Source organism: Streptomyces sp. NPDC031466 (assembly GCF_055581265.1).
Genome location: NZ_JBVIJT010000012.1, coordinates 109221 through 222963 on the forward strand (window position 1 = coordinate 109221; position 113743 = coordinate 222963).

The window sequence follows — 113743 nt, forward strand, 5'->3', positions numbered from 1 at the left end:
GAGCGCCGCTCCGCCGTGCACGCGCTGTATGGCTTCGCCCGCTGGGCGGACGACATCGTCGACGACCTCGACGGGCGCCTGACGCCGGTGGCACGCGACCGCCTCCTGAAACGGCTGGAGAGCGACCTCGCGCAGGGGCTGCGCACGGGCGCCGGGGACGAGCCGGTGGTCCGCGCCGTGGCCGACACGGCGGCCCGGTACGACATCGAACCCACGCTGTTCTCCGACTTCCTCGCCTCGATGCGCGACGACCTGAGCGTCACGGACTATCCGACCTACGCCGACCTGCGGGCGTACATGCACGGTTCGGCCGCCGTGATCGGCCTGCAGATGCTGCCGGTGCTCGGGACCGTCGTGCCCCGCGAGGAGGCGGCCCCGCACGCGGCGGCCCTCGGCGTGGCGTTCCAGCTCACCAACTTCCTGCGGGACGTGGGCGAGGACCTGGACCGGGGCCGGGTCTATCTGCCGGCCGACCTGCTCGCCGCGCACGGGGTGGACCGCCCGCTGCTGGAGTGGAGCCGGCGCACCGGACGCCGCGATCCGCGCATCCGTGCGGCATTGGTCGCGGCCGAGGCCATGACGAGGGACGTCTACCGCCAGGCGGAGCCGGGCATCGCCATGCTCGATCCACGGGTCCGCCCCTGCATCCGCACCGCGTTCGTCCTCTACGGCGGCATCCTGGACGCCATCGCCCGCCGACGGTACGACGTGCTGCACGGACGGGCGGTCGTCCCACGGGGGCGCCGGGCGGCCACCGCGGCGGCGGGGCTCGTACGTGTCGCCGGCGCGCGGTGGCTCTCCCGCGGGGCCGGCCAGGTGCCGGGTCCCCCGACGCGCTCTTCGGGGGAAAGGACCAGGCGGTGAGCGCGGGGCGGGGACGGGCCCGCTGGACGCCGCCGTTGCGCGGGCGCCGCGGCCCGGGATGGGCTGAGCAGGCCCCCACCTGGCAGGAGGCCCGTCCGGCCCTTATCGCGGACGCGCTGAAGCGGGCCGGCGCACGGCCCTGCGGGAACTGGTTCGTCGTCGGCGCGTCCCGCGACATCCGGCCCGGTGGCGGCCCGTTCGGCCGGACGGTGGGCGGCGAGGAGGTCGTGCTGTGGCGCTCGGACACCGGGGAGCTGCGGGCCGGCCCCGGCAGCTGCCCGCACCTCGGCGCCCCGCTGCGCGACAGCCGGGTGGTGTGCGGCACGCTGGTCTGCCACTGGCACGGACTGGCCCTGGACGGGACGCCGTTCGCCGGATGGGAGCCCTACCCCGTCCACGACGACGGGGTGCTGGTGTGGGTGCGGCTGGACGCGGTCGGCGGCGAGGAGCCCTCGCAGCGGCCGCCGGTGCCGGTGCGTCCCGCCACGGACAGGGGGCTGGACGCCGTCTTCACGGCGGTCGGCCGGTGCGAGCCGCAGGACGTGATCGCCAACCGGCTCGATCCCTGGCACGGCTCCTGGTTCCACCCGTACTCGTTCGTCGACCTGACGGTGACCCGCGCACCGCGGGGCGAGGACGACGACGCCTTCGTCGTCGACGTCTCCTTCCGGGTGACGGACCGTCTGGTGGTGCCCGTACGGGCCGAGTTCACGGCGCCGGACCCCCGTACCGTCGTCATGCGCATCACCGAGGGCGAGGGCACGACATCCGTGGTCGAGACCCACGCCACGCCGCTGACCGCACCGGCGGCGCGGCGGCCGCGGACCGCGGTGGTCGAGGCGGTCGTCGCCGCCTCCGACCGGCGGGGCTTCGCCCTGGCACGGGTCGCCGCCCCCCTCCTGCGCCCGCTGATGCGCCGCACGGCGGGCCGCCTGTGGCGCGACGACCTCGCCTACGCCGAACGCCGCTGGGCGCTGCGCGACGCGGGCCGGTTCCCGGGCTGAGCGCGCCCGGCGGCCGGGCGGGTCACCGCGCCCCGAGCGCGCCCAGCGCCCGCAGCGCCGCGGAACGCCCGGCCCGCGGGACCGTCCACAGAACCTGGCCGCGGACCCCGCGATCGGCGAGCAGGGCGTTGGCGGCGAGGAACCCGGTGGTGGCGGCGCGTTCCATCAGCGCCACGGGAAGATCGCAGCGCACCGCGTCACCGGCCAGGGCCAGCCACGGATGAGGGCCGCGCACCCGGGGGCGCCGGTGGTAGGAGCCGGTGGGGAACAGCGGGCAGTCGGAGCGCCATTCGTGCCGGGCGTCCACGATCCGGGCCGCGCGGGTCTCGGCGTACACCTCGCGCAGCCGTTCCACCAGCGCGCGCTGCACGCCCTCCCGGCCGGCCCGCTCGTCCACGGCGTAGGCGTGCAGCTCCACCACCGAGCCCCCGGTGCGGGCCGCCCAGCGGGCGGCCTCGCCCTCGTAGCGCTCCAGGACGCTGATGTTGTCCAGCCCGCCGTACCCGCTGGTGCCGAGGAATCCGGCGCGGTCGGCGCTGACCGGCCGGTCGAGCCAGAGCCGGGAGACGAGGAACGGCGGGGCGGTGCGCAGGGCCGCGATGTCCTCGCGCCAGGCCGGGGTGCCGAGCCCGGGCGACGCGGCCACGACCCGGCGCAGCCCGGCGCTGTCCAGGGCGAGGACCACGACGTCGTGGCGGTCCACCGCCCGGCCGGCGCGCACGTCGGCCCCACCGTCGCGCGGATCGACGCCGTGCACGGGCGTGCCGGTGCGGATGTCCGCGCCCAGGCGCTCCAGGTAGCCGCCGAGCGGTTCCCACAGGGCCTGCGGGAAGGGGTCGTTCGGCACGTCGAAGAGCAGGCCCTCCGCCGAGCCGAGGAAGTAGATGTGGAACATCAGGATCAGCTCGGCGGCGGACAGTTCGCGCGGGTCGGCGAAGAAGCTGCGCGAGAACACCTCGAACGCCAGGTGGTGCGCGGCCTCGGGGAAGCCGACCCGTTCCAGGAACGCGGTGGCGCTGACCCCGTCGAAACGTTCGTACACCTCGGGGACGCGCACGTCGAGCAGCGGCAGCGCCGCCCGGGCGTTCATGTTGATGAGGTCCCGCGCGCCGAAGGTGGGGCTGAGGGCGACGAAGCCGAGGGCGCTGAGCGGCGGTGTGCGCGGGACCCGGGCGAAGCTGTCGGTGAGCCCGCCGCTGTGCCGCAGCGGATAGTCGGGCAGGGCGGTGAGCCGTGCGAGGGAGGGGTCCGTGCGCCGCAGGAGGCCGCGCAGGTTGTAGTACTGCCGGAAGAAGGCGTGGAAGCCGCGGCTCATGGTCGCCGTGGAACCGTCCGCCAGGCGGGTGCGCCACCCGGCGAGCCGGCCGCCGAGCGACTCCCCCTGCTCGTAGAGGGTCACGCGGGCGCCGCGCTCCGCCAGCAGGGTGGCCGCGGCCAGACCGGCGATCCCGCCGCCGACCACGGCCGCGCGCGGCGCGTCCTGGGGCGGGAAGCGGCTGGGGCCCGGCGGGGGCTGCAGCGTCTCGGCCTTGCGGTCGCGGCCCCGCCGGGCGCCGCTCCGGGGCGCGGTCATCGGGTGGTCCCCGGGGCGACGCCGGCGAGGAAGGTGTGCACGAGGCCCGTCTGCCATCCGGCCACCGGGGCGGCCCGTACGCCGGTGAAACCGGCCCGGATCAGCCGCTCGGCGAAGGCCGGCGCGGTGTCGAAGGCGAGGACACTGCGCCACAGGTGACGGTAGAGCGCGCGGTCGCCGCCGAGCGTGCCGGCCGGGATGATCACGCCGTGGCAGATCGCGGTCCACAGGGCCCGGTGGGCGGCCGAGCCGCTGAGGCTGTACTCGTGGACGGCGAGCCGCCCGCCGGGCCGCAACAGGCTCCGCACGGACGCGAGGACACCGTCCGGATCGCTCACGTTGCGGAACAGGTAGGCGGCGAAGACCGCGTCGAACGGGCCGTGCCCCGCCGCCGCCAGCTCCTCGGCGCTCAGGTGCAGGAAGGTCACACCCGCGGGCCACGTCTTGGCCGCGGCCCGGCGCAGCATCCCCGCCGAGGCGTCGACGGCGGTGATCCGGGCCCTCGGGGCGGCCCGGAGCAGGGCGCGGGTCGAGGTGCCGGTGCCGCAGCCCAGATCGAGGACGTGCAGCCCCGCCCCCTCGTCGGGCAGCCGCAGCCGTCGCGCCGAGCGGAGCAGGTCGGTGCGGTAGCCGGGGTTGAGGGCGGTGAGGAAGTCGTAGGTGGGCGCGGCGTCGTCGAAGGCGCGGGCCAGTTCGCGGTCGCGCAGGAGTGTCGTCAAGGGCTGTCCTCGGGTCGGGGGGCGGCGGCCGGTGCCGGGTGGGAACGCCGTCGCAGGAAGGGAAGCTCGACGGCGGTCCTGAGCATCGGGCCCACCGGGACGCGCAGGCCGATGCCCCATTCCTCCCACGGCGTGGTGGCGCCGTCGAGGAAGCGCAGCAGCCGGTGTGGCGGTGTGCTCCGGAAGAGGCCCGTGAAGAAGTCGGGACCGTCGATCCGCCCGGTGTCCAGGGCCCGCAGCAGCACGGCGTCCATGGCCAGGGCGCGCCGCCCGTGCGGCGGGGGCACCGTCGCACGGCCGTCGCGGAGCAGGGAGGCGGCGATGGCCCGGCTCTGCCGCTGTACGGCGGCGAAGGTGTACCCGGTCGCGGGACGCGTGGCGCCGCCGGCGGTCCCGATGCGGAAGACCGACCGTCCGACCCGGCGGGGGAAGCGGGCGTCCGTCATCGGGATGACACCCTGCTCGGCCGCTTCCACGGTGAGCGCGCCGAGGCGCAGCGTCGTACGGGTGTAGGCACTGAGCGCCTCTTCGTACGCCGCCGTGGTCAGCGGGGTGCGGGAGAACCCGGTGTACTCGACGAGCGCCCGGTCCGGTGCGAGGGGGAGGACGTAGCCGAAGGCGAGCCCGTGCCGGGGCTGCGGCACGCGGAAGTCCATCAGGTCGGCGGTCGCGGGGTCGAACCGGTCGCCGGCCGTGCGCACGAACCAGCCGCGGAAGTGCTGGAGCAGCCGGGTGCGGGCCGCGGGCAGGGTGCGTGGGGGGCGGGAGTCGAACACGTATCGGGCGCCGAGGGTCAGCGTCCGGCCGTCCGGTGTCGTGCAGCGGACCTCCGCGCCGTGCGCCACGTCGCGCACCGCGTCCGCGGTGGCCCGCAGGATCCGTCCGCGCGGGGAGCGGGCGAGCCGGGAGTGCACCAGCTGCTCGAAGGCGGCGGACCGCAGCATGAGGTAGCGCAGGGGGGCCGGGTCGACGGTCACCGGATGGCCGTCGGCGCCGTGGACGCGCAGCCCGGACCAGGAGGCGCTCACCGCCTCGCCGAAGTCGCCGAGGCCCTGGTCCCAGTAGCACCAGGTGCGTTCGGCCGGCCGCGCCGGGCCGGGCGGCGGCTCCACCACCGTGACCGCGAGGGAGCCGGTCCGCGTCAGCTGGTGCGCCAGGCTGAGCCCGGCCGCGCCGCCCCCGACGATGACCACGTCGGCCGTGTCGTCCACCGGCACTCGCCCTCCGTCGATGTCCACGCCGCATCATCTCTTCGGCGCAGGTGCCGCGCGCGGATGCGGCGCGCGGACATCGGGGGTTTTCGCGGGCGGGGGCGCCTCGGCTTCACCCTCCTCGGGCCGGAGTGTGCGGCCGCTTCGGCCTCGGGCGGGAGTTGTGCGGCCGCTTAGGCGTCACGGTCGTGCGCCGACCCAGCCCACCGTCTCCGGCAGCGGGGTGTGGAAGATCGTTGCTCCCACGTTGGCCAGGCCCTTCTTGACGCCGTACGTCGAAGGGCCGCTGTACAGGGGCAGCAGCGCGTAACTGCGCAGGGCCTTCTGCTCGACCTTGTTCACCGCCGCCGCCTGCCGGCCGGGGTCGGCGATGCCCGTCGTGGCGCGGATCTCCTTGTCCAGCGCCGGGGAGCCGGCCCCGGTGAGGTTGGAGTCGCGGTCCGAGCAGTAGAAGTCGCACAGGTAGCGGGCCCCGAAGGGGTCCATGGAGCGGTTGCCCGAGACGAACAGGTCGAACTTCCGCTCGCTGAGGATGGTGGAGAAGTCCGCCTGGGCGGCCTTCTTGATGGTGAGGCGGACACCGACCGGCTTGAGCATCGCGGCGAACGCGCCGGCGGTGGCCTTGGCCAGCGGGTCGTCGCCCAGCAGCGTGTAACCGACTTCGAGCTTTTTGCCGTCCTTCTCCCGGACGCCGTCGCTCCCGGGCTTCCAGCCCGCCGCGTCGAGTTCCTTCTTCGCCCGGTCGGGGTCGTACTTCAGGACAGCCGCGACGTTGTCCCGGTACCCCTTCTGGAAGCTGTAGAGCACGGCTGAGCCGGGCAGCGGCTCCTTGTAGTCCAGGCCCTGGAACTGGATTTTCGCGATCTGGCCGCGGTCGATGCTCTCCTGGATCGCCTTGCGCACCGCCTTGTCGCCGAGGACGGCGGACTTGGTGTTGAGGTGGAGCGAGTACTCGAAGGGGCTGCCGCCGCTGCGGATCTCGGTGCCCTTGAGCCCCTTCACCTGGTGCAGGCTCTCGGCGTCGCCCACGGGGACGTAGTCGAGTTGGCCGTTCTTGAAGGCGTTGACCGCCGCCGTCGACTCCAGGTTCACGTAGACACGCTTGTCGAGCCGGCCCTTCCTGCCCCACCACTTCGGGTTGCGGACGAAGGTGATGTCGCCCGAGTGGGTGTCCCACTTGCCGACCGTGTACGGGCCGGCACCCCACTCGGGGTGCGCCTTCTTCACGTACGCCTTGTTGAAGTTGCCGGCCCGCGCCGCCTTCGGGTGCAGAAACGTGGTGAACAGGCTGGGCCAGAAGGGGGTGACGCCCTTGAAGGTGAGGACGGCCTGCTTGTCGTCCTTGCCGCGCGCGACATCGGTGATCTGGGCGTAGCCGTCCGGGGACGAGGCCGCGTAGTCCTTGTCGGAGCCGTTGTTGGCCTGCCACGTGGCCTTGATCGCGGTCCAGTCGATCGGTGTCCCGTCGTTGAACGCGGCCTTCTTGTTGATCGTCAGCGTGACCTTCTGGCGGCCGCCCTTGACGGACACCCGCACGTCGCTGAAGTAGTCCGGGTTGTACCGCACCTCGCCGGTCGGCGAGAAGGTGATCGCGTTCGCGTTGTACCAGGCCCACACCCGGGACGCCGTCAGCGTGGCGTTCACGTGGAAGGGGTTGCCCTGGTCGTCGAACGTCCCCGCCGTCGTGTAGGTGCCGCCGTCCTTCAGCTTGTCGTACGGGGTCGGGTTGTAGTCGGCGGCCGACGAGGCGGCGGACGGGGTGCCCCTCCCGCCGGGGCCCGCGGCGTCACCGGCGGATGACTGGCATGCCGTGGCGGTGACGGAGATGGCTGCGAGGAGAGCGACGGGCAGGGCCAGTCTTGCGCGCATGGAGAGCGTCCTTGGGTCGAGGAGAGGAAGAGGGGCGGAGAAGAGGGGCAGAGGGGAGTGGCACGGGGAAGCGGGGCGTCGGTCGTGGCGGGGAGGGGGTCCGGCGGGTCGCCGCCGGTCACACGGCGTGGCAGGCGTACGCGTGGTCCGGCCGCCCCGGCACCGGCCTGGTCGCGGGGCGCTCCGTGCGGCACCGCTCCCGTACGCCCTCGTCGGCGAGGCGGTACACCGGGCAGCGGTCGATGAACACGCAGCCCGGCGGCAGGTCCGTGGCGTCGGGCTGCTCGCCCGTCAGGACGATCCGCTCCCGGGCGCGCTCGCGGACCGGGTCGGGTACGGGGACCGCGGAGAGCAGGGCCCGCGTATAGGGGTGCTTCGGGTCGCGGAACAGCGTCTCCGTGTCACCCGTCTCCACGATGTGCCCCAGGTACATCACCGCGATCCGGTCGCACAGGTGGCGGACCACGGCGAGATCGTGCGCGACCATCAGACAGGCGAGCCCCAGCTCGCCCTTGAGCCGGTTCAGCAGATTGATCACCCCGGCCTGCACCGACACGTCCAGGGCGGACAGCGGCTCGTCGAGAGCGAGCAGTCTCGGCTCCGTGGCCAGCGCGCGGGCGATGCCGACGCGTTGGCGCTGGCCCCCCGAGAGCGCGGCCGGGAAGCGGTCGGCCATCGAGGCGTCGAGACCGACGAGCGCCAGCAGCTCCCGGACGCGCGAGCGGATCGCGTCGCGGTCACGGCCCACGGCCCGCAGCGGCTCGGCGAGCAGCTGGTGGACGGGCAGCCGCGGGTCCAGGGCGCCCAACGGGTCCTGCATGACGATCTGCACGTCATGGCGCAGGGTGCGCCCGCGCCCGCCGGAACCGGCCCGGACGCCGTGCCCGGACCCCGCCGGAGCACCGGCACCCCCAAGTGGGGTGTCCGCGGCCGCCGTCGCGCCGACCTCCCTCCCGGCGATCTCGATCCGGCCGCCCTCCGGCCGGCGCAGCCGCAGGATCTCCAGCAGCGTCGTCGTCTTGCCGCTGCCCGACTCGCCCACCAGGCCCAGCGTCTCTCCGGTACGCAGCTCGAAGCCGACCCCGTTGACCGCGTGCAGCGTGCCGACCCGGCGTTTGACGAACGCGCCCTTGGTGACGGGGAAGGTCTTGACGAGGTCCTCGACGCGCAGCACCACCTCGCCGCGCCCGGCGTGCTCCGGGTCCGTCCGCCGGCCGGGGGGCGTGACCTCCCCGGTGGGGTCCAGCGTGCCGGCGGCCGTCTCGGCGGCGCGCAGGCAGGCCACGTCCCCGTGTCCGGCGATCCGGCGCAGCTCCGGTTCCTCGGCGCGGCACGCGTCGAGGGCGACGGCGCACCGGCTCACGAAGGGGCAGCCGTCCCCGAGGTCCGACGGGGCGGGCGGCTCCCCGCCGATCGCGACGAGGGGGCGGCGGACCCCGCTGTCCACGGTCGGCACCGCGGCCAGCAGCCGCGCGGTGTAGGGCATCGTCGGGCGGCGGAACAGCGCGTGGACGTCCGCCTTCTCCACGAAGCGGCCCGCGTACATGACGGCGACGTCGTCCGCGTGGCCGGCCACGACGCCGAGGTCGTGGGTGATCAGGACGAGGCCGGCGCCGGTCTCCCGCTGCGCGAGGCGCAGCACGTCGAGGATCTGCGCCTGCACGGTGACGTCGAGCGCGGTGGTGGGTTCGTCGGCCACGAGCACCCGCGGCCGGTTGGCGATCGCCAGGGCGATGACCACGCGCTGGCGCATGCCGCCGGAGAACTCGTGGGGGAAGGCCGAGGCCCGGTTGCGCGGGTCGGGGATGCCGACGAGGTCGAGCAGTTCGACGGCCTGTTCCCAGGCGGCCTTCCTGCTGAGGTCCTGGTGGACCCGGAGCGCGTCGCGAAGCAGTCTGCCGACGGAGAAGATGGGTGTGAGCGCGGACAGGGGGTCCTGGAAGACCATGCCGATGGACTTGCCCCGTATCCGCGACAGCGCCCGGTCGTCGAGGCCGATCAGCTCCTGACCGTCGAGCCGTACCTGGCCGCGCAGGTCGGCGGTCGGCGGCAGCAGGCCCATGATGCCCGTCGCGGTGGCCGACTTGCCCGAGCCGGACTCGCCGACGATGCAAAGGGTGCGGCCCGGCAGCAGGTCGAAGCTGACGCCGCGCACCGCTTCGACGGGACCGGCCTCGGAGGGGAAGGAGATCCGCAGGTCCCGTACGGACAGCACGGGGGCGGCGCCGGTGGGGGAGAGGGGTTCGTCGTGCCGGGGGATGGCGAGTGTCATCGTCGGCCTCCCGTCGCGCCGGTGACGGAGGTGGGGTCGAGGGCGTCGCGCAGTCCGTCGCCGATGAAGGTCATGGAGACGGTGAGCAGGACCACGAGGCCCGCGGGGAAGGCGAAGAGCCAGGGGGCGCTGGTGATGGTGGTCGCCCCGTCGGCGAGCATCGTGCCGAGGGAGACGTCCGGGGTCTGGACGCCGAATCCGAGGAACGACAGGGCGGTCTCGCTGAGCACGGTCGTGACGACGCCGAGGGTCAGGTTGACGATGATCAGGGAGCCGAGGTTGGGGATGATGTGGCGCACGATGATGCCCAGCGGGTGGACGCCCATGAACTGCGCCGCCCGCACGTAGTCCCGTTCGCGCAGCGAGGTCGAGACGGACCAGATGACCCGGGCGGTGGACATCCAGCCGAACACGGTCAGCACGGCGATGAGGGCGCGCCAGTCGCCGGCGAGGCGGTGGGAGACCAGGGCGAGGATGAGGAACGAGGGGACGATCAGCAGGAAGTGGATGACGGCGAGGGCCAGGCTCTGTACGCGGCCGCCGAAGTACGCGGCGCCGGAGCCGATCAGCGTGGCCACGGCGACCGTCAGGACGGACACGCTCACGGCGATCACCAGCGAGCGCCGCAGTCCGTGCACCGCGCAGGCGTAGATGTCGTTGCCGCTCTGGTTGGTGCCGAACCAGTGCAGGTCGCTCGGCGGCCGGGTCAGGGCCGTGAAGTCGGCGTCGGTGTGGGCGTAGGACGTGAACAGGCCGCCGAAGGCGCTGAACAGCAGGAGCAGCGCGAGGATCACGACGCCGGCGACGGCGAGGCGGTTGCGCAGGAAGCGTCGCAGGAAGAGCCGGCCGCGGCCGAGGTCCTCGCGCGGCCGTAGGGTGCTGGTCGCTGTCGCCATGTCAGCTCACCCGTACTCTCGGGTCGAGGAAGACCGTGGCGATGTCCGCGAGGATCGCGCCGATCGCGGTGAGCACCGCGGCGAACGCGGCCGTCGCCACCGTGCCGTGCACGTCGTTCTTCTCGATGGTCTGGATGAAGTAGCGGCCCATGCCGTTCCAGCCGAAGATCGTCTCGGTGATGACGGCGCCGGTGAAGATGGCGGGCACACTGAACGCCACGGAGGCCGCCGTCGGGATGAGCGCCGCGCGCAGGGCGTGCCCGCGGACGGCCTGGCCGCGGGTGAGGCCGGTGGCCTGGGCCGTGCGCACGAAGTCGGCGTTGATCGTGTCGAGCAGCAGGGAACGCTGCGTCAGGTGGTAGCCCACGTATCCCATCAGGGTCAGGGTGAGCGTCGGCAGGATCAGGTGGAGGAGGCGGTCGCCGATCGTCGGGAGCAGCCCCTCGACGTCGGGTGAGTTCTCTCCGGCCACGTAGAGGAAGCCGAGACCGATGTGCTCCTTGAGCCAGATGGCGCCGAGGACCACGGCGAGCGCGGCGACCGGTGTCGGGATGTTGAGGACCGCGATGGACACGGCCTGCGAGACGCGGTCGGCGATGCCGTACTGGCGGGCCGCGGTGTGGACGGCGAGCGCGACACCGACCACGACGGACAGCACGGTCGCCGTGACGACCAACTCGGCGCTGACCAGGGCGCGGTGGCCCACCTCGCCGTTGACGGAGACGCCGGTGGGGGAAGTGCCCCAGTCGAAGTGGAGGACCACCGAGGTGAGCCAGTCCCACCACCGGTGCGCCAGCGGCTCGCCGGGATCGAGGTTGTAGGGGGCGAGGGCCCGGGCGATCTGCGCCTCGCTGCGGACGGGCCGCGCCTCCGTGTAGTTGGCACGCGGGTCCAGGAACCAACTGGCCAGGAAATACGTGGCGTTGGTGGCCACCGCGATCATCAGGAGCCACCCCGCCGCCTTGCGCGTCACATGGCGCATGGCGTCGACCACCTCCCCGCCGCATGTGTGAGGTGCGCCGGAACGGCGCCGGGAAGGCAGGTCGCGTACATGCGTGTCGGGCTTTCTGCGGGCGTACGGGTACGGGAGGGTGCCGCGGAAGGGCGGATGTCAGCAGCTTGATCCGTACCGGGTGGCCACGCCAGCCATCGGCCGGTTCCGCCATGAGCCCGCAATGCCGCCGTAGAGATCGCAACACCGCCGTAGCAAAAGATCACCGGGTGTCGGTGTGGTCCCTGGGGTTAGACGTAGGTCAGACGTACGAACCAGAGGAGTGCAGATGAGCCGCCCGCTTCACCAGGCCGACGAGTGTCCACCGGGCCCGGCCCGCCGCCCGGCCGCGCGTACGGGAACGTGAAGAGGACGGGTGAGACGCGGTGACTCTTTCCGATGTGGTGTTCGCGTGGCTGGGCCTGGGAGCGTTGCTCGCCGCGGTGCTGCCCCGGGTGGTGGCGGGGCGGCCCCTGTCGCTGCCGGTGGTGTTCCTGGTGAGCGGCATCGCCGTGTACCTGCTCCCGCTGCCGTTGCCGGCGGTCGACCCGGTGGAGCAGCGGGTCCTGACGGAGCATGTGACCGAGATCTGCGTGATCATCGCCCTGATGGGTGCGGGGCTCGCGCTCAACCGGCCGGTGGGCCGGCGCCTGTGGGCCTCGACCTGGCGGCTCCTCGGCGTGACCATGGTGGTGAGCGTCCTCGCGACCGCCCTGGTGGCCTGGTGGCTGCTGGACTGGCCGCCGGCCGCCGCGCTGCTGCTCGCGGCGGTCCTCGCGCCCACGGACCCGGTGCTCGCCTCGGAGGTGCGCGTCGGGGAACCCACCGAGGACAAGCACGACGAGGACGAGGTGCGGTTCGCCCTCACCAGTGAGGCGGGACTCAACGACGGCCTCGCCTTCCCCCTCACCTACGCGGCCATCGCGCTGGCCGCCGCCGCGGGTGGCGGCTGGTCGGGCGAGTGGATCGGCTCCTGGGCGGCAAAGGAGGTCGGGCTCAAGTGCGTGCTCGGCGTGGCCTGCGGGCTGCTGATCGGCAAACTGCTGGGCTGGCTGTTCTTCCGCACCCGCTCCTCCGTGCTGCGGCTGGCCGAGTACCGGGAGGGGTTCGTCGCGCTGGCCGCCACCTTCCTGGCGTACGGGGTGACCGAACTCGCCGGTGGCTACGGCTTCCTCGCCGTGTTCACCACCGCCTGCGCCGTCAGGGCGGCCGAGCGCGCCCACGGCTTCCACAACGTGCTGCACGACTTCGTCGAACAGATCGAGCGGCTGCTGACCGCGACGCTGCTCTTCCTGCTGGGCGCGTTCATCGCGCTGGGCGGCCTGGCGCAGCTGACCTGGCGGGGCGCGGCGACCGGTCTGCTGCTCCTGTTGGTGATCCGGCCACTGGCGGGCTGGGCCGGGCTGCTCGGCGGCCGCTTGCGGGGCCGGGAGCGCTGGGTCGTGGCGGGGTACGGCATCCGCGGCATCGGTTCGCTGTACTACCTCGCCTACGCGCTGGGTCAGCAGGACTTCCTGGTCCCCGAGCGGGAGTTGTGGGCGGTGGTGACCTTCACGGTGCTGGTCTCCGTCGTACTGCACGGTGTCACGGCCGGCCCGGTGGTGGCCCGCCTGGACCGCCGGCGGTCCGAGGAGCCGGCCGGCCCGGGGGAGCGGCGGGGCAAGGAGCCGCACGGTTCCACGTCCCCCCACGTCCGGCCGTAGCGCCTCCGGCCCTGGGCCGTTATGGGGCCGATCACCATACGGCGCCGGGTGATTGTGGTGCCGGATCCCATAGGAGAGGCGCCGGGGTGTCTCTACTGTTCCGGCCATGACCAGGCAATTCACCACCTCGCATCCGTCGGGGCCGGCCGCCTCGCCCCTCCCGGCGACGGGCGGCGTGGACCTGTCCGGCCGGGCCGCGCTGGTGACCGGAGGCGGCAGCGGCATCGGCCGGGCGTGCGCCGCCGCCCTCGCCGCGGCCGGCGCCGAGGTCCACGTGGTCGACCTGGACGCCGAGAAGGCCAAGACGGTCGCCGACGCCATCGGGGGAGTGGCGCACACCGCCGACCTGGCCGCCCCGGACGTCATCGACGCCCTGCCCCGCGACATCGACGTCCTCGTCAACAACGCCGGCCTCCAGCACGTCGCCCCGCTCCACGAGTTCCCGCCGGAGCGCTTCGCGCTCATGCAGCAGGTGATGGTCACGGCCCCCTTCCTGCTGATCCGCCGGGTGCTGCCGCACATGTACGCCGCCGGCTGGGGCCGCGTCGTCAACATCTCCAGCGTCCACGGCCTGCGCGCCAGCGCGTACAAGAGTGCCTACGTCACGGCCAAGCACGCCTTGGAGGGCCTCAACAAAGTCACCGCGATCGAGGGCGCGCCGCACGGGGTGACCAGCAACTGCGTGAACCCCGGCTATGTCCGCACCCCGATGGTCGAAGGCCAGATCCAGGACCAGGCCGCGGCCCACGGCATCAGCCCCGATGACGTCCTGTCCGACGTCCTGCTCACCCGCGCTCCGCTCAAACGACTCCTGGAGCCCGAAGAGGTGGCCGCCGCCGCCCTGTGGCTGTGCGGGCCGCACACCAGCTCCATCACCGGGGCGTCGCTGCCCCTCGACGGCGGCTGGGGAGCGAGCTGACCCGCCCCGCCCTTCGACGCCCCTCCTGCGATCCTCCGCCCCCGTCCCCCCTCCCCCCGAAAGTGGTGACACATGCCCGACGCCCCGGCCGCCACCGGCCCCACCCCGCCAGGCCGCTCTCCCGGCATCGCCCGTATCGTCGGCGCGAGCCTGATCGGCACCACCATCGAGTGGTACGACTTCTTCCTCTACGGCTCCGCCGCCGCGCTGGTGTTCAACACCCTCTTCTTCCCCACCGTCGACCCCCTCATGGGCACCCTGATCGCCTTCGTCACCTACGCGATCGGCTTCGCCGCCCGGCCCATCGGCGGGGTGGTGTTCGGGCACTTCGGCGACAAGATCGGGCGCAAGAAGCTGCTCGTCGTCAGCCTGCTCATGATGGGCGGGGCCACCTTCGCCATGGGCCTGCTGCCCACCTACGACACCATCGGCGTCGGCGCGCCGATCCTGCTCACCGTGCTCCGCCTCGTCCAGGGGTTCGCGCTGGGCGGCGAATGGGGCGGCGCGGTCCTCATCGTCTCCGAGCACGGCGGCGACAAGCGGCGCGGCTTCTGGGCCTCCTGGCCGCAGGCCGGCGCCCCCGGCGGCAACCTCCTGGCCACCGGTGTCCTCGCCCTGCTCGCCGCGGTCCAGTCGGAGGAGGACTTCACCGCGTGGGGCTGGCGCATCCCGTTCCTGCTCTCCGGCGTCCTGGTCGTCGTCGGCCTGTGGATCCGCATCTCCGTCTCCGAGTCCCCCGTCTTCCTCGCCGCCAAGGCCAGGGCCGAGGCCGACGCCGCCCGCGGCATCAAGGAACAGCCGCCGGTGGTCGAGGTGTTCCGCCGCAGCCGGCGGGAGGTCCTGACCGCGATCGGCACCCGGTTCGGCGAGAACATCTCGTACTACATACTCACCGCCTTCCTCCTCGTCTACGTCACCAGCCACCTGGACCTGCCCAAGAGCACCGCGCTGAACGCCGTCCTGATCGCCTCGGCCGTCCACTTCGTCACGATCCCCCTGTGGGGCGCGCTCTCCGACCGGATCGGACGCAGGCCGGTCACCCTGATCGGCTCGGCCGGCATGGCGCTGTGGGCCTTCGCCTTCTTCGCCCTGCTCGACTCCAGGTCGTTCGCCGTCATCACCCTCGCGGTGACCGTCGGCCTGCTGCTGCACGGCGCCATGTACGGCCCCCAGGCCGCCTTCATCTCCGAGATGTTCGACACCAAGGTCCGCTACTCGGGCGCCTCCATGGGCTCCCAGCTCGCGTCCATCGTGGCCGGCGCCCCGGCACCGATCATCGCGGTCGAGCTGCTCAAGGAGTACGACTCCGCCGTCCCCGTGGCCCTGTACCTGTGCCTGGCCGCGGTCGTGACCACCCTCACCGTCGCCTTCGCCAGGGAGACCCGCGGCCGCGACCTCACCCTCGCCACGACGGCCGGCGCCCCGGTGCGCTCACGTCGGCGGACGCCCGCGCCCGCCGGCCCGGACAGGGGCTGACCGGACGCGCCCCCGGCCACACCGGAAAAGCCCCGGCCTCCCCGGGAAGACAGCCCCCGGGATGACCGAAGGAGTGCCATCATGAACACCGTGAAGGACCGCTCGTACCGCGCGGCGGCACACAGTGCGATGGTGGCCCTCGGACAACTGCTGACCCTGCTGGCCGCCGGCGCACCCGCCGAGCAGTTCACCCGCCCCTCGGGCGACGACGCCTCCACCGCACAGCTTCCGCCCGAGGAGCGGTCCCTCCTGGAGGACGCCACCAGGATCGCGCTGGACATCCGCCGCACCCTCGACCAGCACCGCAGACGCGAGGCCGAGCTGGCCGCGCTCTTCGACACCGCCGGCGACCTCGCCGCCCTGCGCGACCTGGACGCCGTGCTGCGCGCCATCGTCCACCGCGCCAGAACGCTGCTCGGCACCGACGCCGCCTACCTCACGCTCAACGACCCCGTCGCCCACGACACCTACATGCGGGTCACCGACGGCTCGGTCTCCGCCCGCTTCCAGCAGCTGCGCCTCGGCATGGGCGAGGGCCTGGGCGGACTCGTCGCCCAGACCGCCCGCCCCTACACCAGCGCCGACTACCGCACCGACTCCCGCTTCAAGCACACCCGGGCCATCGACGAAGCGGTCCTTGAGGAAGGGCTGCGGGGAATCCTCGGCGTGCCCCTGCGCGTCGGGACACGCGTCATCGGCGTGCTCTTCGCCGCCGACCGGACCACCCGCGACTTCCCGCCGGAAGCCATCGCCCTGCTCACCTCGCTCGCCGACCACGCCGCCGTGGCCATCGACGGCGCACGCATGCTGGAGGAGACCCGCTCCGCGCTGGTCGACCTCAACGCGGCCAACGAGAGGGCCCGGGCCCACAGCACGGCACTGCGCCGCGCCGCCGACGCCCACGACCGCCTCACCGACCTGGTCCTGCGCGGCGCGACCGTGGACGACCTGGTCCGCGAGATCGCCGCGCTGCTCGGCGGCGGCATCGCCCTGCACGACCCGGACGGCACGGAACTGGCCCGAGCCGGCACCGACCCCCTCATCCCCTCCCCGCGGGACATCACGGCCTCCCGCACCGGCGGCCGTGCCGTCCCGGTCGACGGCGCCTGGGTGTGCGCCGTGCTGGCCGGGCCGGAACTCCTCGGCAGCGTCACCCTGACCGGGCGCGCCGACCTGGCCGACGCCGACCGCCGCCTGTTCGAACGCGCCGCCCTGGTCGCCGCCCTCCTCCTGTTGTTGCGCCGCACTGTCGCCGAGGCCGAGGACCGCGTCCGGGGAGAGCTCCTCGACGACCTGCTCACCTGCCACCCGCCCGGCGGACGCCACGACAGCGGAAGCCTGGCGCTGCGCGCCCGCAGACTCGGCGTTAACCTCTCCCGGCCCCATGCCGTCCTCGCCCTGGACACCGACGGCGAACCGCGCTCGCACCTGTTCGCGGAAGCCGTGCGCGGCGCCCGCGCGCTGGGCGGGCTCGCGGGCGTCCACAACGGCCACATCGTCCTGCTCGTCCCGGCGTCGGACCCCGGCGCGCTCGCCGCCGCGCTCGCGGAGGACCTCGGCAAGGCCGCCGACGCGCCCGTCACCGTGGGCTCGGCGGGACCGGCCATGGGCCCCGAACAGCTCCCGGGCGCGTACACCGAGGCCGGCCGCTGCCTCAACGCCCTGCACGCCCTGGGCCGCACCGGGGACGGCAGCGACCTCGCGGGGCTGGGCTTCCTCGGTGTCCTGCTCGGCGACCGATCGGATCTCGACGGTTTCGTGCGGCGCTACCTCGGCCCTGTTCTCGCCTACGACCAGCAGCGCGGCACCGAGCTGGTCCGGACGCTCGACGCCTACTACGCGCAGGGCGCGAGCCTGTCCAAGGCGAAGGACGCCCTGCACGTGCACGTCAACACCGTCGTGCAGCGGCTGGACCGGGTCGCGCAGCTGCTCGGCGCCGACTGGAACGACCCCAGCAGCGCCCTCGAACTGCAACTGGCCCTGAAACTGCACCGCTTGAGCAGCCGCGAGGGCCACTCCCCGCACGGCGGCGGCCACCGGCCGATCCCGCCGGCCGCCTAGGTACCGCGCGGCGCCTCCCGGAAAGAGGGGGACCTGCGGTCGGCGGCGCACCGGGCCGCGAGCGGAGCAGGGCGGTATGGAGGGCACCGGCCTGGTGTTCATCGCGTGCATGACGCTCCTGGTGGCCACGGCGGGCGGCTACCTGCTCCGGTGCCCGAGGCGGAGGCCGACGGGGCGCGTCAGCCCCGGCCGGCGAGGCGATTGTCAGTGCCGGGGGTCATACTCCTGTGGCCGCGCCGCCCGGGTTCCGCGGCGCGAGGGGAGCGACATGGCAGAGGTGCTGGTTTTCCATCACGGACACGGACTGACGGACGGCGTCCGTGACTTCGCCGAGCGGCTGCGGGGGGCCGGGCACACCGTCCATGTCCCGGACCTGTTCGAGGGGCAGGTGTTCGACACCCTTCAGGGGGGCGTCGCCCACGCCGAGAAGGTCGGGTTCGGCACAGTCGTCGCGCGCGGGACCGCCACGGCCGATGAACTGGCCGCCGGGCTCGTCTACGTGGGGTTCTCTCTCGGCGTCCTGCCGGCGCAGAAGTTGGCCCAGACCCGCCCGGGCGCGAGGGGTGCGGTGTTGATCGAGGCGTGCGCCCCGGTCTCGGAGTTCGGCGGCGCCTGGCCCGACGAGGTCCCGGTCCAGGTCCACGGCATGGACGCGGACCCGTTCTTCGCCGGTGAGGGCGATGTGGCCGCGGCCCGCGCCCTCGTCGAGTCGGCGGCGGACGCCGAGTTGTTCCTCTACCCCGGCGACAGGCACCTGTTCAGTGACAGCAGCCTGCCCGCACACGACGAGTACGCCGCGACACGGCTCACTCGGCGAGTGCTCGACTTCCTCGACCGCATCGAGCCGGGGAGGCCGAGGACAGGGGGGCGGGCCCGGCGGGTGTGACGTCGAGGACGGCCTTGCCCCGCACGCGGCGGGCGACGAGGGCGTCGGCTGCTTCGGCGGCCCGCGTCCAGGGACCGCGCCAGCCGATCTGCGGGGCGAGCCGGCCGCTCTCCACCAGGTGGAGCAAGTAGGCGAGGTCGCTTCCGAACGGCGTGGTGACGTTGAAGTTCTCCAGCCGCCCACGCGCGCTGTTGGTGCGGGACTGCTCGAAGTCGATGACGGTCGCCTCCCCGGAGGCCTTCCCGACGGCCTGGACGACACCGTCGGGTTCGAGACGGTTGAACGCGTCGGCCAACTGGCTGCCGCCCACGTTGTCGATCACGCCGTACACGGGTTCCGAGAGTGCGGCCGGAGCCTGGACGATCTCTGCCGCGCCCAGCGCCGACAACCCCTGTGACCGGGCCGGGTCGCCGGCGCAGGCGATCACCTCCGCGCCCGCCAGAGCGGCGAGCCGGACGGCGAAGCGCCCCACACCGCCCGACGCGCCGGTGACGAGAACGCGCCGGCCGAGGACGGAACCCAGGCGGCGGACCGCCTGGAGGGCGGTGACCCCGGCGACGGGAAGCGCGCTCGCCGTACCGAGGTCGACGGCGTCCGGAACGACGGCCAGCTCGGCGGTGTCCACCGCGCGCAGCTGGGCCCATGCCCCGCTCCAGCCGAAGGACACCACCCGGGTTCCGGCGGGCGGGCCCGTTCCGTCACCGGCGGGCCGGACGACGACTCCCGCGGCGTCCCACCCGGGGACATGTCCGGGTCTGGTCTGCGGGGACCGGTAGACGATCTCGCCGAAGTTGAACGAGACCGAGGCGACTTCGATCAGAGCCTGCGCGGCGCTTGGTTCCGGCTCCGGGGCGTCACCGAGACGGAGCTGCCGGGGGGCGTCGGGATCGTGGACGAGGGCTTTCACGTCGGGGCCTTTCACAGCGAGGGCGAGGGGGAGAGGGCGCGGGCCCCGGACCACCCGCCGTGGGTGCCGGGAGTCCGGGGCGAGCCCGTGGGGTCCGGGGGCCAAGGGCCCGACAGGCCTCGGGGAAGGCTCAGGTCAGGCGTCGAGTACCGGGTAGTCGGTGTAGCCGTGGTGGTCACCGCCGTAGAACGTGGCCTTGTCGGCGACGTTGTACGGACCGCCGGCGCGGACGCGGGCGGGCAGGTCCGGGTTGGCCAGCCACTGCTCGGCCATGGCGATGGCGTCCGCCACCCCGTCCCGCAGCGCCTCGGCGCCGATCTCCGGAGTGCTCGGGAACGACTCCGCGGTGGGGTGCGGGCAGAGGATGAGCGTGCCGGGCCACTCGGCCCGGACGGCCCGGGTGATGTCGCGGGTGAGGATCTCGAAGACATGGAGGTAGGCGAGCGGGGTGGGCGCCAGGGCCCGCACCAGGGCCGTGTAGAGCCCGGCGGTGTCGCTCTCGGCCCCGGCCATGCCGTTGAACGTGATGCCGGGGGAGATCCGCAGACCGACCCGCTCCGGGCCGACCGCCTCGGCGACCGCCTCCACCACCTCGACGGTGAACCGGATCCGGGCGGCCACCGAGCCGCCGTAGCCGTCGGTTCTGCGGTTGGTGCCGTCCGCCAGGAACTGGTGCAGCAAAAAGCCGTTGGCGCCGTGCACTTCCACCCCCTCGAAGCCCGCCTCGACGGCGTTGCGGGCGGCCGAGACGAAGTCGTCGACCGTCCGGTCGATGTCCGCCCGGGTCATCTCCCGGGGCGTGGGATGGTCCAGCATGCCCTCCGGCGTGAACATCTGCTCACCGGAGGCGATCGGCGAAGGGGCGAGCGGCAGGGCGCCGTCGCGGTACAGGCTCGGGTGGCCGATCCGGCCGCAGTGCACCAGCTGGGCGAACATGCGCCCCCCGGCGGCGCGGACGGCGTCGGTCACGGCGCGCCAGGCCCGCACCTGCTCCGGCGTGTGCAGACCGGGCGTGAGCCCGTATCCCTGGCGACCGCCGCGTGCGCACATTCGCCGACATCGTCGTGGAGGTCACCCCGGCCCTCTCCCCGCCCGGCGGCCCCGTCCCGGTCCGGTCGCCCGGGCAGGGGGCCGGGCCGCTGTGATCCGTTGGCCTTCCTGCCGGGCGCCGCGGCGTACGTGATCTGGGCCATTGGCCCAGTCAAATCGCACCCGGTTGAGCCATGGAGGGTCCAGATGGTCTGATGGGTCTGTCGATGGCGCTGCGGGATCCTTCCGTGGCGCCTTTTTCATGTGGACAGGCGACAGCTCATGGAAGGGGCGGGCGGACCGTGCTGAAGAGGGTGTTCGTGGCGCCGGATCCGGGACGGGCGCGGTTGCGTTTCGCCTCGCGGGCCGTCGTCGGCATCGCGTCGGCGGTGGCCGTGTGCGGGCTGGCCGGGCATTCGCTCGTGCCGGCGATCGCCGGCGGGCTCGCCGCTCTGCTCGCCCTCTTCACCGTGTCCGACGCGACCGTGCGGGCGCAGGCGGTCACCACCGCGCTGCTGCCGGCCGTGGGTTTCCCCGTCCTCGCCCTGGCCGCCGTGCTGCACGACGTGCCCGTGGCCCGGGACGTCGCCTTCCTGGCCGTGATGGGCGCCGGCGTCTACGCGCGCCGGTGGGGGCCGCGCGGGCACTCGCTCGGGGTGTTCGGGTTCATGATGTACTTCGCGACGCAGTTCCTGCACACCGTGCCGGCCCAGCTCCCCGAGCTGTACGCCGCCGTCCTGGTGTCGCTGTGCGCCTCCTCCACCGTGCGGTTCGGCGCCTGGTGCTACGAGCGGCGGCTGCCGCCCCCCGTCCTGCCCGCCGCGCCCGCCGGCACCGGACTCGCCCGTACGACCACCCGCCAGGCGATCCAGGCCGTCGCCGGCGGCGCCTTCGCGCTGGCCGTCGGGCAGGTGCTGTCCGACCAGCGGTGGTACTGGGCCGTCGGCGCCACCTGGTGGGTGTTCGTGAACACCGCCTCCAGCGGGGAGACCCTCGTCCGCGGCTTCCGCCGGGTGCTCGGCACCGTGCTCGGCATCGCCCTCGGCCTCGTCGTCGCCGTGCCGCTGCACGGCGCGCCCGTCCCCTCCGCGATCATCGTCGCCGTCAGCGTCTTCGGGATCTTCTACACGGCGGCCGTGTCCTACACGTGGATGATGCTCGCCGTCACGGTCATGGTCGGCGTCCTCTACGGGCTGCTCGGCGTGCTGAACCCGGCCCTGCTCGCCCTGCGCGTCGCCGAGACCGGTGTCGGCGCGCTCGGCGCCGCCCTCGCCGTACTGCTGATCCTGCCCGTCACCACCCACGCCACCACCAACGCCTGGATCCAGCGCGCCCTGCGGTGCGTGCACGCCTGCACGGCGGAGGCGGCCGCACGGCTCGCCGGGTCCGAGTCGGCCGACCCCGCGCCCCGCGTCGCCGAACTGGAGCAGCTCCTCGGCCGGGTGCGCCTCTCGCTCGCTCCGCTCGTGCACCCGCTCAGCCCGCTGCGGGCCCGCAAGGAGCGCGCCCGCCAGGTGCTCCTGCTGCTCGACGACTGCGCCCGTCAGGTCCGCGGCCTGGCCTCGATCGCCGCCGACCCCGAGGCGTCGCACGACGACCGGCTCGCCGCCGCCTGCTGGCGCGTGGAGGTGGCGGTGGAGGCGCTCACCGGCCCGGCGGAGGGTGCGCGCGGCCGCCTGACCGGACCCGCGACCGTGCCCCACGGCTCCGTGGCCGAACCGGCGCTGGCCCATCTGCACGGCCTGGAGAAGGCCCTCGCCGAGCTGGCCGACCCCCTGCACAGCCCCACCCGGACGCCCCTCATGGGCGCCTGAACCCGCCTCGCCTCCCGGGCCCGGTTCCTGCCGGGTCCGGACATGGGAAGACCCCGGCTGGACGGGGGAGACCAGCCGGGGTCGTCGGTGGCGGCGTGCGGAGGGCGGTCGCCTCTCGGCGAAAGGCTCCATGGGGCTTCAGCCGGACGATCGTCCCCATGGGCTATGGGTGAGGCCCGGGGACACTGTCCCCTCCGCAGCCACACTTGAATGAACGGTGAACCACACGACATTGTTCCGGTCCACCGTCCCCCTCCACGGTGACCTGCGACACATGACCGCCGGACTCGTGCGAGGCGCGAACCGGGCACGGGACCGGTCGACGTGAGCGGCACCACCACCTGGTCTAGACCGGACTGCTAGCGTCGGCCGCACCAGCGGCGCCGGCCCCACGGCGTCCGGGTCGAGAGGGGACAGCAGTGGTCGACGGCAACCGCGCCGGACGGGCGTACATCGGATCCTTCACCGCGGCCGGCGGCCTCGGCGTCCTCACCGCCGCCGTCGACGAGGACACCGGCGCGCTGACCGTCCTCGGCGCCACGGATACGGTCCCCGACCCCTCCTACCTCGCCCTCTCGCCCACCGGTGACCTCCTCTACGCGGTGAGCGAGACCTCGGACGGCGCCCTCGCCGCGTACCGCGTCGAAGGGGACCTGCCCCGCCTCACCGGCCGCCCCGTGCCCGTCGGCTCGGCGCCCACCCACCTCGCCCTGTACGACGGCCACGTCCTCACCGCCAACTACGGCTCGGGCAGCGTCACCGCCGTCCCGCTGCGCGCCGACGGCGGCCTCGCCGACCCCGCGGGCGAACTCAGACACACCGGCTCCGGACCGCACCCGCAGCGCCAGCAGACCCCGCACGCCCACCAGGTCCTCGCGGACCCGAGCGGCCGCTGGGCGGTCAGCGTCGACCTCGGCACGGACTCCGTGCGCGTCTGCGCGCTCGGGGACGACGGCCTGACGCTGCACCGCGAAGTGGCGCTCCGCCCCGGCTCGGGGCCGCGCCACCTCGCCTTCCACCCGCGCGGCGACCGCGCGTACGTCCTCAACGAACTGACCCCGACCCTCACCGTCTGCGCCTGGGACGCCGACGCCGGCACGCTCAAGCCGCTCACCGAGGTCTCCCTCCTCGTCGACGTCCCGGACGGCGACAGCTACCCCTCGGAGGTCGTCGTCGCACCCGACGGGCGGTTCCTGTGGACCGCCACGCGCGGCGCGGACGTCATCTCCGTCCTCGCGCTCGACACGGCGGGCGAGGCGCCACGGCTCGCGGCGACCGTCCCCTGCGGCGGACACTGGCCCCGCGACCTGGCCCTCCACCCCGGCGGACGCTTCCTGTACGCCGCCAACGAGCGCTCCGGGGACGTCACCTGGTTCACCGTCGACCAGGGCACCGGCATCCCGCGCAGGGCCGGTTCGATCGCGGCACCGGCCGCCTCCTGCGTCATCTTCGACTGACGCGGCGGGTCGACACCCGGGTACGTGCGCATACGTACGTACGCCGATGGGCCCGCCCCCACATCGGGGCGGGCCCATCGGCGTACCGGTGCAGACGCTCAGTGCACGGGCGTCCCCGAAGGCTGCTGCGGGGTGATGCCCAGCGCCAGCGTGTATTTGGAGAGCGCCAGCTTGCCGATCGCCGGGTAGGCGCCGAGGGGCTCGGCCACCGAGCAGCCGGCCTCCTTGACGGCCACGTCGAGCAGACCGGGGTCCAGCTCGGGGCCGATCAGGTACGGGGCGAGCGCCAGCTGCGCCGAACCCGAACCGCGCAGCTGCTCGGCGGTCGCCGCGATGGCGCCCTCCTCGTCCAGCGCGGCGGCCATCACCGGCACCGCGAGGCGCGCGGCGAGCAGCATGCCGGTGATCCCGGCGGCCTGCACGGCCTCCTCGCCGCCGACCGTGGCGAGCACGATGCCGTCCGCCGCGGTGGCCACGGTGAACAGGCGGGCGCGGTCGGCGCGGGCGAGCCCGGCCTCCGACAGGCGCACGTGCAGCGCCTCCGCGAGCAGCGGGTGCGGGCCGAGCACATCGGTCAGCCCGGCGGCGGCACCGCTGTCCGCGACGGCCTGGCGGATGCGCTCGATCAGCGTGCTGTCCGGGCCGGCGAGCAGCGGCACGACGACCGCCACGGGGCCCTCGGGCTCACCCGTCTCGACGCCGGCGGCCCGCGCCCGCTCGAAGCGGGCGGCACGCTCGGCGCTCGCCTGCGCGAGCACGGAGCGCAGCGAGGGGAACTCGGGGAAGGACGTGACGGTGGCGTCCTGCGTACCGTCGACGTAACCGATTCTGGCGTCCAGGCCGGGCAGCTCGGAGCGGGCGATGCTCACGACTTCCTCGGCGAGACCGCGCGTGGTGATGCTGGGGGCGCCCGGCACGGCGAGGACCAGTGCGGGCGCGCCCTCAGGAGCCGCGACGGGCTCCGGACGGCGGTGCCGGCCCGGCTGACGGGGGCGCGGCATTCGTACGGGCAGGCCGGATGCGGGCCCAGTGGGGGAGCTCATGCGCCCGCATGCTACTGGCTTGTGTGCCCCCACTGTTCGGGGAGGGTACAGGTGGGCGGTATAAGTCCGTTTTTGTCTGATGAATTACGTAGAGGTCAACTGTCGCCTTCCTCGTGGACGGAAAGCATGCGCGCGTCGTACGGCAGTCGCAGCGTTCCCCGGGCGACATCGACCGCCACGCGCAGCGCGCCGTCCAGCGGGTCGCCGGCCGCCGGAACCTGCCGGGCGTGCGGCAGTTGACCGGCCAGCTCCTCGCGCAGCGGGCCGAGCAGCGGCTCCCCCACCTTGAACAGGCCGCCGGTGAGGGCCACTTCCCAGGCCCCTTCCGGTGGGCCGACGGCCGCCGCGGCCTCGGCGATGTGCCGCGCCGCGTCCCGCAGGATGCCGCCCGCCACGGTGTCGGCCGCCGCGCACCGCGCCACCTCGGGCGCGAAGGAGGCGAGGACCGCGGGCCGGTCCGCGCGCGAGTGGAGCAGAGACGGCAGCCCCGCCAGGGGGCCGAACCGCTCCTCGGCCCGCGCCCGCAGCTCCTGCGAGCCGCCCCGTCTGCCGTCGTAGGCCCGCATCGCCGCTTCGAGTCCGGCGCGGCCGATCCAGGCGCCGCCGCCGCAGTCGCCGAGCAACTGGCCCCAGCCGTCGGCGCGACGCCAGGCCGTGAGATCCGTGCCGAGCGCCACCACGCCGGTGCCCGCGGCGACGACCACTCCGGGACGATCGCCCAGCGCTCCCGCGTACGCGGTCACGGCGTCCGAGGCGAGCGCCACCCGCCGTACGCCCAGGGCCGCGGCGAGCGCGGCCGGCAGCTCCGCGCGCAGGCCGTCGCCGAGCGACGCCATCCCCGCGGCGCCGACGGCCGCGGCCGTGATCCGGCCGCCGCCCGCCCGCTCCAGCAACTCCCGCACCAGGGGCGCGAGCCGCGCCATGAAGTGACCGGCGTCGATGCCCCCGGCGCCGGCGCGCACCGGCTCGTCCGACCGCACCGGCCCGGCCCGGCGCGCACCGTCCGGCGCGGACAGGGCGGCCCGCAGTCCGGAGCCCCCCGAATCGACGCCCAGCACGAACGCCGTGTCCGTCACGGAAGCCGCCAGTCCACCGGCTCCGCGCCCTGGCGCACCAACAGGTCGTTGGCCCGACTGAAGGGCCGCGAGCCGAAGAAGCCCCGGTCCGCCGACATGGGGGAGGGGTGCGCGGACTCCACCGAGGGCAACTGCCCGAGCAGGGGCCGCAGATTGCGCGCGTCGCGGCCCCACAGGATCGACACCAGCGGTTTTCCGCGCGCGGCGAGCGCCCGTATCGCCTGCTCGGTGACCTCCTCCCAGCCCTTGCCGCGGTGCGCGGCCGGCTTGCGCGGGGCCGTGGTGAGCGCCCTGTTGAGGAGCAGGACTCCCTGTCGCGTCCACGGCGTCAGGTCGCCGTTCGACGGCGGGGGCAGCCCCAGGTCGTCACTCATCTCGCGGTAGATGTTGATGAGGCTGCCGGGCAGCGGCCGCACCTCGGGCGCGACCGAGAACGACAGCCCCACCGCGTGACCGGGCGTGGGATAGGGGTCCTGGCCGACGATCAGGACGCGGACGTCGTCGAAGGGCTGCTGGAACGCGCGCAGCACGTTCGCTCCCGCCGGCAGGTAGGTGCGTCCCGCGGCGATCTCCGCGCGCAGGAACTCGCCCATCCCGGCGATCCGTTCGGCCACCGGCTCCAGGGCCTTGGCCCAGCCGGCTTCGACGATCTCATGCAAGGGTCGTGGTGCCACGGCGTCACCCTACTGCCGTAACGGCGGCGTCGATCAACCGATGGCCGCGGCCCGCACGCACAGCACGTCCGGCAGGTGCGAGGCGAGCAGCCGCCAGCTGTCGCCGTCGTCCGCCGAGGCGTACAGCTCGCCGTTGCGGTTGCCGAAATAGATGCCCGCCGGGTCGGCTTCGTCGCTGCACATGGCGTCCCGCAGCACCGTGCCGTAATGGTCCTCCTGGGGCAGGCCGGCGGTCAGCGGCTCCCAGCTGCCGCCCGCGTCCGCCGTGCGGTAGACCCGGCAGCGCCGGTCGGCCGGGACCCGGTCGCTGTCGGCGGTGATCGGGAAGACGTACGCGGTGCCGCCCCGGTGGGGGTGCGCGACCACCGCGAAGCCGAAGTCGGAGGGCAGGCCCCCGCCGATGTCCGTCCACCGCCCGCCCCCGTCGTCGCTGCGGTACACACCCCAGTGGTTCTGCAGGTACAGCCGGTCCGGGTCGGCCGCGTCCCGCGCGACCTTGTGCACGCACTGCCCGAACTCCGGGTCGGGGTCCGGCAGGAACACCGCGGAGACGCCCCGGTTCGCCGGGGCCCAGCTCGCGCCGCCGTCCCGCGTGCGGAACACGCCCGCGGTGGACACCGCGACCGTCACCGCGCGGGCGTCGCGCGCGTCGGTCAGGACGGTGTGCAGCCCCTCGCCGCCACCGCCCGGCACCCACTGCGACCGGGTGGGGTGCTCCCACAGCGGGCGCACGAGCCCGAAGGTCTCGCCGCGGTCCTCCGAGCGGTACAACGCCGCCGGCTCGGTGCCCGCGTACACCACGTCGGGCTCCGCCGCCGCCGGGTGCAGCTGCCACACCCGCTCCAGCGACGCCCCGGTGTCCTTGGGGAACTTCACGGCGGGCTTCGCGGGCTCCGTCCAGGTCCGCCCGAGGTCGTCGGAGTGGAAGACGGACGGGCCCCAGTGCGCGCTGTCCCCGCCGACCAGCAGGCGCGGGGTGCGGCCCCGGGTGTCGATCGCGACGGAGTACACCGCCTGGGCGTTGAAGTACGGGCTGTCGTCGAACTCCCAGGCGCCACCGCGCCTGCGGCCGATGAACAGGCCCTTGCGGGTGCCTACGGTCAGAAGAAGCTCGGCCATGGCGGCCACCTCCGGACGTCGTTGTCTCAGGTACCGTCAGTGTGCACCCCGGCACTGACAGTCACTGTCCGACGCGGCGGCCCCGCAGGTCGGCGCCCGTTTCCTCAGGTCGCGGGCCCGGGCGGCGCCAGCTCCCGCGCGACCTCGGCGATCACCTCGGGGCCCACCCGGCAGCACCCGCCGACCAGCCGCGCCCCGGCCGCGCGCCAGCCGGCCACCCGGCCGGCGGCGAACCGCGCGGGGCCGCGCCAGGTCCGGGCCGCGGCGTCCCACGTCTCCCCGCTGTTGGGGTAGACCACGACGGGCTTGCCGGTGATGCGCGCGGCCGTGGCCACGGCCGTGTCGGCGTCCCGTGGATCGCAGCAGTTCACGCCGACCGCGATCACCTCGTCCGCGTCGGCGGCGAGCGCGAAGGCCTCGGCGAGCGGCTGACCCGCGCGCGTGTGCTCCCCCGCGACGCTGTACGACAGCCAGGCGGGCACGCCGAGACCGCGCACCGCACGCAGCAGCGCCCGCGCCTCGTCGGTGTCCGGGACCGTCTCGAGGGCGAGGACGTCGGGCCGTGCCGCCGCCAGGGTCTCCAGGCGGGGCCGGTGGAAGCGCTCCAGCTCGTCCACGGTGAGCCCGTACCGGCCCCGGTACTCCGAGCCGTCGGCGAGCATCGCGCCGTACGGGCCGGCCGACGCGGCCACCCACACCTCGCGGCCGAGCCCGGCTCCGGCGCGGCGGGCCAGCTCCACGCTCAGGCCCAGCAGTTCCGAGGTGCGGCGGGCGTCGATGCCGTGCCGCGCGAATCCCTCGTAAGTGGCCTGGTAGCTCGCGGTGATGGCCACCTCGGCGCCCGCCTCGTAGTACGCGCGGTGGGCGGCCTCGATCGCGGCGGGTTCGTCCGCGAGCAGCCGCGCCGACCACAGCGCGTCGCTCAGGTCGTGCCCGGCGGTCTCCAGCTGGTTGGCGAGGCCACCGTCGAGGACGACGGGGCGGCGGGTGAGGGCATCGGCGAGTCTCATCCCGCCGACGCTAGCCGAGGCACGGACGGTCAACGAGCGTGTGACGCGTCCGAGGTGAGCGCCCGCGACAGCCTCTTGCGCAGCGCCACCCGCTCCTCCTCGCAGGTGCCGCCCCACACGCCGGACGCCTGTCCGGTGCTGAGGGCGTACGCCAGGCACTCCCCGCTCACCGGGCAGCGGGCGCAGACCTCCTTGGCGGCGGCGATGTCGCGTACCGCGGGTCCTGTCGAGCCCACGGGAAAGAACAGTTCCGGGTCTTCTTCGGCACATGCGGCCGTTCGCATCCACTCCATGGTGGCGCGGGTGCCCATGGTCCGTATGGGGAAACAGGCGCGGCCCGCCACTGTTTGGCGGGTTCCGGCCGGGGGACCCGGACCCCATGACCGTTCACAAGCGCACCGTGCTCGTGCTCGACTGCTCGGAGCCCGAGCAGTTGGCGGAGTTCTACGCCGGACTGCTCGGCGCGGAGGTCCAGTTGAGCAAGGACCCCGACTACGTCGAGGTCACCAACGACACCGGGGTCTGCCTGGCCGTGCACCGGGAGCGGGACTACATCCCGCCGAGCTGGCCCCGCCCCGAGGACTCGCAGCAGGCGCACCTGAGGATCATGGTGGCCCGCCACGACATGGACGAGGCGGAGCGGGAGGCGATCGGCCTCGGCGCGCGTCCGGTGGACACCAAGAACAACAGTGGCCCCCGGGACACGCGGACGTACTCCGACCCGGCGGGCCACTCCTTCACGCTGGCGGCCATCCCCGAGTGATCCGCGCGGCGGGCCGCGCGGCGCCCGGAGGGACCGGTGGTGCGCTCAGACGGACCGGTGGTACTGGTCCGGCACGTGCACCTCGGCGCCGAGCTCGCGTCCGGCGCGCCGCGCCCACGAGGGGTCGCGCAGCAGTTCCCGGCCCAGCAGGACCGCGTCCGCCTCGCCGTTGGCGAGGATCTTCTCGGCCTGTGCCACCTCGGTGATCAGGCCGACCGCGGCGACCGCCAGCCCGGTCTCGCCCTTCACGCGCGCCGCGAACGGGACCTGGTAGCCGGGCTCGACGGGGATGCGCACGCCCGCCGCGTTGCCGCCGGTGGACACGTCGAGCAGGTCGATGCCGTGCTCCTTGAGGTCGGTCGCGAAGCGGACGGTGTCGTCGGCCGTCCAGCCGGCCTCCTGGAGCCAGTCGGTGGCGGAGATGCGGAAGAACAGGGGCTTGTCCTCGGGCCACACGGCCCGTACGGCGTCGACCACTTCCAGGGCGAAGCGGGTGCGGTTCTCGTACGAGCCGCCGTAGGCGTCGGTCCGCTTGTTGCTGTGCGGGGAGAGGAACTCGCCGATCAGGTAGCCGTGCGCGCCATGGATCTCGGCGACCTCGAAACCGGCGTCCAGCGAGCGCCGCGCGGCGTCGGCGAACTGCGCCACGATCTCGCGGATCTGCTCGACGGACAGCTCCGTCGGCACGGGGTGGCCCTCGTCGAAGGGGACCGGGCTCGGCGCGACGGGCTGCCAGCCGTACTCCTCCGGGCCCACCGGGGCGCCGCCCTTCCACGGGCGGCCGGTGGAGGCCTTGCGCCCGGCGTGGGCGATCTGGATGCCGGGGACGGTGCCCTGGCTCTTGAGGAAGGCCGTGATACGGCGGAACGCCTCGGTCTGGGAGTCGTTCCAGATGCCGAGGTCGTAGGGGCTGATGCGGCCCTCGGGGCTGACGGCGGTCGCCTCGACGATGATCAGGCCCGTGCCGCCGGCGGCACGGGCCGCGTAGTGCGCGAAGTGCCAGTCCTGCGGGGCGCCGGCGTCGGGCCCCTCGGGAAGCGCCGAGTACTGGCACATCGGGGGCATCCACACCCGGTTCGGGATCGTCAGCGATCGCAGGGTGTACGGCTCGAACAGGGCGCTCACGGCGGACTCCATTCCTCGCGGCTGGTCAACTGCTCGTACGATAGACCTCGTAGTACGGTGAATGTCAAACTACGATGTCTCTCGTACAATGGCGTCACGGAACACCGGACGAAGTGGAGCCGTCATGACGACCGCCGCCGCGAGCAGCAGGACGCTCGCCCACCCCGAGGCCGGGGACATCCGCCTCGAAGGGGTGCTGCACGCCCTCGCCGACCCCATGCGGATGCGGATCGTCCGGGATCTCGCCCGGGAGGAGGCGGTCGAACTGGCCTGTTCGCACTTCGACCTGCCCGTCACCAAGTCGACCAGCACGCACCACTTCCGGGTGCTGCGCGAGAGCGGGGTGATCCGGCAGATCTACCGGGGCACGGCCAAGCTGAGCGTGCTGCGCCGCGACGACCTGGACACGCTCTTCCCCGGCCTCCTCGACAGCGTCCTCGACGCGGCCACCCGCCAGGCGGACCGCCTCGGCGCCGACGGCGGCTGACCCGTCACCCCCGCGCCGCCCGCCGCAGCCCCGCCCAGTCCGGGATCTTCACCACGTCCCGGCCGAGCGAACGCCCCAGTTCGGCCTCCGCGCGCTCGATCGCCAGCCACCCCGGCCACTCCACCGGCCGCAGACCCGCGGCGAGCAGTCCCCCCAGGGGCTCCGCCGCGACGTCCCTGCGTACGAGATCGGGGGCGTCGTCGAGGAGGGAGCACACCGTCTCCTTGGCACACGGGCGGTTGGTGCCGATGACGCCGGTCGGGCCCCGCTTGATCCACCCGGCGACGTACTCGCCCGGTGACGGCGCCCCGCCCCGCAGCACCCGCCCGTCCGCGTGCGGCACCGTGCCCCGCTCCTCGTCGAACGGCAGCCCCTCCAGCGGAACCCCGCGGTACCCCACCGAGCGCAGCACCAACTGCGCCGGGATGTCCTCGCAGCGCCCTGTGCCGCTCACCCCGCCCCGGCCGTCCGGCAGCGTCCGCTCGAACCGCGCCCCGGCGACACGGCCCGTTGCCCCGGCCGTCAGCGCCACCGGCCGCAGGAAGAAGCGCAGCCGGATCCGCCGGGGCAGGCCCTGCGCGCGACGCTCCGCCCAGCCGCGCAGCACCTCCACGTTCCGGCGGCTCGCACCGGAGAGCCCCGAGGGGTCGGTGTAAGCGGGGTCGAGCGCCAACTCCGCCGGGTCCACGAGGACTTCGGTGTCCGGCAACGAGCCGAGCTCCCGCAGCTCCTTGGTGGTGAAACGCGCCTGTGAGGGGCCGCGCCGGCCCACCATGTGCACCTCGCGCACCCGGCTCCCGGCGAGGACGCCGAGCGCCGCGTCCGGCATGTCGGTGGGCAGCAGTTCGGTGACGCCGCGGGCCAGGATCCGGGCGACGTCCACCGCGACGTTCCCCACGCCGATGACGACCGCCGACTCCACGCCCCGTACGAAGCCGTCCTGCTCGAAACCGTCCGTCGGCACGTCCGGATGCGCGCTGTACCAGGACACGAACTCCGTCGCCGAGTGGCTGCCCGGCAGGTCCTCCCCGGGCACCCCCAGCCTGCGGTCGGCCGCCGCGCCGACGCAGTAGACCACCGCGTGGTAGAGCCCGAGGAGACGGGCCGGGGGCAGCGCGCCGGGGCCGATCTCCACGCCCCCGAGGAAGCGCACGCGGTCGTGTTCGAGGACCGTGCGCAGAGTGCTCTGCAAGGACTTGATCTTCTCGTGGTCCGGCGCGACGCCGTACCGCACGAGGCCGTAGGGGCAGGGGAGCCGGTCGAGGACGTCGACCCGCACGTCCGGCACGCGGTCCTGCTGGATGAGGGACTGCGCGGTGTACACCCCGCTGGGACCCGAACCGACCACGGCGACCTGCAGCACGGTGGTGCTCCCTCCGCGAGGTGACCGGCGGACGGTTTCAGGATCGCACCGGCGGTGCCCGCTGTCAGGACTGCGGGCCGCCGCCATCGGTCCTCACGAGTGCGGCCGGCTGCCGTCACGCCGCTCACGCGGCGGAGCCCGCGCCGGTTGTGTCAGCCCAGCTGCCGCATGCGGCCGATCTCGCTCGTCTGCTGCGCCACGACCTCGTTCGCCATCTCCTCGACCTGGACGTTGTTGCCCTCGGAGAGGACCTCCGTGGCCATGGTCACGGCGCCGTCGTGATGCGTGATCATCAGCTTCAGGAAGAGCCGGTCGAACGCCTTGCCCTTGGCGGCGCGCAACTGCGCGAGCTGCGCGTCGGTGGCCATCCCGGGCATCGCCGCGTGGTCGTGCCCCTGCCCGTGCCCGGTGTGTCCGCGCGGCCCGCCGTGGCTGTTGAGCCAGCGCTTCATGGCGCCGATCTCCGGCCGCTGGGCGGCGGCGATGCGGGACGCGAGCCGCTTCACCTGCCCTGACCCGGCCCGCCGCGGGGCGAGCCGGGTCATCGTCAGCGCCTGGCCGTGGTGCGTGATCATCATCTGCGTGTACGTGAAGTCGGCGGCGTTGGGGGTGTCGTCGTCGGCCCTTCTTCCGGCCGCCTCCTTCGCCGTCAGCTTCTTCGCGGTCTCGCCCGGCCTGCCGGGGGCGATCACCGAGGGGCCCGGCGACGCCTCGCGCCCGCCGCCGGACGCCGAGCCGCCGCCGGAGCCACAGCCCCCGAGTGCGAGGACCGCGGTCGTCATCAGTGCGGTGAGGGTGGACGTACGACGGCTGAGCAGCACAGCGACCTCCTGCGACACGCGGGCGGGTCTCGCCCTACCGGAACCGGAATGAGCTTCGGCGACCGCCGACTTTCGCGACGAACGCGGCGCCCTCTGTTGATCTGTGCATGATGAGCACGATACTGCGGGTGTCCGTGAACCGTTCCACTCGGAACGGCGACAAGGGAGGACGCAGTGACCCTGTTGAACAGATCCCGAACTGGACGCAGACGCCTGGGCGTCGGTGCCGCGGCGGCCGGACTCCTCGCCGCGCTGCTCACCGCGGCGCCCGCGGGAGCCACACCCGACCCCGGTGACGCCCCCGCCGCCCCCAAGAGCGTCTCCAAGAGCGACGCCGCCGCCGCACGCGAGGCGATCGAGCGCGGCGAGATACCGGCGCCGGACGAGGTGGTCCACTCGGCCAACATCGAGCACGTGGCCAACGTCCCCAAGGACGCGCTGCCCGGCACGAACACGGACATCGCCTTCCAGGGGAAGTACGCGTTCGCGGGCAACTACGACGGCTTCCGCATCTTCGACATCAGCAGGCCGGAGGAGCCGCGGACGGTCGCGCAGGTCCTGTGCCCGGGAGGCCAGAACGACGTCTCCGTCTCGGGCGACCTGCTCTTCCTCTCCACCGACTCTTCGCGCAGCGACAACTCCTGCAACAGCACCTCGCAGCCCGCCACGGAGAAATCCTCCTGGGAGGGCATGAAGATCTTCGACATCAGCGACAAGGCGAACCCCCGCTACGTCGCGGCCGTCGAGACCGCCTGCGGTTCCCACACGCACACGCTGGTGCCGGAGCGGCGCACCGTCTACGTGTACGTCTCCTCCTACTCGCCGAGCGCGAGCTTCCCCGACTGCCGGCCGCCGCACGACGGCATCTCGATCATCAAGGTGCCCCGCAGGGCCCCCGAGAAGGCCGCCGTGATCGACTTCCCCGTCCTCTTCCCCGGTGAGGGACCGGACGGCGGCGGCAACCCGGGCGGGCCCACCAACCCGGGTGTCTCCAAGACGACCGGCTGCCACGACATCACCGTGCTGCCCTCCAAGGACCTCGCCGCCGGCGCGTGCATGGGCGACGGCATCCTCCTGTCCATCGAGGACCCCGAGAAGCCGAGGGTCATCGACCAGGTCCAGGACAACAAGAACTTCGCGTTCTGGCACTCGGCGACCTTCAACCAGAAGGCCGACAAGGTCGTCTACACCGACGAGCTGGGCGGTGGCTCCGGAGCCACCTGCGACGCGGCCACCGGACCCGAGCGTGGTGCCAACGGCATCTACGACATCGTGGGCAAGGGCGACAAGCGCAAACTGGTCTTCAGGAGCTACTTCAAGATCCCGCGCCACCAGGCCGCCACCGAGAACTGCGTGGCCCACAACGGCTCGCTGATCCCCGTCAAGGGCAAGGACCTCATGGTCCAGGCCTGGTACCAGGGCGGCGTCTCCGTCTGGGACTTCACCGACTCGTCCAGGCCCCAGGAGATCGGGTACTTCGAGCGGGGCCCGCACACCACCGACAAGATCACGACGGCCGGTTCCTGGTCGGCGTACTACTACAACGGCCGTGTCTACTCCAATGACATCGCCATGGGGCTCGACGTCCTGAAGATCAACGACAAGCGGACGCACCCCGCACAGCGGGTCCGCCTGAGCGAGCTCAACGTCCAGACCCAGCCCGACTACTTCGACTGAGGCGACCGGAACGGCATCGTCGACGGTGTCCCGTCGGGCGGCAGGCCGCTCGGCGGGACACCCAGCCCCCACTCCAGGCCGTACCGCTCGAACAGTTCGGCCCGCAACGTCGGGAGCGGCATCGGCGCCCCCGGAATGAGCAGCGCGAAGACCGCGCCCATCAAAAGGGCGCGCAGCAGGGGATAGTCCTTGTCGACGTCGCCCGAGCCGTACCGCTCGACCGTCTCGCGCAGCAGCTCCGCCAGCCGCTGCTGCTCGGGACACCGCACGAAGCCCTCCGCCTGGAGGATTCCGGCCATATGCGTGCGCATGAGCAGCGGCTCCTCACACGCCAGGCCCAGGATCGCGTCGATGGCCCGCGCCAGCCGCTCCTCGCCGCCGGCGGGGACAGGCTCCCGCTCCAGGGCGGTCGCAAGGGTGCGGTGCATCAGCCGGTGCACCGCGGACTGCAGGAGCTGGCGCTTGCCGGGGAAGTAGTACGACACCAGACCGCGGGCGGCGCCCGCCCGGTCGGCGATGTCGCCGAGGGTCGTCGCCTCGTAGCCGCGCTCGCCGACCAGTTCGACCGTCGCCTGCAGCAGCCGCTCACGAGAACGTCTGCGCAATTCTTCATTGACCGAGGCGCTACGCGGGGACATGCTGTAACTCCTGCGTTGACTGGCTCCGAGCCAATATACTCAGCGCGTGCCGAGCCGGGACCCTCACGGGGTCCCGCGCCGGCGAACCGGCCTGGGAGCAGGCAGCACCGCGGGGGAGTGTTGCCTGCTCACAGGTGGTCTGCGCCGAGGCGCCCCGCACCCGGACGGCCCCCACATCGCCGACGGCGTCCGGCGCGTCACCCGACGAAGTGCGTGGGACGGTCAAGTGAGGCCTCGGCCATGCTTGCCCGGTCCTCGCGTGTACGTCGCGATGGCGAGCGCCACCGTCAGGCCGCCCAGCAGCCAGCCACCGAGTACGTCCGTCGCCCAGTGGACGCCGAGCCAGACCCGGGTCATCCCCACGCCGACCACGGACACCACGGCCAGGGCCACGCCGGCGCGCCACGGGGTGGGTCCCGCCCCGTGCAGCCGCAGCAGCCACAGGAGCAGGCCGCACACGACCGCCGCCGTCATCGCGTGGCCCGAGGGGAACGCCGCGTAGTGCGCGTGGTCCACCGGGTCCGGCCACACCGGGCGGGACCGGTCCACCGCCGCCTTGAGCGACTGCTGCACCACCGAGGCCACCAGGCAGGTCCCCATGAGCCACAGCGCGAGCCACCGCGCGCCGTGCACCACGAGCCGGACCGCCACCACCGCGCACAGCGCCCGCATCATCCATGGGTCCCATACCCAGTCGCTGAGGATCCGGCTGGTGCGCGTGATGGCCGGGTCGGCCACCGCCCAGCGGTGCGTGGTGCGCGCGATGTCGCCGTCCAGCGAGACCAGCGGGCCCCACTCCAGCTCCACCAGGAGCAGCAGCAGGAGGGCAGGCAGGCCGAACAGCGCGGCGGCGAGTGCCGCCCGGTGGGTGGCGGGTCGGGTGGGGGAGTCCAAGGGCGGGGGGTACATGGGGTGATCCTCGCCGCCGAGGCGGAGTGGAAACCCATCCGGCGCGCGGGGCGGCCGTCAGCCGAGCGCGCGCAGGCCGGGCACGAAGGTGACCAGGACGGGGACCACCGGCACGAGCGCGGCGGTCGCCGTCAGCCGGAGCCTGCGGGCGGGGGTCAGGCGCGGGCGGGCGGCGAGCAGCCGGTGCACGCGCTGCGGGACGTGCGCCTGCGGCGTCGGGCAGGGGCCGAACACCCCGCGGTCCTCGTTCAGCTCGACCAGCGCGAGCGCGATCGTCAGCCGCCCGAAGCGGCGCGAGGCCACGTCGTCGGCGGCCAGCTCCACCAGGCGGTGCATCTCGTCGCGGAACGCCGCGAACACCCGTACCTGCGGGAAACCCGCCGCCAGCGCGCCCGAGCAGTGCAGCAGCCAGTCGTGCCGGGCCTGCGCGTGCCCCTGCTCGTGGGCGAGGACGGCATCGAGCTGACGGCCCTTCAGGCGACGCAACGCGGCGGTCGTGAGGACCAGTTGGGGGGCCTGGCCGGGCAGCCACCAGGCGTCGGGGCGCTCGCCCTCCAGGACGACGAGGCGGTCGGCGCCCGGCTCCTCCCCGGGCAACAGCGGGGCGCGCAGGAGGAGTTCGGCCCGCCGTCCGGCCCGGCGGGAGCGGGCGAGGGCGATCTCCCGGGTCAGCATCGCCGCGGTCCATACCCCGCCGCACGCCAGCACCACGGCGGTGGCCGCCGCCCAGGGGCCCGGCGCCTGGAGCGCGTACGCCTCGACGACGGCGTGCGGCGCGGGAGCGAAGACATGGCCGCGCACGGCCTGCCACGCGGCGGCCGCGCTGAGCGTCATCGAGAGCGCGCAGCACAGCAGCACCGCCGCCACCACGCACTGCCAGACCCACAGGGCGACCACCGGTTCGCGCTCCGGCCAGTCGGTCCGGGCGAGCATCCGCGGGGCGACGACGGCGGTCAGGGCGCCCAGCAGCAACAGTGCGACGGGGACCATCATGGCGCCCAGCCTATGAGGCGGGGCTACCCAGGGGTATGGGCTGCCGCCTCAAGTGACGGACGCCACGGCCGATGTGGGCCGGCGCATGCCAAAGGCGCGTACGAAAGGTGCCCAGGAAAGGTGCCTACGAAAGGCACGTGCGAAAGGCGCTTACGAAAGGCACGTGCGAAAGGCGCTTACGAAAGGCACGTGCGAAAGGCGCTTACGAAAGGCGCTTACGAAAGGCGCTTACGAAAGGCGCGTGCGAGAGCGCATACGGGTCGCGCGTGAGAGCGTCCGAGAGCCGCCTGCGAAAAGGGCGCCGATCGGGTCCGTCCGCGCCGACGCCGAGTGGCGAGGGCCGCGCTGGCGCGCCGACGCCGTAGTGTCGGACGATGATCGAGACCATCGTGTTCGACGTGGGGGAGACCCTCACCAAGGACGACCGCCAGTGGGCGGCCTGGGCGGACTGGCTGCAGGTGCCGCGGCACACCGTCTCCGCGCTCGTCGGCGCCGTCGTCGCGCAGGGCGGGGACGGCCAGGACGCCCTGCGGCTCGTCAGCCCCGACATGGACATCGCCTCCGCCCACCAGGCGCGCGAGGCGGCGGGCCGGGGCGAGCACCTCGGGGAGGGCGACCTCTACCCCGATGTGCGCCCGGCCCTCGGCAGCCTGCACAAACTCGGGGTGCGCGTCGTCATCGCCGGCAACGGCACCGCGCGCGCCGCGGAACTGCTGCGCGACCTCGACCTGCCCGCCGACCTCATCGTCACCTCGGGGGACTGGGGTGTGGCCAAGCCGGACCCGGCCTTCTTCACGCGGGTGCTCGAAGTGGCGCAGGCAGGGCCGCGCGAGACGCTCTACGTCGGCGACCACCCCGCCCACGACGTCTTCCCCGCGAAACAGGCGGGGCTGCGCACCGCGCACATCCGGCGCGGGCCGTGGGGGCATCTGTGGGCGGACGACCCGTCGGTGGCCGACGCGGCGGACTGGCAGATCGGCAGCCTGACGGCGCTGCCCGCGCTGATCGGCCACTGACGTCGGCCACTGGATCCGACCGCTGACGCCGACCGCTGACGCCGGCCACTGGGTCCGGCCACTGGATCCGGCCGCAGGAGACGGCGCCCGGGAGCGGCCGAGGCGCGGGCGCCGTCCCGGTCACAGTGTCAGCAGCATCGCCAGCATGCCGATCCCCATCGACAGCCTGCACGCCAGCGCCAGCTCGGGCCGGTCCGCCCAGCCCAGGATGGCCGGGCCGCCGCCCTCGCCCGCCGCGGCCGTCCCCGCGGGGGCGAGCCGCGCGCCGGACCACAGGACGTACCCGGCGAAGTAGAGCAGGAGGACGCCGGTCACCGGCGGGAGGCCCGCGCCCGAGTGGCCCGCGTGCGCGCCGGGCGTCACGACCATCGCCACCGACATGTAGACCATGGCGAACGCGCCGATGAGGTGGTGGACGTGATGGCGGTTCGCCCGCGCCGCCCAGAGCGCGTGCAGTGCGGCCGCCCCGAACACCGCCGTGTAACCCAGCCAGGCCCAGCGCGGCGGTGCGACGACCGCCGCGGGCACGGCCATCACCGCCATGCCGAACCCCATGAGCGCCTCGCCGCCCGCCGTGCGGCGCTGTGCCTCGATCCGGCTGCGCATCCGCAGCAGACAGTAGGTCCCGGTCGCCGCGCACAGCGCGACGAGCAGCCAGGCGGCCTGCGTCGGTCCGTGCACCGCACACCTCCCCCTGAAGACGTGTCGTTCGGACCGATGCCCAGGCCGGGTACGCCCTACCCCGGCGCACGGGGGTGCGGGGGGAGCACAAGGGAGTGGGACACCGTCCCGGGAGCGGGGTCCGATGTGTGTCTTTCACTGGTAAAACACTTGCTAATGTTTTAGGTATGAGCAGTACGCCGCCGTCCCCGCATCCGTCCTCCCGCCCCCGTCCCCGCCGGCTCCCGCTGGCCGGTGTGCTGCGTCCGGGCAAGCCCTCCGACATCTGGTTCAAGCCCGCGTGCAGCGTCGTCGTGGCCACCGCGGCACCGAACCTGACGCTGCTGGCCCTCGGGCGGCTCGACCTCGTGATGTACACGATGGCCGGTTCCTTCTGCGCCCTCTACACCCACCACCTGCCCTACGCCGCCCGGGCCCGCGCCCTGGCCGGGGTCGTCGCCGGCATGACCGCCGGGGTGGCCGTCGCGCTGGTCACCGCCTCCCTGACCGGCTCGGCGGCCGTACTGGTGGCCGTCGGCGCACTCCTCGCCGCCGCCCAGAAGACGCTGTGCGACGCGACCCGCGTCGGACCGCCCGGCCACCTGATCTTCACCTTCATCAGCTCGGCGACCCTCTTCGCGCCGCAGCGCCTCGACCAGGTTCCCGGGCACCTCGCGCTCACCCTCGCCGCGGGAGCCCTGGCCTGGCTGGTCGGCATGGCACCCGCCCTGGTGCGCCCGCACGGCCCCGAGCGCCGGGCCACCGCCCGCGCCCTGCACGCCGTCGCCGCGTACGCCGATACCGCGTACGCCGAAGCCGCCGGACCGGCGGCCGAGCGGGCCCGCGCCGCCGCGGCCGGCGCGGTGCACGCCGCCTGGCAGACGCTGACGGCCACCGGCGCCCCCACCACCGGGGCGCGCCACGCACTGGCCCGCCTCCTGGTCCGCGCCGAGGAGACCCTCGCCGACCCCGCCGCGGCCGACTCCGCCGCGCTGCGCGCCTGGGCCGCCGGACTGCGCGGCACGGGCACCGTCCCGCGCCCGAGCGACGTACGCCCCGGCGAACGCGACGAACTGCTGGGCATCACCGCCGAACTCGCCGGCGGCGGGCCGTCGCTGTGGCGCCGGCTCGCGCCGGGCTCCCCGCTGCTGCCCGTCGCGCTGCGCACCGCCCTCGGCTGCGCCCTCGCCGGCTACGCCTCGCTGGCTCTCGGCGTCGGCCGCCCCTACTGGGCCCTGGTCACCGCCGCCTCCCTCTACCAGGCCAATGTGACGCTCACCTGGAACCGCGGCGTGCAGCGCGTGGTCGGCAACCTCGTGGGCGTCCTCGCCTTCGCCGCCATCGTGCCCTTCGCCCACCTCGGCCACGCTGAACTGATGGTGAGCTGTCTCGCCCTCGCCTTCGGCGCGGAGGCCCTGATCAGCCGGAACTACTGGCTCGGTACCGTGTGCGTGACGCCGATGGCGCTGCTCGTCACCGAGTTCGCGCGCTTCCAGCGGCCCGGCGAACTCATCCTCGACCGCGTGGTGGACACCCTCGTCGGAGCCGCGCTCGGCGTCGCGGCGGCCGCCCTCGTCACCAACCGGCGCGCCGCCGACCGGATCGAACAGGCCGTGGCGGCCGTCGACCGGGCCCGGGAGCGGGCCGAGGCCGCCCTCGCGGGGACGGGCGGGGCGGCGACCGCGCGGCGCCTGCTTACCGCCGCCCTCGTCGACCTGCGGACCGCCGCCGACGCGGCCGCCGGGGAATGGTGGCCGCGCGCCCTGCCCGAACAGCGGGTGGTGGCCGCCGAACGCGCCGGACACCGTACGCTCGCGGCGACGGTCCGCCGGCAGAGCGGTGGGCACGGCCAGGGGACGCGGCTCCGCGAAGGAACCGCCGACGCCTGGGAGGGCGTACGAGCATGAGAGCGAAGACACGGGCATGAGAGCAGAGAACGGTCCGGTGGCGGGCCCCGGCGGGGACACCGTGGCCGCGGTGGTGCGGCAGTGGCGGATGGTGCGCCCCGACATCGACACCGGGCCGATGGAGGTGATCGGCCGCATCAACCGCTGCGCGGCCCTCCTCCAGCAGGCCGAGGACGCCCCTCTGCGCCGGGCGGGCCTGACCCGCGCCGAGTTCGACCTGCTCGGCGCGCTGCGCCGCACCGGGCACGAGCTGACGCCCGGGGAACTGGCCCGCGAGACCTTCTCCTCGGGCGCCGCGGTCACCAAGCGGCTCAAGCAGCTCCAGGAACGGCGGCTGGTCGACCGCCGGGCCGACGCGCGGGACCGGCGGGTGGCACACGTGCGGCTCACCGACGCGGGACGCGACCTGGTCGACGCGATCCTGCCCGAGCAACTCGCGTACGAGACGGTGGTGCTCTCCGTGCTCGGCGGGGACGACCAGGACCAGCTGAGCGGCCTGCTGGGGGAGTTGCTGGCCCAGCTGGAGGGCCGGCTCGGGGTGCGCAGAGGCTGAGGGCGACACCCCCTCGCGTACGACACCCCCCGCGCACCCCGCGTACGACATCCCCGCCTACCCCGCGTACGGCCGTGAAGGAGCACGATGTCCCGCCCGGACCACCCCGCACCGCCGCCCACCGGCCCTCTTCTTGAGGACGACCCTCTGGACGGACTGCCCTCCCTGCGGGGCGTCGCACGGCCCTCGCTGTGGCTGCTGCTCGTGCCCGCCGTGCTGTACGGCGCCGCGCCGCTGGTGGCCAACCGCGTGGAACCGCGCGTCCTCGGCGTCCCCTTCCTGCTGGCCTGGGTCATCGCCGCGACCGTCGTCAGCCCGCTCGTCATCTGGCTCGTGGCCCGCCTCGACCCGGCGTACCGGCTGAACGCGGTCGAGCCGCTCCCCGCCGACGACCTGGAGGACCCGGCAGACCTGGCCGGGGCCGACCCCGAGGGGCCTCGGGGAGGCGGCCGATGAGCGGGTCCGCCGCGGTCGCGACCACGGTCTTCGGAGTGGCCATGGCCGCCACCATCGGCATCGGCGTGCTCAGCGCGCGTGGCCGCTCCAAGGGGCTCGCCGAGTGGTCCGTGTCCAGCCGCGGGCTCGGCGTGCTGTTCATCTGGCTGCTGATGGCGGGCGAGACGTACACCAGCTTCTCGTTCCTCGGGACGGCCGGCTGGTCGTACTCCTTCGGCGCGCCGATCCTCTACCTCGTCGCGTATCTGACCGTCGGCTTCGCCGTCGCCTATGTCGTGGGCCCCGCCCTGTGGACGTACGCCTCGCGGCACGGCCTCATCTCGATCGCCGACATCGCCGAGTTCCGCTTCAGGTCACGCCCGGTGGGCATCCTGGTGGCGGTCGTCGCGACCGTCTTCCTCGTCCCCTACATCCAGGTGCAGATCCAGGGCATGGGCGTCGTCGTGAACGCCATGACGTACGGCGGCGTGGACCTGAAGGTGGCCGCCGTCGTCTCCTTCGTCGTCGCCGAGGTGTTCGTCCTCGTGTCGGGGCTGCGGGGGTCGGCCTGGGTGAGCGCGGTCAAGGACGTCCTGGTGATCCTCGCCGTGGTCTTCCTCGCCGTGTACATCCCCGTGCACTACGTCGGCGGTCTCGGCGACCTCATGGAGCGCATGGTGACCCAGAAACCACAGTGGCTGACGTTCCCCGGGCACGCCTCGGGCGGCCGCGACGCGGTGTGGTTCCTCAGCACCGTCGCCCTCAACGCCGTGACCATCACCATCTTCCCCACGACGGTCGCCGGCTACCTCAGCGCCAAGAGCCCCAACGCCCTGCGCCGCAACGCCCTGTTGCTGCCCTGGTACCAACTGCTGCTGTTCGTGCCGATGGTCGTCGGCGTCACCGCGCTCTTCGCGCTGCCGGCCCTCGGCAACCCGGATCTCGCGCTGTTCGCTCTCGTCACGGACTCGCTGCCCGCGCCCGCCGTGGCCGTCATCGGCGTCGCGGGCGCGCTGTCGGCCCTCGTGCCGATGAGCGTGTTCATGCTGTCGATCGGCACCCTGTGGGGGCGTACCGTCCTCGGCGGCGGCAACGGCTCCGACCCGCGCGGACGCCGCACCGCCGACGGCGGAGCCGAGGCACGCGACCTACGGGCCAAGCGGCTCTCCCAGGCGGTGTGCGTCCTCGCGGGCCTGATGGCGCTCGCGGGCAGCCTGTTCCACCCCGACACCCTGGTGGAGCTGTCCGTCCTGTCGTACGAGGGCCTCGCCCAACTCGTGCCGGTCGTGCTGCTCGCCCTGTTCTGGCGGCGGCTCACGGCCCGGGCCGCCGTCGCGGGTCTGTGCACGGGCCTCACGGTGATGCTCGGCCTGTGGGGCACGGACCACGACCCCTTCCACGGGATCAACGGCGGCGTCATCGCCCTGGCCGCCAACCTGGCGGCGGCGGCGGCGGTCACCGCCCTCGCCCCCGGCCCCGGGCGGAGCGCCGCAGCGCCCGCGCCCTGAGGCCGGCGGCCGCGCCCTCACAGCCCGGCTGCCGCCACCCGCTCGCCGATCTCCTCCTTGGAGAGGTACGCGTCCGTCATCTCGAAGTCCTTGAGGGTGGCCGGGCGCTGCGCCTGGAAACCGGTGCGCACATAGTCGTCGCCCGCGAGCGCGTTGAGCCCCCAGTTGGCGGCCGTGCGGAACCGGGCGGTCACCGTGCGCAGGGCGCCCAGGTGGTAACCGCGCGCCACCACCTGGGCGGGCAGCCCGGTGAGCTGCACGCCCATGGGCTTGGACACCGCCTGGATGCCGCCGAGGTCCACGACCAGGCCCATGTCCTTGTGCCGGTAGTCGGCGAGCGGGAAGCCCCGCAGCGCCGCGAGGACGTTCTTAGCGGCGGCCCAGCCCTGACGCATGGCGTGCTGGGCGGTCGGCGGGCAGATGGCGTCGCCGCCCTTGACGACGTCCGGCACCGCCGCCGCGTCGCCGAGCGCGAAGACACCGTCGAGGCCCGGCACCGTCAGATCGGGCCGGACGACCAGGCGGCCCCTGTTGGTGTCGGCGCCGAGCGTCGCGATGAGCGGGCTGGGCGCGACTCCCGCGGTCCAGATCAGCGTGCGGCAGGGCAGGACGCGGTCGTCGGTGAGGGTGACGGTGTCCTCGGTCGCCTTGGCCACGGACACCCCGAGCGAGACGTTCACACCCCGGCGCTGCATGATCTCCATCGCCTTCTCGCCGAGTCGGTCGCCCAGCTCCGGCATCAGCTTCGGGGCGACGTCGACCACGTGCCACTTGATCTGCGACACGTCCAGACCCGGATAGCGCTTGACGGCCGCGCACGTCAGACGCTGGAGGTAGGCGGCCGTCTCCACGCCCGCGTAACCGCCGCCGACCACGACGAACTGCAGTCGCTGTTCCCGCTCCTCGCGGTGCGAGCTGGCCGCCGCCAGGTCCAGCTGGGAGATGACGTGGTCGCGGATCCAGGCGGCCTCGGCGAGCGTCTTGACGCCCACCGCGTACTTGTCGACGCCGGGGATGTCGAACTGCCGGGTCACACTGCCCGGCGTCAGGACCAGGTAGTCGTAGCGCTCCACGACCTCCTCGCCGTTGATCTTCCGTACGATCACGGCCTTGGCCTTGGTGTCCACGCCGATGGCGCCGCCCGGCACGATCGCCGTGCGGCGCAGCATCCGGCGCAGGGGCACCGCGACCGACTGGGGGGTGAGCACCCCGGCGGCGACGTGCGGGAGCAGGGGCAGGTAGAGCTGGTGGTCCATCGGACTGATCAGGCGCAGCTCCGCCTCGTGTGGCGCGAGTTTCCTCTCCAGTTTGTGCGCGCACTCCATGCCGGCGAACCCGCCGCCGACGATGAGGATCCGGGGAGCTGCCATGTGATGTCACTCCAACACTGTGGGAGATCGTCTTGCTGGATCTTCTCGGGACCGTACCTGTGGCCTTGTACCCCTGCATCCCGGATGGATGAATCGTGTGACGTGCTTCACATCGTCCCGGGGTGTGCTCGCGGGCGCGCGTCCCGTCAGATCCCCGGCCGGAAGCGAATGGGGTGATCCTCGGGGACCTCGACGAGGACGATCCGCAGGCCGTCCGGATCCTCGATCCACATTTCGATCAAACCCCACGGCTCCTTGACCGGCGGCCGGACCACCTCGACGCCCCGGCCGGCCAGCTCCGCGTGCGCCGCGTGCACGTCCGGGACCTGGAGCCACAGCTGGAGCGAGGGCGCCGACGGGGTCTCGGAGCGGCCCGAGAGTTCCAGGAAGCCGCCGCCGAGGAAGTAGACGGTGCCGCGCTCGGGGCCGGTGCCGAACTCGCGGTAGACGGCGAGGCCCAGCGTCTGGCCGTAGAACGCGCGGGAGCGCTCCGGATCGGTGGGGTGGACAAGGGTCCTGCTGCTCAGTACATGCACCATGCGGCCGCACCCTAGCGCCGCGTTAGGCTCGGCGGAGCAGCAAGCCGCGCCCAGATCGGAGAAACCTGTCGATGGACACCGCCCCGCGCTCCCTCACCGGCGACGTCACCTTCCGCGACGCGGGCCCGGCCGACGTGGACGCGCTCGTCGCGCTCATCGAGTCGGCGTACCGGGGGGACGCGAGCCGGGCCGGGTGGACCACCGAGGCGGACATCCTCCAGGGGCAGCGCACCGACCCGCAGGGCGTCGCCGAGGTCATCGAGTCGCCCAAGAGCCGACTGCTGGCCGTCGAGCGCGACGGCGCGCTCGTCGCCTGCTGCCAGCTCGAACACCGCGGCGAGCACGCCTACTTCGGGATGTTCGCGGTGAGCCCGGCCCGGCAGGGCGGGGGCCTCGGCAAGGTGATCATCGCCGAGGCGGAGCGGGTGGCGCGCGAGGAGTGGGGCGCCCGCGAGATGCACATGACCGTGATCTCCGTACGCGACGACCTCATCGCCTGGTACGAGCGGCGCGGCTACCGCCGTACGGGAGAGACGACCCCCTTCCCGTACGGCGACGAGCGCTTCGGCATCCCGCAGCGCGCCGACCTCCGCTTCGAGCTGCTCGTCAAGGACCTCGCGCTCTGAGCGCCGGGGTCCCGCGGGCCCTCAGGCCGTGAAGCGGCCCGTCCGCTTGATCTCCGGGTAGTCGGTGGTCGCGCCGTCCAGTTGCAGCGCGCGCACCAGCCGCAGGTCGTCCTGCGTGTTCACGACCCAGCCGATGATCCGCAGGCCGGCCTTCCTGGCGTGCTCCACGATCTCCAGCGTCAGCCGCCGGATGTTGAGGACCAGCGTGGTGGCGCCGACGGCGGTGGCGCGCTCCACGACGTCGGTGCCGTAACGGCTCGCGACGAGCGCGGTGCGCACCCCGGGCACCAGGCGGGCGATCTCCGCGAGCGCCTTGTCGTGGAAGGAGATCACCTCCACGCGCGAGACCAGGTCACGGCGGTGCATGACCTCGGCCAGGGCGCGCGCGGCCGCCACGTCCTTGATCTCGGCCTGCAGCGGCGCCCGCACGGCGTCCAGGACCTCCTCGAAGACGGGAACGCGCTCGCCGCGGCCGGCGTCCAGCTCCCGCAGCTCGGCGAGGGTCTTCTCGGCGATGGGGCCCTTGCCGTCGGTCGTACGGGCCACATCGGCGTCGTGCATGACGACGAGGGCGCCGTCCTTGCTCAAGTGCAGATCGAGTTCGATGAGATCGAGGCCCGCGGCTTGCGCGGCGATGAAGGAACGGAGGGTGTTCTCGGGCTCGACACCCATGACCCCGCGATGACCGATGGTGAGGAAGTTCAAGGCCCACTCGCTTCCGTCGACGGCGGCTCGGCGACCGCGCGGTCAGGACGGAGGGGACCACGCGGCAATGCCGCAGCCTAACGGCCCGCCACGGCGTGCGATCCGCTCGCAGGCGGCCGCGCGGAGCCCTCCGCCTTGGTTCCCGCGATGCCGAGGACGAGTCCGGTGACGAGGGCTGCGACAAGGACGGCACGGGTGCTCAAGGGCTCGCTGCTCCAGACGGGCGTAGGACGACTGACCCCGCCCGTCCTACCCGTAGGGGGCCCGCACCGCGCGCCGCTTCACCCGGGGGTGGGCGAGTCCCGGGAGCGTTGACCCGGCGGCGAAGGAGGCATGCGGCGGGGGTCAGGCGGAGCGGCGTCTCGCCGCCGCCAGTGACGCCGTGCGGGCGAGCTGGGTGATCTCGTCCTCCGGCGCGGCCGGGCTGTAGACCGTCAGGGCGCCCCGCCGCTTGTCCAGGAGCAGCGCGTCCGGCGCCGGCCCCCGCTCACCGTCGTACGCGAGGTCCGGCACGTCCTGCAGACCGCTGATCCGCAGCCGCTCGACGCGTTCGGCCCGGTAGACGTGGGAGCGCCGCAGCGCGCCGGCCAGCGCGGACAGGGCGAGCCGGGTGCGGGCCAGCGGCGCCTCCGCGTCGACCGTGCGGACATCGAGCAGCCCCTCGTCCAGCACGGGCCGGTGCGTGGGAGCCAGGCCCTCCGGCAGATAGCGGCCGTTGCCCGCGAACAGCAGCCACAGGACACGGTCGTGGCCGTCGAGCCGGACCCGCAGCGGCGCGGCGTCCCGCAGGACACCCACCAACGACACCGCCGCCGCGGGCCACTTGCCGATACGCCCCTCCAAGCGCTCACGTCTGCGCACCAGTTCCGGATAGAGCCCGATGCTGAACGTGTTCACGAAACCCGTGACGTCCGCGCCCGCACCGTCCCTGACCCGCGCCAGGTCCACCCTGACGGCCTCGCCGCGCCGCACGGCCTGCGCGGTGTCCTCGAAGGTCGCCGTGCCCGCGTCCAGCGCGAAGTGATTGAGGGTGCCGCCGGGGAAGACCGCGAGTGGCACCCCGGCCGAAACGGCCCGCCGGGCGGCGGCGTTGACCGTGCCGTCCCCGCCGCACACCCCGAGCGCCCCGCCCGACTCGGCGGCCCGCGCGACCGCCTTGTCCAGGAGCTCGCCCAGGTCGTCGTCCGGCCCGCACGCGAGGATCTCCGCCTTCGGCAGCAGCAGTTCGACGTACTGCCCGGCGGGCGGCCTGCCCGGCACGCCCTTGCCGGCGCCGGAGTTCACGACGACCACCAGGCCCGCGCCGTCGGGCAGCGCGGGCGCCGCCGCCCGGGTCCGCCCGATCCGCGCGGGCGCCGGGCGGGGCGGCCACCAGTAGCAGGTGACCGCCGCCGCGGCCGCGCCGAGCGCGATGCCCGCCAGTACGTCACCGGGGTAGTGGACCCCCACGTACACCCGGGAGAACGCCACGGCCGCGGCGACCGGCGCGACCACGGCCCCGTAGGAGGGTGACTCCAGGGCCACCCCCGTGGCGAACGCCGCCGCCGACGCCGCGTGCCCGGACGGGAACGACGACGTCCACGGCGCCTTCGCCAGCCGACGCACCAGGGGCACGGCGTCGTGCACCGGACGGCTGCGGCGCACGGCGTACTTCGCGACCACGTTCGTGGCCAGCGAGGCGAGCGCCAGCGCGCCCACGCCCCGGCGCGCGGCCCGCCGGGCGGCCGGCCCGCCGACGGCGGCCAGCACCGCGGCCGAGGCGCACCACAGCCGCCCGTGGTTCGCCGCCGCACTGAGCGGCGGCAGCACCTGCTCCGCCCCGGGCAGCCGCGCCGCCGCCACCCGCTCGAACCACCGCCGGTCGATCCTGCCGATGCGTCCCGTCATGGCCTCACTGCAACAGGGGGCGGGGGCCGGGGCCCGTGCTGCTCGCCCGAACGGGTCACGCGCGCGACCCCCGCCCGGCGGACGGACAATGCCGACATGACGACAAGGCGTTCTCTCGACGTACGGGTCAAGCGCGTCCACGACCCCGAGGAGCCGGCCGACGGCGCCCGCGTCCTCGTCGACCGGCTGTGGCCCCGGGGCATCTCCAAGGAGCGCGCCGCCCTGACGGCCTGGGACAAGGACCTCGCCCCCTCCACCGAACTGCGCCGCTGGTACGGACACGACCCCGCGCGGTTCGAGGAGTTCGCCGAGCGCTACCGCCGGGAGCTGGCCGACGACGGCCGTGCGGCGGAACTCGCCCGCCTGCGGGGCCTGGCCCGCACCGGCCGGCTGACGCTGCTCACGGCGACGAAGGACCTGCCGCACGGACACGTGACGGTCCTGGTCGAGGCGCTGAGGTCGGGACACTGACGGCGCGGACCGGCTGCCGCCGTTTGCCGGAACGGCAACGGACCTCGCGGGTGTCCGTCCGCGCGCCGCATGATCGTGCGCGGAGCCGACGGCTTCCAGGACACCGAGGACACCAGGAGGATCCATGGCCCGGCGCACACCCCCCGCGGACCCCACGCACCGCGTCGTCCCCTCGCCCGCGGGCCGCATCCACCTGGTCGAGCAGGGCTCGGGGCCACTCGTCCTGCTGGTGCACGGCTTCCCCGAGTCCTGGTACTCCTGGCGGCACCAGCTGCCGGCCCTGGCCGCCGCCGGCTACCGGGCGGTCGCCGTGGACGTACGCGGGTACGGCCGCTCCAGCAGGCCCGACGACGTGGCCGCGTACCGGATGCTCGAACTGGTCGAGGACAACGTCGCGGTGGTGCGCGCCCTCGGCGAGGAGAGCGCGGTGATCGTGGGCCACGACTGGGGCGCGAACATCGCCGCCCACTCCGCCCTCGTCAGGGCGGACGTGTTCCGCGCGGCGGCTCTGCTGAGCGTGCCCTACACGCCGCCCGGCGGCCCGCGCCCCAGTGAGGTGTTCGCACGGCTGGGCGGCGACGAGGAGTGCGAGGAGTTCTATGTTTCCCTCTTCCAGGAACCCGGGCGCGCCGAGGCCGAGATCGAGCCCGACGTCCGCGGCTGGCTCGCGGGCTTCTACGCGACCTTCTCCGCCGACACCAGCCCGGGCCGCACGACCCGGACCCGCACTTCGCCGCCCCGGGCCGGCCGCTGCGGGACCGCTTCCCGAAGGATCGCCTGCCCGGCTGGCTCGGCGAAGCGGACCTCGACGTCTACGCCGGGGAGTTCGAGCGGACGGGACTGACCGGCGCGCTCAACCGCTACCGGAACATGGACCGGGACTGGGCGGACCTCGGGCGCTTCGCCGACGCGCCCGTGACCCAGCCGACCCTGTTCATCGGCGGCGCCCTGGACGCCTCCACCACGTGGCTGGCCGACGCCATCGACGCCTTCCCCGCCACGCTGCCGGGCCTGCGCGGCGCGCACATCCTGGACGGCTGCGGCCACTGGGTCCAGCAGGAGCACCCCGCCGAGGTCAACGACCTGCTGACCGGCTGGCTCGCCCATGGTGGCCTCTCCGGCGCCAACCGGGGTATACGGGGGGCATGAAAGATCTCTTGAGGCACCGCGCCCGGCGGCTGATCGGCGCCGACCACCCCCTGCTGTTCTGCGGAATCGCCGCCGGGATGTGGGCCCTCGGCGGAGCCCGGGGGCGACGCGCGGCGGTGCGCGGAGTCACCTCGCTCGCGCTTGCCTCGGCGACCGTCAACGCCCTGGGCAAGCACACGGTAGGGCAGTCGCGCCCCGCCCAGGGCGCGGCACCCCTGCTGCGACGGCTGCCCCGCAAGCCGCTCACCGGTCCCTATCCGTCGGCCCACGCCGCCGCGGCGGCCGCCTTCGCGACGGGCGCCGCCCTGGAGTCGCCGGGCTGGGGCGCCGCCCTCGCCCCGCTGGCGGTGACGGCCGCGTACTCCCACGTCCGGGGCGACGCGCACGGCCCCCGGGACGTCCTGGTCGGCGCGGCCCTCGGCGTGGGCGCCGCCTACGCGGTGCGGGGGATGGTCCCCACCCGGGCGCAACTCCCGCCGCCCGCCCGCCCCCGCGTCGACGCGCCCGCCCTGCCGGAAGGGGAGGGCCTGGTCGTGGTGGTCAACCCCTCCTCCGGCGCCCAGCCCCAACTGGCCGACCCCGTACGGCAGCTGCGGACCGCCCTGCCGCGCGCCGAGGTGGTGCTCTACGAAGAGGAGGCCGGCGCCCTGCCCAAGGTCCTGGAGGAGGCGGCGAGGGAGGCCGCCCGGCGCGGTGGCGTCCTCGGCGTGTGCGGGGGAGACGGCACGGTCAACGCCGCCGTGACGCCCGCCCTGCGGTTCAAGGTGCCGCTGATGGTGCTGCCCGGCGGCACGTTCAACCACTTCGCCGCCGACCTCGGGGTCGACACCGTCGCGGACGCCTGCGCGGCCGTGCGCGAGGGCAGCGCGGTACGGGCCGACGTCGGCCGCATCAAGCCGCTGGCCGGGATAGGACCGGCGGGCAGGACCCACACCGAGCCCACCTACTTCCTCAACACCTTCAGCCTCGGCAGCTACCCCGACCTCGTCCGCAGCCGCGAACACTGGTCGCCGAAGATCGGCGGCCCGGCCGCCACACTGCTCGGTGTCGCCCAGATCCTGCGCACGGGACGCCCGCTGCGCGCCGTGGTGAACGGCCGCCGCCGCTCCATCTGGCTGCTCTTCGCGGGCAACGGCGCCTACCGCAGCGTGGGCATCGCCCCGGTGCGCAGGCACGACTTGGCGGACGGCCTGCTGGACGTCCGCATCGCGCACGGCGGCCGCTTCGCGCGCAGTCGGCTGCTGGCCGCCGCGCTCGCGGGCCAGCTCACCCGCACCCGCGTCTACGCCGCCGCCCGGCCCCAGCGGCTCGTCATCTCCGGACTGCCCGAGGGCACGCAGATGGCGTACGACGGCGAGGTGACGGACGCCCCGTGCGCCCTGCTCGTCGACAAGCTCCCCGAGGCCCTCACGGTGTACCGCCCGACGGCCGACTGAACGGCGTCAGACGAAGGTGACGGTCGGGTCCGCGGGCGTCAGGACGAGCCAGCGCAGCGAGGCGTCGTCGAAGCGGCCGAACGTCATGACGCGTACGTCGAGCGGGTCGGGCGCGACCAGGGGGAAGAACATCGGACGAACCGGGGTGTCGGCCGGGTCCGGGACCTCGGCGGCGGCGTCCCACAGCGCGGCGACACCCGGTTCGCGCCGCACGGTCCGCACCACCTCGTCCAGCCGCTCGTTGTCCGGCCACCGCTGCCAGGCCAGCCGCAACCGGGCGAGCAGCGCGCCGGCCCACCGGGTCTCCCAGTCCCGCAGCTGATAGCGGGCCTGCGGCGAGAAAGCCCAGGTCATGACGTTCGCGTCGGGGTGGACCAGCCAAGGGCAGTGGCGCGCGGCCACGGCGTTGGCCGCGACCACGTCCCAGGCCTGGTCGCAGATCCAGCTCACGCGGCGCTGCTGGTGCAGCAGATCGAGCAGCGCCCCGTCCATGCGCGCGTCGAGCGGCGGGCGGTGCGGCGGCCGCAGGCCCGTGCCGAGGTAGAGGGCGTCCGCCTGCGCGGGGGACAGGCCGAGGACGCGGACCACGCCGGTGATCATCTCCGGCGCGTAGCCGCGGTCCTCGCCCCTCTCCAGTGCGCGGTACCAGCGCTCGGACACGCCGAGCAGCAGCGCCATGTCGAGCTGCGTGAGGTAGCGGCGGTGGCCGCGGAACGGCACGGGACCCGGCAGCAGAGCGGGGTCGCGGGCCATCCGCCAGGCGCGCAGCATCCGCCCCAGGTCCACACGTCGCGCGTCGGGCAAGGGTAAAGACCTCGCAAAGATGGGGTGGCCGGCAGGTGAGCGCCGCGTGACCCGTGCGATCCGCCGCCCGGGCCGGGGCAGGCTGACAGCGTCGCACACCGAGCGACCAGACCGGAACGGCGGAGTGCCGGTAGCGGTGCGTGCCGTTCTTCGCGCCACGCGGAGGGCCATGGTGAGCCCCGCGCCCGAGGGCCGCACACCCTGCGCCACCGCACACCCGCCGCAGGCCCCGCACACGTACGGAGAACTCACCGATGAGCTACTTCCTGCCGGAGAACCACCCCGTGCTGACCGCCGCCCGCGGTCTGGCCCTCGCCCACCCCGGGATGATCGAGGTGAACAGCGCGCCCCTGTACCTGCGGGCCCTGGACCCGCACCCCGACCGCACGGTCGCCCTGGTCTCCGGCGGCGGCTCCGGCCACGAACCCCTGCACACCGGGCTCCTGGGGCGCGGGGGACTGGATGCGGTCTGCCCGGGCGAGATCTTCGCCTCCCCGCACAACCGGCAGATCTACGAGGCGAGCGCGGCGGCGGCGAAGAGCGGCGGCGTCCTGCTCATCGTCAAGAATTACACCGGCGACGTGATCAACTTCCAGATCGCGGCGGAGCGGTTGCGGCACGACGGAGTCCAGGTCGCCACGGTCCTGGTCGACGACGACCTGGCCACCGACAGCGCGGACAGCGCCACCGGCCGCAGGGGCACCGCCGCCACGGTGGTCGTCGAGAAGCTCCTCGGCGCGGCGGCCGACCGGGGCGCCGGACTGGAGGAGCTGGCCGACCTCGGCCGACGGATCGTGGCCGCCTCCCGCAGCGTCGCCGTCGCCGCCCGCGCCCAGACCTCGCCCACCACCATCGCCCCGGCCTTCACCCTGGAGGCGGGCACCCTGGACTACGGCGTCGGCATCCACGGCGAGCGCGGCACCCGCACCATCGCCCGCCCCGCGACCGGTGATCTCGTCCGGCGCATGACCGACGACCTGCTCGAAGCGCTGCCCGAGGGCCCCGCCGAGGTGCTCGCCCTCGTCAACGGCCTCGGCGCCACCACCGAGCTGGAGCTGCACGCCATCAGCGCCCTGCTGCACGACGAGCTGACGGCCCGCGGAATCCGCCCGGCCCTCCTCGTGCCCGGCACGTTCACCGCCGCCCTGGACATGGCGGGCTTCTCCCTCACCCTCACGCGGCTCGAACAGGGCTGGGCCGAGCTGTGGACCGCGCCGACCCGCACCCCCCTCGTCCTGCCCCGCCCCGCGCTCACCCCCGAAGGCCTCACCGAGGCGCCGCGGGAGACCGCCGACGCCCCGGAGCAGCCCACGGCGGCCCCGGTCACAGGGGCGGACCGCGCCCTCCTCGACCGCTACGCCGAGGCCGTCACCCAGGTCCGCGACAACCTCACCAAGCTGGACCAGCTCGTCGGCGACGGCGACTTCGGCGACAACCTCGCGGGCGGCGTACGGCGTGCGGTGAAACTGGCCGACGAGCGCGGCCTGAACGGCACCGCGGCCCTCGCCCACGCCTTCCTCGACGACGTCGGCGGCACCAGCGGCCCCCTGTTCGGACTCCTCTTCCAGCACCTGTCGTCCGCCACCCCGGCGGACGGCGGCGCGCCGTCCGCCGCCGCCCTGGCGCGGGCCGCCGAGGAGGGCTTCGCCGCCATCCACCGCGTCGGCGGCGCGAGCCCCGGCGACTGCACCCTGGTCGACGCGCTCGCGCCCGCCGCGCGGTCGCTGGCCGCCGCCGCGCAGGACGCCTCCGCCGAGGCCCCGCTGACCGAGGCGGCCCAGGCGGCCATCCGCGGGGCCCTCGCCACCGCGTCCCTGCGACCCCGGCGCGGCCGCGCCAGCTACGTGGGCGACCACGCCCTCGGTGTCCCGGACCCGGGCGCCCTCGCCGTGGCGCTCCTCTTCATGGCCCTGGCGGACATCCACGAGCCCGCCACGGCCCCGCGGCTGCCCGCGCCGGGCTACATCACCCTGCACTGACCGCCCCTGCCGCCCGGCCCGGCCGCCCCGGGGTCAGGCCGGGCAGGCGCCCTTGTCGCCGCCCCGGAACGTCCGGTACAGCGGCGGACGCTTGCCCGCCTCCCGGCCGGCCGGATACTCCACGATCGGCACGGGCTTGCAGACCGCCCACTGGTCGTTGACCCCGGGTCCCTCGAACCCGTACGAACCGGCCGCGCCGCGCAGGCAGTTGCTGCACCCGTTCGCGGAGATCGTCGGATTGATGAGCGTGTTGTAGACGTCGTTCTTCGTGGGGATCAGCTCGGGCCCCTTCTTCCCGGGCTTGCCCGCGCTGTCGTTGATGTCGCTGTACGTGCGGTCCACGGCATCGGCCAGCAGCGTGAACGCGTCGTGATACATCACCGCGTATCCGTCGTTCAGCGGCTTGGCCCCCAGCTCGTGCGCGCGCTCCAGCCTGTCGAAGCGGTCCCGGAAACGGCCGAGCGCCCGCGGCGGGTCGTGCTCGCCCTGCCACCAGGCGGGGTCGACGGACGACGCGTCGATGATCGTGGCCCGCGCCTCCTCCAGCCAGCGGGTGGTCTCCGGCGTGGTGAGCGTCGGTTCGAGCCCGATGCCCACCTTCAGCAGCCGCAGCCGCGACCCACGGCCGCAGTCGCCTTCCTGCGCGAGGCGCTTGATGAACGCCGGCAGGTCCTGGTCGCGCCCGGCGAAGAAGACGGTGTCGGAGCGCGCCGTGCAGATCTTCTGCACCGCGTCGGTGAACCGCTGGGGAATGCCCTTGTCGGCGCCGGACGACCCGGTGAAGTTGGAGTTGTGGCCCTTGAAGTCGTACTTGGCGCCGAAGTGCTTCTCGAAGACCCGGCGCAGATTGCGCGAGTAGACGTCCTCGCTGCGGTTGTCCCAGACCAGGAACCCCTTCTCCCGCTCCGGACGCCCGGCGAGGTACTGCTTCAGGGCGCGGGCGAACTGGTCGTTGTTCGGCGAGGTCTTGAAGAAGTGGCCGGCGTTCATGTCGGCGGCGGTGATGACCGGCCCGATGGTGGGGATGCCGTGCTCGCTGAGCGCGGCGATCGTCCGCCGCGTCTCGGGCGTGCTGCTGGGAATTCCGGTCACGCCGACCAGCGGGGCCCGCTTGTCCCCGGCCAGCTCCGCCAGCCGCCGGACGACGGGACGCCAGTGGTCGAGGTTGCGGCCGTCGGGCGCGAGCAGCAACTGGTAGTGGGGCCCGCTGCCGCTGTTGGCCTCCTGCTGCGCGGTGAGCGCGCCGGCCAGAGCGCGGCGGATCATGTCCGTGGTCATCGCGCTCGACTCGTCCGAGGTGAACGGCATCATGAGCGCGATCCGCACATAGGGGATCCGCGCGGCGTTGCCCTCCGGGTCGTCGGCGTCCCGCCGCACCCCGGCGTTCTCCTCGGCCACCGCCGCCACGAGGCTCCTGACCCGCGGATCGGCGTCGAAGGCGTGCTCGGTGACCCCGACGCAGTCGCCGCCCAGCTCATGCAGCTCGTCGCCGCACCTGCCGGGCCCGCGCGCGCCGAGGGTGAGCAGGGCGGCGACGATCCCGGCGCCCAGGGCCAGCGCGAGGACGGCGGCCCACTCGATCGGTCCCCACTCGCGGGGATGGCGACGGAACAGCATGCTTCCTCACTGTCCTGGTATGGGGAGGGGGCGTTTGTCGCGTGCCGCGGCGGGCCATCTGCGCGCCGCCTGGCCGAGCGCGATCCGCCAGGAAGGATGGCGCAGCGAGAGATAGGCCAGCTCCTGCTCGACGGCCGTGCACGTGTCGGGGTCCGGTTCCGTGTGCGGCTCGGACAGGTACCACAGGGCGTGCAGCAGCCGGTTGACGCAGCGCTCGGTGTCGTCGAGATGGACGAAGCGACCGTCGCGCGCCCCGAGCGCGATCCGCAGCCGGTCGTCCTCCCAGTCCCGCTCGGGCGGCGTCGGGGCGGTGGCCGCGTACTGCAGACAGCGCAGCCAGTGGCCCGCCCCCCGCTCGTCCTGCTCCGACTGGAACACCTCGGCCAAGGACGCCACCACCGTCTCCACGCCCCCCGCGGCGAGCATGTGCCGCAGGGCGTCGGCCTCGCCCTCGTCACCCCGCTGGGCGTGATGGTTCTGCAGGAAGCGGTGGATCTCCTGCCAGCCCCGGCTGTCGTCGGGCCCCGGCGACAGCCGGCGCGCCTCGTGCACCAGGAGCTTTTGCAGCAGGGGGTCGCTCACCAGCGGGCTCTCGGGCGGGGTGAGGCGCTGCCAGTGCTGCTGTTCGAGGTAGTCGGTCACGGCGTTGGCGGGGAACTGCTCGGGGCCCTCCAGGCGCAGCCGGGCCGCCAGCGCCTCGGCGGCCGTGCTGTCCCTGGCCAGGGACAGGAGGGTGAGGCGATCCCGCTGGCGGCGGTTGGGGAGCAGCCGCTCCAGGAGCGCCTCACCGATGGGGCGGCCGTCGCCGGCGGCAAGTTCCAGGAGGTCGCGCGGGGCCACGGCGCGGCCCGCGCGGGTCGCGGCCCGTACCGCGGCGCACAGCATGGTGGTGGCCGCCGGATGGCCGCCGGTCAGGGTGTGCAGGGCGGAGGCGAGATAGGGGTGCAGCGGTGCGCCCGCCGAACCGGCCTCCAGGAGCGGCAGGACGTCGTCGCGGCTGAGCGGGGTGAGCGGGACGGTGAGCAGCCCCGCCGACGGCGAGGTGCCACGCCGCTCCCAGCCGGACGCCCGCAGCAGATCGGGCAGTTCGCGCCGCACCGGGCCGGGGTCGCTGCCCGGCGGCTCACCGAGCCGGGTGGCGACCACGACCAGTTCCTCGCGCTCCGGGGACTCGGTCACCGCCCGGTGTTCGAGCAGCAGGTCGAGGAAGCGCCGCCCGGCGGGCAGATGCACGTCGTCGAGGAGGACCAGGGGCCAGGGTTCGCGGTTCCAGCGCTGGAGACGGCCGTAGGAACCGGCGACATCGTGCCGGAAGGCGGCCACCAGCGTGCGCTCCACCGCGCGCCGGTAGTCCCCGCCCTGGTGATGCCACTCACCGAGCAGCTCCAAGGGGTCGGTGTCCGAGGGGAGTTGGGAGAATCGGCCGCGGTACCAGTCCTTCTCCGGGCCGGCCCGGTGCCGGTGCGCGTACTCGCCGTGCAGGGCACGGGAGATGTCCGCCGCCCCGGGTGCGTGGGGCGGCCGCGGGGCGCGGGCCTCGACCGCGGTGGCCCAGGACCGTCGCAGCTCCTGCTCGGGCTCGTCGGCCAGCCGACAGGCGATCAGCAGCCGGGCGAGGCGCAGGCAGACCGCGTCCCGCTCGGCGTCGTCACCGGGCTCCCACCCGGACACGGCGAACAGCCCCGGCAGCAGTACGGGGAAGGGGCGCCGGTACGAAGGGCCGAGCTGGCGCGCCAGCTCGACGAGGACAGCGACCAGGTCGGCCGCGTACTGCCCCTCGGTGTCGGCGCCGGCCGCCGGGTGGACCCCGGCGCCGCCCGGCGTGATCCCGACATGGGCGAGGGGAAGCCTGCCGCGGTAATGGGCCGCGAGCGCCCGCAGCACGGCGCTGCGCCCCATGCCGTGACGGCCCGTCACCAGCACCACCGGCAGGTCGTGCTGGAACTCCCGCGCCGTCCGCGAGCGCTCGTCGTACTTGAGCCCGGTCAGCCGCGGGACGAGCGCGCGCAGCAGCGGGTCCCTGCCGTACAGCGGCACGTCTTCCGCTCTGCCCATCCGACTGGATCCCGCCTTCGCAGTACCGTCCTGTCCTCGACCCCGGCCGGGGGCAAGGAACTTACCCTGAGCGCACAGCCGGTGCCAGTCCGTTGATCACGGCTGTGGGTAGATGGAGAGCTCGACCTCGCGGGAGAGCGCCTCCGTGCCGCGCACCTCACCCGGATAGGCGAGTCGGACCCTGCGCAGCCGGTGCAGCGTCGCCAGCGACGAGAGGTCGACGTCGGCGGCCTCCGTGAGGTGGACCTCCTCAAGTCCGGGCAGGCGCAGCGCGATCCGGCGCAACGGCACCGCGGTGCCCGCGCCGGCGTGCACGTTCAGCCGGGTGATCTGGGGCAGCTGTGTCCGTGGCGCGAAGAGCAGCATGCTCAGCTGCGCCGAGGCCAGCGTGAGCGTACGCAGGCCCGGCACGTCGCCGAGCAGGGCGCCCCACGAGTCGGGCGTCAGCCGTTCGCTGGCCTCGTGCAGGCGCAGTTCCACGAGGTTCGCGCAGGACACGATGTCCGCGAGACGGGTGGCGGTCGGCGGCAGCGAGAGCACCCGCAGCCGCTCGGGGCACGGCAGGTCGGCCAGGCCCCGCCAGGGCACGTCCGCGCCGATGAGCAGGGTGTCGAGCCGTGCGCAGCCCGCCAGTTCGTGCAGCGGCTCGAAGCGGGGCAGGTCCCGCAGGGCGAGCCGGCGCAGCTCCGGCAGCCGGGTGAGCGGCCCCGGGTCCTGGACGTTGCGGCAGCCGCGCAGCCCGAGCGACTCCAGCGCGGGGTAGCCGGACAGGACGTCGAGACAGTCCAGGGAGAGCAGGTCGCGCAGCTGGAGTTCGCGCAGGTGGTGCGCGTCGAACGCGGAGCGGACGTCGTCCGGGGTGAAGTCACCCCGCAGGCTGACGCGCCGGTAGCCGGACATCGTGCGCAGCATGTCCAGCTCGGCGCGCGAGCGCACGGTGACGATCTCGTCCGGCGCGATCTCCAGGAGCGGCCGGACGATCTCCTCGGCGTACACCTCTGGGTCGAACCGGTCCCAGTGGTGCAGCAGTTGGGCGCGTACCGCGCTCTGTCCGGTGTGCAGGAACCGCCGCAGGCGAGGGATCGCCGCGTCCCCGCCGATCTGGCAGATCGCGTGGACGGTCGCCAGTTCCTCGTCGCCCCCGAGGTCGGCGGCGTCCGGCAGCAGGCCGAGCAGCAGCGGGCCCGTCTGCGCCAGGGACCTGGCCTCGCGCAGGCTGCGGGGCGGCACCATGCGCGCCGCCTGGGCCTCGATGGCCTCACGCACCGCGGGCGCCACGCTGGTGGCCTGCTCCAGGGACGCGAGCGCGAGCAGCCGCAGCCGGGCCTGGACGGCCGGGTCCCGCTCGCGCTCGCCCCGCTCCCGCAGCCGGGTGAGCAGCTCGCCGCGCTCGTGGTGACGGGCCTGGGCGACGACCATCTGCACCACGTCCTCCCAGTGCTCCAGGTGGGCGTTGTTCACCAGCATGCCCATGTCCCGCTCCTCGAGTACCGCCTGGGCGCCCAGGAAGTCCTGGAAGGTGCGGTGGATGAAGTCGACGGCGCCCTGGGCCGGTTCGCGCAGCAGCCCCGAGCGCTCCAGCAGCAGCTGGAGGACGTCCTCCGCCTCGCCGATCTCCGCGAGGCGCTCCACCGACGGCATCAGACGGCGTACGACCTCGACGGCGTCCGCCCGGTCCAGCTCGGTCCGTTCGTTGCGGATCAGCCAGTACGCGAGGCGGCGCAGCGGCTCCGTGGCCGACTTCTGGTCCAGCTGCGGTGTGCCGCGGGCGCCGCCGTAGACCTCGCGCTCCACGTCGCGCCGCTCCAACAGCATCGTCAGCGCGGCTTCGTAGAGGGAGGCACGGCCGCGCGGCAGGAAACCGCGGCGCTCGCGGTGCAGGGCGCAGATCAGCCCGCACATCAGCGGGTTGGTCGCCAGCCGGCTCAGCTCCGGCCTGCTGCGCAGCGCCAGCGTGAGGGACTCCCCGAGACGCGCGGGTGCCCCGGCCGCCGCGTGCCAGCGCTCGATGAACCGCCGCATGTCGGCGGGCCGCATCCCGCTGAGCGCGAACTCGTTGAATCCCTCGTGCCGCAGCCAACCCTGTTCCAGGGCGGAGGGGCGCGAGGTGAGCAGCCACAGGTTCCCGGGGAAGACGGCGAGGAGCTTCTTCAGCCACGCCTTGACGCGGCCGCGCTCCCCCTTGGGGATCTCGTCCGCACCGTCGATCAGCATCACCGCCCGGCCGTTCTGCAGCACGCGGGTGGCCCAGCCCTCGGGTTCGGTGCCGAGCAGCGGGCAGTCGATCCAGCGGAGGAAATCTTGCGGCATCGGCAGTTCGGCGCCCTTGCGGGCCAGCGCGCGCAGCGGCAGGACGAAGGGGACGCGCCCCAGGAGCTGGGAGAGGGAGCCCGGCACCCGGTCCTGGCGCGCGGTGGTCAGGGCGAGCCACTGCACGAGCGTCGTCTTGCCCGTGCCCGCGACCCCGCGCAGCAGCACCCGGTCATGGGTGGCGAGGGTGGTCTCCACCGGCGCCGCCGCCCGCTCCGGTGACTCGCCGTCCGCCACCGGGGCCGCCTCCGAGGGGCCGCGGTAGGGGCTGGCCTCCAGACTCAGGTACGCCGTGTCCAAGGGCCACTCGTGGTCCGAGGGCTCCCGCAGGTCGACGCCGTGGATGGTGAGCCTGCCGTGGCTCTGGACGACGTAGCGCGCGTAGTGCTCCTCGAACCGGGCGTCCTGCGCGGAGACGTCGGGCAGGCGCTCCAGGATCCGGTCCAGCCGCTCGCTCTGCTCGCGGATCTCCCGGCTCTGCTCGACCTGCGTGCGCGCCGCGAACCCGGGCTGTTCGCTGAAGAACCGCACCACATGGACGCAGGCCGTCTCCAGGAGCCGGTCGTGGAAGCGGGCGGCGTCGTCGCTCAGCAGCCTGCGGGTCTCCGGCCCCGCCCGCCGCGACAGCTCGGCGGCCAGCTTCTCGGGGCCCAGCGCGAACGCCTGGACGTCGTCCATCTCCAGGTCGCCGAGCGCGTGCAGGGTACGGGTGAGCGCCAGCCCCACGGCGTCCTTCTCGTCGGCGCCGACCGGCGGATCATAGGGCCCGGCGGCCCGCACCGCGCGGCGCACCAGCTCGCGGGCGATCCGGTGCAGATCGTCCTCGCTGAGGGTGCGGTGCTCGCGGGAGAAGGCGATCAGACGCCGGACCGGGATCGGCCGGCCGTCGAACTGCGCGCCCGGCGCCTTCGCCGCGGGCAGCAGCAACCGCTTGAGCAGCGGCGCGATCACCGCCGACGCGACCCGCAGGCCTACCGTGCCCCCATCCACGCACCCTCCCGCGCCGCTCCCCTCCCGTGGCCTCGGCGCGGCCGCGGGACGGTGACCCGACCAGCCTAGCCGCGGACCCGGCCCGCGACGCCGAAAACGCTTGCGTGTCACCGCAGTTGACGGCCCGGAGCCCGCGCGGCACTCAGGTGGCCGTGCGCTCCACCGGGATCCACAACTCCGCGTCCGCCTCGGCCGCGTCCCGCGAGAGCCGGGTGCGCAGGATCTCCGGGCCGGGCCTGCTGCGGTACGGATTGGACGGGAACCACTGGGTGAACACGTCCCGCCACATGAACTGCAGGGACTCGGGGAACGCGCCGGAACTCTCGAAGACCGCCCACGTCCCGGCCGGGACGGTGAGCGAATCCAGGTCCTCCGGAGCGGCCGAACCGGTCACCACACCGTGGTAGTAGTCGAGTTCGGTCCCCTCCGCCCGGCTCGGGTCGAGGTTGTCGCTCACCCCCACGACGCCCTGCGGCGCCTGGTCGGACAGGGCGGCGATCCGCCGCACCGTCTCCTTGTCGATGCCCCGGGTGAACTCGGCGATGGCCGGGTTCATCCCCTCGTGGACGAGCGGGACACGGACCTTCTTGCCCACGACGTGGAACCGCTCCTTCTCCACGACCCGGTATCGCATGCTGCTGCTCCCTTCGACGACGAGCCGGAAGGAGATCCGGGGCTGCGAGTGCAGTGCCGCGCCGGCCCGCCGGGCCGCACCCGGCCCCACACCGTGCACGGCCCTGAACGCCCGCGCGAACGCCTCACCGGAGCCGTAGCCGTAGCGCACCGCGATCTCCAGGAGCGTCCGCTCCCCGGCGAGCACCTCGGCGCCCGCGACGGTCAGCCGCCTGCGCCGGATGTACTCGGAGAGCGACATCCCCGCCAGCGCGGAGAACAGCCGCCGCAGGTGGTACTCCGACGTCACCGCGATCCGCGCCAGCTCGGCCACCTCGATCGGCCGGTCGAGACGGGCCTCGATGTGTTCCAGGGCTTCGTTGAGCCGCTCCAGCACTCGGGACCTCCTTCCCTTACGTCCTTCACGTTAGGAAGGCCGCCCCTCGCGGGACCCGACATCCTGTGCCCGGTCCGGTCGGGTACGCGTACCGCACTCCGCACAAGAGTGCCGATCCCCGGTCGCCGCGGGCGTAGGGTGGCGCCGCGAGGAGAGGGAGGCGCCGATGTCCACGCAGATCCGCCGGCTGGTCATCACGGAACTGGCGAGCTGCGACGAGTGCGCGGTGCTGCGGGTCACCGGTGAACTCGACCAGACCGGTGAGGCGCTCTTCCTGGGCACGCTCGGCTCCTACGTGGACGCGGGACACCTGCACCTCGTCCTGGACGCCACCGCGCTGTCGTTCTGCGACTCACGGGGGCTCAACTGCCTGCTGGCCATGCGGTGGCTGCTGGAGCGCCGCGGCGGCAGACTGCTGCTGGCGGGGGCGGGCCGCCGGCTGACCGACCTGCTCACCCAGACCGGCAGCGCCGAACTGCTCCCCAGCCACCGGACGGTCGGCCTGGCCCTGGCCGAGCTGCCTCAGGCCCAGCGGCCCGTCTGGCCGCCCGTCCAGGACTGAGGAAGGCGCCCCGACGGCTCACGCCCCCACCGCTCAGGACTTCACGATGCGGCGGACGTTCTCGACGCTGCCACAGCCCGACTCCAGCTGCTTGGCGCGCTCCTTGCTGAAGGCGGCGCCCAGTTCCTCGCGGCGGTCCATCGCGACGTTCTCGCGGGCGCCGTTGAGGATCGTGCGCTCCTCCTCGTCGGCGTGGTGGGTGATCTCCTCGACGAGCTTCTCCAGCTTCTCGTCCCAGTCGTCGGAGCCGACCTCCTCGACCTCGAGGAGGGCGAGAAGTGCCTTGTTGCCCTCCTCGTGCTCCTCGACGCCGTGCTCGACCTCGTCGTTCTCGATGTCCCGGTAGCGCTTGAGCGCGGGGTAGACCTCGGCCTCCTCGGCGAGCGCGTGCGCGATCAGCAGGTCCGCGAACTCCCGCAGGGCCTTGGCCCGGTCGCCCTCCACGCTGCGCATCTCACGGAAGAGGTCCTCCATGCGACGGTGATCGGCGAGGATCAGCTCGACGACGTCTCCCGACGCGTCCTTGGTCCCGCCCTGTGCCTCGTTCCGCTCGTTCGTCTCGTCGGTCTTGTTCGGCTTGGTCGCCATGACGGTGCTCCTTCTGGGCGGCTGATGGGGCTCGTTGCGGTCGTGTACCCCGTACCGATAAGTAACGCCCTCTGTTCGCCCACAGGTGACGCGGCGTCCCGGCCGCCGCGTATGTCACTCATGTGGGGGACCCCACAGGCTGGGCCACGCATAGGCTGCACCCGGCACCCGACCCACCACCCAGGAGCGCGCACCGTGTCCGACCCCGCACCGCGGCACCCCTACCCCGACGCGCACCGCCCCGACGAGGCGCCCGCCCCGCACGCGCTGCTGACGCCCGTGCTCGGTCTGCTCGGCACCTGGCACGGCAGCGGCCGCGGCGGCTATCCGACGCTCGACGGGGACTTCACCTACGCGCAGGAGGTCACCTTCAGCCACGACGGCCGGCCCTTCCTCCACTACGACGCCCGGGCCTGGCTGGTGGACGCCGAGGAGCGGCCCCTGCGCCCCTCGGCCCGGGAGAGCGGCTGGTGGCGGCTGCGGCCCGAGGGCCGGGTGGAGGCCCTGATCACCCAGCCCACCGGCGTCGCGGAGATCGCCGTCGGCCGGGCGGCCGGCGACACCGTGGACCTCTCCACCCACGAGGTGGTGCTCACCCCCACCGCCAAGCAGGTCGACGCGACCCGCCGCCGCTACACCCTGACCGACCCCGACACCCTCACCTTCGTCCACGACCTCGCGGCGGTCGGCCGACCGCTCCAGCACCACCTCTCGGCACTCCTGCGGCGCCGGGCGTAACCCTTCAGCGGGCGGGGGAGCGGAAGCGGACGGCCAGCGCCAGCGTGTCGTCCTCGTGGAGCACGTCCGTGAGCATGTCCCGCGCTATGGCGCCCGGGACGTCCTGCGTGGGCCGCGTGCGGTGGCGGCGGGCGGTCCTCACCAGGCGCTGCTCGCCCTCCCGGGGGTCCCGGCGGCTCTCGGTGAGACCGTCGGTGTACAGGATCAGCAGGTCGTCGGGGCGGAGCGTGGTGGTCAGGACCCGCTCGCTGCCGGGCAAGGGGAAACCGATGCCGCGCCCGCGCACTTCGAGGAAGGCGTCCTCCCCGTCGGCGCGCACGAGCAGGGCCGGCGGGTGGCTGCCGTTGGCCAGCGAGAGCCGCCCGCTCACCGGGTCGAGGTGCGCCAGCAGCAGCGTGGCCATGACGTTCTGGTCGAACGGGGCCAGGATGTCGTCCGTGCGCGCCACGATGCTCTCCAGCGGATGGCCTTCTAGCGCGAGGGTGCGCACGGCGTGGGTGACGGTCAGCGCGGTGCGCGTACTGGTGATGCCGTGGCCCAGGGCGTCGACGATGGTGATGTGCACCGTCCCGTCGGGGAGGGTGAACCAGTCGTAGAGGTCGCCGCCGGTGGGGGTGTCGTCGCTCGCGGGGGCGTAGTGGACGGCGAGGTCGAGGCCGTCCACGTGCAGCGGTCTGGGCCGCAGCGCGTCCTCCAGGGCCCGCAGCGTCCGCCCGTGCGCCTTGCGCAGCTCCTCGTCCCGCTCCTCCAGCTGTACGTAGAGGGCGAGCACCCCGCTGTTGGTCTCGGCCAGTTCGTGCTTGAGCTTGCGGTGCTCGTCGGCGAGGGCGTCGCCCCGGGCGAGCGCGGCGCGCAGCTCCTCCTCCAGCAGCAGGAGGTCGGCGTCGCCGTTGCGCGCAGCGGCGGCGGGGGCCCCGGGCTCCGCGGCGGGCCGGGGCACCAGGGCGGTGACCGGCACCGCCGGTGGCAGGGGCACCCGCCACACCACCGTGCCGTCGGCGGTCGCCTCACCGGGCAGCGGCAGTTGTTCGGCCCGCACCTGGAAGTCCTCCAGGCGGGGCAGGCCGAGGGCCAGGGTCAGGCGGCCCGCGCCGTCGTCGCCCGCCTCGTCGGTGGCGGTCAGCGTGACGGGACGGCCGGCGTTCAGCGCGGTGGCCGCCGTCTCGCTGAGGGACAGCACGATCCGGGCCCGGTCCTCGGCGGGCAGCCGGTAGCTGAGGGCGATGCCGCGGACGGTGCGCCGCAGGGCGGCGGGGGTGCGGAGGGTGGCGCTGGTCATCGGATTTCCAGGGGGCTGCCGAGGGCGAGCACGGTGGCGTCGTCACGGTGTCGCCGGTGGGTGTGGGCGAGGGAGGCCGCCAGCAGGGCCGGCGGCAGACTCAGCCGGTCGGCGGTCGGGTCCTGCGTCCACCGCTGGTCGATGCCGTCGGTGTACAGGACCACGGCCGTGCAGTCCGAGACGTCGAGGAACCGGCTGCGCGGGGTGGGCATGTTGTAGCCGACGATGCCCGCCTGCCCGGTGAGCTGCCGGTGCACGCCGTGCGCGGACAGGGCCGCCACACGGATGTTGCCGACCCCGCAGAACTCGGCGCGGTCGGCGCCGACCCTGACCGTCGTCGCCGCGGCGCCGCGCGTGTGCCGCAGCGAGCTGTGCAGGGCGTTGAGCACCTGGGGGAGCGGGGCGTTCGAACAGGACAGGAAGGTGCGCACGGCGCGCCGGCTGGCCGCGGCCGCCTCGGGGCCGTGCCCCAGCCCGTCGATGACCAGGCCCGTCCACGTCCCGCCCTCCTCGGCGACGGCGTAGCCGTCCCCGCACACCTGTTCCCCGGTGGCCGGCAGGCACAGGGCGCCGATGTCGGCCCAGGGCCGCCGGCCCTGCGGCAGCGCGAGCCGGGCGTGGGCGAGGGTGCCGAGGCCCGGCGTCGAGCGCAGGGTGAAGTCGGTGGCGATACGGCGTACCGCCCCCAGCCCCGCGCCCATGGTCCTGGTGGTGCTGAAGCCGTCGGTGAGGCTCAGGCCGATGTCCGGGATGCCCGGGCCGTGGTCCACCGCCACCACGTCCAGCGCGGTGTCCAGCGGGGAGCGCCGGCCCAGCGGCGAGGGCTGGAGGAACAGCGCGCCGTTGCGGGCGTGCTTGCTGATGTTGCTGGCCAGCTCACTGGCGAGCACGGCCGCCTGGTCCGGCAGCGCTCCCGGCATGCGGCAGGCATGGGCGAGCGCGCGGGCCCGGCCGGCCGCGGTCTGCACGGCGCTGTGGTGGTCGATGGGGATGTGCAGCGTGGTGGGCGCCTCCAGGACGTCCACGGACTCCAGGGAGCCCGTCGAGCCCGTGGAGTCCGTGGAGTGCGTTGGGTCCGCTCCGTCCATGGCGTTCACCGCGGTCCGTTCCAGCGGACGGCGGTGACGGTCGTACCCTGGCCGGGCGCGCTGGACACGTCGAACTCGTCCATGAGGCGGCGCGCCCCACCGAGCCCGTGCCCAAGGCCCGCGCCGGTGGTGTAGCCGTCGGTGAACGCCGCTTCGAGGTCGGCGATGCCCGGCCCGTCGTCGCTCACCGTGAGCCGCAGCCCCCGCCGACCGGCTTGTTGCACGCACTCGATGACCAGCGTGCCGCCGCCGCCGTGGACGTAGGCGTTGCGGGCCAGCTCGCTGGCCGCGGTGATGATCCGGGTCTGGTCCACCAGGCCGAAGCCCGCTCGCACCGTGGCGTCGCGCACCGCGTGCCGGGCCGAGAGCAGATCCTCCTCGACGCGGATCTCATGCGTCACACGGGTGCTGTCGGTGTCCTTGGCCGAGGGGGAGGGGACGGCCCGGATCTCTTCGAGGTCGTCGTAGAGGGTCAACTGGTCCCTCCTTCGGCGGCGGGCACCGGCGCCTTCTCCCAGCCCAGCGCGCGCAGCCCCTGCTCGGCGTTGAGCGTGGTCTCCACGCCCGACAGGCGCAGACCCAGCTCGACCAGGGTGATGGCCACGGCGGGACGCATGCCCGCCACGATGACCCGCGCGCCCAACAGGCGCGCCGTGGTGGTGAGTTCCATCAGGGTGCGGGCCACGAAGGAGTCGATCAGCTCAAGGCGCGAGATGTCTATGAGCACGCCGCGGGCGCGGTCGCCGACGATGCGTTCGGTCAGCTCCTCGGTGAAGGCGATGGCGCTCTTGTCGTCGAGTTCGTTGAGCAGTCCGGTGACGAGGACGTCGCCCAGACGCAGGATCGGCACTCCGCCGCGCGGGCCGCCGCTCATCGCAGGCTCGCGGGGTCCGCCGAACGGAACGGCCGGTCGGTGAGGGAGATCGCCGCGGCCAGGGCGTCGGCGAGGGTGGCCCGGGTCAGGATGGCGGACAGGTCGATGCCCAGTTGGGCGATGATCTGGGCGATCGGCGGCCGGATACCGCTGATCACACAGTCGGTGCCCATCAGGCGTACGGCGTTGACGGTCTGCATGAGGTGGTGCGCCACGGCCGTGTCCACGGTGGGCACCCCCGTGATGTCGATGATCGCGACCTGCGCCTCGTCGCGCTCGATGGCCTGGAGGAGGTTCTCCATCACCACCTGGGTGCGGGTCGTGTCGAGCGAGCCGATCAACGGGACGGCCAGGACCTTGTCCCACAGCCGGACCACCGGGGTGGAGACCTCCAGGAGCTGGCGGCTCTGGCGGCGGATGATCTCCTCGCGGCCCTCCACGTACGTGGCGAAGGACAGGGCGCCCGCGATGTCGAGGAGGCGGTTGACGAACACGGCGGCCTGATACAGGGCCTTGGTGTCGTGTGCCTGCTCCTGTACTCCTTCGAGCAGCGCCTCCTTGAGGGCCAGCACGGCCAGCGAGGTCACGGTCGGGGTGGCGCCGCCCCGTGCCCGACGCAGGGACAGGTCGGTGATCGCCTGGCGCAGCTCCGGGTGCGTGGTGGCCACGTCCTCGACGGGCAGCCCGCTGTCCAGCCCCGCCCGCAGGGCGTCGATGAAGGTGTCGGCTTCCTCACGAAGCTCGGCCTCGGTGATGCCCGCTCCCAGAACCGATCGTTCCAGTTGGAGCTGCACCCACCGGTCGGCCACCTTCTCTCCCCGCTCGCGCAGCGTGGCACTGATGCTGAGCCGGGCCTCGGATTCACTGGCGTTCATTACATCCACCTTAGCAATTGTTGTCGCATGGCAAACGTTAGTCGAGGCGACCGATCACCGAAAGTCCTGCCCCCGGTGAGCTGACGTCAACTCACTTTCTCCACAAGGACAACAAGGCTGAAGCGTGCGGGGCGCGGTTCCCGCCGGCCGGCGCGCGACAGGGCGCGGTGGCAGGGTGGGCGGTGGGGCGGGCCGACGGACGGACGGGACGGCGCTCAGGCGGTCTCCACCGTGTCACCGGCGGAGGGCCGGTTCGGCGGCGCGGTCTCCGCCACGGCCGTACGGAACCCCCGCAGGCCTTGCTCGAGTGCCGCCCGGTCTGTCCGGGTCATGCCGGAAATGACCTCCAGCAGGGCACTTTCACGACGTGCCCGCAATTCTTTGAGGTAGCTTTCTCCCTGGCCGGACAGGCGAAGCTCCAGCTCGCGTCGGCTGGCCGAACTGAGAGAGCGCTCGATGAACCCCAACGCGTGAAGGCGGTCACACATCCGGCTCACCGACGAGGGTGCGGACCCGAGCACTTCACCGAGAGTGCGGAGGTTGATCCCTTGGGCGCCGTCGAGGACGTACAGCACCCGTAGCTGCGACGAGGACACCGGCGCCGTCGTCGTGATGTCACGGCCCCTGTTCCACAGGACCTCGAGCAGTTCGATGACGTCCCGGACCGCATGCGTGGCAGCGTCTTGATCGCCGTTGCCGGACGGGGCGGGATTCATGCCCTCAACTGTGACACTTCGCAATGGCCTTGTCAGTCGCTGAGACATGCGGGGCCACTCGCTCCTTCTCGTTGCGTCAATTCCGGATAGGTGGTTACCCGTAGGTGGACAGATTCAGGGTGGTGGAGCGTGCGCTGCGCGGTGCCGCGCCGCATGCTCTCCTCGAAGCGGTGCGGAGCACACTCACCGCCCATTACGACGCGGTCTCCGTCGACCTCTTGGTGGCGGACTATGCGATGACCATACTCCAGCCCGTCGACGCGCTTCCTTACACCGCCGACCCCATCTCTGTCCACACCAGCGCCCCCGGCCGGGCCTTCGGCGCTCAGGAACCCCACCGGGAGACGGACGAGGCGACGGGCCAGGTGAGCGTGCATCTGCCCGTCAGCGTGCGCGGCGACCGCATCGGCATCCTCACCGTCCGGCTGCCGGCCGAGGCATGCGACAGTTCCACCGCCACCGAGCTGGAGGACGTCGCGGAAGTCCTCGGCCACGAGATCGTCGTCGCGGAGCGGGACACCGACCTCTACCTCCAGGCCCGGCGCGCCGACCGGCTCACCCTCGCCGCCGAGATGCAGTGGCAGCTGCTGCCCGGCCGCTCCTGCTCGCGCCCCGAATACGAGATCGGCGCCCAGCTCGAACCGGCGTACGCGATCTACGGCGACAACTTCGACTGGTCCGCCTCGGCGCAGCACCTCACGCTCACGGTCACCAACGGCATGGGCGAGGGCATCGAGGCCGCGCTGCTGACCAACCTCGCGATCAACGCGCTGCGCAACGCCCGCCGGGCCGGCCTTTCGCTGCCCGACCAGGCGTGCCTGGCCGACCAGGCGCTCTACGGGCACTACCGCGGCGACGTCCATCTCTCCATGCTGCTGCTCTGCTTCGACCTGGGGACGGGGGAGGCGGAGATCATCGACGCGGGGTCGCCCAAGATGTGGCGGATGCGACACGGCAAGGCCGAGCCCATCGAGCTGGACGCCCAGCTTCCGCTCGGCATGTTCGAGGACACCCTGTACGCGTCCCAGCGCTTTCGCGTGGAGCCCGGGGACCGGCTGCTGTTCGTCAGCGACGGCGTCTACAACGTGGCCTCCCCGGCGGGTGAGCGCTACAGCGAACGAGCGCTCACCCGCGCCATGACCAATACGCGGCTGCTGCCTCCCTCGCAGGTGCCGCGCGCCATGCTCCACGAGCTGGCGGGCCATCGGGGGTCCGGTGTCGCCGAGGACGACGCCATGATCGTCTGCCTGGACTGGCACGGCCGGAGCTGATCTCCGCGGTCCGGCCTCAGCCGGCGGCCGGGAGCATTCCCTTGCGCAGGGTCGCCAGGGTGCGCGACAGGAGACGGGACACCTGCATCTGGGAGACGCCGAGGCGCTCGCCGATCTGTGACTGCGTCAGCTCCTCCACGAAGCGAAGGTGCAGGATCTGCCGGTCGCGCTCGGGGAGGTCGGCGACGAGCGGGGCGAGCGCGTGGAAGTCCTCCACGAGCTCCAGGGCGGGGTCCACCTCGCCGATGAAGTCGGCCAGCGGGGTCTCGTCGTTCGCGTCGCCGTGCAGGACGGCGTCGAGGGAGGCGGAGTTGTATCCGTTGGAGGCGAGCCGGGCCTCGATGACCTCGTCCGGGGACAGGTTCATCAGCGCGGCGAGCTCGTCCACCGTCGGGGCGCGGCCCAGTCGGCTGCTCAGCTCCTCGGTGGCCTTGGCGAGCTCCACCCGGGCCTCCTGGAGGCGGCGGGGGACATGCACCGCCCAGGACGTGTCACGGAAGAACCGCTTGATCTCCCCGACGATGTAGGGGACCGCGAAAGTGGCGAACTGCACTTCACGGGAGAGCTCGAACCGGTCGATGGCCTTGATCAGACCGATCATGCCGACCTGGACGATGTCCTCCATGTCGTCACCGCGATTGCGGAACCGCCCGGCCGCGTACCGGACCAGCGACATGTTCAGCTCGATCAGGGTGTTGCGCACGTACTGGTAGGGGGCCGTGCCCTCCTCGAGCACCGCGAGCTGATCGAAGAACAGCTGGGACAAGGCGCGGGAGTCCTTCGGCGTGACCGCCTGCGGATCCACCACTTCCGGCAGCTCTCTCAGGCCGGTGTCCGTCTGGGTCGCTGTAGCCATCGTCATGTCTTCCTCCCTCTCCACCAGCCCCCTTGTCCCCTGTGGCTGGTGGACGAGCGACTACCCGCCTCTTGCCGCTTCATGTCACCCACATCGTGGAGAGGTGACGTGATCCCGACCACACGGATCGATCTTCGTGGGTCCGGGGCGGAGTTCGGCGGCCGGCGTGCGGGCCCTGTCGGGAGGGGAGGGGGCGTTAAGAAGTCGGCTTCGCGGGCAAGAGACCCATTCGTACAGTCCACCCCTGATCGAGGAGGGGCGTATGAGGACGGACCATTCGCGGCACACGAGTAAACCCTTGGATCGGGCGGTGTTCGAAAAGCGGCCGGAAGCCGTGGCCCAGGCACGGGACTTCGCGCGCGCCTTCATGGCCGGACTCCGTCCGACGATGGGGGAACAAGCCTGGGGCAGTGTGGAGCTCACTGTCTCCGAACTCGTCACCAACTCGGTTCGGTACGCGAGCGGTGACGCCTGCTCGCTGCGCCTGGTGGCACGCCCGGACGTGATCACCGTCGCCGTCACCGACGCCGACCCCCGGCCGCCGCGCGAGCGGACGCCCGACCTGGCGGGAGGGACCGGCGGTTTCGGCTGGCCCATGGTCAAGACCCTGGCCGTGACGGTCGACGTCAGCACGGGTCCCCAGGGCAAGACCATCCGGGCGGACCTGCCCCGCGACTGACCCCGGCCGCCGCCCGCGGCGGATGCCGGCCCCTTGGGTCTGGCGCCCAACTCCCTTGCTAGGCGGCAGAAGCGAGCGCCTCCACCGTGAAGGGCGGGAAAAACAGCGGTGAGGGCGGGGGTCGCACAGGATAATTTCCCGAGGCCCCCCTTGTCGCGGAGAACCATGCACGCATACGGTGTCCATACGCGAGGTTCTCCCGTGGAAGGTGGGACATGACGGAAATTCTTGTGCAGGCGGGTACGGAGGGTGCGGTTCCTTCCGCTGAAGGGCGAGTGGTGGACCACCCGGCGTGGCCGGTGCTCAAGGACGCCGTGGAAGAGATCAGGCCCTGGCAGTCGAAGGACGGCTCCATCGACTTCGCGGCGGAGGGCGCCCCGGTCAAGGCCGTCGCGGAACTCACGGTGGACCGGGTGATCTCCGCCGTCGAGCAGCTCAGCCCCCTCCTGCCGCACGACGTCGCCTACCACCGCGCGCTCGTGGCGGACCTGCGCCGCTGGGTCGAGAGCGGCTTCCAGGTGCCGGACTTCCTCGACTCGCTGCTCGCCTTCCAGCCCGCGGCGAACCGCCGGGACGGCCTCCAGCACCTGGTGGTCTTCCCGATGTACACGCAGAACGGCAACCCCGACCGCAATCTGGAGGCGGTCGTGCTGCGCATGGTCTGGCCCCAGTGGCTGGCCGAGCTGGAGCGCACGCGCTACGACAACCCGCTGTTCTGCGGCATCACCTTCGAGGACTTCACCGCCGGCTACGACACCAACTCGGCCGTGCTCTTCCCCGAGACGATCGCCGTGCGCGAGGCCCCGGAGCGCTTCTCCTGGGGCGGCATCTTCTGTGACCGCGAGGCAGCCCGCTTCCGCCGCGTCACCGACGCCGCCGTCGACATCCTCGGGCTCGAACTGCCCGCGGACATCCGCGACATGGTCGGCGACCAGGACCGCTGCCAGCAGGCGTTCGTGCTGTGGGACATGGTCCACGACCGCACGCACAGCCACGGCGACCTGCCCTTCGACCCGTTCATGATCAAGCAGCGCCAGCCGTTCTGGATGTACGGCCTCGAAGAGCTGCGCTGTGACCTCACCGCCTTCAAGGAGGCCGTGAAGCTGGAGGCCGACGGCTTCCCGCAGGGCCGCGACGTGCAGTACGCGGTGCTCTTCGACCGCATGTTCCGCTTCCCGGTCACCGGCGAGCGCGTGCGCAACTACGACGGGCTCGGCGGCCAGCTCCTCTTCGCCTACCTCCACAAGCACGACGTGATCCGCTGGACGGACAACAAGCTCACCATCGACTGGGAGCGCGCGCCGCAGGTCACCAACCAGCTGTGCGCCGAGATCGAGGACCTCTACCGCGCGGGCATCGACCGCCCGAAGCTGGTCCACTGGTTCGCCGCCTACGAGCTGGTCTCCACCTACCTCGCCCCGCACCCGGGATCGCGCTGGGCCAAGGGTCCCGAGGCCCTCGACACCTCGCTGCCGCCGCGCAAACTGGTCGACGAGGTGCTTCCCGACGAATTTCCGCTCAGCATGTTCTATGAGGCGCTCTCCAAGAAGCTGAAGCACGTGATCGCCTCCACCAAGGGGATCACCGCCTCGGGCGCCGAGAAGGTCGCCGCGTGAGCGGCCGCCAGGAGGAGGCGAGGACCATGTCCGCACTCGATGGAGCCGTGGTCGCGGTGGCCGGGGCCGGCGGCGCCGCGGGGCGCGCCACCCTGCTGAGGCTGGCCGAGGCGGGCGCCACGGTCGTGGCGTCGGACGCCGATCCGCTGAGCCTGCACGAGGCCGTGGACGCCGCCCGGTACGCGCACGGCGGGGCCACCGTCATCGGCGACACCGTCGACCTGCTCGATCTGGACGCCGCCCGCGAGTGGGCGACGCGCACGGAGAAGGAGTTCGGTCGGATCGACGGCCTCGTCCACCTCGTGGGCGGCTGGCGCGGCAGCAAGACCTTCGCCGAGACGGACCTCGCCGACTGGGACTTCCTCGAGAAGCTGCTGATCCGCACCGTGCAGCACACCTCCCTCGCCTTCGAGGACGGGCTGCGGCGCAGCGACCGCGGCCGCTACCTGCTGATCAGCGCGGCCGGCGCCACCAAGCCGACGGCGGGCAACGCGGCGTACGCGGCCTCCAAGGCGGCGGCCGAGGCCTGGACGCTCGCCCTCGCCGACGCCTTCCGCAAGGCGGGGGGCGAGGACGGTCCGCGCGCGGCGGCTGCGATCCTGGTGGTCAAGGCGCTGGTGCACGACGCGATGCGCGCGGAGCGGCCGAGCGCGAAGTTCGCGGGCTTCACGGACGTCAAGGAGCTGGCCGAGGCCATCGCCGGCGTCTGGGAGCGGCCCGCCGGGGAAGTGAACGGAACCCGCCTGTGGCTGACCGAGAAGCCGTGACCGCCGCCGCCAAGCACGCCGTGAATCCTCCGAAGACCGACGCCCGGCGGCACCACGACCCGGACCTGCGAGGCTTCGCGAGCGACAATTACGCGGGCGCGCACCCCGAGGTCATGGCCGCCCTGGCCCTCGCCAACGGCGGCCACCAGATCGCCTACGGCGAGGACGACTACACGGAGAACCTCCAGCGGGTGATCCGGGGCCACTTCGGCCCGAGCGCCGAGGCGTTCCCGGTGTTCAACGGCACGGGTGCCAACGTCGTCGCGCTCCAGGCGCTCACCGACCGCTGGGGCTCGGTGATCTGCGCCGAGTCCGCGCACATCAACGTCGACGAGGGCGGCGCCCCCGAGCGCATGGCCGGCATCAAGCTGCTCACGGTGCCCACGCCCGACGGCAAGCTGACGCCGGAGCTGATCGACAAGCAGGCGTTCGGCTGGGAGGACGAGCACCGCGCGATGCCGCAGGCCGTCTCCCTGGCGCAGAACACCGAACTGGGCACGCTGTACACGCCCGAGGAGATCCGCGCGATCTGTGAGCACGCGCACCAGCTCGGCATGAAGGTGCACCTCGACGGCTCGCGGATATCCAACGCGGCCGCCGCGCTCGACGTGCCCATGCGCACCTTCACCAACGCGGTCGGCGTCGACATCCTCTCGCTCGGTGGCACCAAGAACGGCGCGCTGTTCGGCGAGGCCGTCGTGGTCATCAACCAGGACGCCGTGCGCCACATGAAGCACCTGCGCAAGATGTCGATGCAGCTCGCCTCCAAGATGCGCTTCGTGTCCGTGCAGCTGGAGGCCCTGCTCGCCAAGGACCTGTGGCTGCGCAACGCCCGGCACGCCAACGAGATGGCCCGGCGCCTGGCCGAGGGGGTCCGCTCCGTGCCCGGCGTGGAGATCCTCTACCCGGTGCAGGCCAACGCCGTCTTCGCGCGCCTGCCGCACGACGTCAGCGAGCGCCTCCAGAAGCGCTACCGCTTCTACTTCTGGGACGAGGCGGCGGGCGTGGTGCGCTGGATGTGTGCCTTCGACACCCGCGAGGAGGACGTCGAGGGGTTCCTGGCGGCGCTGAAGGAAGAGATGTCGCGCTGACCTGACCCACCACTCATTGCTGCATAGATATGCGATCGACCGTAAAGTCATTGACCTGCGGCCGGTCGCATTTCTATGCTCCCGTGGCATGCAGCTGATCCAGGAGACTCCCGACCTGTCCGCGTATCTGACGGCGGACGACGTCATCGACCACCACCATCCCCTCGTACGGGAGAGGGCCGCACGGCTCGCCGACGAGGCGTCGGATTCATACGTATACGCCCAGGCCGCCTTCGAGTACGTCCGGGACGTCATCCCGCACTCCGCCGACAGTGGCGACCCGCGGGTCACCTGGCGCGCCTCGGACGTCTTGGCGCAGGGCACCGGCATCTGTCACGCCAAGGCGCACGCGCTGGCCGCGCTGCTGCGTGCCGAGGACATCCCGACCGCGCTCTGCTATCAGCGGCTGACGCATGACGCCGGAACCGGATACTGCGTTCACGGACTCGTCGCCGTCCGCTTCCGCGGGGCCTGGCACCGGCAGGACTGCCGCGGCAACAAGCCGGGCGTCGACGCCCGGTTCTCGCTGAGCGGCGAGTGTCTGGCCTTCCCGCCCGACGTGAAGTCCAATGAGATGGACTATCCGGTACTCTATGCTGCACCGCACCCGGCGGTTCTGAGCGCCCTGAAGAGCGCCCCGGACCGACGCCACCTGTGGGAGAACCTTCCCGACGCGCTCTGACGAGCCCCGACGCAGCAAGGCAGCCCATGACCGACGCGCCCCTGACCCTCACCGTCTCCGACGAGGTGCGCACGCTCGCGCCCGGCTTCACCCACGTCGCCGTCGAGGCGTACGGCCTGACCAACGGGCCCAGCACCGACGCCGGTTCGGATCTCCTGGAGGAGGCCGCACGGCGACTGGCCCTACGACTCGACGGCCGCGCCCCGCACGAGGACCCGCACATGGCGGCCTGGCGCGCGGCCTACACCGCCTTCGGCGCGAAGCCCTCGCGCACCCGCAACTCCGCCGAGGCGCTCGCCAAGCGGGCGCTCGCCGACGGCGGCCTGCCCCGGATCAACGTCCTCGTCGACCTCTACAACGCGATCAGCGTGGCCCATCTGATCCCGGTCGGCGGCGAGGACCGGGACCGGATCGAGGGCGGGATGCGCCTGGTGCGGGCCGACGGCACCGAGGACTTCGTGACCGCCGCGGCGGGGGAGCGCGTCATCGAGCACCCCGAGAAGGGCGAGGTCGTGTGGTGCGACGACGAGGGCGTCACCTGCCGCCGCTGGAACTGGCGGCAGGGACCGCGCACCCGGCTCACCGAGGAGTCGGTGAACGCGATCTTCCTGCTGGAGGGCATGGGCCCGCACGCCGGCCTGGAGCGCGGGGGCGCCGAGCTGGCCGAACTCCTGGAGAAGTTCAGCCCCGGCGCGCGGATCACCGTCCACGCGCCGCGCTGAGTTCGCGCGCCGCGGCCGGCCGGGCGCCGGGTCAGCCGGCCTCGGAGGCCTTCACCTCGGCGGGGGTCGGCGCCGTACCGCCGAGGTGGGCCGGCATCCACCAGGTGTCGTCCGGCCCCTTGGGGCGCACGGGGTAGGCGCGCTGCGCCGCTTCCAGGAGTTCCTGGCAGCGCTCGCGCAGCCGCCGCGTGATCGCACCCGCGTACTGGTCCTTGGGTGCCTCGACCGGCTCGCCCACACGGATCGTGATCGGCAGGTGGCTGCGCCGGAAGTTGCGCGGGTGCCCCTTGGTCCACAGCCGCTGCGTGCCCCACAGGGCCATCGGGATGAGCGGCACCCCGGCCTCCTGGGCCAGCCGCGCGGCTCCCGACTTGAACGTCTTGAGGGTGAAGGACTGGGAGATCGTCGCCTCGGGGAAGACGCCGATGATCTCCCCGGAGCGCAGCGAGTCCAGCGCGTGCGCGTAGGCGGCCTCACCCTGCGTGCGGTCCACCGGAATGTGCTTCATGCCGCGCATGAGCGGCCCGGAGATCTTGTGCCGGAAGACCGACTCCTTGGCCATGAAGCGCACCAGCCGCTTCTGCGGCAGGGCGGCGAGGCCGTCGAAGATGAAGTCGAGATAACTGATGTGATTGCTGACGAGGACCGCGCCGCCGGAGCGTGGGATGTTCTCCGACCCCTTGCAGTCGATCTTCAGGTCCCACGCCTTGAACAGCGTTTTCGCTGCACCGATCACGGGGCGGTAGACAAGCTCTGCCATGGGTGGAGAGGGCCCTTCGTTTCTGCCTGCGGAGGGGGCTTCCGGCGGGAGGTTACGCAGCCGTAGGTTTTACGGCATTGCGCAGATCGTGCCCCAAGAACGGACGAGTGACCAGCCTTGGTGCCGTCAATCCGGGAGATTCTCATCACGTCGGAATCTTTTGCGGGTATCGGGACGCTGAACGGGGGAGCGATCGGATGACATGCACAGAAGCGGGAGGCGCACGTGCCAGGGGATGACGCGGGACAGCGGCTCGGCGCGGCGGAGCTCGGACACGAGCTGGGGGAGCGGGCCACGCTCGTGCAGTTCTCCAGCGCCTTCTGCCGGCCCTGCCGGGCGACCCGCAGAGTGCTCGCGGACGTCGCCGCGATGGTCCCCGGGGTCACCCACGTGGAGATCGACGCCGAGGACCACCTCGACCTCGTGCGCCGGCTGCGGGTCGAGCGGACGCCGACCGTGCTCGTCCTCGACGCGCACGGTGACCCGGTGCGGCGCGCCGCCGGTCAGCCCCGCAAGGCCGACGTGATCGCCGCACTGGGGCAGGCCCTGTGACCGGCCCGGCGGCACCCGGTGACGGACTTGACGGCACGCGGTGTCAGTGGCGAGGCTTCCCCCATGCCTCGGGACCTTCTTCTGAACGAGCCGTGCGAGCCGTACGAGCGCGTCCGTGTGGACCGCGCCCGCCCCGCCGGTGCGCGCTGTCCGCACTGCTGAGCACCGACGTCTTCGCTCGTACCTCCGGCAGAAGGACAACCCCGTGACGGCATCGTCAGCCCTCGGCGCGCCCCGGCTCGCCTCCCCCGATCTGCTGCGCTCGGTCTTCCGGCGGCACGCGGCGGGGGTCGCCGTGATCACCGCGGCCCACGGCCCCGCCCCCGTCGGCTTCACCGCCACCTCGCTCACCTCGGTGTCCGCCGAGCCCCCGATGGTCTCCTTCGGCATCGGCACCGGCGCCTCCAGCTGGCCGGCGGTCGCCGAGGCCGCGCATGTGGGCGTGCACATACTCGGCGAGCATCAACAGGAACTGGCCGCCACCTTCGCCCGCAGCGGCGCCGACCGCTTCGGGGCGCCCACCAGCTGGCACGAGGGGCCCGAGGGCGTGCCCGTGCTCGACGGTGCGCTCGCCTGGCTGGTCTGCCGGATCGTGGCCCGCGTCCCCGCCGGCGACCACCGTGTGGTGCTCGCGGAAGTCGTCACCGGCGACGGCGCGGGCGAGGGCCGGCCCCTGCTGTACCACCAGGGGCGCTTCAACGCTCTGCGCGACTGAGAGTTCCCGTTCGGGGGCAGGCGGCCTGATTACGGAGCGTTGGGAAGGTCACAGTTCAAAGCGCTTGCTCAGCGGGAATGAACTGGGTGTACTCATGAGTAATATTTCGGTCGGAGCGCGGGCCGCCCCGACCGGGATCCGCCGCTTCAGGCGCCTATGCTGCCTGCAAGAGGCAGTGGCCATGAGTCGAGGCAGCAGCCCGTAAAGACGATGCAGTAGGAGAGCCGGCGTGAGCTTGAGGATCGTTGTCTGTGTGAAGTACGTGCCCGACGCCACCGGCGACCGGCACTTCGCCGATGACCTGACCGTCGACCGCGACGACGTCGACGGCCTGCTGTCGGAGCTCGACGAGTACGCGGTCGAGCAGGCGCTGCAGATCGCCGACGAGGCGGACGACGCGGAGATCACCGTGCTGACCGTCGGCCCCGAGGACGCCAAGGACGCGCTGCGCAAGGCGCTGTCCATGGGCGCCCACAAGGCCGTCCACGTCGAGGACGACGACCTGCACGGCAGCGACGTCATGGGCACCTCCCTGGTGCTCGCCAAGGCCATCGAGAAGACCGGCTACGACCTGGTCATCGCCGGTATGGCCTCGACCGACGGCACCATGGGCGTGCTGCCGGCGATCCTCGCCGAGCGTCTGGGTGTCCCGCAGGTCACCCTGCTCTCCGAGGTCTCCGTCGCGGACGGCGTCGTCAAGGGCCGCCGGGACGGCGACAGCGCCTCCGAGCAGCTGGAGGCCTCCCTGCCGGCCGTCGTGTCCGTGACGGACCAGTCGGGCGAGGCCCGCTACCCGTCCTTCAAGGGCATCATGGCCGCCAAGAAGAAGCCGGTGGAGTCGCTCGACCTGGACGACCTGGGCATCGACGCCGAAGAGGTCGGCCTGGAAGGCGCCTGGACCAAGGTCGACTCGGCCGCCGAGCGCCCGGCCCGCACGGCCGGCACGATCGTCAAGGACGAGGGCGAGGGCGGCAAGCAGCTCGCCGAGTTCCTCGCGGGCCAGAAGTTCATCTGAGCTTCAGTCACCCCCCAACCGCCCCAACTTCTTCGCAATCGCAGGAGATTGAAGTCCCATGGCTGAAGTTCTCGTCTACGTCGACCACGTCGACGGCGCCGTCCGCAAGCCCACCCTGGAGCTGCTGACCCTGGCCCGTCGCATCGGCGAGCCCGTCGCCGTCGCCCTCGGCAACGGCGCCGACGCCACCGCCGCCACGCTCGCCGAGCACGGCGCGGTCAAGGTGCTCACCGCCGACGCCCCCGAGCTCGCCGACTACCTCGTCGTACCGAAGGTGGACGCGCTCCAGGCCGCGTACGACGCCGTCTCCCCGGCCGCCGTGCTGCTGCCCTCCTCCGCCGAGGCCAAGGAGATCGCGGCCCGCCTCGCGGTCCGCATCGAGTCCGGCATCATCACGGACGCCGTCGACCTGGAGGCCGGCGACGAGGGCCCGGTGGCCACGCAGTCCGCGTTCGCCGCCTCGTACACCACCAAGTCCCGCATCACCCGGGGCACCCCGGTCATCACGGTCAAGCCGAACTCGGCCGCCGTGGAGGCCGCCCCGGCCGCCGGCGCCGTCGAGGCCCTGACGGTCTCCTTCTCCGAGAAGGCCACCGGCACCAAGGTCGTCTCGCGCACCCCGCGCGAGTCGACGGGCCGCCCCGAGCTGACCGAGGCCGCGATCGTGGTCTCCGGTGGCCGCGGGGTCAACGGCGCCGAGAACTTCTCGATCATCGAGGCGCTCGCCGACTCGCTCGGTGCCGCCGTCGGCGCCTCCCGCGCCGCCGTCGACGCCGGCTGGTACCCGCACTCCAACCAGGTGGGCCAGACCGGCAAGTCGGTCTCCCCGCAGCTGTACATCGCCTCCGGCATCTCCGGCGCGATCCAGCACCGCGCGGGCATGCAGACCTCGAAGACCATCGTGGCCGTCAACAAGGACGCCGAGGCCCCGATCTTCGACCTGGTCGACTACGGCGTGGTCGGCGACCTCTTCGAGGTCGTCCCGGCCCTCACCGAAGAGGTCAAGTCCCGCAAGGGCTGATCCCCTCGCCCCACGAAGGCCCCCACCCCGCGCCCGCGGGGTGGGGGCCTTCGCGCGTCACAGCGTCAGCGTCGCCTGCACCGGCAGGTGGTCGCTCGGGTACTGCCCGCCGAGCGAGAACGTGTTCACCGACGCCGAGTGCACCTGCGCCGTCGGCCTGGTCAGGATCCAGTCGATGCGCCCGCCCCCGACCACGGGCGGCTTGTAGCCGCCGAACGTGCCGTACGCCGGGCCGCGTTCCTTCGCGGCGTCCCAGGTGTCGACGAGGCCGGCGCCCAGCATCGTGGTGTACACGGCGCTGTCGTGCGCCGTCGCGTTGAAGTCGCCCGTCACGATGAGCGGCGTGCTCGTCTTCATCAGGGCGATGCGCTCGGCCATGAGGGTCGCCGAACGCTCGCGCGCGCTCTGACTGACGTGGTCGAGGTGCGTGTTGAGGACGTACAGCTGGGTGTTGGTGACCAGGTCCAGGAAGCGCACCCAGGTGGCCATGCGGGGCGAGTTGGCACCCCAGGTGTTCGAGGCGATGGTGTACGGCGTGTCCGAGAGCCAGAAGTGTTCGTATTCGAGCGGGAACAAGCGGCGGTTGTCATAAAAGACGGCCATGAACTCATCGCGGCTGCCGCCCCCGACCCCGGTGCCGACCCAGTCGTAATCGGCGCCGAGATCGGTCTCGATGTCTTGGAGCTGGTAATAGAGGCCTTCCTGGGTGCCGATGACGTGCGGCCTGGCGCGCAGCAGCATCTCCCGTGCCGCCGGGCGGCGTTCGGGCCAGGTGTGCGGCGGTTTGTTGCTCGCGAAGCGGACGTTGTACGACATGACCTCCAGGCGGGCGTCCGGCGCCTCGGCGGCATGGGCCTGCCCGGGGGACAGCGCGGTGCCGAGCACGGGGAGCGCCACGGTCGCGGCGAGCGCGGCCCGCAGGCCCGAGCGGCGCGTGAAGGAGGAGTCGATCGGCACACAAGCTCCTTGGATTGGGTCCGCGCGGCCGACGCCGGAAGCGGGGGAGGATGTGGGCCACAGACTGTCGGCATCGGCCGCCGACAGGGTCCGGGACACGCGTGATCCCGCGCGGTCGGCTACGGATGCAGGACACGGGAGGGTGTTGACCGGCGCGAAGGTCACGGATAGCTTCGCCATACGGATTGTTGATTCCGTGCAGCGGAATTGCCGGGCGCGGCACCGAGCGTGTGGAGGAAGCGGGAATGGGTCAGCAAGAGAAGGTGGCGACGAGCCTCGCCGGCGCGGTCAGCGAGGGCATCAGCGCTTCCCTCGCCCCCGTGGACGCGGAGCTGGCGCGCCGCTACCCCGGAGACCCCGGCACGCGCCAGCCCGTCCACACCGTGTACGTCCCCGGTGAGCAGTTCGGCGCCGACACCATCCGCACCTGGGGCGACAAGGCCCTGGCGATGCTCGACGAGCACGCCCCGGACGCCGCCTCCTTCGCCGCCGTCCTCGGCCTCGGCGACGACCTCGCCGAAGCCGTCTACACGCGCGTACGGACCAAGCTGGAGCGCGAGCCCGTCGAAGACCTCCGCGTCGACTTCGAGGACGGCTACAAGGGCGCCGACGAGGACCAGGACGCCGCCCGCGCGGCGCGGCTCATCGCGGAGGCGTACCGGAACGGCACCGCCGCCCCGTACATGGGCATCCGCATGAAGTGCATGGAGGAGGCGGTGCGCGACCGGGGCATCCGCACCCTCGACGTCTTCCTGTCGGGCCTCATGGAGGCCGGCGGGCTGCCGGACGGACTCGTCCTGACGCTGCCCAAGGTGACCTACCCCGAGCAGGTCACCGCGATGGTCCGCCTCCTGGAGGAGTTCGAGAAGGCGCGTGGCCTGGAGCGCGGCCGCATCGGCTTCGAGATCCAGATCGAGACCAGCCAGTCCATCCTCGCCACCGACGGCACCGCCGCCGTGGCCCGCATGATCCAGGCCGCCGAGGGCCGCGCCACCGGCCTGCACTACGGCACCTTCGACTACAGCGCCTGCCTCCACGTGAGCGCCGCCTACCAGGCCAGCGACCACCCGGCCGCCGACCACGCCAAGGCCGTCATGCAGGTCGCCGCCGCCGGCACCGGAGTCCGGGTCTCCGACGGCTCCACCAACGTCCTGCCCGTCGGCACCACCGAGCAAGTCCACGACGCCTGGCGGCTGCACTACGGCCTGACCCGGCGCGCGCTGGCCCGCGCCTACTACCAGGGCTGGGACATGCACCCCGGCCACATCCCGACGCGCTACGCCGCCGTGTTCGCCTTCTACCGCGAGGGCTTCGAGGTCGCCGCGAGGCGGCTGGCCGCCTACGCCGGGCACCACGAGGGCGGCGGTGTGGCCGACGAGCCCGCCACCGCCAAGGCGCTCGCCGGCTATCTGCTGCGCGGCCTGGACTGCGGCGCCCTCGACGCCGGCGAGGTGACCCGGCTCACCGGGCTGACCCTGGCCCGCCTCCAGGGCTTCGCCGGCCCGCGCCGGGGCGACCTCACGGCTTCGGGCGCGTGACACCCGGCACGCAGGTCACCCCCGCCCCTTAGTCTGTACGCCACGGAAAGTGGTTCACACGGACGGGGCAGCGGTGCATTCGGGGGATCAGGAACAGACGGGCGAGGCGGGCAGGCTGCTCGCCGGACGCTACCGCGTCGTGGCGCAGCTCGGCCGCGGCGGCATGGGCGTCGTATGGCGCGCCGTCGACGAGGTGCTGCACCGCGAGGTCGCGGTGAAGGAACTGCGCACGTACACCGACGCGGGCGGCCCCGAGCTGGCCGACCTGCGTCTGCGGATGCAGCGCGAGGCCCGCGCCGCCGCCCGCGTGCGCCACCCCGGAGTCGTCGCCGTGCACGACGTCGCCGAGGTCGACGGGCGGCCGCTCATCGTCATGGAGCTCATCGACGGCCCCTCCCTCGACGACGTGCTGCGCGAGCGCGGCGCCCTCGACCCCCGTACGGCGGCGGGGATCGGTGCCAAGGTGATGGACGCCCTTGCCGCCGCGCACCGCGTGGGCGTCCTGCACCGCGACGTGAAGCCCGGCAACATCCTCCTGGAGAGCGGCGGCCGCGTCGTCCTCACCGATTTCGGCATCGCCACGATGGACGACCCCGGCGACGGCTCGGCCACCCGCCTCACCCGCAGCGGCGAACTGGTCGGCTCGCTCGACTACTTGGCGCCCGAGCGCGCCCAGGGCCACGACCCCGGCCCCGCCTCCGACGTCTGGGCCCTCGGCGCCACGCTGTACGCGGCGGTCGAGGGCTCCTCGCCCTTCCGCCGTACGTCGACGTGGTCCACGCTCACCGCGATCGTCACCGACCCGCTGCCCGAGCCGCACCGCGCGGGCCCGCTGACGCCCGTACTGCGCCGGCTCATGGACAAGGACCCGCAGGCGCGCCCCGACGCCGAATCGGCGCTGCGACTGCTCGACGGGGTCGCGCGGGCGGACGCGGGCACGGGCCCCGGGGCCGCGCTCGGTGCCGGGCCCGGGCCGCGCGGCACCACGGAGCGCAGCATCCCGAGCACACCCCCGCCGGGCTTCGGACCGCCGCCCTCGGTGGACCGGCCCGCCCCTCGGACATCCGAGTCCTTCGGGGCCCCGCCGTCGGCGGCGCGGCCCGCCGCTCAGACCCCGCCGCCCGTCGTCCTCGGCGAGACGCGCTCCACGCAACGGCCGCGCCGGGGCCGGGCGTTGCTCGCCGCCGTCGCCGTGGCCGTGGTCCTCGCGGCCACCGGCGCGACCGCCGCCTTCCTGAACGGCAAGGACGACAGCGGCGGCCAGGACCGCGAGGAGACGATTCCCGCCGGCTCCGGCTCCGGCTCGACCAGGGACGACGGCAGCCGCGGCTCCCTGGGCGGCGGCTCGAAGCGCACCGGGCCGAAGGAGCAGGGCGAGGACACGTCCCGCGAGCCGGACGCGAAGCGCTCCAAGGACAGCGCCGAGGACGACACCGACGGCGCGCGGCGCGACAAGCGCGAGGCGGGCGACAAGGCCGAGGACCGGGACGAGCCCGCCTCGCGCCCCGACCCCAGCTCCAAGCCGAGTGGCACGAGCAAGCCGCGGGGCGGTGGCGGCCCCGCCGACGACCCCGTCTGCCACCCCGTCGGCGGCGGCAAGTACAACTGCTCGGTGTGGACGGCCGCGAAGTCCTACACCGCCGCCGGCACCGAGGTGGGCGTGCTGAACGCGGGCACGAACTACTTCTACTGCCAGCAGAACCTCGGCCGCCGCGAGACGCACGGCGAGTGGACGAACGTCTGGTGGGCGAAGACCGACGACGACAAGGGCAACACCGGCGTCTTCGTCAGCGACGTCTACATCAAGGGCGGCGACAACGACAAGCCGCTGCCCGGCCTGCCCACCTGCTGAAGCACCGAGATCGGACGACGCCCCGATGAACGACACCCCCGACACCCCCGGCCCGAACGGCGCCGAGGAGCTGCGGGCCCGCGTCGAGGCCGCGGCCGACGGCACGGCGTACCGCTACCGCTGGACGGAGCGGGGGTTCGACCTGATCGCGGACGTGCCGCTGCCGGGCGGGCGCCGCGTGCACACCTACCGGGTCGTGCTGCGCCCGGCCGAGCGGGTCTTCACCCTGACGGACGTGGTCCGCACCCACGAGCGAGGAGCGTTCGGCACCACGCACAGGACCGTGGAGAGCGGGCGGGCGCGGTACCGCACGTGGAGCCGCTCGCCGGACGGCTCCGAGCGGCACTCCTTCTCCTCCGCCGACGGCCACCGCCTGATCAGGGGCGTGGCGCGGGAGCTGGGCTGGCGGGAGACCCGGCCGGCCACCGAGAAGGGCGCACTCGTCGCCGGCGCCGTCGGGGGGCTCATCGCCCTCGGCACGCTGGTCGCTCTCGCGGTGGTCTTCTGGCCCTGATCCGGCACGCGTTCGAGGGACACGGCGTGGCGGGCGTCGCGCATTCGGAGGCACTCCTGGTGCGGCCGGTCCGACCGCACACGAAGCTCGGTCAGGAACCGCTGTATCCGCGAAGCGAGGAACCCAGGAGCAAGCATGCGTGCGCCCACCGTTCTGACCGCCCTCGGCCTGACCGCCGCCGCCATCCTGGCCGCCACCGCCCCGGCGGCGGCCGCCACCTCTCTCCCCGAGCGTCCCCTCACCGGCACCCACGCCGGCGCCCCGGGGGCACCCGGCCCTCTCACGGCCGCCCCCACACCGCCCGGCCAGGAGCAGGTCGGCGGCGTCCTCGGCTCCCTCGTCAACCTCGTCACCAATCTGCTCGGAGGCCTCGTCGGGCCAGCGGCACAGGGCGCCGGCCCCAAGGACCTCACGAACGGCGGCTTCACCGACGGACGCCAGGTGCCGCTCACACCGCAGATGACTCTGCCGGACCTCGGGACCGGCCGCTGAGCCGAGGCTCACTTCCGACGGCGACCGCTCAGTCGGCGGGCGGCAGTTCCCCCGACCCACGCGTGATGAGCCGCGTCGGCAGCTCGACCCGCTCCGGAGCCACGGACGCGCCGTCGAGCTGCCGGAAGAGCCGCTCCGCCGCCGTCCTGCCGAGCTGTGCCGCGTCCTGGGCGACCACGGTCACGCCGGGGTCCAGCAGATCGGCCAGCTCGATGTCGTCGAAGCCCACCAGGGCCACCGGCCGGTCGAGGCCGGCGAGGACGCGTACGACCGTGACGGTCACGCGGTTGTTCCCGGCGAAGACCGCCGTCACCGGCCCGGACCCCGACAGCATCTCCTCGGCCGCCGCGCGCACCCGGCGCGGGTCGGTGACGCCCAGCGACACCCACGCCTCGTCGACCGGGATGCCCGCGTCCTCCATCGCGGCGCGGTAGCCCCGCAGCCGCTCTATGGCGGTGTGGATGCGCGGTTGGTCGCCGATGAAGCCGATGCGGCGGTGGCCGTGCGCGATGAGGTGCGCGACGCCGTCCCGCGCTCCGCCGAAGCTGTCGGAGAGCACCACGTCGGCGTCGATCCTGCCCGCGGGCCGGTCCACGAAGACGGTCGCCACCCCGGCGGCGATCTCGGGCTCCAGATAGCGGTGGTCGTCACCGGCCGGGATGATGACGAGGCCGTCGACCCGGCGGGCGCACAGCGCGAGCACCAACTCCTGTTCGCGGTCCGGGTCCTCGGCGCTCGACCCGTTGATCAGCAGCGCACCGTGGGCGCGGGCGACCTCCTCCACGGCTCGGCTCAGCGGGCCGTAGAACGGGTCGGCGAGGTCCTCCAGGACGAGGCCGATGCTGGCGGTGCGGCCCTTGCGCAGCACGCGGGCACTGTCGTTGCGGCGGAAACCCAGGGCCTCGATGGCCTCCTGGACGCGGCGCTCGGTGTCGGGCGTGACGCCCGGCTCGCCGTTCACCACGCGCGAGACCGTCTTCAGGCCGACTCCGGCGCGGGCGGCGACGTCCTTCATCGTCGGCCGGTTGCCGTAGCGGTTGTCGGGTCGTCGGGCGGCGGTGTCGGCCACGGTGCGCTGTCCTGTCCTGTCGTCCACGAACTTCTGCCCCCGGGGCGGGCGGCCGTCCCCGGGCGTGTGGCGTCGAGCATAGGGCCTGGACAACGTTGTCAGATGCGAGGGAGACTGACCTTCGCACTCTCCGGCCTGCCCTTACACCAGGAGACCCGACACAGATGCACATGGACCTCGTCGCCGCACTCGACATCGGCGGCACCAAGATCGCCGGCGCCCTGGTGGACGGGCAGGGGCACATCCTGCGGCGCGCCCAGCGGCCGACCCCCGCGCGCGAGGCCGGTGACACGGTGATGCGGGCGGTCGCGGAGGTCCTCGGCGAGCTGACGTCCGATGAGCTGTGGGGTGCGGTCACCGCCGTCGGCATCGGCAGTGCGGGCCCGGTGGACGCCTCGGCGGGCACGGTCAGCCCCGTCAACGTCCCCGGCTGGCGCGGCTTCCCGCTGGTGGAGCGGGTCCGAGAGGCGACCGGCGGGCTGCCCGTCCACCTGGTCGGCGACGGCGTGGCGATGACCGCCGCCGAGCACTGGCTGGGCGCGGCGCGCGGCCACGACAACGCGCTGTGCATGGTCGTCTCGACCGGTGTCGGCGGCGGCCTCGTCCTGGACGGCAAGCTCCACCCGGGCCCCACCGGGAATGCGGGCCACATCGGGCACATCAGCGTCGACCTCGACGGCGACCCCTGCCCGTGCGGCGCGCGAGGGTGCGTGGAGCGCCTGGCGAGCGGTCCGAACATCGCCCGGCGCGCCGTGGAGGGGGGCTGGCTCCCGGGGCCCGACGGCGACACGTCCGCGGCCGCCGTGGCCGCCGCCGCACGCGCCGGGGACCCGGTCGCTTGCGCCTCCTTCGCCCGGGCCGCGCAGGCGCTCGCCGCCGGGATCGCCGCCACCGCCACGCTCGTCGAGATCGACATCGCGGTGATCGGCGGCGGCGTGGCGAAGGCGGGCGACCTCCTCTTCGCCCCGCTGCGGCGGGCGCTCGGCGACTACGCCACGCTCTCCTTCGTGCACCGCCTCACCGTGGCGCCCGCCCTGATGGGCACCGACGCGGGCCTGGTCGGAGCGGCGGCCGCCGCGCTCGGCGCGGCACCGGGCGCGGCGGAGGGGATGCGCTCGGCGGTGGGCGGCTGAGCCCGGCCCGCCGCCGGGCCGGGCCCGAACCGCCCCGCGATGCGGCTTCGGGATCAGCAGGTCAGTGTCGCGCCGGCCCAGTCGCCGTGGTCGGCGAAGATGCCGTCGCCGCCGTCGGTGACGACCAGGCGTACGACCCGGGCGCCCGTCACGTCCGCGGTGAGCGTCCGCGCGGGCATGGCGTTGGTGAGTACGCCGGTCGACGCGGCCTTCTCGCCGTCCGCCCAGATCTCGAACGCGATCGTGCCGTCGGTGCGTGTCTCGTCGTCGACGCCGACGTCCGCGGTGATCTTCTCGCACGCGCGGCCGGTGTAGAAGGCGAGGTCGCTCGCGGCGTGCACGCCGAGTCCCTTGGCGTACACCTTGCCGCCGACGGTGATCGGTCTGCCGTCCCCGGCCGCGCCCTCGCCGTTGCTGGTGTTCCGCTCGGCGGGCCCCCAGCCGTTGGTCATCGAAAGCCACGGCAGGTCGCCGAGGGCCGAGGCGCCCGCGGGCGGCGCGAGGACCACCTGTGCGGTGAGCGGCAGGACGTACGCGGTACGGGTGCCGGCCGGTGAGTGGTAGCGCGCGGCGACCGACAGGTCGTACGTCCCCGGTTCGGTGCCCCGGGCCGCGGTGACCTGCCATGAGGTGCGCAGGGTCCTGCCGGGCGCCAGCGAGCGGGCGGTGGTGGACGAGGTCGCCTTGATCCTCCACCCCTCGGGCGTGGTGACCGAGGCGCTCACCTGGCGGGCGGGCACGCGGCCGAGGTTGGTGACCGTCGTGGTGAGCGGGGTCTTCTTCCCCGCCTCGAAGAGGTCGCCGCCGGTCAGTCCGAGTGCGACGGCCGGCGGGTGCTTGGCCCACTTGCCGTCGGCCGCTACGCGCAGCAGCACGGTGCCGTGGGCGGGGACGGTCGCCGAGATCCGGCCCGCCGTGTGGAAGCTCTTGTGCTGCCACAGGTCGCGCAGCGTGTACGCGGGGGCGTCGGGCAGGCCGACCGCCTCCGCCGTGGTGGAGATGGTCCGCGCGGTGCCGCTCTCGTTGAAGAGGGCGACGGCGCGGCTGCCGTCCTTCAGCTCCTTGCCGACGACCCAGCGGCCGTTCTCGGAGGAGAGGACCTTCCCCTGTCTGCCCAGCGGGTCCTGGTCGACGGCGATGACTTCCTTGTTGCCGAGGATCTCGAAGGTCTTCGGGGAGGCCTTGCGCAGGTCGGAGCCGATGAGCAGCGGTGCGGCCATGATCGACCACATCGAGAAGTGCGTGCGGTACTCGGTGTCCGTCATGCCGCCGTTGCCGACCTCCAGCATGTCCGGGTCGTTCCAGTGGCCAGGGCCCGCGTACGCGCCGAGCGGCAGGTTCTGCTTCATGATCGAGACCATGGAGGCCCAGTTGTCGCTGATGTCACCGGTGGTGCGCCACAGCTGGCCGACGTCCGCGGCCCACTCCCACGGCTTGTTCTCGCCCCATTCGCAGATGCTGTAGACGATGGGCCTGCCGGTCGCCTTCAGGGCGTCCCGCATCGCGATGTACCGCTTCTTGGCGTCCACGCCCTGGTTGTTGCAGTTGTCGTACTTGAGGTAGTCGACGCCCCACTCGGCGAACTGCCGCGCGTCGCTGCGCTCGTGTCCGAGGGCGCCGGGGAAACCGGCCTCGTTGCAGGTCTTGGTGCCCGCGCTGGTGTAGATGCCGAACTTGAGGCCCTTGGCGTGGACATAGTCGGCGACGGCCTTGATCCCGTGGGGGAACCGCTTGGGGTCCGGCACCAGTTCGCCGTCGGCGTCGCGCTGCGGCAGCGCCCAGCAGTCGTCGATGTTGACGTACTGGTAGCCGGCGTTTTTCAGGCCCTTCTCGACGAAGATGTCCGCGATGCCCTTGACCATCGCCTCGTCGAACTCGGCCCGGCAGTGGGTGGAGTTCCAGTTGTTGAAGCCCATGGGAGGTGTGGCCGCGAGGCCGTCGGGGAGCCGTGCGGAGGGTTCGGCGGCGGACGCGCCGGCCGCGTCGTGCGCGAAGGCGGGGGCGGCGAGACCCCCGGCGCACAGCAGGGCGGCGGCGAGCGAACCGACCACTCTTCGGTGGCGGGCGGCGGGGGACGGGAGCTGACGCATCGTTACGTTCCTCCGTACGTGCGGAAGACGCCGAGGACGGCGTGCTGCTGGACGCGCGGCCGCCGGAGCCGCACTCCTACTATCCGTGGGCCTTCCCCCACCGCAAGAGTCCCTTTGCGGAACAAGCACACGAACAGGCCAAGCGGGGCCGGACAGCACAGCGCCCCCACCCGGACATCGGGCGGGGGCGGAACACCTGCGTCACCGCACGTGGACACGCGGTTCGATGCGGCTCTCGGTACGCCCTCACTCGCGTGGGCGCCGCGGAACCGGTTCTAGGAGTGGTCGCGCTTCAGCGAGTCCTTCATGCCCTTGGCCTTGTCGCGGGTTGAGCCCATGGCCTTCTTGGCCTCGCCCTTGGCCTGGTCCGTACGGCCCTCGGCCGCGCGACGGTCGTCGCCGGTGGCCTTGCCGCTCATCTCCTTGGCCTTGCCCTTCAGCTTGTCCATGCCGCCCTTGTCACCCATGGCTGCTCCTCGTGTCTTGTTCTGTCGCCGGGGGCTTACCCGGCCAACGTAAGACGAAGGGGCGTGCCGCGCTCGCTCAAGCGTCGCGCTGCGTCACCTCGCCGAGGGCGGCCAGCGCCGCGCCGACCGTCGGGGCGGGGCGCAGGAGCCCGATGAGGTGGGTGAGGCGCAGGATGCGCAAGGTCAGCGGATGGGCGCACACGACGCCGAACCGGGCGCCTCTTTCGCTCACCCGCCGGTGGGCCCGCACCAGCAAGGTGAGGCCGGAGCAGTCGAAGAAGTCGACCTCGCTCAGGTCGACGATCACGATCGGTTCCGGTCCCGAGGCCACCGCGTCGAGCAGCGGAGCCGTCCGCCGACAACTGGCGAGGTCGATCTCGCCGTGCAACTCGACCACGATCGCGCGGTCGATCTCGTACACGCGTGGTGGGGTGTGTTCCTCGCACGCGTATTCGCTCAGTTCGTCCTGCCGCATTGATCCCCCCAGCGCCGGCGCCGACCTTCGTGGGGGCGGCGCAGCGAAATGGCAGTTCTGTTGGGGCACCGGGGACTGGGGCGCCTCGCGCACACGCTAGCGGGGAGCGGCGCACCCTGGAGTGCCGGAACGATTCACGAAAAGCCGACGCCATGCGATCGGGTGAAACTGAGGCAAGTCGCTTGACAGGCGGTTCGGCCGTGCGCACTCCTCATCCATCAGCCCTTGGTTTCCGTGACAGGGTGTTGCGGGCAAGCCACAGGGGCCAACGGAAGAGGGGGAACCGTGATCGTCTGGATCAACGGCGCTTTCGGTGCGGGCAAGTCCAGCACCGCACGGGAACTGATCGAGCTGATCCCGAACAGCACACTCTTCGACCCGGAAGTCATCGGCGGCACACTGCCCTGCTTGCTGCCGCCCAAACGTCTCGCCGAGGTGAGCGACTACCAGGACCTGCCGATCTGGCGCCGCCTCGTGGTCGACACGGCGGCCGCGCTCCTCGCCGAGGTGGGCGGCGTCCTCGTGGTGCCGATGACACTGCTGCGCCAGGAGTACCGCGACGAGATCTTCGGCGCTCTCGCCTCCCGCAGGATTCCCGTGCGGCACATCCTGCTCGCCCCGGACGAAACGATCCTGCGCGAGCGCATATCCGGCCGCGAGGCGCCGCCCCACCTGCCCGGCGGCGGCGACCCGCGCCCGCGCCCCTGGCCGGGCGACCACATCGAGCCCTACCGCACCGCGCTCGCCGGCTGGCTCGGCGCCGACGCGCACCGCGTCGACACCAGCGCCCTCAGCCCCCGCGAAACCGCCGCCCGCCTCGCGGACGCGGTGCGCACCGGCTCCGCGCCCGCCTGCGACATCGTGCAGACACCCGAGCCCACCGCGGAGACCGTCGCCGCCGGGGTGCTGCTCTTCGACGAACAGGGCCGGGTCCTGCTCGTCGACCCGACGTACAAGGCGGGCTGGGAGTTCCCCGGCGGCGTCGTCGAGCCGGGCGAGGCACCCGCGCGCGCGGGCGTGCGCGAGGTCGCCGAGGAGACCGGCCTCCACCTCCGCGACCCGCTGCGCCTGCTCGTCGCCGACTGGGAGCCGCCGAAACCGCCCGGCTACGGAGGGATGCGGTTCCTCTTCGACGGCGGCCGGCTCGACAGCGCCACCGCCCACCGCATGCTGCTGCCGGGCCCCGAGCTGCGCGGCTGGCGCTTCGTCACCGAGGAGGAGGCCGCCGGCCTGCTGCCCCCCGTGCGCTACGAACGGCTGCACTGGGCCCTGCGCGCACGCGAGCGCGGCGCGCCGCTCTACCTGGAGGCCGGTGTCCCCCTGGACGGACGACCGCCCAGGGGGTAGAAGACCGCCCGGGGTTGGCCGTCAGCTCGCGGCGTACTTCCGCAGGAACAGCGCCTCGGCGACCGAGAGTCGCTCCAGCTCCTCGGGCGACACGCTCTCGTCGACCGCGTGGATGCGCGCCTCGGGCTCGTTCAGCCCGATCAGCAGGATCTCCGCGCTCGGGTAGAGCGACGCGAGGGTGTTGCACAGCGGGATCGAGCCGCCGTGGCCCGCGTACTGCATGTCCTGGCCCGGATAGGCCTCGCTCATCGCCTCGGCCATCGCCGTGTACGCCGGGCTCGTGGTGTCCGCCCGGAAGGGCTGGCCCTGGCCGATCTGCTCGGTGTGCACCCGGGCGCCCCACGGCGTGTGCGCCTCCAGGTGGGCCTGGAGCAGCTTCGTCGCCTCGGCGGCGTCCACGCCCGGCGGTACGCGCAGGCTGATCAGCGCCCGCGCGCCCGCCTGCACGGACGGCGTCGCGCCGATCACCGGCGGGCAGTCGATGCCGAGCACGGTGACGGCCGGGCGCGCCCAGATCCGGTCGGAGACCGTGCCCTCACCGATCAGCCGGACACCGTCCAGGACGTGGGCGTCGCCGCGGAAGACCTCCTCTTCGTACTGAAGGCCCTCCCAGACCGCGTCGCTCGTCAGACCGTCGATCGTCGTCGAGCCGTCCTCGGCGCGCAGCGAGTCGAGGACCCGCACCAGCGCCGCGAGCGCGTCGGGCGCCGCGCCGCCGAACTGCCCCGAGTGCAGGTTCCCCGCCAGGGTGTCGATACTGACGCGTACGAGGGTCATGCCGCGCAGCGACGCCGTCACCGTCGGCAGGCCCACCCGGAAGTTGCCCGCGTCGCCGACGACGATCGTGTCGGCCGTGAGCAGCTCCGGGTGGCTCTCCGCGTACCGCTCGAGGCCGCCCGTGCCCTGCTCCTCCGAGCCCTCGGCGATCACCTTGACGCTCACCGGCACGCCGCCGTTCGCCTTCAGGGCACGCAGGGCGAGCAGGTGCATGATGACGCCGCCCTTGCAGTCGGCGCTGCCCCTGCCGTACCAGCGGCCGTCCCGCTCGGTCAGCTCGAACGGCGGGCTGGTCCACGCGGCCTCGTCCAGCGGCGGCTGCACGTCGTAGTGCGCGTACAGAAGAACTGTCGGCGCGCCCTCGGGGCCCGGCAGGAAGCCGTACACCGACTGGGTGCCGTCCGGGGTGTCGAGCAGCGCGACGTCCTGGAAGCCCTCGGCGCGCAGCGCGTCCGCCACCCAGTTCGCGGCGGCCTCGCTCTCGCTCCTCGGGAACTGCTCGAAGTCCGCCACCGACTTGAAGGCCACCAGTTCGGTGAGCTCCGCCTTCGCCCTCGGCATGAGTGAGGCGACGGTCTCGGCGATCGGATGCGGCGACATGGGCACGCTCCTCGTGGTGCGATGGTGTGCGTGTGGGTGCAGGTGATCCTCCCACAGGAGGGGCGCGAAGGGCTCGGCCGTAGGATGCCTGGGGAAAGCGCGGCCAACAGCGGGATCAGGAGCGGTAGACCAACGTGAGCAGCGAGAACTCAGCGGACGACGCCCGGTACGTGTGGGACGTCGTCGTGGTCGGGGCCGGCCCCGCGGGGGCCTCGGCGGCCTACGCGGCGGCCGTCGCGGGACGCAGCGTGCTGCTCCTGGAGAAGGCCGAACTCCCGCGGTACAAGACGTGTGGCGGCGGCATCATCGGTCCGTCGCGCGATTCCTTGCCGCCCGGCTTCGAACTGCCGTTGCGCGACCGGGTGCACGCGGTGACGTTCTCCCTGGACGGGAAGTTCACGCGGACCCGCCGCTCCCGGCAGACGCTCTTCGGGCTCGTCAACCGCCCCGAGTTCGACCAGCGGCTCGTCGAGCACGCCCAGAAGGCGGGCGCCGAGCTGCGCACCGGCGTCACCGTCGCGCGCGTGGAGCAGCACGGGCCCAAGGTGCCCGACCGGCGGACCGTCGCCGTCGTGCTGCAGGGCGGCGAGACCGTCCTGGCCCGCGCCGTGGTCGGCGCCGACGGCAGCGCCAGCCGGATAGGCGCGCACGTCGGGGTCAAACTCGACCAGGTCGATCTCGGCCTGGAGGCCGAGATCCCGGTGCCCGCGACCGTCGCCGAGGACTGGGCGGGCCGGGTCCTCATCGACTGGGGTCCCCTGCCGGGCAGTTACGGCTGGGTCTTCCCCAAGGGCGACACCCTGACCGTCGGCGTGATCTCCGCACGCGGCGAGGGCGCCGCCACCAAGCGCTACCTGGAGGACTTCATCGCCCGGCTCGGCCTCGCCGGCTTCGAGCCCAGCATCTCCTCCGGGCACCTGACCCGCTGCCGCAGCGACGACTCGCCGCTCTCCCGCGGCCGGGTCCTCGTGTGCGGGGACGCGGCGGGCCTCCTGGAGCCGTGGACCCGTGAGGGCATCTCCTTCGCGCTGCGCTCCGGGCGGCTCGCGGGGGAGTGGGCGGTGCGGATCGCGGAGGCGCACGACGCGGTGGACGCCCGCCGCCAGGCCTTGAACTACGCGTTCGCCGTCAAGGCCGGGCTCGGTGTGGAGATGAGCGTCGGGCGCCGCCTGCTCCAGCTCTTCGAACGCCGCCCCGGCGTCTTCCACGCGGCGATCACCGGCCTGCGCCCCGCGTGGAACGCGTTCGCGAAGATCACCCGCGGCTCGACGACGCTGGCCGAACTGGTGCGGACGCATCCGCTGGCGAGGCGGGCCCTGAGCACGCTCGACCGCTGAGTCCCGGGCGCCTGCTGGGGGCGGGCGCCGCGGGTCAGTGGTCGTCGTGCATGGTCTGCGCCATGCGCACCAGTTCGTCGCCCTGGGCCGCGTCCACCTCGACGTCCAGGACGGTGCAGACGCGGCCCAGCAGGAAGTAGAAGCCCGCCAGGACGAGGGTCTCGACGATCTGCTCCTCGGTGTAGTGGGCCGCCACGGCCGTGTGGAGGGTCTCGTCCACGAAGGGCGCGGCGGCCGCGGCGGCGGCGAAGCCCAGGAGCGCCCGCTGGGCCGGGGTGAAGACATCGGCGTCGAACCGCTTGCCGCGCACGGCGGCGCGCTGGGCGTCCGTGACCCCGACGGCCCGCGATATGGGCACGTGCTGCGCCCACTCGTACTCCGCCTCGAAGACGGTGCCGTAGGTGAGGATGAGCAGTTCGCGGTCGACCGCGTCGAGACTGGCGTCGGCGAAGAGCGCGGCGCCCAGCCGGGCGATCTGCGTGACCGACCGGGGCGCGTGGCCGAGCGTCCGGTAGACGTTGATGACGCGCCCCTGGGCCAGCGAACGCAGCGACTCGGGCAGGGCCTCGGTGTCGAGGCAGGGGATACGGGACATGGGAGGGCTCCTCGGGGTACGGCAGGGGTCGGCAGGGATGCGCCAAGGGCGCGACAGGGGGGCGCGGGGTGTCAGGACGCCACGTCGTCGTACCAGCGGGGCTGTGACGAGCCGCGGGGCACGAGCAGCGGGCCGCGCCAGGCGGGCGGCGTCTCGCTGAGGCTGACCGGCGGCGCCACGAGGGAGAGGTCGCCGAGCGGGGTGGCCCGGGCGATGCGCCTGGGCGAGGGCACCTGAGCCGGCACCGCGAGCCGCTCGGACTGCTCGCGCGTGAACGTGCCCAGCTCCCAGGCCCAGTTGGAGACACCGGCCAGCGAGACCTTGACCTGGTAGCTGCCGCCCTCGCGGGCGCGGCGCAGGACCGCGCTCATGACGCCGGCGGCGGCGAGATAGGCGGCCAGGTAGTCATTCAGCATGCGGCCGGGCGGCAGCTGGGGGCGCCCGTCCTGCCGCTCGCTCCAGTTGACGCCGGTCAGGGCCTGGGCGTGCTGGTCGAAGCCGCCGCGCTCCTGCCAGGGGCCGCTGTGGCCGTAACAGCGCACGGAGACGTGGATGAGACCGGGTGAGATCTCGGCGCACTCCTCGGGGCCGAGTCCGAGCCGGGCCATCTTGCCCGGCCGGTGGTTGTGCACGAACACGTCCGCGGTGCGCAGCAGGTCCTCGAAGGCGCGCCGCCCCTCGCCGCCGGCGGCCAGGGCGAGGCGGGCCGAGCGCAGGCCGACGCCGGTCTCGTTCCAGCACAGGTCGTGGTCGAAGGCGTTCGGCTCGCACACGTGCAGGACGTCGGCGCCCTGCTCGGCGAGGACCCGGCCGGCCGCGGTGCCCGCGAAGACGTGCGTGAACTGCAGGGAGCGCAGCCCGGACAGCGGCTGGGCGCCGGCCGGCAGCGGACGCGGCGGGGCGTCGCCCACCCGCTCCACGGACACGAGGGGCTCGGCGAGCACGGCCCGGCCCTGGGGGTGGTCGAGGAACTCCTCTCTGCTGCGCACGATGGCCAGCGGCACCCCCCTGGCGGCCGCCTCCTCCTCCAGGTCCCAGGAGATCCGGCCCGCGATGGCCCGGCCGATGTGCTCGCGGGTGTGCGCGGTGCCGAGCAGGTCGAGGAAGGTGTCCCGGGTGTGCGGATAGCAGGCGATCGGGATGGCCCAGCGGTCGTCCGCGGTGCGGTACAGATCCCACAGGGCGGGGCCCGGGGTGCCGCCGAGGCCGAAGACGCTGCCCATGTTGGAGCCGTAGCCGTTCAGGGTGTTGCCGCCGCCGAGGTAGGGCGTGAGCTGGTGGAGTGCCTGGCCGAGGTCGAGACCCAGCCGCTGGGGGCGGCCCGTCGCGGTACGCCAGATCTGCGCGGCGCCGACGGCGGCGGACAGCAGGGCTATCCCCATCGCCGAGCCCAGGCGCAGCGTGGAGGGCACCAGCGGGTCCCGCCCCTCCACCACCAGTTCGCTCACGGCCTCCGCACGGGACAGGCCCAGAGCCTTCAGTGTCCTGTCTAATTCACCGACCAAGTCGAATTCATTTTCATCCATGTCATGGAACATAACACCGATGTGCCATGAATAAACCATCCACCGGACGTGCGTCGGCCATTGTTTCGGGCCATCAGTCGGCTATCAGGTCACTATCAGGAACGGCTGTTTCGATTTTGGTCAGCAGTCGATTCGTAGAGAGGCGGTGGCGTGGGTGTCGCAAGATTTTCCCGCCATGGAGAAGCTGAGGCTCCTGCCGGAGCACGAGCGCCGGGAGCTCGTCGAGGAGCTGGTCGTGGGGGAGTTCAGAAGCGCCCTCTTCATGACCCCGCATGAGGAGTTCCCACTGGACATGGGCTTCCTGGACCTGGGGCTCACCTCGCTGCGGCTCAGCGAGGTGAAGCTTTCCCTGGAGCGGAAGCTGGACTGCGAGATTTCGACGGCCGCTCTTTTCGGTCACCCGACCGCCGGTCACTTGATAGACCATCTCTGTGCGTGATCCATTTCCTGACCGGAGGGAATAAATGTCGGAGGCATCGCAACCGAGCGCGGCCGAGCTGGCCGCCGTACTCGCCGAATTACGAAGCAAGGAGGAAGCGCTCGCCGCCCTCGAACGCGAGAAATACGAACCCATAGCCATCGTGGGAATGGGACTCCGCGTTCCGGGCGGGAACAACGACGTCGACACCTTCGCGCAGTTCCTGCGCGAAGGCCGCTCCGGCGTCGGGCCGCTGCCGGCCGGCGAGCGCCGCCAGATGGCCCCGGACGGCGAGGCGGCCCACGAGGACGGCGCCGGTGCGTCCGGCGAGGGAGGCGACGGCGCGGCGCGCGGAGCCGGGGACGGTGACTGGCCGCGTGGCGGCTTCGTCCACGACGTCGACCGGTTCGACGCCGCCTTCTTCTCGGTGTCCCCCAAGGAGGCCCCGTACATCGACCCGCAGCAGCGGCTGGCCCTCCAGACGGCCTGGGAGGCACTGGAGCACGCGGGCGTCGACCCCACCTCGCTGCGGCACGGCGACACCGGCGTCTTCATGGGCGTCACCACGCTCGACTACATCTTCGAGTCCACCGACCTCGCCCCCGCCGACCTCGACGGCTACCTCGCGCCCGGACTGACGCACAGCGCGGTCTCGGGCCGGCTGTCGTTCTTCCTCGGGCTGCGCGGCCCGTGCATGACCGTCGACACCACCTGCTCCTCGTCGCTGACGGCCACGCACCTGGCCGTGCAGGCGCTGCGCGGCGGCGAGTGCGGCATCGCGCTGAGCGGCGGCGTCAACGTCATCCACAACGCGCACAACCACACCATCCTGTCCCTGGGCGGGGTGCTCGCCTCCGACGGGCAGTGCAAGACCTTCGACGAGCGCGCCGACGGCTACGCCCGCGCCGAGGGGTGCGGGGTGCTGGTCCTCAAGCGGCTGTCCGACGCGCAACGGGACGGCGACACCGTCCACGCCGTGATCCGGGGCTCCGCGGTCGGCCAGGACGGCGAGAGCGCGGGCCTGGTGGCCCCCAACGGCGCCGCGCAGGAACAGGTCATGCGCTCCGCCCTGGCCCGCTGCCGCCTGACGCCGGGCGACATCCAGTACGTCGAGGCCCACGGCACCGGCACCGCGCTCGGCGACCCCACCGAGATGGACGCCATCAGCGACGTGTTCGCCGAGTCGCACACCAAGGCAGCGCCCATGGTGGTGGGTTCCCTGAAGACCAACATCGGCCACATGGAGGGCGCGGCCGGCGTCGGCTCGATCATCAAGGCGGTGCTCCAGCTGCGGGAGAAGACCGTCTTCCCGCACCTGAACCTCGTCACCCCCTCCCGGCGCATCGCCTGGGACGAAGCCCCCGTCACCGTCCCCACCGAGTGCCGCCCCTGGCCCGGCACGGGCACCGGGCGCGCCATGGTGAACGGCTTCGGCGTGACGGGCACGATCGCCTCCGTCGTCCTGGAGGAGGCACCGGCCGAGACCGCCGCGCGTACGCGGGAGGAGACCGCCGACGCGCGACCCAGCGCCGTCCTCACCCTGTCCGCCAAGAACCGCACCTCGCTGCGCCGGCTCGCCGAGCGCTACGTCGACCACCTGGCCCGGCACCCCGACACCCCGCTCGCCGACCTGTGCCGCACCTCCAACACCGGGCGCGCGCACTTCCGTCACCGGATCGCCGAGGTGGTGGGCGACCGCGACGACACGGTCCGGGCGCTGGACAAGCGCATCGCCTCCCTGGCGGCGGGCGCCACCCGCGGCGGGGGCTCGGCGGGCGTCCCGAAGGTGGCGTTCCTCTTCTCCGGGACGGGCACGCAGTACCCCGGGATGGGCGCCGCGCTCTACGAGCAGTACCCGGTCTTCCGGGCCGCGCTCGACGCGTGCGACCGCATCCTGACCCCGCTGATCGGTGTCCCCCTCGGTGAGCTGGTGCGCGGCGGGGGCGAGGCGCCCGAGCGCGTCCACGAGCCCCGCTACCTGCAGCCGGCGCTCTTCAGCCTCGAATACGCGATGGCGAAACTCTGGCTGTCCTGGGGCGTGCGCCCCTCCGTGCTGATGGGCCACAGCCTCGGCGAGTTCGCCGCCGCCGCGGTGGCCGGGGTGTTCTCGCTGGAGGACGGGGCCCGGCTGGTGGCCGCGCGCGGACGGCTGAGCGAGGCGGTGCGGGACAAGGGCGGCATGGCCGCGGTCGGCGCGCCGGCCGAGGAGGTCGCCCCGCTCCTGGAGGACTGCCCGGACCTGACGATCGGCGCGGTCAACGGCCCCGGCCAGTGCCTGCTCACCGGCGGCCACGACGCGCTGGCCGAGGTGGGCCGGCGCCTCACCGAACGCGGGGTGAAGGTCACCCCACTGCGCGGCGCCGTGCCCTACCACTCGCCGCTGATGGCCGACATCGTCGAGGAGTTCCGCGCGGTGCTCGCCACCGTGGAGTTCCGCACGCCGACCATGGCCGTCGTCTCCAACGTGACCGGCCGCGTGGCGCGCGGGCGCCAGATGGCCGACCCCGAGTACTGGATCCGGCATCTGCTCGAACCGGTGCAGTTCGAGGCCGGCGTCCGGGCGGTGGACCAGCGCGGGCGGCACGTCTTCGTCGAACTGGGCCCCTCCGCCGCGCTCACCGCGCTGGCCAGGACCTCGGCCGGTGAGGCGGACCACGTCTGGCTGAGCAGCACCTTCCGCGACGACCCCGACGGCGACATGGTCCGCCGGTCCCTCGCCAAGGCGTACGAGGCGGGCGTGCAGGTCTCCTGGGCCGGCTACCACGACGGCGCTTCACCGCGCCGGATCCCGCTGCCCACGTACCCCTTCGACGGCAAGCGGTACTGGCTGCCCACCCCGCGGCGCAGGGCCGCCGAGGCGGCCTGGCAGGCGGAGAAGACCCCCGGCGGCGAACAGGCCGCGAGCGGCGGCCTGTTCTACGAGCAGCACTGGGTCCCCCAGCCCCTGCCCGGCACCCGGCGGGAGGGGCGGCGCGTGCTGGTCGCGGGCGACCCGGCCCGGCTGCCGCGCGGGCTCGCCGAGGCGGCCGCCGCGGACGGTGTCGCACTCGCCGTGGCCACCGGCCCCACGGCCCTGGCCGAGACGCTGGACGGCGAGCCGCCCACGGACGTGTGCTGGCTGTGGCGCACCGCCCCGGAAGACCCCGGAGCCGACGGAGCAACCGGAGCGGAGCGTCTGCGCGCCGAGTGCGAGGCCAACTACCGCGATCTCCTCGCCGTCCTTGACACCCTGGGCCGCAAGGGCTTCGGCCGCGGGCAGCGGCTGTGGCTGGTCGGCGAGGGCGCGCAGCACCTGCCCGGCGACAAGTCCGCCGAACCGGCGGCGGCGGCCACCCTGTGGGGCTTCGGCCGGGCCCTCGGCATGGAGTTCCCCGGCTACCGGGTGACCCTCGTCGACCTGCCGCCCGGCGCCGACGGCGCCCCCGCTCTCGTGGGGGAGTGGCTGGCGGCCGGGGAGAGCGAGCTGGAGATCGCCCACCGCGACGGCGGGCGCCTGGTGCGTCGGCTGCGCACGGCCGACGCCGTGCCCGCGGACTCCCGGCCGCTCGCCGTCCGCGCCGACCGCACCTACGTGGTGGCCGGCGGCACGGGCATGGTCGGCCGGGCCCTGGCACACCGCCTCGCCGCCCTGGGCGCCCGCCATGTGGCACTCCTGAGCCGCACCGGCGGCCCCGCCCCCGTCCTCGGTGCCGGCGTCACGGCGAGCGTCCACGCCTGCGACCTCGGTTCCGCGCCGGACGTCTCCCGCGTCCTGGCCGAACTCGCCGAGGCCGCGCCCCCGGTGGGCGGCGTCATCCACGCGGCCCAGGAGGCCGCCCAGGACCTGCCGCTCGCCCAGCAGACCTGGGAGAGCCTGGACGCCGTCTTCCGTACGAAGGTCTACGGCGCCTGGCTGCTGCACGAGGCGAGTGCCGACCTGCCCGAGCTGGACTTCTTCCTCGGCTGCTCCACGGCCGGGGCGCTGCTCGGCGCCGCCACCCAGACCGGCGCGGGCGCCGGCAACGCCTTCCTCGACCACCTGATGGCCCAGCGCGCCGGCGCGGGGCTGCCCGCCACCGCCGTCAACTGGGGGCCGTGGGCGCCCCGGGGGCCCGGGCGGCAGCTCAGCTCCTCGCTGGTCCGCAGCTGGGAGGGGCAGGGCATCACGCTCCTCGATCAGGACGAGGCGACCGACGCGCTGCCCGCGCTGCTGGACGCCGGGCGCCCCCAGATCCTGATGGGCCACTGCGACTGGAAGCGCTTCGTGGCCCGCAGGGCGCCGAGCGCGCTCTTCGAGGACCTCGTGCCCGGGTGCGCCGCGGCCGGCGCGGGGACCGACGTCGGCTCCCTGGCCACGGCCCCCGGGGCCGCCCGCTCGGCCGGTGTCAACGCGATCGTGCGCCACCGGCTCGCGGACGTCCTGCGCTTCGAGTCGGCCGACGACGTGGAACCCGACGCCGAACTGGCCGCCCTCGGCATGGACTCGCTCAACGCGGTCGAGATCCGCAACGCCCTGGAGGCCGCCTTCCGCATCACGCTGCCGGCGTCCGTCACCTTCGACCGGCCCAGCGTGGACCTGCTCAGCGCCTACATCGAAGAGCTGCTGTCCGGTGCCGAGGCACCGGCGCAAGCGGCAGGAACAGGAGCCCACCGATGACCACGTCACCCCGCTCGCGGACGCTTCAGGAAGTGATCGCCCGGCAGGCCGGACTCCGGCCCGACCAGCCGGCCGTCGTCTGCGCGGGCCGGACGCTCACCTACCGGGAACTGGACCGGGAGAGCGAGCGCACGGCCCGGGTGCTGCGCGCGTCCGGCGTCGGCCCCGGCTCCCGCGTGGGCTACCTCGGCAAGGAGGCCGTCGAGTACTGGGAACTGGCCTTCGCCTGCGCCCGCACGGGCGCGGTCCTCGTCCCCGTCAACTGGCGGCTGACCGCGCAGGAGGTCGACCACATCCTGCGCGACTCCACCACCGAGGTGCTCCTGGTCGACGCGGAGCACCTGCCGGTGGCCGCCGAGGTCCGCAAGGGCCTGCCCTCGCTGCGTACGGTGCTGTGCCTGGACTCCGGCGCACCGCAGGCGCAGTCCCTGGCCGCCCGCAAGCGCTCGGTGGCCGCCGGCCCGGGTCCGCAGGCGCCCGGGAGCGATCCGGCGGACGGCGACGAGAACAGCCCCGTCGTACAGATCTACACCAGCGGCACCAGCGGCCTGCCCAAGGGCGTCGTCCTGCCCCACCGCAGCTTCTTCAACGTCGCCGCGGCGATGGACGACCACGGCCTCGACTGGCTCGACTGGAAGCCCGGCGACCGCAGCCTGATCGGCCTGCCCGGCTTCCACATCGGCGGCCTCTCCTACGGGATGCAGGCGTTCAACGCCGGGGCCACCGTGGTCTCCCTGCCCGCCTTCATCAGCTCCGACGCGGTACGGGTGGTCGCCGAGGAAGGGGTCACCACCGCCATCGTGGCGCCCGCCATGCTGGAGCTGATGCTCGCCGAACCGGCCGCGGGCAGGGGCGCCCTCGCCACACTGCGCAAGGTCGTCTACGGCGGCTCCCCCATCGGCGAGGAGTTGCTGAGCCGGGCGATCGAGGTGCTGGACTGCGACTTCCTCCAGATCTACGGCAGCAGCGAGACCGGCAACTTCGCCGTCTGCCTGCCGCCCGCCGACCACGTCCCCGGCAGCCCGCGCCTGCGCGCGGCGGGCCGCCCCTACCCGGGGATCGAGGTCCGCATCGAGGACCCCGAGGGCAAGGAACTGCCCGTCGGGGAGATCGGGGAGATCTGTGTGCGCACCCCGGCCCGGATGCTCGGCTACTGGCGGCTGCCCGAGGCGACGGAGCGCACCGTCGTCGACGGGTGGGTGCACATGGGCGACGCCGGCTGTCTCGACGAGGACGGCTTCCTCTACGTACGCGACCGGGTCAACGACATGATCATCGTGGCGGGGGAGAACGTCTACCCGGCCGAGATCGAGGACGCCCTCGCCCGGCATCCCGCCGTGGCCGGGGCCGCCGTGGTGGGCCTGCCGCACGAGCGGTGGGGCGAGTCCGTGCACGCCCGGGTCGTCCTGGAGCAGGGCCAGGAGGCGGGGGCCCGGGACCTGTTGCTGTTCCTGCGCGGACGTCTCGCGGACTTCAAGATGCCCACGTCGTACGACTTCGCCGAGGCGCTGCCCCGCAACCCCAGCGGGAAGGTCCTGCGGCGCGCGGTGCGCGACGAACTCGCCGCCGCGAAGGGCTGACCGGCGGCGCACGACACGGCGGTGGCCCGCCCCCTGACCGAGGGGGCGGGCCACCGCCGTGCTGTGTGCGGGCCGGTCGAAGAGCTATCCGGCGTAGTCCCGCTCGGTGAAGACGGCCGTGCGCTCCCGGTAGGCCTCGATGCTGGAGGACCAGTTGTTGACCACACGGCCGTCGCCGGTCGTGTACCAGCTTCCGCAGCCGGCGGCGAAGGCCGTGCCCGCGAGGTCCCGCCGCAACTCCTCGTTGTAGCGCCGCTGCACCTCGGGCAGGACGTCCAGGGTGCGGTCCCGGCCGGCGTCCAGGGAGCCGAGCGCCTGGAGCACGTAGTCGATCTGGCACTCCACCATGAACAGGATCGAGTGGTGACCGAGGTTGGTGTTCGGGCCGTACAGCATGAACATGTTCGGGAAGCCGTGCACGGCCACGCCGAGGTAGGCCTCCGGGCCCTCCTTCCACGCCTCGCGCAACGTCAGCAGTTTCCGTCCGACGATCTCCACCCCGCCCGTGCGGTCGAGCGGCTGGAAGCCGGTGGCGTGCACGATCACGTCGACGTCGTACCGCCGCCCGTCCGTGGTGCGCACCCCCTCCGGTTCGATGCGTGCGATGGGCTCCGTCACCAGCTCGACGTTGTCGCGGGAGAGCGCCGGGTAGTAGTCGTCGCTGATCAGGACGCGCTTGCAGCCGAACGCGTAGTCGGGGGTGAGCCGTTCGCGCAATGCCCCGTCGGCGACCTGGGCGGCCAGATGCTCTCCGGCGACCCGCCGGAACTCGTCGCGCACCGGGTTGCCGTCGTCGCGCAGACCGGCGGCCCAGCCGTCGCGTTCGCGGTAGAGGCCCTCGCGCAGAGCGGTGTAGCGCTCCGGTTCGGCGAGCAGCGCGGCCCGCTCCTCGTCCGGGAGCGCCCGGTCCTGGCGCGGCAGCAGGTAGTTCGGGGAGCGCTGGAACACCGTCAGCCGCTCGGTGGCGTCCGCGATGGCGGGCACCAGCTGGACGGCGCTGGCCGCGCTGCCGAGGCAGGCGACCCGCTTGCCCGTGACGTCCAGGTCCTCGGGCCAGCGTGCCGTGTGCACCTGGGTGCCGGCGAAGCTGTCCGCGCCCTCGACGCGCGCCCAGGCCGGCCGGTCCAGCTGCCCCCACGCGGTGATCAGCACACGGGCCCGCAGCCGCTCACCGCGCGAGGTGCGCAGCAGCCAGCTGCCGTCGTCGTCCGACCAGGTGGCGTGGGTGACCTCCACGCCGAAGCGGATGTGCTCCGCCAGCCGGTGGCTCGCGGCGAACCGTTCGAGGTTGCGCAGGATCTCCGGCTGCCCGGCGTAGGTCCGCGTCCAGTCGGGCTGCTCGCCGAAGGAGTACCAGTACAGGTGGGACTGCACGTCGCAGGCGGCGCCCGGATACGTGTTCTCGCGCCACGTCCCTCCGACGGAGTCGGCCTTCTCCAGGATCGTGAACGCGTGCCGCCCCGCCTCCTTCAGCCGGGCGGCCATGCCGAGCCCCGACATCCCGGCGCCGATGATGACGACCTCAAAGTCCTCGACCATAGTCATCCCTTTCGCAGTGTCTTTACCGTCGTCGTCGCTCACCTTGGCCAGCGGAGCTGATCGACGACTGAAGAACGGCTGATATCTCCGCCGAACCCATGAAATGACAGCGGGCCTGCAACGGAGCGACGAGGAATGGCGGGGGAATTGGGCATGCGAATGCCACCCCTTTGCCCGGTGCGCAGAGGGGCATGAAAAGGGGCACGAAAGGGGGCACGAAAGCGGAGGGAATTCGAGAAGCGGCCGATGCATATTCTGGCGTCCCGCGCTGACGCGTGACTGACGCGACAGAACGAGACCGCGGCGGTACACCCTCCGGAAGGATTCGGGGGGCGTACCGCCGCGGTCTCGTCCGCGGTCCTGGCGCACCGTGCGCGCGCAAGTCGCCTACGCGGATACGGCGGCGTCCAGGGAAGGGGCCTGGTTGAGGATCTCCCGCAGCCGCTCGCGCAGCTTGAGCGAGGGCTCCACGCCCAGCTCGTTCGCCAGCCTGTGCCGCGTGCTGTTGTACGTCTCCACCGCCTCGGCCTGTCGCCCGGTCCGGTACAGGGCCAGCATGAGCAGCTCGGTCAGGCGCTCCCGCCAGGGGTGGATGGTGCGCATGCGTTTCAGCTCGCCGATGCTGTGCACGGGGTCCGCCAGCTGTATCTCCAGCCACAGCCTGTCCTCGACGGCGCACAGCTGCTCCTCCTCCAGCGCCAGCGCCACACTCTGCGACATCGGCCCCTGGGCGACGTCCTGGAAGGGCGCACCGCGCCAGAGCGCCAGCGCCTCGCCGAAGAGCCGGTGCGCCTCGGCGGGACTGTGCCGGGTGCAGGCGCGGGCCTGGCCGGTCAGCCGGCGGAAGGCTGCCGCGTCGCTCTCCTCGCCGCCCGTCTCCAGGACGTATCCGGACGAGCGCGTGAGCAGCTCGGGCGCCCGGCCGTCCGTGCCCGCCGTCTGCTGGAGGGTCCGGCGTAACCGGTAGATGTGGGCCTGGAGCGAGTTCTCGAAGGTGGGCGGAGGGTTCTCCCCCCACAATTCGGTGTACAACTGCTCGGCGGACAGCGGCCGGCCCGCGCTCACCAACAGCGCCGCGAGCAGGGTGCGCTGCCGGTTTCCCCCGATGGAGTGGGTACGGCCGCCCGCGCGCACTTCCAACGGCCCCAGAAAGGCGAAGACGGGATCGGTTCCGCAAGCGCGCACGTCGTCGAACCGTGAATATGTGATCACTTTTTCCTCCAGTGATGAACAGTTCCCTCTATTTGCTCCAGGTCCCTTCATGACCGCAAGAGCCCATGAGCGGGAGCCGTCGCTTCCACGCCAGTGCGTGCTCCCTGCAACAAAGCTGATTCCCGATGGTGATGTCGGGGCGGACCCGGACATGTCGGACAGTGAATGTGCGCGTTTTCCACGCCTCTGCGGGGGTTATCCGGTCCCGCTCATGGCTGATTCAGTTTCCGTATTAACAATTTTTCGATCCCGGCACCGCAAAGGGACAGGACCGGGGGCGTGCGATCAGGAACCTGTCAGGTGCGGCTGCTTGGATCCCAGGGACCACTGACCATGACCCGAGAAAGAGGTGTGCGATGGGGGCTGCCCGTCAGCCGCTGCGCGTGGGGGTCCTGTTGCCGACCAGGGAACAGGCCGTCCTCGGCGAGTACGGCGTCTCGCCCCTGCTGGACTTCGCGCGGCGGGCCGAGGAACTGGGCTTCGACTCCCTGTGGACGGGTGACTCGCTCACCGCCCGCCCCCGGCTGGACCCCCTCGTCGTCCTGTCCGCCGTGGGCGCGGTGACCCGCCAGGTGCTCCTCGGCACGGCCGCCCTGACGCCGGCCCTGCGGCATCCGCTCGTGGCCGCGAGCATGGCCAGCAGCCTGGACCACGTCAGCTCCGGCCGGCTCGTCCTCGGGGTGGGGTCGGGTTTCCCGGCGCCGGAGACCGAGGAGGAACTGGCCGCGCTGGGCGTCCCGGCCACCGACGGCGCCGACCGGCTCGACGAGATCACCGAACTGTGGCGCACCGCCTGGAGCAGTACCCGGCCCGGCGCGCCGAACAGCTTCGCCGGCCGGCGCTGGCAGGCACACGGCCTGGACCGCCTGGTGTGCCCCGCCGCCCCCGACGGGCCACCGCTGTGGCTCGCCGCCGACGACACCGCCCCGGTACTGGAACGGGCGGCCCGCCGCTACGACGGCTGGCTGCCGTTCCTCACCTCCGCCGAGGCCTACGCCCGTGCCAGGCACCGCCTGGAGGACCTCTGCCGGCGCGCGGGCCGCCGGGAGGGCGCGGTGACCCCGGCCCTGTACCTGACGGTCACCATTGGCGCGGACGAGCGCGGTGCCCGGGTCGAACTCGACGACTATCTGGAGCACTGCTACGGCCGCACCCTGGAGCAGATGTCGGCCGTCCAGGCCTACGCCTGGGGCCCGAGCGAGCACTGCGCGCAGCGCCTCGCCGACTACGTGCGGGCGGGCGCCCGCCACATCGTGCTCCGCATCGGATCGCTGCGGCCGGAGACCCACCTGCGGGAGATCGCGGACGTCCTCATGTCCAAGGCCCGCCAGACGGATCAGGAGAGCGCATGACCACCACCGGCAGCCCGCGACGCACCCGCTGGTTCACCACGTCCGGGGCCGACCCGAACGCCGGCCACCAGGTGTTCCTGCTCCCGCACGCCGGCGGCACGGCACCGGCGTACCAGGCCTGGGCGGCCACCCTGCCCTCCACCATGGAAGTGCGCACCCTGCAACTTCCCGGCCGCCAGGAGAGGTTGGCGGAGGAGCCGTACACCGAGGTGGAACCCCTGGTCGACGCGCTCCTGGAGGCGTTCGAGGCCGAACTGGACGGCAGGCCCTACGTCCTGCTCGGCCACAGCTTCGGCGGCCTGCTCGCCTACCGGCTCTCCGTGGCCGCCGAGTGGAACGGCCTGCCCGCCCCCGCGCTCCTCGCGGTCTCCGCCTGGGCCCCGGGCCTCGAACCCGCCGCCGAACTGGCCCGGGTGGCCTCTATGTCGGACGACGAACTCCTCGCCCGGGTGGCCCAGCTGGGCCTGATGCAGGAGGGCGCGACGCTCGACCCGGCCACCCTGGCCTCGATCATGCCCGCGCTGCGCGCCGACTTCCTGGCCGCCGGCAGCCTGCGCGAGGACGGCGAACCGGCGCCCTGCCCGGTCGCCGCCTACTGCGGCACGTCCGACCCCATCGCCGCCCCCGCCGGCATGGCCGCCTGGGCGGACCACTGCACGGACTTCCTCGGCACGGCCGAGTTCCCCGGCAGCCACTTCTACTTCTTCGAGCACGCCGCGGCCGTCCAGCACAGTCTGGTCCGCCACCTGCGCCGGCTGACCGCGCGGGCGTGACTCGCCTATGAACCGGGGCTGGTCCGGTCCTATCGGCCGGGCCGAGCCGTCCCGCGGCCGCGGAACCGCCACAGGACGGTGGCGACGCGTACGGCGAACGCCACCGCGCCGAGCGCGGGGCCCACCACCTTCAGTACGCCCGCCACGGCGCGGGGCGGGTCGAACGCCAGCAGCGGACCGGCGGTCACCACGCCGATCACGGCGAGGGCCACGACGGCCCCGCTGATGAGCGCGTACCCGATCTCGATCGTGATCGCGTCCCGCTCGGCGGAAGTCCGCCTTCCCGTATACCCCGTGTCCATCATGGGGGGAAGTGTCACAGGCGGGCGCCCCGGCGGACAAGGGAGGCCGGCGCAAGACCTCCAGGGAAGGTGTGTGCGCACGGGCGGCTGTCGCGGGGATCGCATGCACGTGCATTAGATGACGATGCAACAATCGGGACATTCTCTGCTACCGTGCGACACATGGCGGCCAAGACAGCCGAGCAAGGGCTCGTGGAGCAATGGCGGGGCATCCTCGCGGTACACGCGCGCACGCTGTGCGAACTCGACCGGGAGCTGCACCCCCACGGGCTGGGCGCGAGCGACTTCGAGGTGCTCGACGTGCTGGCCGAAGGATCTTCGGACGACGGCGGCTGCACGTTCCGTGTGCAGGAGATCTCGGCGCAGGTCCACCTGAGCCAGAGCGCGCTCTCCCGCCTCATCGGGCGCCTGGAGAAGGACGGCCTCGTGGAGCGCGGCATGTGCAGCGAGGACCGGCGCGGGGTGCGGGTCTCCCTCACGGACAAGGGCCGCGCGCTCTACCGCGAGGTGCGGCCCGTGCAGCGGGCGGTCCTTGCCCGGATGCTCACCGGCTGAACCGGGCGCGCGTACGGGCCCGGCCGGGCGTCGGCGTCCCGCGCGTGCCGGCGGGCGTCGGCGTTCAGCGCATGACGATGGCCGACTTCTCGCGCCACAGGGCCGCGAGGGAGCGGTCGCCCGTCACCTCCGGGAACGGCAGCCGGTTCCACAGCGCCAGATAGAGCCGCGCGGCCTGCCCGGATATCTCGCAGTCGGCAGGGGCCGTGGCGCCGCGCTCGGTGACCGGCGGCCCGTCGGACAGGCGCATGGTCCAGGTCCACTCGGCGGGCGCGTCCGTGGCGCGCACCCGCAGCACCCGGGGTTCGGCGGTGCGCACCTGGCTCTTCTCGCGCGCGTGGAGGCCGAGCAGCAGTTCCTCGATCCCGTCCACGGCGAACTCGACGTCCACCGGCGAGGGGGTACCGCCGCGCGCGGACTCGGCGTCGACCCGGTGGACGGTCGTCTCGTTCGCCTGCCGCCGGGCCCAGAAGGCCAGCGGGGAGGGGGCCGGCAGGAAGGCCCAGCACTCGACGTCGGCGGGGGTCGAGGTGAGCGTGTCGACCAGCGCGGCGTGCCCTTCGCGGAACCAGTCGAGGAGCGCCGTGCCGTCGAGGTCGGGCAGCTGCCCACCGAGCCGGAACTCGGTGCGCCGCTCGGCGAGGAAGGCCGCCGCCCAGCGGTGCACCATGCCCGTGTGCCGCAGCAGGTCCCGCACCTCCCAGTCCGGGCAGGTGGGCACCTTGGCGTCGGGCCCGGCCTCCTCGGCGGCCCGGGCGAGCAACCGCCCTTCGTCGCTGACCACTTGAATGTGCCGGGAAATGTCCATGCGGGGATTGTGTCGGATGGAGCGCGCTCGAACGGGAGCGTGTGGGAGATGTCAGACCGTTTCCGCGGAGCGCTTGCGCTCCGGGCGTCCCGTGTGTTCCGGTTCCGGGCGTTCGCTCCGCTCCGTGCGCCGGGTCGCGAGGCCGACGCACGCGGCGACCCCCGCGAGCACGGCGACGCTCGTCAGGGCGACCGGCAGGGAGTACCAGTCGGCCATGAACCCGATGAGGGGTGGCCCGACGAGCATGCCGCCGTATCCGAGCGTGGAGGCGGTGGCGACCCCGTCGGGTCCGGCGAGCGCCCCCGCCCGTTCGACGGCCACGGGGAAGATGTTGGCGAGGCCGAGCCCGGTGACGGCGAATCCGGCGAGGGCCAGGCCCGCGGAGGGCGCGAGCGCGCCGAGCAGCATGCCGGCGCACGCGGTGGCGCCGCCGGCGACGACCGTACGGGTCCGGCCGAGCCGCTCCAGCAAGGTGGTGCCCAGCAGGCGGCCGACGGTCATCGCGAAGGCGAAGCACGAGTATCCGGCGGCGGCGACGCCCGGGTGCGCGTGCAGGTCCTGCTCCAGGTGCAGGGGACCCCAGTCCGCGATGGCGCCCTCGCCGTACGCCGTGCACAGCGCGATGAGCCCGAAGACCAGGACGAGGCCGCGGGTGCGACGGTCCATGCGGCGCGAACCGCCCCGCCCGGCCGCCGCGGCGGGGCCGGCGGACCCGGTGGGGGAGTGCGCCCGCAGGAGTTCCGCCGCGCCCGGCCGCAGCAACGTGGGCGCCGTCACGGCCGTGACCGCGAGGCCGGTCACCGTGATGCCGAGCAGATGGGGCGTGGGGGAGAGGTGCCCCGCGACCAGGCCGCCGAGCCCCGCGCCGACCATGCCGCCCAGGCTGAACGCCGCGTGGAAGCTCGGCATCACGGGGCGCCGCAGGGCGCTGACCAGATCGACGGCGGCGCTGTTCATCGCGACGCTGATGCCCCCGTACGCGGCCCCGAAGGCCAGGAGGACGAGCCCGAGCACGAGGACCGAATCCGTCAGCGGCGGCAGCGCGACGCTGAGCGGGAGCAGCACTCCGCAGGCGACGGTCACCGGGAGGCTGCCGTAACGCCGGCAGAGGCGGCCGGTCAGCGTCATCGTGACCACCGCGCCGGCGGAGACGGCGAGCAGGGCGAGCCCCAACTGGCTCGCCGAGGCGCCGGTCCGCTCCTTGATGGCGGGGACACGGACGACCCATCCGGCGAAGACGAAGCCGTCGAGGGCGAAGAAGACGGTGAGGGCCGCACGCAGGCGGCGCAGGGCGGGGTCGGTGGGCCGCGACGCCGCGGTCCCGAGTTTGTTTAGTAGCGGCACAAAGTCAGGGTAGGGGTGCGCACCGGTCTCGTACAAGACGATTCGGCGACCGGGGTCGGCGAAGGGCGGGGCGGGGAGCCGGCCCCGGAAGCAGCGCCGGGCCACGCACCGGCCCGTCGGACGAGGGCGCCCGCGCGTGACCCGGCTCCTCGGCGGAAGGCCCCGGCCCCCTCGCCGGGAACGGGCGGATGGCCTGCGGACGACGATGCCGTGTACGGAGCAGGCGATGCCGTGTACGGATCATGGGAGACTCGCCCTCATGAACGGCAAGGCTGACCCCCGCGCCGAGGGGGAAGTGACCACGCGTACCCGCCTGGAGCGGGGCCGCGGCGCGCTGGGCCCCGCGCTCGAACTGGTCCACACCGGGCGCGCCCCCACCCGTGCCGTCCTCACGGCGGAGCTGGGCGTCACCCGCGCCACGGCGGGCGCCGTCGCCGCTGAGCTGGAGGCGCTCGGCCTGATCCGGATCGACGCCAAGCCGAGCGCGGCGGCGGGCTCGCAGGGCAGGCCCTCGCACCGGCTGTCCGTCGCGGACGAGGGGCCCGTCGTGCTGGCGGCGCAGGTGCACGCGGACGGCTTCCGCGCCGCGCTGGTCGGCCTCGGTGGCCGCGCCGTCGCGACCGCTCCCGGCTGCGAGACCGTCGACGCCGACCCGGCCCAGGTGCTCCGCTCCGTGGTCGACGCGGGCGCGCGGCTGCTGCACGAGACCGGCAGGCGCTGTGTGGGCGCGGGCCTCGCGGTGCCGTCCGCGGTGGCCGAGCCGGAGGGCACCGCGCTCAATCCGCTGCACCTCGCCTGGCCCGCGGGCGCGCAGGTGCGCGAGATCTTCACCGAGTGCGTGCGGGCCGCGGGCATCGAGGGGCCGGCCTTCGCGGGCAACGACGTGAACCTCGCGGCCCTCGCCGAGCACCGTCACGGCGCGGGCCGCGGCGCCCGGGACCTGCTGTGCGTGGCGACCGGACACCGGGGTGTGGGCGGCGCCCTCGTCCTTGACGGCCGTCTGCACACCGGGAGTTCGGGCCTCGCCCTGGAGGTCGGCCACCTCACCGTGCACCCCGAGGGACGGCCCTGTTACTGCGGGAGCCGGGGCTGCCTGGACGTCGAGACGGACCCCCTCGCCTTCTTGACGCAGGCCGGCCGCGAGCCGGGCCCCGAGGGGCTGCTCGTCCAGGCCCGGGCCCTGCTGCGCGACGCGTACGGCGACCCGGCGGTGCGCGCCGCCGCCGAGGCGCTGATCGACCGGCTCGGCCTCGGTCTCGCGGGCCTCGTCAACATCCTCAACCCGGACCGGATCATCCTGGGCGGGCTGCACCGCGCCCTTTTGGAGGCCGACCCGGAGCGGCTGCGCGCCGTGGTGGCGGACCGGAGCCTGTGGGGGCGCAGCGGCAGCGTGCCGATCCTCGCCTGCACGCTGGACCACAACAGCCTGGTGGGGGCCGCGGAGCTGGCGTGGCAGCCGGTGCTCGACGACCCCCTGGGGGCGCTGGGATAGGAACGGCCGGGCGGTGGCCGTGGGCGTCGTGGCGACGGCCGCCTGGGCCGGACGGGAGCTACACCTTCTCGGGCACCTCCGGGCCGGGGACCGCGGGGCGGGCGGCCTCGATCGGTGCCGC

103 protein-coding genes and 1 pseudogene (2 of these 104 only partly in view) are annotated in these 113743 nt (G+C 73.3%); 49 read left to right on the forward strand and 55 right to left on the reverse strand.

The window, feature by feature from the left end; all coding sequences use genetic code 11:
• Both ACZ5GP_RS28410 and ACZ5GP_RS28415 read left to right on the forward strand, forming a co-directional pair.
• On the forward strand, positions 1-864 hold the 3' portion of the coding sequence (locus tag ACZ5GP_RS28410; protein ID WP_468753533.1) for a phytoene/squalene synthase family protein. It extends 129 nt beyond the left edge of the window; 864 of the gene's 993 nt are visible here — the last part of the coding sequence; the start codon falls outside the window, past its left edge; it ends in the stop codon at positions 862-864.
• Complete coding sequence (locus tag ACZ5GP_RS28415) at positions 861-1868, forward strand: DUF5914 domain-containing protein (RefSeq protein WP_468753534.1); 1008 nt, start codon at positions 861-863, stop codon at positions 1866-1868. Before ACZ5GP_RS28410 ends, ACZ5GP_RS28415 begins: the two co-directional genes overlap by 4 nt.
• Before the next feature lie 22 nt (positions 1869-1890).
• Here the strand turns inward: ACZ5GP_RS28415 and ACZ5GP_RS28420 are convergent, their stop codons facing one another.
• From ACZ5GP_RS28420 to ACZ5GP_RS28450, 7 genes are all read right to left on the reverse strand, one after another.
• Positions 1891-3441: an FAD-dependent oxidoreductase gene (locus ACZ5GP_RS28420; RefSeq protein WP_468753535.1), complete on the reverse strand. Its 1551-nt coding sequence runs from the start codon at positions 3439-3441 to the stop codon at positions 1891-1893.
• Positions 3438-4160, reverse strand: a complete 723-nt coding sequence (locus tag ACZ5GP_RS28425; protein WP_468753536.1) for a methyltransferase domain-containing protein — start codon at positions 4158-4160, stop codon at positions 3438-3440. Before ACZ5GP_RS28425 ends, ACZ5GP_RS28420 begins: the two co-directional genes overlap by 4 nt.
• Complete coding sequence (locus ACZ5GP_RS28430; RefSeq protein WP_468753712.1) at positions 4157-5392, reverse strand: lycopene cyclase family protein; 1236 nt, start codon at positions 5390-5392, stop codon at positions 4157-4159. Before ACZ5GP_RS28430 ends, ACZ5GP_RS28425 begins: the two co-directional genes overlap by 4 nt.
• Positions 5393-5551: 159 nt before the next feature.
• The gene (locus ACZ5GP_RS28435; RefSeq protein WP_468753537.1) at positions 5552-7240 is read right to left on the reverse strand and encodes an ABC transporter family substrate-binding protein; all 1689 of its coding nucleotides are present in this window, start codon (positions 7238-7240) and stop codon (positions 5552-5554) included.
• 118 nt (positions 7241-7358) lie between these two features.
• Entirely contained in the window at positions 7359-9512 is a 2154-nt protein-coding gene (locus ACZ5GP_RS28440; RefSeq protein WP_468753538.1) for a dipeptide ABC transporter ATP-binding protein, read from the reverse strand.
• Positions 9509-10408, reverse strand: a complete 900-nt coding sequence (locus tag ACZ5GP_RS28445; protein ID WP_468753539.1) for an ABC transporter permease — start codon at positions 10406-10408, stop codon at positions 9509-9511. Before ACZ5GP_RS28445 ends, ACZ5GP_RS28440 begins: the two co-directional genes overlap by 4 nt.
• 1 nt (position 10409) lies before the next feature.
• On the reverse strand, positions 10410-11390 hold the full coding sequence (locus tag ACZ5GP_RS28450; protein ID WP_468753540.1) for an ABC transporter permease: 981 nt from the start codon (positions 11388-11390) through the stop codon (positions 10410-10412).
• Positions 11391-11785: 395 nt separating this feature from the next.
• On the opposite strand from ACZ5GP_RS28450, the gene ACZ5GP_RS28455 reads away from it, so the two are divergent.
• The 5 genes from ACZ5GP_RS28455 to ACZ5GP_RS28475 all read left to right on the forward strand — a co-directional run bounded on the left by ACZ5GP_RS28455 (position 11786) and on the right by ACZ5GP_RS28475 (position 18444).
• A complete protein-coding gene (locus ACZ5GP_RS28455; protein WP_468753541.1) occupies positions 11786-13102 on the forward strand; it encodes a cation:proton antiporter in 1317 nt (438 codons plus the stop codon).
• A 175-nt stretch (positions 13103-13277) separates the two neighbouring features.
• A complete protein-coding gene (locus tag ACZ5GP_RS28460) occupies positions 13278-14021 on the forward strand; it encodes a 3-hydroxybutyrate dehydrogenase (RefSeq protein ID WP_468753713.1) in 744 nt (247 codons plus the stop codon).
• A gap of 72 nt (positions 14022-14093) precedes the next feature.
• Positions 14094-15497, forward strand: a complete 1404-nt coding sequence (locus ACZ5GP_RS28465) for an MFS transporter (RefSeq protein ID WP_468753542.1) — start codon at positions 14094-14096, stop codon at positions 15495-15497.
• Between the two features lie 81 nt (positions 15498-15578).
• Entirely contained in the window at positions 15579-17558 is a 1980-nt protein-coding gene (locus ACZ5GP_RS28470; RefSeq protein WP_468753543.1) for a helix-turn-helix domain-containing protein, read from the forward strand.
• Positions 17559-17826: 268 nt separating this feature from the next.
• A complete protein-coding gene (locus ACZ5GP_RS28475; protein ID WP_468753544.1) occupies positions 17827-18444 on the forward strand; it encodes a dienelactone hydrolase family protein in 618 nt (205 codons plus the stop codon).
• On the opposite strand, the gene ACZ5GP_RS28480 is transcribed toward ACZ5GP_RS28475, so the two are convergent.
• On the reverse strand, positions 18365-19351 hold the full coding sequence (locus ACZ5GP_RS28480) for a zinc-binding dehydrogenase (RefSeq protein WP_468753545.1): 987 nt from the start codon (positions 19349-19351) through the stop codon (positions 18365-18367). The genes ACZ5GP_RS28475 and ACZ5GP_RS28480 overlap by 80 nt on opposite strands.
• Positions 19352-19486: 135 nt before the next feature.
• Positions 19487-20401: an oxidoreductase gene (locus ACZ5GP_RS28485; protein ID WP_468753546.1), complete on the reverse strand. Its 915-nt coding sequence runs from the start codon at positions 20399-20401 to the stop codon at positions 19487-19489.
• Between the two features lie 281 nt (positions 20402-20682).
• Here ACZ5GP_RS28485 and ACZ5GP_RS28490 point away from each other — a divergent pair, with 281 nt between their 5' ends.
• Both ACZ5GP_RS28490 and ACZ5GP_RS28495 read left to right on the forward strand, forming a co-directional pair.
• Positions 20683-22194 (forward strand): FUSC family protein, encoded by a 1512-nt coding sequence (locus tag ACZ5GP_RS28490; RefSeq protein ID WP_468753547.1) that lies wholly within the window; start codon positions 20683-20685, stop codon positions 22192-22194.
• Positions 22195-22613: 419 nt separating this feature from the next.
• Positions 22614-23651, forward strand: a complete 1038-nt coding sequence (locus ACZ5GP_RS28495) for a lactonase family protein (RefSeq protein WP_468753548.1) — start codon at positions 22614-22616, stop codon at positions 23649-23651.
• Between the two features lie 98 nt (positions 23652-23749).
• Here the strand turns inward: ACZ5GP_RS28495 and ACZ5GP_RS28500 are convergent, their stop codons facing one another.
• The 6 genes from ACZ5GP_RS28500 to ACZ5GP_RS28525 all read right to left on the reverse strand — a co-directional run bounded on the left by ACZ5GP_RS28500 (position 23750) and on the right by ACZ5GP_RS28525 (position 28866).
• Entirely contained in the window at positions 23750-24694 is a 945-nt protein-coding gene (locus ACZ5GP_RS28500) for a sirohydrochlorin chelatase (RefSeq protein ID WP_468753549.1), read from the reverse strand.
• 95 nt (positions 24695-24789) lie between these two features.
• Positions 24790-25770 (reverse strand): BadF/BadG/BcrA/BcrD ATPase family protein, encoded by a 981-nt coding sequence (locus ACZ5GP_RS28505; protein WP_468753550.1) that lies wholly within the window; start codon positions 25768-25770, stop codon positions 24790-24792.
• Positions 25767-26444: a uracil-DNA glycosylase gene (locus ACZ5GP_RS28510; RefSeq protein ID WP_468753551.1), complete on the reverse strand. Its 678-nt coding sequence runs from the start codon at positions 26442-26444 to the stop codon at positions 25767-25769. Before ACZ5GP_RS28510 ends, ACZ5GP_RS28505 begins: the two co-directional genes overlap by 4 nt.
• Positions 26445-26477: 33 nt before the next feature.
• Positions 26478-27563, reverse strand: a complete 1086-nt coding sequence (locus ACZ5GP_RS28515) for a WD40/YVTN/BNR-like repeat-containing protein (RefSeq protein WP_468753552.1) — start codon at positions 27561-27563, stop codon at positions 26478-26480.
• A 104-nt stretch (positions 27564-27667) separates the two neighbouring features.
• Positions 27668-28573, reverse strand: coding sequence for a homocysteine S-methyltransferase (mmuM, locus tag ACZ5GP_RS28520; RefSeq protein WP_468753553.1), 906 nt, complete (start codon positions 28571-28573; stop codon positions 27668-27670).
• A 29-nt stretch (positions 28574-28602) separates the two neighbouring features.
• A complete protein-coding gene (locus ACZ5GP_RS28525) occupies positions 28603-28866 on the reverse strand; it encodes a WhiB family transcriptional regulator (RefSeq protein ID WP_468753714.1) in 264 nt (87 codons plus the stop codon).
• Positions 28867-28952: 86 nt separating this feature from the next.
• Here ACZ5GP_RS28525 and ACZ5GP_RS28530 point away from each other — a divergent pair, with 86 nt between their 5' ends.
• Positions 28953-29336, forward strand: coding sequence for a VOC family protein (locus tag ACZ5GP_RS28530; protein WP_468753554.1), 384 nt, complete (start codon positions 28953-28955; stop codon positions 29334-29336).
• Positions 29337-29381: 45 nt separating this feature from the next.
• On the opposite strand, the gene ACZ5GP_RS28535 is transcribed toward ACZ5GP_RS28530, so the two are convergent.
• Positions 29382-30461: an NADH:flavin oxidoreductase/NADH oxidase gene (locus ACZ5GP_RS28535; RefSeq protein ID WP_468753555.1), complete on the reverse strand. Its 1080-nt coding sequence runs from the start codon at positions 30459-30461 to the stop codon at positions 29382-29384.
• 124 nt (positions 30462-30585) lie between these two features.
• Here ACZ5GP_RS28535 and ACZ5GP_RS28540 point away from each other — a divergent pair, with 124 nt between their 5' ends.
• Entirely contained in the window at positions 30586-30948 is a 363-nt protein-coding gene (locus tag ACZ5GP_RS28540) for a helix-turn-helix domain-containing protein (protein WP_468753556.1), read from the forward strand.
• Positions 30949-30952: 4 nt separating this feature from the next.
• On the opposite strand, the gene ACZ5GP_RS28545 is transcribed toward ACZ5GP_RS28540, so the two are convergent.
• Together ACZ5GP_RS28545 and ACZ5GP_RS28550 are read right to left on the reverse strand one after the other, a co-directional pair.
• A complete protein-coding gene (locus ACZ5GP_RS28545) occupies positions 30953-32311 on the reverse strand; it encodes a ferredoxin--NADP reductase domain-containing protein (protein WP_468753557.1) in 1359 nt (452 codons plus the stop codon).
• A 152-nt stretch (positions 32312-32463) separates the two neighbouring features.
• The gene (locus ACZ5GP_RS28550) at positions 32464-33150 is read right to left on the reverse strand and encodes a DUF305 domain-containing protein (RefSeq protein WP_468753558.1); all 687 of its coding nucleotides are present in this window, start codon (positions 33148-33150) and stop codon (positions 32464-32466) included.
• Between the two features lie 156 nt (positions 33151-33306).
• Here ACZ5GP_RS28550 and ACZ5GP_RS28555 point away from each other — a divergent pair, with 156 nt between their 5' ends.
• On the forward strand, positions 33307-34809 hold the full coding sequence (locus ACZ5GP_RS28555; protein WP_468753559.1) for an LVIVD repeat-containing protein: 1503 nt from the start codon (positions 33307-33309) through the stop codon (positions 34807-34809).
• Here ACZ5GP_RS28555 and ACZ5GP_RS28560 read toward each other — a convergent pair.
• The 3 genes from ACZ5GP_RS28560 to ACZ5GP_RS28570 all read right to left on the reverse strand — a co-directional run bounded on the left by ACZ5GP_RS28560 (position 34797) and on the right by ACZ5GP_RS28570 (position 37349).
• Positions 34797-35447, reverse strand: a complete 651-nt coding sequence (locus ACZ5GP_RS28560) for a TetR/AcrR family transcriptional regulator (RefSeq protein WP_468753560.1) — start codon at positions 35445-35447, stop codon at positions 34797-34799. The two genes, ACZ5GP_RS28555 and ACZ5GP_RS28560, sit on opposite strands and share 13 nt — an antisense overlap.
• A gap of 222 nt (positions 35448-35669) precedes the next feature.
• The gene (locus ACZ5GP_RS28565; protein WP_468753561.1) at positions 35670-36356 is read right to left on the reverse strand and encodes a phosphatase PAP2 family protein; all 687 of its coding nucleotides are present in this window, start codon (positions 36354-36356) and stop codon (positions 35670-35672) included.
• A 57-nt stretch (positions 36357-36413) separates the two neighbouring features.
• Positions 36414-37349, reverse strand: a complete 936-nt coding sequence (locus ACZ5GP_RS28570) for a M56 family metallopeptidase (RefSeq protein ID WP_468753562.1) — start codon at positions 37347-37349, stop codon at positions 36414-36416.
• 374 nt (positions 37350-37723) lie between these two features.
• On the opposite strand from ACZ5GP_RS28570, the gene ACZ5GP_RS28575 reads away from it, so the two are divergent.
• The gene (locus ACZ5GP_RS28575) at positions 37724-38365 is read left to right on the forward strand and encodes an HAD family hydrolase (RefSeq protein ID WP_468753563.1); all 642 of its coding nucleotides are present in this window, start codon (positions 37724-37726) and stop codon (positions 38363-38365) included.
• 120 nt (positions 38366-38485) lie between these two features.
• Here the strand turns inward: ACZ5GP_RS28575 and ACZ5GP_RS28580 are convergent, their stop codons facing one another.
• A complete protein-coding gene (locus ACZ5GP_RS28580; protein ID WP_468753564.1) occupies positions 38486-39046 on the reverse strand; it encodes a DUF5134 domain-containing protein in 561 nt (186 codons plus the stop codon).
• Between the two features lie 167 nt (positions 39047-39213).
• Here ACZ5GP_RS28580 and ACZ5GP_RS28585 point away from each other — a divergent pair, with 167 nt between their 5' ends.
• The 4 genes from ACZ5GP_RS28585 to ACZ5GP_RS28600 all read left to right on the forward strand — a co-directional run bounded on the left by ACZ5GP_RS28585 (position 39214) and on the right by ACZ5GP_RS28600 (position 43428).
• Positions 39214-40932, forward strand: coding sequence for an FUSC family protein (locus tag ACZ5GP_RS28585; protein ID WP_468753565.1), 1719 nt, complete (start codon positions 39214-39216; stop codon positions 40930-40932).
• A 16-nt stretch (positions 40933-40948) separates the two neighbouring features.
• Entirely contained in the window at positions 40949-41485 is a 537-nt protein-coding gene (locus ACZ5GP_RS28590) for a MarR family winged helix-turn-helix transcriptional regulator (RefSeq protein ID WP_468753566.1), read from the forward strand.
• An 87-nt stretch (positions 41486-41572) separates the two neighbouring features.
• Entirely contained in the window at positions 41573-41941 is a 369-nt protein-coding gene (locus tag ACZ5GP_RS28595) for a DUF3311 domain-containing protein (RefSeq protein ID WP_468753567.1), read from the forward strand.
• Positions 41938-43428: a sodium:solute symporter family protein gene (locus tag ACZ5GP_RS28600; RefSeq protein ID WP_468753568.1), complete on the forward strand. Its 1491-nt coding sequence runs from the start codon at positions 41938-41940 to the stop codon at positions 43426-43428. The genes ACZ5GP_RS28595 and ACZ5GP_RS28600 overlap by 4 nt, the downstream gene beginning before the upstream one ends.
• A gap of 17 nt (positions 43429-43445) precedes the next feature.
• Here the strand turns inward: ACZ5GP_RS28600 and ACZ5GP_RS28605 are convergent, their stop codons facing one another.
• Together ACZ5GP_RS28605 and ACZ5GP_RS28610 are read right to left on the reverse strand one after the other, a co-directional pair.
• Positions 43446-44798 (reverse strand): NAD(P)/FAD-dependent oxidoreductase, encoded by a 1353-nt coding sequence (locus ACZ5GP_RS28605; RefSeq protein ID WP_468753569.1) that lies wholly within the window; start codon positions 44796-44798, stop codon positions 43446-43448.
• 146 nt (positions 44799-44944) lie between these two features.
• Complete coding sequence (locus tag ACZ5GP_RS28610) at positions 44945-45337, reverse strand: VOC family protein (protein WP_468753570.1); 393 nt, start codon at positions 45335-45337, stop codon at positions 44945-44947.
• Positions 45338-45408: 71 nt separating this feature from the next.
• Here ACZ5GP_RS28610 and ACZ5GP_RS28615 point away from each other — a divergent pair, with 71 nt between their 5' ends.
• Positions 45409-45963, forward strand: a complete 555-nt coding sequence (locus ACZ5GP_RS28615) for a GNAT family N-acetyltransferase (RefSeq protein ID WP_468753571.1) — start codon at positions 45409-45411, stop codon at positions 45961-45963.
• Positions 45964-45984: 21 nt separating this feature from the next.
• Here ACZ5GP_RS28615 and ACZ5GP_RS28620 read toward each other — a convergent pair whose 3' ends face one another.
• The 3 genes from ACZ5GP_RS28620 to ACZ5GP_RS28630 form a co-directional block, all read right to left on the reverse strand.
• Positions 45985-46668 (reverse strand): glycerophosphodiester phosphodiesterase, encoded by a 684-nt coding sequence (locus tag ACZ5GP_RS28620; protein ID WP_468753572.1) that lies wholly within the window; start codon positions 46666-46668, stop codon positions 45985-45987.
• Positions 46669-46745: 77 nt separating this feature from the next.
• The gene (locus tag ACZ5GP_RS28625; RefSeq protein WP_468753573.1) at positions 46746-46871 is read right to left on the reverse strand and encodes a hypothetical protein; all 126 of its coding nucleotides are present in this window, start codon (positions 46869-46871) and stop codon (positions 46746-46748) included.
• 142 nt (positions 46872-47013) lie between these two features.
• Positions 47014-48555, reverse strand: coding sequence for a phosphatase PAP2 family protein (locus ACZ5GP_RS28630; protein WP_468753574.1), 1542 nt, complete (start codon positions 48553-48555; stop codon positions 47014-47016).
• A 96-nt stretch (positions 48556-48651) separates the two neighbouring features.
• Between ACZ5GP_RS28630 and ACZ5GP_RS28635 the strand changes: the two genes are divergently transcribed.
• The 3 genes and pseudogenes from ACZ5GP_RS28635 to ACZ5GP_RS28645 all read left to right on the forward strand — a co-directional run bounded on the left by ACZ5GP_RS28635 (position 48652) and on the right by ACZ5GP_RS28645 (position 51611).
• Complete coding sequence (locus tag ACZ5GP_RS28635) at positions 48652-49026, forward strand: DUF488 domain-containing protein (RefSeq protein ID WP_468753575.1); 375 nt, start codon at positions 48652-48654, stop codon at positions 49024-49026.
• 124 nt (positions 49027-49150) lie between these two features.
• Positions 49151-50175, forward strand: a pseudogene (locus ACZ5GP_RS28640) (alpha/beta fold hydrolase).
• Positions 50172-51611, forward strand: a complete 1440-nt coding sequence (locus ACZ5GP_RS28645; RefSeq protein WP_468753576.1) for a bifunctional phosphatase PAP2/diacylglycerol kinase family protein — start codon at positions 50172-50174, stop codon at positions 51609-51611. Before ACZ5GP_RS28640 ends, ACZ5GP_RS28645 begins: the two are co-directional and overlap by 4 nt.
• Before the next feature lie 6 nt (positions 51612-51617).
• Here the strand turns inward: ACZ5GP_RS28645 and ACZ5GP_RS28650 are convergent, their stop codons facing one another.
• Positions 51618-52415, reverse strand: a complete 798-nt coding sequence (locus tag ACZ5GP_RS28650) for a helix-turn-helix domain-containing protein (RefSeq protein WP_468753577.1) — start codon at positions 52413-52415, stop codon at positions 51618-51620.
• A gap of 254 nt (positions 52416-52669) precedes the next feature.
• On the opposite strand from ACZ5GP_RS28650, the gene ACZ5GP_RS28655 reads away from it, so the two are divergent.
• Complete coding sequence (locus ACZ5GP_RS28655) at positions 52670-54394, forward strand: dihydroxyacetone kinase family protein (protein ID WP_468753578.1); 1725 nt, start codon at positions 52670-52672, stop codon at positions 54392-54394.
• A gap of 33 nt (positions 54395-54427) precedes the next feature.
• Here the strand turns inward: ACZ5GP_RS28655 and ACZ5GP_RS28660 are convergent, their stop codons facing one another.
• From ACZ5GP_RS28660 to ACZ5GP_RS28675, 4 genes are all read right to left on the reverse strand, one after another.
• Positions 54428-56011, reverse strand: coding sequence for an ABC transporter substrate-binding protein (locus tag ACZ5GP_RS28660; RefSeq protein ID WP_468753579.1), 1584 nt, complete (start codon positions 56009-56011; stop codon positions 54428-54430).
• A gap of 6 nt (positions 56012-56017) precedes the next feature.
• Positions 56018-58066, reverse strand: coding sequence for an ATP-binding protein (locus tag ACZ5GP_RS28665; RefSeq protein ID WP_468753580.1), 2049 nt, complete (start codon positions 58064-58066; stop codon positions 56018-56020).
• A 96-nt stretch (positions 58067-58162) separates the two neighbouring features.
• On the reverse strand, positions 58163-61366 hold the full coding sequence (locus ACZ5GP_RS28670) for an NACHT domain-containing protein (protein ID WP_468753581.1): 3204 nt from the start codon (positions 61364-61366) through the stop codon (positions 58163-58165).
• 142 nt (positions 61367-61508) lie between these two features.
• Positions 61509-62375, reverse strand: coding sequence for an AraC family transcriptional regulator (locus ACZ5GP_RS28675; RefSeq protein WP_468753582.1), 867 nt, complete (start codon positions 62373-62375; stop codon positions 61509-61511).
• A 166-nt stretch (positions 62376-62541) separates the two neighbouring features.
• On the opposite strand from ACZ5GP_RS28675, the gene ACZ5GP_RS28680 reads away from it, so the two are divergent.
• Positions 62542-62937: an STAS domain-containing protein gene (locus ACZ5GP_RS28680; RefSeq protein ID WP_468753583.1), complete on the forward strand. Its 396-nt coding sequence runs from the start codon at positions 62542-62544 to the stop codon at positions 62935-62937.
• Between the two features lie 33 nt (positions 62938-62970).
• Here ACZ5GP_RS28680 and ACZ5GP_RS28685 read toward each other — a convergent pair whose 3' ends face one another.
• Positions 62971-63435 (reverse strand): hemerythrin domain-containing protein, encoded by a 465-nt coding sequence (locus tag ACZ5GP_RS28685; RefSeq protein ID WP_361084859.1) that lies wholly within the window; start codon positions 63433-63435, stop codon positions 62971-62973.
• 285 nt (positions 63436-63720) lie between these two features.
• Between ACZ5GP_RS28685 and ACZ5GP_RS28690 the strand changes: the two genes are divergently transcribed.
• Positions 63721-64263, forward strand: a complete 543-nt coding sequence (locus ACZ5GP_RS28690) for a heme-binding beta-barrel domain-containing protein (protein ID WP_468753584.1) — start codon at positions 63721-63723, stop codon at positions 64261-64263.
• 4 nt (positions 64264-64267) lie between these two features.
• On the opposite strand, the gene ACZ5GP_RS28695 is transcribed toward ACZ5GP_RS28690, so the two are convergent.
• The 6 genes from ACZ5GP_RS28695 to ACZ5GP_RS28720 all read right to left on the reverse strand — a co-directional run bounded on the left by ACZ5GP_RS28695 (position 64268) and on the right by ACZ5GP_RS28720 (position 69095).
• Positions 64268-65542 (reverse strand): PP2C family protein-serine/threonine phosphatase, encoded by a 1275-nt coding sequence (locus tag ACZ5GP_RS28695; protein ID WP_468753585.1) that lies wholly within the window; start codon positions 65540-65542, stop codon positions 64268-64270.
• On the reverse strand, positions 65539-66630 hold the full coding sequence (locus tag ACZ5GP_RS28700) for a SpoIIE family protein phosphatase (protein ID WP_468753586.1): 1092 nt from the start codon (positions 66628-66630) through the stop codon (positions 65539-65541). Before ACZ5GP_RS28700 ends, ACZ5GP_RS28695 begins: the two co-directional genes overlap by 4 nt.
• 5 nt (positions 66631-66635) lie before the next feature.
• Complete coding sequence (locus ACZ5GP_RS28705) at positions 66636-67106, reverse strand: anti-sigma regulatory factor (RefSeq protein WP_468753587.1); 471 nt, start codon at positions 67104-67106, stop codon at positions 66636-66638.
• On the reverse strand, positions 67103-67504 hold the full coding sequence (locus tag ACZ5GP_RS28710; protein WP_468753588.1) for an STAS domain-containing protein: 402 nt from the start codon (positions 67502-67504) through the stop codon (positions 67103-67105). Before ACZ5GP_RS28710 ends, ACZ5GP_RS28705 begins: the two co-directional genes overlap by 4 nt.
• Positions 67501-68379, reverse strand: a complete 879-nt coding sequence (locus tag ACZ5GP_RS28715) for an STAS domain-containing protein (protein ID WP_468753589.1) — start codon at positions 68377-68379, stop codon at positions 67501-67503. Before ACZ5GP_RS28715 ends, ACZ5GP_RS28710 begins: the two co-directional genes overlap by 4 nt.
• 215 nt (positions 68380-68594) lie before the next feature.
• Positions 68595-69095: a MarR family winged helix-turn-helix transcriptional regulator gene (locus ACZ5GP_RS28720; RefSeq protein ID WP_468753590.1), complete on the reverse strand. Its 501-nt coding sequence runs from the start codon at positions 69093-69095 to the stop codon at positions 68595-68597.
• A gap of 104 nt (positions 69096-69199) precedes the next feature.
• Between ACZ5GP_RS28720 and ACZ5GP_RS28725 the strand changes: the two genes are divergently transcribed.
• Complete coding sequence (locus tag ACZ5GP_RS28725) at positions 69200-70366, forward strand: PP2C family protein-serine/threonine phosphatase (protein WP_468753591.1); 1167 nt, start codon at positions 69200-69202, stop codon at positions 70364-70366.
• A 16-nt stretch (positions 70367-70382) separates the two neighbouring features.
• On the opposite strand, the gene ACZ5GP_RS28730 is transcribed toward ACZ5GP_RS28725, so the two are convergent.
• Complete coding sequence (locus ACZ5GP_RS28730; RefSeq protein ID WP_468753592.1) at positions 70383-71228, reverse strand: RNA polymerase sigma factor SigF; 846 nt, start codon at positions 71226-71228, stop codon at positions 70383-70385.
• A 304-nt stretch (positions 71229-71532) separates the two neighbouring features.
• Between ACZ5GP_RS28730 and ACZ5GP_RS28735 the strand changes: the two genes are divergently transcribed.
• The 6 genes from ACZ5GP_RS28735 (at position 71533) to ACZ5GP_RS28760 (ending at position 76779) form a co-directional block, all read left to right on the forward strand.
• A complete protein-coding gene (locus tag ACZ5GP_RS28735) occupies positions 71533-71901 on the forward strand; it encodes an ATP-binding protein (RefSeq protein ID WP_468753593.1) in 369 nt (122 codons plus the stop codon).
• 215 nt (positions 71902-72116) lie between these two features.
• Positions 72117-73517 (forward strand): DUF6421 family protein, encoded by a 1401-nt coding sequence (locus ACZ5GP_RS28740; protein ID WP_468753594.1) that lies wholly within the window; start codon positions 72117-72119, stop codon positions 73515-73517.
• Between the two features lie 26 nt (positions 73518-73543).
• Positions 73544-74284, forward strand: coding sequence for an SDR family NAD(P)-dependent oxidoreductase (locus ACZ5GP_RS28745; RefSeq protein ID WP_468753595.1), 741 nt, complete (start codon positions 73544-73546; stop codon positions 74282-74284).
• Between the two features lie 20 nt (positions 74285-74304).
• Positions 74305-75375, forward strand: coding sequence for a threonine aldolase family protein (locus ACZ5GP_RS28750; RefSeq protein ID WP_468753715.1), 1071 nt, complete (start codon positions 74305-74307; stop codon positions 75373-75375).
• An 88-nt stretch (positions 75376-75463) separates the two neighbouring features.
• The gene (locus ACZ5GP_RS28755) at positions 75464-76057 is read left to right on the forward strand and encodes a transglutaminase domain-containing protein (protein ID WP_468753596.1); all 594 of its coding nucleotides are present in this window, start codon (positions 75464-75466) and stop codon (positions 76055-76057) included.
• A 26-nt stretch (positions 76058-76083) separates the two neighbouring features.
• The gene (locus ACZ5GP_RS28760; protein WP_468753597.1) at positions 76084-76779 is read left to right on the forward strand and encodes a B3/B4 domain-containing protein; all 696 of its coding nucleotides are present in this window, start codon (positions 76084-76086) and stop codon (positions 76777-76779) included.
• Between the two features lie 31 nt (positions 76780-76810).
• Here ACZ5GP_RS28760 and ACZ5GP_RS28765 read toward each other — a convergent pair whose 3' ends face one another.
• Entirely contained in the window at positions 76811-77539 is a 729-nt protein-coding gene (locus ACZ5GP_RS28765; protein WP_468753598.1) for a lysophospholipid acyltransferase family protein, read from the reverse strand.
• A 225-nt stretch (positions 77540-77764) separates the two neighbouring features.
• Between ACZ5GP_RS28765 and ACZ5GP_RS28770 the strand changes: the two genes are divergently transcribed.
• From ACZ5GP_RS28770 to ACZ5GP_RS28785, 4 genes are all read left to right on the forward strand, one after another.
• On the forward strand, positions 77765-78091 hold the full coding sequence (locus tag ACZ5GP_RS28770) for a thioredoxin family protein (RefSeq protein WP_468753599.1): 327 nt from the start codon (positions 77765-77767) through the stop codon (positions 78089-78091).
• A 205-nt stretch (positions 78092-78296) separates the two neighbouring features.
• Positions 78297-78806: a flavin reductase family protein gene (locus ACZ5GP_RS28775; protein WP_468753600.1), complete on the forward strand. Its 510-nt coding sequence runs from the start codon at positions 78297-78299 to the stop codon at positions 78804-78806.
• A 229-nt stretch (positions 78807-79035) separates the two neighbouring features.
• On the forward strand, positions 79036-79821 hold the full coding sequence (locus tag ACZ5GP_RS28780) for an electron transfer flavoprotein subunit beta/FixA family protein (RefSeq protein WP_468753601.1): 786 nt from the start codon (positions 79036-79038) through the stop codon (positions 79819-79821).
• 58 nt (positions 79822-79879) lie between these two features.
• Positions 79880-80842, forward strand: coding sequence for an electron transfer flavoprotein subunit alpha/FixB family protein (locus ACZ5GP_RS28785; RefSeq protein WP_468753602.1), 963 nt, complete (start codon positions 79880-79882; stop codon positions 80840-80842).
• Between the two features lie 57 nt (positions 80843-80899).
• Here ACZ5GP_RS28785 and ACZ5GP_RS28790 read toward each other — a convergent pair whose 3' ends face one another.
• The gene (locus tag ACZ5GP_RS28790; protein ID WP_468753603.1) at positions 80900-81799 is read right to left on the reverse strand and encodes an endonuclease/exonuclease/phosphatase family protein; all 900 of its coding nucleotides are present in this window, start codon (positions 81797-81799) and stop codon (positions 80900-80902) included.
• 245 nt (positions 81800-82044) lie between these two features.
• On the opposite strand from ACZ5GP_RS28790, the gene ACZ5GP_RS28795 reads away from it, so the two are divergent.
• The 4 genes from ACZ5GP_RS28795 to ACZ5GP_RS28810 all read left to right on the forward strand — a co-directional run bounded on the left by ACZ5GP_RS28795 (position 82045) and on the right by ACZ5GP_RS28810 (position 86195).
• Positions 82045-83337 carry a DUF6986 family protein gene (locus ACZ5GP_RS28795; RefSeq protein WP_468753604.1) on the forward strand — a complete coding sequence of 431 codons (1293 nt, stop codon included), beginning with the start codon at positions 82045-82047 and terminating at the stop codon, positions 83335-83337.
• A gap of 73 nt (positions 83338-83410) precedes the next feature.
• A complete protein-coding gene (locus ACZ5GP_RS28800) occupies positions 83411-85189 on the forward strand; it encodes a serine/threonine-protein kinase (protein ID WP_468753605.1) in 1779 nt (592 codons plus the stop codon).
• Positions 85190-85214: 25 nt separating this feature from the next.
• Positions 85215-85703 (forward strand): hypothetical protein, encoded by a 489-nt coding sequence (locus tag ACZ5GP_RS28805; protein WP_468753606.1) that lies wholly within the window; start codon positions 85215-85217, stop codon positions 85701-85703.
• 135 nt (positions 85704-85838) lie between these two features.
• Entirely contained in the window at positions 85839-86195 is a 357-nt protein-coding gene (locus ACZ5GP_RS28810; RefSeq protein ID WP_468753607.1) for a hypothetical protein, read from the forward strand.
• Between the two features lie 28 nt (positions 86196-86223).
• Here the strand turns inward: ACZ5GP_RS28810 and ACZ5GP_RS28815 are convergent, their stop codons facing one another.
• On the reverse strand, positions 86224-87291 hold the full coding sequence (locus tag ACZ5GP_RS28815) for a LacI family DNA-binding transcriptional regulator (RefSeq protein ID WP_468753608.1): 1068 nt from the start codon (positions 87289-87291) through the stop codon (positions 86224-86226).
• A 137-nt stretch (positions 87292-87428) separates the two neighbouring features.
• Between ACZ5GP_RS28815 and ACZ5GP_RS28820 the strand changes: the two genes are divergently transcribed.
• Positions 87429-88397 (forward strand): ROK family protein, encoded by a 969-nt coding sequence (locus ACZ5GP_RS28820; protein WP_468753609.1) that lies wholly within the window; start codon positions 87429-87431, stop codon positions 88395-88397.
• Positions 88398-88450: 53 nt separating this feature from the next.
• On the opposite strand, the gene ACZ5GP_RS28825 is transcribed toward ACZ5GP_RS28820, so the two are convergent.
• The 3 genes from ACZ5GP_RS28825 to ACZ5GP_RS28835 form a co-directional block, all read right to left on the reverse strand.
• Positions 88451-90487, reverse strand: a complete 2037-nt coding sequence (locus ACZ5GP_RS28825; RefSeq protein WP_468753610.1) for an NPCBM/NEW2 domain-containing protein — start codon at positions 90485-90487, stop codon at positions 88451-88453.
• 275 nt (positions 90488-90762) lie between these two features.
• Positions 90763-90954 (reverse strand): CsbD family protein, encoded by a 192-nt coding sequence (locus ACZ5GP_RS28830; protein ID WP_468753611.1) that lies wholly within the window; start codon positions 90952-90954, stop codon positions 90763-90765.
• A gap of 76 nt (positions 90955-91030) precedes the next feature.
• Entirely contained in the window at positions 91031-91429 is a 399-nt protein-coding gene (locus ACZ5GP_RS28835; protein ID WP_468753612.1) for an STAS domain-containing protein, read from the reverse strand.
• Between the two features lie 285 nt (positions 91430-91714).
• On the opposite strand from ACZ5GP_RS28835, the gene ACZ5GP_RS28840 reads away from it, so the two are divergent.
• On the forward strand, positions 91715-92776 hold the full coding sequence (locus ACZ5GP_RS28840; RefSeq protein ID WP_468753613.1) for an NUDIX hydrolase: 1062 nt from the start codon (positions 91715-91717) through the stop codon (positions 92774-92776).
• Between the two features lie 21 nt (positions 92777-92797).
• Here the strand turns inward: ACZ5GP_RS28840 and ACZ5GP_RS28845 are convergent, their stop codons facing one another.
• Positions 92798-94153, reverse strand: coding sequence for a M20/M25/M40 family metallo-hydrolase (locus ACZ5GP_RS28845; RefSeq protein ID WP_468753614.1), 1356 nt, complete (start codon positions 94151-94153; stop codon positions 92798-92800).
• A gap of 134 nt (positions 94154-94287) precedes the next feature.
• Here ACZ5GP_RS28845 and ACZ5GP_RS28850 point away from each other — a divergent pair, with 134 nt between their 5' ends.
• The gene (locus ACZ5GP_RS28850; protein WP_468753615.1) at positions 94288-95490 is read left to right on the forward strand and encodes a geranylgeranyl reductase family protein; all 1203 of its coding nucleotides are present in this window, start codon (positions 94288-94290) and stop codon (positions 95488-95490) included.
• Between the two features lie 34 nt (positions 95491-95524).
• On the opposite strand, the gene ACZ5GP_RS28855 is transcribed toward ACZ5GP_RS28850, so the two are convergent.
• Both ACZ5GP_RS28855 and ACZ5GP_RS28860 read right to left on the reverse strand, forming a co-directional pair.
• On the reverse strand, positions 95525-96085 hold the full coding sequence (locus ACZ5GP_RS28855; protein WP_468753616.1) for a carboxymuconolactone decarboxylase family protein: 561 nt from the start codon (positions 96083-96085) through the stop codon (positions 95525-95527).
• A 71-nt stretch (positions 96086-96156) separates the two neighbouring features.
• Entirely contained in the window at positions 96157-97611 is a 1455-nt protein-coding gene (locus ACZ5GP_RS28860; protein WP_468753617.1) for a CoA transferase, read from the reverse strand.
• A gap of 175 nt (positions 97612-97786) precedes the next feature.
• Between ACZ5GP_RS28860 and ACZ5GP_RS28865 the strand changes: the two genes are divergently transcribed.
• The 3 genes from ACZ5GP_RS28865 to ACZ5GP_RS28875 are packed head-to-tail and all read left to right on the forward strand — an operon-like array spanning position 97787 to position 104245.
• The gene (locus tag ACZ5GP_RS28865; RefSeq protein WP_358579287.1) at positions 97787-98050 is read left to right on the forward strand and encodes an acyl carrier protein; all 264 of its coding nucleotides are present in this window, start codon (positions 97787-97789) and stop codon (positions 98048-98050) included.
• A gap of 25 nt (positions 98051-98075) precedes the next feature.
• Entirely contained in the window at positions 98076-102665 is a 4590-nt protein-coding gene (locus ACZ5GP_RS28870; protein WP_468753618.1) for a type I polyketide synthase, read from the forward strand.
• Positions 102662-104245, forward strand: a complete 1584-nt coding sequence (locus tag ACZ5GP_RS28875; RefSeq protein WP_468753619.1) for a long-chain-fatty-acid--CoA ligase — start codon at positions 102662-102664, stop codon at positions 104243-104245. The genes ACZ5GP_RS28870 and ACZ5GP_RS28875 overlap by 4 nt, the downstream gene beginning before the upstream one ends.
• A gap of 84 nt (positions 104246-104329) precedes the next feature.
• Here ACZ5GP_RS28875 and ACZ5GP_RS28880 read toward each other — a convergent pair whose 3' ends face one another.
• Together ACZ5GP_RS28880 and ACZ5GP_RS28885 are read right to left on the reverse strand one after the other, a co-directional pair.
• A complete protein-coding gene (locus tag ACZ5GP_RS28880; RefSeq protein ID WP_468753620.1) occupies positions 104330-105784 on the reverse strand; it encodes a flavin-containing monooxygenase in 1455 nt (484 codons plus the stop codon).
• A gap of 387 nt (positions 105785-106171) precedes the next feature.
• Positions 106172-106996, reverse strand: coding sequence for an AfsR/SARP family transcriptional regulator (locus ACZ5GP_RS28885; protein ID WP_468753621.1), 825 nt, complete (start codon positions 106994-106996; stop codon positions 106172-106174).
• Positions 106997-107352: 356 nt separating this feature from the next.
• On the opposite strand from ACZ5GP_RS28885, the gene ACZ5GP_RS28890 reads away from it, so the two are divergent.
• Together ACZ5GP_RS28890 and ACZ5GP_RS28895 are read left to right on the forward strand one after the other, a co-directional pair.
• Entirely contained in the window at positions 107353-108348 is a 996-nt protein-coding gene (locus ACZ5GP_RS28890) for an LLM class flavin-dependent oxidoreductase (RefSeq protein ID WP_468753622.1), read from the forward strand.
• The gene (locus ACZ5GP_RS28895) at positions 108345-109121 is read left to right on the forward strand and encodes a thioesterase II family protein (RefSeq protein ID WP_468753623.1); all 777 of its coding nucleotides are present in this window, start codon (positions 108345-108347) and stop codon (positions 109119-109121) included. Before ACZ5GP_RS28890 ends, ACZ5GP_RS28895 begins: the two co-directional genes overlap by 4 nt.
• A 29-nt stretch (positions 109122-109150) precedes the next feature.
• Here ACZ5GP_RS28895 and ACZ5GP_RS28900 read toward each other — a convergent pair whose 3' ends face one another.
• The gene (locus tag ACZ5GP_RS28900) at positions 109151-109426 is read right to left on the reverse strand and encodes a DUF6332 family protein (RefSeq protein WP_468753624.1); all 276 of its coding nucleotides are present in this window, start codon (positions 109424-109426) and stop codon (positions 109151-109153) included.
• Positions 109427-109585: 159 nt separating this feature from the next.
• On the opposite strand from ACZ5GP_RS28900, the gene ACZ5GP_RS28905 reads away from it, so the two are divergent.
• Positions 109586-109978 (forward strand): MarR family winged helix-turn-helix transcriptional regulator, encoded by a 393-nt coding sequence (locus ACZ5GP_RS28905; protein WP_468753625.1) that lies wholly within the window; start codon positions 109586-109588, stop codon positions 109976-109978.
• Positions 109979-110042: 64 nt separating this feature from the next.
• On the opposite strand, the gene ACZ5GP_RS28910 is transcribed toward ACZ5GP_RS28905, so the two are convergent.
• Positions 110043-110786 carry a maleylpyruvate isomerase family mycothiol-dependent enzyme gene (locus ACZ5GP_RS28910; RefSeq protein ID WP_468753626.1) on the reverse strand — a complete coding sequence of 248 codons (744 nt, stop codon included), beginning with the start codon at positions 110784-110786 and terminating at the stop codon, positions 110043-110045.
• 51 nt (positions 110787-110837) lie between these two features.
• Entirely contained in the window at positions 110838-112130 is a 1293-nt protein-coding gene (locus ACZ5GP_RS28915) for an MFS transporter (protein ID WP_468753627.1), read from the reverse strand.
• Between the two features lie 259 nt (positions 112131-112389).
• On the opposite strand from ACZ5GP_RS28915, the gene ACZ5GP_RS28920 reads away from it, so the two are divergent.
• Entirely contained in the window at positions 112390-113622 is a 1233-nt protein-coding gene (locus ACZ5GP_RS28920) for an ROK family protein (protein WP_468753628.1), read from the forward strand.
• Positions 113623-113680: 58 nt separating this feature from the next.
• Here ACZ5GP_RS28920 and ACZ5GP_RS28925 read toward each other — a convergent pair whose 3' ends face one another.
• Positions 113681-113743, reverse strand: partial view of an MFS transporter gene (locus ACZ5GP_RS28925; RefSeq protein ID WP_468753629.1) — the end only. 1158 nt of this gene lie beyond the right edge of the window; only the last 63 of its 1221 coding nucleotides appear in the window; the start codon falls outside the window, past its right edge — the gene reads right to left on this strand; its stop codon occupies positions 113681-113683.

Coding starts and splice junctions, on each gene's coding strand:
- ACZ5GP_RS28420 (WP_468753535.1), bottom strand. CDS start 3,441: ATGACCGCGCCCCGGAGCGGCGCCCGGCGGGGCCGCGACCGCAAGGCC.
- ACZ5GP_RS28435 (WP_468753537.1), bottom strand. CDS start 7,240: ATGCGCGCAAGACTGGCCCTGCCCGTCGCTCTCCTCGCAGCCATCTCC.
- ACZ5GP_RS28440 (WP_468753538.1), bottom strand. CDS start 9,512: ATGACACTCGCCATCCCCCGGCACGACGAACCCCTCTCCCCCACCGGC.
- ACZ5GP_RS28445 (WP_468753539.1), bottom strand. CDS start 10,408: ATGGCGACAGCGACCAGCACCCTACGGCCGCGCGAGGACCTCGGCCGC.
- ACZ5GP_RS28450 (WP_468753540.1), bottom strand. CDS start 11,390: ATGCGCCATGTGACGCGCAAGGCGGCGGGGTGGCTCCTGATGATCGCG.
- ACZ5GP_RS28465 (WP_468753542.1), top strand. CDS start 14,094: ATGCCCGACGCCCCGGCCGCCACCGGCCCCACCCCGCCAGGCCGCTCT.
- ACZ5GP_RS28470 (WP_468753543.1), top strand. CDS start 15,579: ATGAACACCGTGAAGGACCGCTCGTACCGCGCGGCGGCACACAGTGCG.
- ACZ5GP_RS28475 (WP_468753544.1), top strand. CDS start 17,827: ATGGCAGAGGTGCTGGTTTTCCATCACGGACACGGACTGACGGACGGC.
- ACZ5GP_RS28485 (WP_468753546.1), bottom strand. CDS start 20,401: ATGTGCGCACGCGGCGGTCGCCAGGGATACGGGCTCACGCCCGGTCTG.
- ACZ5GP_RS28500 (WP_468753549.1), bottom strand. CDS start 24,694: ATGAGCTCCCCCACTGGGCCCGCATCCGGCCTGCCCGTACGAATGCCG.
- ACZ5GP_RS28515 (WP_468753552.1), bottom strand. CDS start 27,563: ATGGCCGAGCTTCTTCTGACCGTAGGCACCCGCAAGGGCCTGTTCATC.
- mmuM (WP_468753553.1), bottom strand. CDS start 28,573: ATGAGACTCGCCGATGCCCTCACCCGCCGCCCCGTCGTCCTCGACGGT.
- ACZ5GP_RS28525 (WP_468753714.1), bottom strand. CDS start 28,866: ATGGAGTGGATGCGAACGGCCGCATGTGCCGAAGAAGACCCGGAACTG.
- ACZ5GP_RS28530 (WP_468753554.1), top strand. CDS start 28,953: ATGACCGTTCACAAGCGCACCGTGCTCGTGCTCGACTGCTCGGAGCCC.
- ACZ5GP_RS28540 (WP_468753556.1), top strand. CDS start 30,586: ATGACGACCGCCGCCGCGAGCAGCAGGACGCTCGCCCACCCCGAGGCC.
- ACZ5GP_RS28560 (WP_468753560.1), bottom strand. CDS start 35,447: ATGTCCCCGCGTAGCGCCTCGGTCAATGAAGAATTGCGCAGACGTTCT.
- ACZ5GP_RS28565 (WP_468753561.1), bottom strand. CDS start 36,356: ATGTACCCCCCGCCCTTGGACTCCCCCACCCGACCCGCCACCCACCGG.
- ACZ5GP_RS28570 (WP_468753562.1), bottom strand. CDS start 37,349: ATGATGGTCCCCGTCGCACTGTTGCTGCTGGGCGCCCTGACCGCCGTC.
- ACZ5GP_RS28575 (WP_468753563.1), top strand. CDS start 37,724: ATGATCGAGACCATCGTGTTCGACGTGGGGGAGACCCTCACCAAGGAC.
- ACZ5GP_RS28585 (WP_468753565.1), top strand. CDS start 39,214: ATGAGCAGTACGCCGCCGTCCCCGCATCCGTCCTCCCGCCCCCGTCCC.
- ACZ5GP_RS28590 (WP_468753566.1), top strand. CDS start 40,949: ATGAGAGCAGAGAACGGTCCGGTGGCGGGCCCCGGCGGGGACACCGTG.
- ACZ5GP_RS28595 (WP_468753567.1), top strand. CDS start 41,573: ATGTCCCGCCCGGACCACCCCGCACCGCCGCCCACCGGCCCTCTTCTT.
- ACZ5GP_RS28600 (WP_468753568.1), top strand. CDS start 41,938: ATGAGCGGGTCCGCCGCGGTCGCGACCACGGTCTTCGGAGTGGCCATG.
- ACZ5GP_RS28605 (WP_468753569.1), bottom strand. CDS start 44,798: ATGGCAGCTCCCCGGATCCTCATCGTCGGCGGCGGGTTCGCCGGCATG.
- ACZ5GP_RS28610 (WP_468753570.1), bottom strand. CDS start 45,337: ATGGTGCATGTACTGAGCAGCAGGACCCTTGTCCACCCCACCGATCCG.
- ACZ5GP_RS28615 (WP_468753571.1), top strand. CDS start 45,409: ATGGACACCGCCCCGCGCTCCCTCACCGGCGACGTCACCTTCCGCGAC.
- ACZ5GP_RS28630 (WP_468753574.1), bottom strand. CDS start 48,555: ATGACGGGACGCATCGGCAGGATCGACCGGCGGTGGTTCGAGCGGGTG.
- ACZ5GP_RS28635 (WP_468753575.1), top strand. CDS start 48,652: ATGACGACAAGGCGTTCTCTCGACGTACGGGTCAAGCGCGTCCACGAC.
- ACZ5GP_RS28645 (WP_468753576.1), top strand. CDS start 50,172: ATGAAAGATCTCTTGAGGCACCGCGCCCGGCGGCTGATCGGCGCCGAC.
- ACZ5GP_RS28655 (WP_468753578.1), top strand. CDS start 52,670: ATGAGCTACTTCCTGCCGGAGAACCACCCCGTGCTGACCGCCGCCCGC.
- ACZ5GP_RS28660 (WP_468753579.1), bottom strand. CDS start 56,011: ATGCTGTTCCGTCGCCATCCCCGCGAGTGGGGACCGATCGAGTGGGCC.
- ACZ5GP_RS28665 (WP_468753580.1), bottom strand. CDS start 58,066: ATGGGCAGAGCGGAAGACGTGCCGCTGTACGGCAGGGACCCGCTGCTG.
- ACZ5GP_RS28680 (WP_468753583.1), top strand. CDS start 62,542: ATGTCCACGCAGATCCGCCGGCTGGTCATCACGGAACTGGCGAGCTGC.
- ACZ5GP_RS28695 (WP_468753585.1), bottom strand. CDS start 65,542: ATGACCAGCGCCACCCTCCGCACCCCCGCCGCCCTGCGGCGCACCGTC.
- ACZ5GP_RS28700 (WP_468753586.1), bottom strand. CDS start 66,630: ATGGACGGAGCGGACCCAACGCACTCCACGGACTCCACGGGCTCGACG.
- ACZ5GP_RS28710 (WP_468753588.1), bottom strand. CDS start 67,504: ATGAGCGGCGGCCCGCGCGGCGGAGTGCCGATCCTGCGTCTGGGCGAC.
- ACZ5GP_RS28715 (WP_468753589.1), bottom strand. CDS start 68,379: ATGAACGCCAGTGAATCCGAGGCCCGGCTCAGCATCAGTGCCACGCTG.
- ACZ5GP_RS28720 (WP_468753590.1), bottom strand. CDS start 69,095: ATGAATCCCGCCCCGTCCGGCAACGGCGATCAAGACGCTGCCACGCAT.
- ACZ5GP_RS28730 (WP_468753592.1), bottom strand. CDS start 71,228: ATGACGATGGCTACAGCGACCCAGACGGACACCGGCCTGAGAGAGCTG.
- ACZ5GP_RS28740 (WP_468753594.1), top strand. CDS start 72,117: ATGACGGAAATTCTTGTGCAGGCGGGTACGGAGGGTGCGGTTCCTTCC.
- ACZ5GP_RS28745 (WP_468753595.1), top strand. CDS start 73,544: ATGTCCGCACTCGATGGAGCCGTGGTCGCGGTGGCCGGGGCCGGCGGC.
- ACZ5GP_RS28755 (WP_468753596.1), top strand. CDS start 75,464: ATGCAGCTGATCCAGGAGACTCCCGACCTGTCCGCGTATCTGACGGCG.
- ACZ5GP_RS28760 (WP_468753597.1), top strand. CDS start 76,084: ATGACCGACGCGCCCCTGACCCTCACCGTCTCCGACGAGGTGCGCACG.
- ACZ5GP_RS28765 (WP_468753598.1), bottom strand. CDS start 77,539: ATGGCAGAGCTTGTCTACCGCCCCGTGATCGGTGCAGCGAAAACGCTG.
- ACZ5GP_RS28785 (WP_468753602.1), top strand. CDS start 79,880: ATGGCTGAAGTTCTCGTCTACGTCGACCACGTCGACGGCGCCGTCCGC.
- ACZ5GP_RS28795 (WP_468753604.1), top strand. CDS start 82,045: ATGGGTCAGCAAGAGAAGGTGGCGACGAGCCTCGCCGGCGCGGTCAGC.
- ACZ5GP_RS28805 (WP_468753606.1), top strand. CDS start 85,215: ATGAACGACACCCCCGACACCCCCGGCCCGAACGGCGCCGAGGAGCTG.
- ACZ5GP_RS28810 (WP_468753607.1), top strand. CDS start 85,839: ATGCGTGCGCCCACCGTTCTGACCGCCCTCGGCCTGACCGCCGCCGCC.
- ACZ5GP_RS28820 (WP_468753609.1), top strand. CDS start 87,429: ATGCACATGGACCTCGTCGCCGCACTCGACATCGGCGGCACCAAGATC.
- ACZ5GP_RS28825 (WP_468753610.1), bottom strand. CDS start 90,487: ATGCGTCAGCTCCCGTCCCCCGCCGCCCGCCACCGAAGAGTGGTCGGT.
- ACZ5GP_RS28830 (WP_468753611.1), bottom strand. CDS start 90,954: ATGGGTGACAAGGGCGGCATGGACAAGCTGAAGGGCAAGGCCAAGGAG.
- ACZ5GP_RS28835 (WP_468753612.1), bottom strand. CDS start 91,429: ATGCGGCAGGACGAACTGAGCGAATACGCGTGCGAGGAACACACCCCA.
- ACZ5GP_RS28845 (WP_468753614.1), bottom strand. CDS start 94,153: ATGTCGCCGCATCCGATCGCCGAGACCGTCGCCTCACTCATGCCGAGG.
- ACZ5GP_RS28855 (WP_468753616.1), bottom strand. CDS start 96,085: ATGTCCCGTATCCCCTGCCTCGACACCGAGGCCCTGCCCGAGTCGCTG.
- ACZ5GP_RS28860 (WP_468753617.1), bottom strand. CDS start 97,611: ATGGATGAAAATGAATTCGACTTGGTCGGTGAATTAGACAGGACACTG.
- ACZ5GP_RS28865 (WP_358579287.1), top strand. CDS start 97,787: ATGGAGAAGCTGAGGCTCCTGCCGGAGCACGAGCGCCGGGAGCTCGTC.
- ACZ5GP_RS28870 (WP_468753618.1), top strand. CDS start 98,076: ATGTCGGAGGCATCGCAACCGAGCGCGGCCGAGCTGGCCGCCGTACTC.
- ACZ5GP_RS28875 (WP_468753619.1), top strand. CDS start 102,662: ATGACCACGTCACCCCGCTCGCGGACGCTTCAGGAAGTGATCGCCCGG.
- ACZ5GP_RS28880 (WP_468753620.1), bottom strand. CDS start 105,784: ATGGTCGAGGACTTTGAGGTCGTCATCATCGGCGCCGGGATGTCGGGG.
- ACZ5GP_RS28890 (WP_468753622.1), top strand. CDS start 107,353: ATGGGGGCTGCCCGTCAGCCGCTGCGCGTGGGGGTCCTGTTGCCGACC.
- ACZ5GP_RS28895 (WP_468753623.1), top strand. CDS start 108,345: ATGACCACCACCGGCAGCCCGCGACGCACCCGCTGGTTCACCACGTCC.
- ACZ5GP_RS28900 (WP_468753624.1), bottom strand. CDS start 109,426: ATGATGGACACGGGGTATACGGGAAGGCGGACTTCCGCCGAGCGGGAC.
- ACZ5GP_RS28905 (WP_468753625.1), top strand. CDS start 109,586: ATGGCGGCCAAGACAGCCGAGCAAGGGCTCGTGGAGCAATGGCGGGGC.
- ACZ5GP_RS28910 (WP_468753626.1), bottom strand. CDS start 110,786: ATGGACATTTCCCGGCACATTCAAGTGGTCAGCGACGAAGGGCGGTTG.
- ACZ5GP_RS28920 (WP_468753628.1), top strand. CDS start 112,390: ATGAACGGCAAGGCTGACCCCCGCGCCGAGGGGGAAGTGACCACGCGT.